131 protein-coding genes and 2 tRNA genes (1 of these 133 running past the window's edge) are annotated in these 112,346 nt (G+C 29.9%); 67 read left to right on the forward strand and 66 right to left on the reverse strand.

Annotation, left to right across the window (positions count from 1 at the left end):
- Positions 1 to 114: 114 nt before the first annotated feature.
- Positions 115 to 222: a high light inducible protein gene (locus ACTF45_RS04830; RefSeq protein ID WP_011132751.1), complete on the reverse strand. Its 108-nt coding sequence runs from the start codon at positions 220 to 222 to the stop codon at positions 115 to 117.
- Between the two features lie 562 nt (positions 223 to 784).
- Positions 785 to 856 (reverse strand) — tRNA-Lys (locus ACTF45_RS04835).
- 174 nt (positions 857 to 1,030) lie between these two features.
- On the opposite strand from ACTF45_RS04835, the gene ACTF45_RS04840 reads away from it, so the two are divergent.
- The 4 genes from ACTF45_RS04840 to ACTF45_RS04855 are packed head-to-tail and all read left to right on the forward strand — an operon-like array spanning position 1,031 to position 4,655.
- A complete protein-coding gene (locus ACTF45_RS04840; RefSeq protein WP_011132750.1) occupies positions 1,031 to 1,147 on the forward strand; it encodes a photosystem II protein Y in 117 nt (38 codons plus the stop codon).
- 6 nt (positions 1,148 to 1,153) lie between these two features.
- Positions 1,154 to 2,566 (forward strand): methylenetetrahydrofolate--tRNA-(uracil(54)-C(5))-methyltransferase (FADH(2)-oxidizing) TrmFO, encoded by a 1,413-nt coding sequence (gene trmFO / locus ACTF45_RS04845; protein WP_438949466.1) that lies wholly within the window; start codon positions 1,154 to 1,156, stop codon positions 2,564 to 2,566.
- A 24-nt stretch (positions 2,567 to 2,590) separates the two neighbouring features.
- The gene (crtH, locus tag ACTF45_RS04850; protein WP_438949467.1) at positions 2,591 to 4,135 is read left to right on the forward strand and encodes a carotenoid isomerase; all 1,545 of its coding nucleotides are present in this window, start codon (positions 2,591 to 2,593) and stop codon (positions 4,133 to 4,135) included.
- A gap of 55 nt (positions 4,136 to 4,190) precedes the next feature.
- On the forward strand, positions 4,191 to 4,655 hold the full coding sequence (locus ACTF45_RS04855) for a hypothetical protein (RefSeq protein ID WP_438949468.1): 465 nt from the start codon (positions 4,191 to 4,193) through the stop codon (positions 4,653 to 4,655).
- Here ACTF45_RS04855 and ACTF45_RS04860 read toward each other — a convergent pair.
- Entirely contained in the window at positions 4,652 to 5,389 is a 738-nt protein-coding gene (locus tag ACTF45_RS04860; RefSeq protein ID WP_288346653.1) for a response regulator transcription factor, read from the reverse strand. The two genes, ACTF45_RS04855 and ACTF45_RS04860, sit on opposite strands and share 4 nt — an antisense overlap.
- 86 nt (positions 5,390 to 5,475) lie before the next feature.
- Between ACTF45_RS04860 and ACTF45_RS04865 the strand changes: the two genes are divergently transcribed.
- The gene (locus tag ACTF45_RS04865; protein WP_011132745.1) at positions 5,476 to 5,745 is read left to right on the forward strand and encodes a DUF6761 family protein; all 270 of its coding nucleotides are present in this window, start codon (positions 5,476 to 5,478) and stop codon (positions 5,743 to 5,745) included.
- Between the two features lie 49 nt (positions 5,746 to 5,794).
- Here the strand turns inward: ACTF45_RS04865 and grxD are convergent, their stop codons facing one another.
- The 4 genes from grxD to ACTF45_RS04885 are packed head-to-tail and all read right to left on the reverse strand — an operon-like array spanning position 5,795 to position 7,536.
- Complete coding sequence (gene grxD / locus ACTF45_RS04870; RefSeq protein WP_288346652.1) at positions 5,795 to 6,118, reverse strand: Grx4 family monothiol glutaredoxin; 324 nt, start codon at positions 6,116 to 6,118, stop codon at positions 5,795 to 5,797.
- Positions 6,119 to 6,121: 3 nt separating this feature from the next.
- A complete protein-coding gene (locus ACTF45_RS04875) occupies positions 6,122 to 6,352 on the reverse strand; it encodes a BolA family protein (protein WP_288346651.1) in 231 nt (76 codons plus the stop codon).
- Between the two features lie 9 nt (positions 6,353 to 6,361).
- Positions 6,362 to 6,880: a tetratricopeptide repeat protein gene (locus tag ACTF45_RS04880; RefSeq protein ID WP_288346660.1), complete on the reverse strand. Its 519-nt coding sequence runs from the start codon at positions 6,878 to 6,880 to the stop codon at positions 6,362 to 6,364.
- Positions 6,881 to 6,921: 41 nt separating this feature from the next.
- Positions 6,922 to 7,536 carry a lysophospholipid acyltransferase family protein gene (locus ACTF45_RS04885; protein WP_288346659.1) on the reverse strand — a complete coding sequence of 205 codons (615 nt, stop codon included), beginning with the start codon at positions 7,534 to 7,536 and terminating at the stop codon, positions 6,922 to 6,924.
- Positions 7,537 to 7,695: 159 nt separating this feature from the next.
- Here ACTF45_RS04885 and ACTF45_RS04890 point away from each other — a divergent pair, with 159 nt between their 5' ends.
- The 3 genes from ACTF45_RS04890 to ACTF45_RS04900 are packed head-to-tail and all read left to right on the forward strand — an operon-like array spanning position 7,696 to position 11,942.
- Positions 7,696 to 8,412, forward strand: coding sequence for a pyridoxine 5'-phosphate synthase (locus tag ACTF45_RS04890; RefSeq protein ID WP_288346658.1), 717 nt, complete (start codon positions 7,696 to 7,698; stop codon positions 8,410 to 8,412).
- Positions 8,413 to 8,421: 9 nt separating this feature from the next.
- On the forward strand, positions 8,422 to 8,739 hold the full coding sequence (locus ACTF45_RS04895) for an MgPME-cyclase complex family protein (RefSeq protein ID WP_288346650.1): 318 nt from the start codon (positions 8,422 to 8,424) through the stop codon (positions 8,737 to 8,739).
- A 17-nt stretch (positions 8,740 to 8,756) separates the two neighbouring features.
- Positions 8,757 to 11,942 carry an exodeoxyribonuclease V subunit gamma gene (locus tag ACTF45_RS04900; RefSeq protein WP_438949469.1) on the forward strand — a complete coding sequence of 1,062 codons (3,186 nt, stop codon included), beginning with the start codon at positions 8,757 to 8,759 and terminating at the stop codon, positions 11,940 to 11,942.
- 91 nt (positions 11,943 to 12,033) lie between these two features.
- Here the strand turns inward: ACTF45_RS04900 and ACTF45_RS04905 are convergent, their stop codons facing one another.
- On the reverse strand, positions 12,034 to 12,213 hold the full coding sequence (locus tag ACTF45_RS04905) for a hypothetical protein (protein WP_288346661.1): 180 nt from the start codon (positions 12,211 to 12,213) through the stop codon (positions 12,034 to 12,036).
- On the opposite strand from ACTF45_RS04905, the gene ACTF45_RS04910 reads away from it, so the two are divergent.
- From ACTF45_RS04910 to ACTF45_RS04935, 6 genes are all read left to right on the forward strand, one after another.
- On the forward strand, positions 12,128 to 12,415 hold the full coding sequence (locus ACTF45_RS04910) for a methyltransferase family protein (protein ID WP_288346648.1): 288 nt from the start codon (positions 12,128 to 12,130) through the stop codon (positions 12,413 to 12,415). The two genes, ACTF45_RS04905 and ACTF45_RS04910, sit on opposite strands and share 86 nt — an antisense overlap.
- 12 nt (positions 12,416 to 12,427) lie before the next feature.
- Positions 12,428 to 16,063, forward strand: coding sequence for a UvrD-helicase domain-containing protein (locus tag ACTF45_RS04915; RefSeq protein WP_438949470.1), 3,636 nt, complete (start codon positions 12,428 to 12,430; stop codon positions 16,061 to 16,063).
- A 1-nt stretch (position 16,064) separates the two neighbouring features.
- Positions 16,065 to 17,753, forward strand: coding sequence for an ATP-dependent DNA helicase (locus ACTF45_RS04920; RefSeq protein WP_438949471.1), 1,689 nt, complete (start codon positions 16,065 to 16,067; stop codon positions 17,751 to 17,753).
- Between the two features lie 137 nt (positions 17,754 to 17,890).
- Complete coding sequence (locus ACTF45_RS04925) at positions 17,891 to 19,669, forward strand: DEAD/DEAH box helicase (protein ID WP_288346645.1); 1,779 nt, start codon at positions 17,891 to 17,893, stop codon at positions 19,667 to 19,669.
- Between the two features lie 9 nt (positions 19,670 to 19,678).
- Positions 19,679 to 19,957, forward strand: a complete 279-nt coding sequence (locus tag ACTF45_RS04930) for a hypothetical protein (RefSeq protein WP_288346644.1) — start codon at positions 19,679 to 19,681, stop codon at positions 19,955 to 19,957.
- 10 nt (positions 19,958 to 19,967) lie between these two features.
- The gene (locus ACTF45_RS04935; RefSeq protein ID WP_288346643.1) at positions 19,968 to 21,740 is read left to right on the forward strand and encodes an ABC transporter ATP-binding protein; all 1,773 of its coding nucleotides are present in this window, start codon (positions 19,968 to 19,970) and stop codon (positions 21,738 to 21,740) included.
- Between the two features lie 18 nt (positions 21,741 to 21,758).
- Here the strand turns inward: ACTF45_RS04935 and psbP are convergent, their stop codons facing one another.
- Positions 21,759 to 22,316, reverse strand: a complete 558-nt coding sequence (psbP, locus tag ACTF45_RS04940; RefSeq protein WP_288346642.1) for a photosystem II reaction center PsbP — start codon at positions 22,314 to 22,316, stop codon at positions 21,759 to 21,761.
- Positions 22,317 to 22,421: 105 nt separating this feature from the next.
- Between psbP and recR the strand changes: the two genes are divergently transcribed.
- Together recR and lipA are read left to right on the forward strand one after the other, a co-directional pair.
- Complete coding sequence (recR, locus tag ACTF45_RS04945; RefSeq protein ID WP_288346641.1) at positions 22,422 to 23,021, forward strand: recombination mediator RecR; 600 nt, start codon at positions 22,422 to 22,424, stop codon at positions 23,019 to 23,021.
- A 2-nt stretch (positions 23,022 to 23,023) separates the two neighbouring features.
- Complete coding sequence (gene lipA / locus ACTF45_RS04950) at positions 23,024 to 23,923, forward strand: lipoyl synthase (RefSeq protein WP_288346640.1); 900 nt, start codon at positions 23,024 to 23,026, stop codon at positions 23,921 to 23,923.
- Between the two features lie 6 nt (positions 23,924 to 23,929).
- Here lipA and ACTF45_RS04955 read toward each other — a convergent pair whose 3' ends face one another.
- From ACTF45_RS04955 to lysA, 6 genes are read right to left on the reverse strand one after another with little or no spacing between them, the layout of a single operon-like run.
- Positions 23,930 to 24,421 carry a hypothetical protein gene (locus ACTF45_RS04955; protein WP_288346639.1) on the reverse strand — a complete coding sequence of 164 codons (492 nt, stop codon included), beginning with the start codon at positions 24,419 to 24,421 and terminating at the stop codon, positions 23,930 to 23,932.
- A 12-nt stretch (positions 24,422 to 24,433) separates the two neighbouring features.
- Positions 24,434 to 25,366 carry an oxygen-dependent tRNA uridine(34) hydroxylase TrhO gene (trhO, locus tag ACTF45_RS04960; protein ID WP_288346638.1) on the reverse strand — a complete coding sequence of 311 codons (933 nt, stop codon included), beginning with the start codon at positions 25,364 to 25,366 and terminating at the stop codon, positions 24,434 to 24,436.
- Entirely contained in the window at positions 25,363 to 26,370 is a 1,008-nt protein-coding gene (gene bioB, locus ACTF45_RS04965; protein ID WP_288346637.1) for a biotin synthase BioB, read from the reverse strand. Before bioB ends, trhO begins: the two co-directional genes overlap by 4 nt.
- Positions 26,363 to 27,184 (reverse strand): isoprenyl transferase, encoded by an 822-nt coding sequence (locus ACTF45_RS04970; protein ID WP_438949472.1) that lies wholly within the window; start codon positions 27,182 to 27,184, stop codon positions 26,363 to 26,365. Before ACTF45_RS04970 ends, bioB begins: the two co-directional genes overlap by 8 nt.
- Positions 27,185 to 27,187: 3 nt before the next feature.
- Positions 27,188 to 28,078: a diadenylate cyclase CdaA gene (cdaA, locus tag ACTF45_RS04975; RefSeq protein WP_288346635.1), complete on the reverse strand. Its 891-nt coding sequence runs from the start codon at positions 28,076 to 28,078 to the stop codon at positions 27,188 to 27,190.
- Between the two features lie 28 nt (positions 28,079 to 28,106).
- The gene (gene lysA / locus ACTF45_RS04980) at positions 28,107 to 29,480 is read right to left on the reverse strand and encodes a diaminopimelate decarboxylase (protein ID WP_438949473.1); all 1,374 of its coding nucleotides are present in this window, start codon (positions 29,478 to 29,480) and stop codon (positions 28,107 to 28,109) included.
- A 94-nt stretch (positions 29,481 to 29,574) separates the two neighbouring features.
- Between lysA and ACTF45_RS04985 the strand changes: the two genes are divergently transcribed.
- The 4 genes from ACTF45_RS04985 (at position 29,575) to ACTF45_RS05000 (ending at position 34,737) form a co-directional block, all read left to right on the forward strand.
- Positions 29,575 to 30,009, forward strand: coding sequence for a GNAT family N-acetyltransferase (locus tag ACTF45_RS04985; protein ID WP_288346633.1), 435 nt, complete (start codon positions 29,575 to 29,577; stop codon positions 30,007 to 30,009).
- Positions 30,010 to 30,194: 185 nt separating this feature from the next.
- Complete coding sequence (locus tag ACTF45_RS04990; RefSeq protein ID WP_438949474.1) at positions 30,195 to 32,723, forward strand: ATP-dependent Clp protease ATP-binding subunit; 2,529 nt, start codon at positions 30,195 to 30,197, stop codon at positions 32,721 to 32,723.
- A gap of 14 nt (positions 32,724 to 32,737) precedes the next feature.
- Positions 32,738 to 33,832 carry an iron-containing alcohol dehydrogenase gene (locus ACTF45_RS04995; protein ID WP_438949475.1) on the forward strand — a complete coding sequence of 365 codons (1,095 nt, stop codon included), beginning with the start codon at positions 32,738 to 32,740 and terminating at the stop codon, positions 33,830 to 33,832.
- A 5-nt stretch (positions 33,833 to 33,837) separates the two neighbouring features.
- On the forward strand, positions 33,838 to 34,737 hold the full coding sequence (locus tag ACTF45_RS05000; protein ID WP_438949476.1) for an alpha/beta fold hydrolase: 900 nt from the start codon (positions 33,838 to 33,840) through the stop codon (positions 34,735 to 34,737).
- A gap of 136 nt (positions 34,738 to 34,873) precedes the next feature.
- Here ACTF45_RS05000 and ACTF45_RS05005 read toward each other — a convergent pair whose 3' ends face one another.
- Positions 34,874 to 35,731 (reverse strand): phosphatidate cytidylyltransferase, encoded by an 858-nt coding sequence (locus ACTF45_RS05005; RefSeq protein ID WP_288346629.1) that lies wholly within the window; start codon positions 35,729 to 35,731, stop codon positions 34,874 to 34,876.
- Positions 35,732 to 35,740: 9 nt separating this feature from the next.
- The gene (locus ACTF45_RS05010) at positions 35,741 to 37,138 is read right to left on the reverse strand and encodes an aminotransferase class I/II-fold pyridoxal phosphate-dependent enzyme (RefSeq protein ID WP_288346628.1); all 1,398 of its coding nucleotides are present in this window, start codon (positions 37,136 to 37,138) and stop codon (positions 35,741 to 35,743) included.
- Positions 37,139 to 37,202: 64 nt separating this feature from the next.
- Between ACTF45_RS05010 and ACTF45_RS05015 the strand changes: the two genes are divergently transcribed.
- Positions 37,203 to 38,861, forward strand: coding sequence for an ABC1 kinase family protein (locus ACTF45_RS05015; protein ID WP_288346627.1), 1,659 nt, complete (start codon positions 37,203 to 37,205; stop codon positions 38,859 to 38,861).
- 109 nt (positions 38,862 to 38,970) lie between these two features.
- Positions 38,971 to 39,459 (forward strand): helix-turn-helix domain-containing protein, encoded by a 489-nt coding sequence (locus tag ACTF45_RS05020; RefSeq protein ID WP_288346626.1) that lies wholly within the window; start codon positions 38,971 to 38,973, stop codon positions 39,457 to 39,459.
- 15 nt (positions 39,460 to 39,474) lie between these two features.
- On the opposite strand, the gene malQ is transcribed toward ACTF45_RS05020, so the two are convergent.
- On the reverse strand, positions 39,475 to 40,995 hold the full coding sequence (malQ, locus tag ACTF45_RS05025) for a 4-alpha-glucanotransferase (RefSeq protein ID WP_438949477.1): 1,521 nt from the start codon (positions 40,993 to 40,995) through the stop codon (positions 39,475 to 39,477).
- Positions 40,996 to 41,245: 250 nt separating this feature from the next.
- Here malQ and ACTF45_RS05030 point away from each other — a divergent pair, with 250 nt between their 5' ends.
- Positions 41,246 to 42,241: a ribose-phosphate pyrophosphokinase gene (locus tag ACTF45_RS05030; protein WP_288346624.1), complete on the forward strand. Its 996-nt coding sequence runs from the start codon at positions 41,246 to 41,248 to the stop codon at positions 42,239 to 42,241.
- Positions 42,242 to 42,246: 5 nt separating this feature from the next.
- Here ACTF45_RS05030 and ACTF45_RS05035 read toward each other — a convergent pair whose 3' ends face one another.
- Positions 42,247 to 42,687 carry a Villin headpiece domain-containing protein gene (locus ACTF45_RS05035; RefSeq protein ID WP_288346623.1) on the reverse strand — a complete coding sequence of 147 codons (441 nt, stop codon included), beginning with the start codon at positions 42,685 to 42,687 and terminating at the stop codon, positions 42,247 to 42,249.
- A gap of 67 nt (positions 42,688 to 42,754) precedes the next feature.
- Positions 42,755 to 43,297 carry a hypothetical protein gene (locus tag ACTF45_RS05040; RefSeq protein WP_288346622.1) on the reverse strand — a complete coding sequence of 181 codons (543 nt, stop codon included), beginning with the start codon at positions 43,295 to 43,297 and terminating at the stop codon, positions 42,755 to 42,757.
- 107 nt (positions 43,298 to 43,404) lie between these two features.
- Between ACTF45_RS05040 and ACTF45_RS05045 the strand changes: the two genes are divergently transcribed.
- Both ACTF45_RS05045 and ACTF45_RS05050 read left to right on the forward strand, forming a co-directional pair.
- On the forward strand, positions 43,405 to 44,523 hold the full coding sequence (locus tag ACTF45_RS05045; RefSeq protein ID WP_288346621.1) for a histidine kinase: 1,119 nt from the start codon (positions 43,405 to 43,407) through the stop codon (positions 44,521 to 44,523).
- 41 nt (positions 44,524 to 44,564) lie between these two features.
- Positions 44,565 to 44,637: transfer RNA gene (locus ACTF45_RS05050), tRNA-Glu, on the forward strand.
- A 27-nt stretch (positions 44,638 to 44,664) separates the two neighbouring features.
- On the opposite strand, the gene ACTF45_RS05055 is transcribed toward ACTF45_RS05050, so the two are convergent.
- Positions 44,665 to 45,180: an SRPBCC family protein gene (locus tag ACTF45_RS05055; RefSeq protein WP_288346620.1), complete on the reverse strand. Its 516-nt coding sequence runs from the start codon at positions 45,178 to 45,180 to the stop codon at positions 44,665 to 44,667.
- Positions 45,181 to 45,362: 182 nt separating this feature from the next.
- Between ACTF45_RS05055 and ACTF45_RS05060 the strand changes: the two genes are divergently transcribed.
- The 4 genes from ACTF45_RS05060 (at position 45,363) to ACTF45_RS05075 (ending at position 50,826) form a co-directional block, all read left to right on the forward strand.
- A complete protein-coding gene (locus ACTF45_RS05060; RefSeq protein ID WP_288346619.1) occupies positions 45,363 to 46,475 on the forward strand; it encodes an FAD-binding oxidoreductase in 1,113 nt (370 codons plus the stop codon).
- A 113-nt stretch (positions 46,476 to 46,588) separates the two neighbouring features.
- Complete coding sequence (zwf, locus tag ACTF45_RS05065; RefSeq protein ID WP_288346618.1) at positions 46,589 to 48,112, forward strand: glucose-6-phosphate dehydrogenase; 1,524 nt, start codon at positions 46,589 to 46,591, stop codon at positions 48,110 to 48,112.
- 7 nt (positions 48,113 to 48,119) lie between these two features.
- Positions 48,120 to 49,421 carry a glucose-6-phosphate dehydrogenase assembly protein OpcA gene (locus ACTF45_RS05070; protein ID WP_288346617.1) on the forward strand — a complete coding sequence of 434 codons (1,302 nt, stop codon included), beginning with the start codon at positions 48,120 to 48,122 and terminating at the stop codon, positions 49,419 to 49,421.
- A 10-nt stretch (positions 49,422 to 49,431) separates the two neighbouring features.
- The gene (locus ACTF45_RS05075) at positions 49,432 to 50,826 is read left to right on the forward strand and encodes a cobyrinate a,c-diamide synthase (protein ID WP_438949478.1); all 1,395 of its coding nucleotides are present in this window, start codon (positions 49,432 to 49,434) and stop codon (positions 50,824 to 50,826) included.
- On the opposite strand, the gene ACTF45_RS05080 is transcribed toward ACTF45_RS05075, so the two are convergent.
- The 3 genes from ACTF45_RS05080 to folD are packed head-to-tail and all read right to left on the reverse strand — an operon-like array spanning position 50,823 to position 53,153.
- Positions 50,823 to 51,302, reverse strand: coding sequence for a divergent PAP2 family protein (locus tag ACTF45_RS05080; RefSeq protein WP_438949479.1), 480 nt, complete (start codon positions 51,300 to 51,302; stop codon positions 50,823 to 50,825). The genes ACTF45_RS05075 and ACTF45_RS05080 overlap by 4 nt on opposite strands.
- A gap of 14 nt (positions 51,303 to 51,316) precedes the next feature.
- Positions 51,317 to 52,219 (reverse strand): polyprenyl synthetase family protein, encoded by a 903-nt coding sequence (locus ACTF45_RS05085; protein ID WP_438949480.1) that lies wholly within the window; start codon positions 52,217 to 52,219, stop codon positions 51,317 to 51,319.
- Between the two features lie 37 nt (positions 52,220 to 52,256).
- Complete coding sequence (gene folD, locus ACTF45_RS05090; RefSeq protein ID WP_438949481.1) at positions 52,257 to 53,153, reverse strand: bifunctional methylenetetrahydrofolate dehydrogenase/methenyltetrahydrofolate cyclohydrolase FolD; 897 nt, start codon at positions 53,151 to 53,153, stop codon at positions 52,257 to 52,259.
- Between the two features lie 75 nt (positions 53,154 to 53,228).
- On the opposite strand from folD, the gene ACTF45_RS05095 reads away from it, so the two are divergent.
- Complete coding sequence (locus ACTF45_RS05095; RefSeq protein ID WP_438949482.1) at positions 53,229 to 54,701, forward strand: HDIG domain-containing metalloprotein; 1,473 nt, start codon at positions 53,229 to 53,231, stop codon at positions 54,699 to 54,701.
- A gap of 11 nt (positions 54,702 to 54,712) precedes the next feature.
- Here the strand turns inward: ACTF45_RS05095 and ACTF45_RS05100 are convergent, their stop codons facing one another.
- Together ACTF45_RS05100 and ACTF45_RS05105 are read right to left on the reverse strand one after the other, a co-directional pair.
- On the reverse strand, positions 54,713 to 55,105 hold the full coding sequence (locus tag ACTF45_RS05100) for a hypothetical protein (RefSeq protein WP_288346611.1): 393 nt from the start codon (positions 55,103 to 55,105) through the stop codon (positions 54,713 to 54,715).
- Positions 55,106 to 55,201: 96 nt separating this feature from the next.
- Entirely contained in the window at positions 55,202 to 56,836 is a 1,635-nt protein-coding gene (locus tag ACTF45_RS05105; RefSeq protein ID WP_438949483.1) for a 2-isopropylmalate synthase, read from the reverse strand.
- Positions 56,837 to 57,072: 236 nt separating this feature from the next.
- On the opposite strand from ACTF45_RS05105, the gene ACTF45_RS05110 reads away from it, so the two are divergent.
- On the forward strand, positions 57,073 to 58,656 hold the full coding sequence (locus tag ACTF45_RS05110) for a glycoside hydrolase family 57 protein (protein ID WP_288346609.1): 1,584 nt from the start codon (positions 57,073 to 57,075) through the stop codon (positions 58,654 to 58,656).
- Positions 58,657 to 58,661: 5 nt separating this feature from the next.
- On the opposite strand, the gene crtL is transcribed toward ACTF45_RS05110, so the two are convergent.
- Positions 58,662 to 59,873, reverse strand: a complete 1,212-nt coding sequence (crtL, locus tag ACTF45_RS05115; RefSeq protein ID WP_288346608.1) for a lycopene beta cyclase — start codon at positions 59,871 to 59,873, stop codon at positions 58,662 to 58,664.
- 24 nt (positions 59,874 to 59,897) lie between these two features.
- Positions 59,898 to 62,501 (reverse strand): DNA gyrase subunit A, encoded by a 2,604-nt coding sequence (gyrA, locus tag ACTF45_RS05120; protein WP_438949484.1) that lies wholly within the window; start codon positions 62,499 to 62,501, stop codon positions 59,898 to 59,900.
- A gap of 179 nt (positions 62,502 to 62,680) precedes the next feature.
- Between gyrA and ACTF45_RS05125 the strand changes: the two genes are divergently transcribed.
- The 4 genes from ACTF45_RS05125 (at position 62,681) to rsmD (ending at position 65,605) form a co-directional block, all read left to right on the forward strand.
- Entirely contained in the window at positions 62,681 to 63,844 is a 1,164-nt protein-coding gene (locus ACTF45_RS05125) for a GuaB3 family IMP dehydrogenase-related protein (RefSeq protein WP_288347426.1), read from the forward strand.
- 207 nt (positions 63,845 to 64,051) lie between these two features.
- Positions 64,052 to 64,375 carry a thioredoxin gene (gene trxA, locus ACTF45_RS05130; protein WP_288347425.1) on the forward strand — a complete coding sequence of 108 codons (324 nt, stop codon included), beginning with the start codon at positions 64,052 to 64,054 and terminating at the stop codon, positions 64,373 to 64,375.
- A gap of 9 nt (positions 64,376 to 64,384) precedes the next feature.
- The gene (gene hisH, locus ACTF45_RS05135; RefSeq protein ID WP_288347423.1) at positions 64,385 to 65,002 is read left to right on the forward strand and encodes an imidazole glycerol phosphate synthase subunit HisH; all 618 of its coding nucleotides are present in this window, start codon (positions 64,385 to 64,387) and stop codon (positions 65,000 to 65,002) included.
- 15 nt (positions 65,003 to 65,017) lie between these two features.
- Positions 65,018 to 65,605 (forward strand): 16S rRNA (guanine(966)-N(2))-methyltransferase RsmD, encoded by a 588-nt coding sequence (gene rsmD / locus ACTF45_RS05140; protein ID WP_288347421.1) that lies wholly within the window; start codon positions 65,018 to 65,020, stop codon positions 65,603 to 65,605.
- On the opposite strand, the gene petG is transcribed toward rsmD, so the two are convergent.
- Positions 65,591 to 65,710 (reverse strand): cytochrome b6-f complex subunit V, encoded by a 120-nt coding sequence (gene petG / locus ACTF45_RS05145; protein ID WP_011132691.1) that lies wholly within the window; start codon positions 65,708 to 65,710, stop codon positions 65,591 to 65,593. The two genes, rsmD and petG, sit on opposite strands and share 15 nt — an antisense overlap.
- Positions 65,711 to 65,765: 55 nt before the next feature.
- Here petG and ACTF45_RS05150 point away from each other — a divergent pair, with 55 nt between their 5' ends.
- From ACTF45_RS05150 to ACTF45_RS05195, 10 genes are all read left to right on the forward strand, one after another.
- Positions 65,766 to 66,149 carry a c-type cytochrome gene (locus ACTF45_RS05150; protein WP_438949485.1) on the forward strand — a complete coding sequence of 128 codons (384 nt, stop codon included), beginning with the start codon at positions 65,766 to 65,768 and terminating at the stop codon, positions 66,147 to 66,149.
- Positions 66,149 to 66,898, forward strand: a complete 750-nt coding sequence (locus ACTF45_RS05155) for an RNA methyltransferase (protein WP_438949551.1) — start codon at positions 66,149 to 66,151, stop codon at positions 66,896 to 66,898. The genes ACTF45_RS05150 and ACTF45_RS05155 overlap by 1 nt, the downstream gene beginning before the upstream one ends.
- Before the next feature lie 264 nt (positions 66,899 to 67,162).
- Positions 67,163 to 68,251, forward strand: a complete 1,089-nt coding sequence (bchI, locus tag ACTF45_RS05160; protein ID WP_288347417.1) for a magnesium chelatase ATPase subunit I — start codon at positions 67,163 to 67,165, stop codon at positions 68,249 to 68,251.
- Positions 68,252 to 68,255: 4 nt separating this feature from the next.
- Positions 68,256 to 68,729 (forward strand): crossover junction endodeoxyribonuclease RuvC, encoded by a 474-nt coding sequence (ruvC, locus tag ACTF45_RS05165; protein WP_288347432.1) that lies wholly within the window; start codon positions 68,256 to 68,258, stop codon positions 68,727 to 68,729.
- A gap of 9 nt (positions 68,730 to 68,738) precedes the next feature.
- A complete protein-coding gene (locus ACTF45_RS05170; protein ID WP_438949486.1) occupies positions 68,739 to 69,296 on the forward strand; it encodes a 5-formyltetrahydrofolate cyclo-ligase in 558 nt (185 codons plus the stop codon).
- 37 nt (positions 69,297 to 69,333) lie between these two features.
- Complete coding sequence (locus ACTF45_RS05175; RefSeq protein WP_288347414.1) at positions 69,334 to 69,759, forward strand: SufE family protein; 426 nt, start codon at positions 69,334 to 69,336, stop codon at positions 69,757 to 69,759.
- A 35-nt stretch (positions 69,760 to 69,794) separates the two neighbouring features.
- A complete protein-coding gene (locus tag ACTF45_RS05180; protein ID WP_438949487.1) occupies positions 69,795 to 71,096 on the forward strand; it encodes a homoserine dehydrogenase in 1,302 nt (433 codons plus the stop codon).
- Positions 71,097 to 71,158: 62 nt separating this feature from the next.
- On the forward strand, positions 71,159 to 71,419 hold the full coding sequence (locus ACTF45_RS05185; RefSeq protein WP_288347412.1) for a hypothetical protein: 261 nt from the start codon (positions 71,159 to 71,161) through the stop codon (positions 71,417 to 71,419).
- Between the two features lie 21 nt (positions 71,420 to 71,440).
- Complete coding sequence (locus tag ACTF45_RS05190; protein ID WP_288347411.1) at positions 71,441 to 73,012, forward strand: ABC transporter substrate-binding protein; 1,572 nt, start codon at positions 71,441 to 71,443, stop codon at positions 73,010 to 73,012.
- Positions 73,005 to 74,027 (forward strand): ABC transporter permease, encoded by a 1,023-nt coding sequence (locus ACTF45_RS05195; RefSeq protein WP_438949552.1) that lies wholly within the window; start codon positions 73,005 to 73,007, stop codon positions 74,025 to 74,027. The genes ACTF45_RS05190 and ACTF45_RS05195 overlap by 8 nt, the downstream gene beginning before the upstream one ends.
- On the opposite strand, the gene ACTF45_RS05200 is transcribed toward ACTF45_RS05195, so the two are convergent.
- Positions 74,024 to 75,586, reverse strand: coding sequence for an alpha/beta hydrolase family protein (locus tag ACTF45_RS05200; RefSeq protein ID WP_438949488.1), 1,563 nt, complete (start codon positions 75,584 to 75,586; stop codon positions 74,024 to 74,026). The genes ACTF45_RS05195 and ACTF45_RS05200 overlap by 4 nt on opposite strands.
- 2 nt (positions 75,587 to 75,588) lie before the next feature.
- Between ACTF45_RS05200 and ACTF45_RS05205 the strand changes: the two genes are divergently transcribed.
- On the forward strand, positions 75,589 to 76,818 hold the full coding sequence (locus tag ACTF45_RS05205; RefSeq protein WP_288347407.1) for an MFS transporter: 1,230 nt from the start codon (positions 75,589 to 75,591) through the stop codon (positions 76,816 to 76,818).
- A 20-nt stretch (positions 76,819 to 76,838) separates the two neighbouring features.
- Here the strand turns inward: ACTF45_RS05205 and ACTF45_RS05210 are convergent, their stop codons facing one another.
- A complete protein-coding gene (locus ACTF45_RS05210) occupies positions 76,839 to 77,207 on the reverse strand; it encodes a DUF2834 domain-containing protein (RefSeq protein ID WP_036930268.1) in 369 nt (122 codons plus the stop codon).
- A 41-nt stretch (positions 77,208 to 77,248) separates the two neighbouring features.
- Here ACTF45_RS05210 and ACTF45_RS05215 point away from each other — a divergent pair, with 41 nt between their 5' ends.
- Both ACTF45_RS05215 and ACTF45_RS05220 read left to right on the forward strand, forming a co-directional pair.
- Positions 77,249 to 78,121 (forward strand): carbohydrate kinase family protein, encoded by an 873-nt coding sequence (locus ACTF45_RS05215; RefSeq protein ID WP_438949489.1) that lies wholly within the window; start codon positions 77,249 to 77,251, stop codon positions 78,119 to 78,121.
- Positions 78,122 to 78,320: 199 nt separating this feature from the next.
- Positions 78,321 to 78,683 (forward strand): hypothetical protein, encoded by a 363-nt coding sequence (locus tag ACTF45_RS05220; protein ID WP_438949490.1) that lies wholly within the window; start codon positions 78,321 to 78,323, stop codon positions 78,681 to 78,683.
- A 6-nt stretch (positions 78,684 to 78,689) separates the two neighbouring features.
- Here ACTF45_RS05220 and ACTF45_RS05225 read toward each other — a convergent pair whose 3' ends face one another.
- The 5 genes from ACTF45_RS05225 to ACTF45_RS05245 all read right to left on the reverse strand — a co-directional run bounded on the left by ACTF45_RS05225 (position 78,690) and on the right by ACTF45_RS05245 (position 83,211).
- Complete coding sequence (locus tag ACTF45_RS05225; RefSeq protein WP_288347401.1) at positions 78,690 to 79,208, reverse strand: pentapeptide repeat-containing protein; 519 nt, start codon at positions 79,206 to 79,208, stop codon at positions 78,690 to 78,692.
- Between the two features lie 83 nt (positions 79,209 to 79,291).
- On the reverse strand, positions 79,292 to 79,765 hold the full coding sequence (locus ACTF45_RS05230) for an HNH endonuclease (RefSeq protein ID WP_438949553.1): 474 nt from the start codon (positions 79,763 to 79,765) through the stop codon (positions 79,292 to 79,294).
- Between the two features lie 197 nt (positions 79,766 to 79,962).
- Positions 79,963 to 80,823 (reverse strand): transglutaminase family protein, encoded by an 861-nt coding sequence (locus tag ACTF45_RS05235; protein ID WP_288347400.1) that lies wholly within the window; start codon positions 80,821 to 80,823, stop codon positions 79,963 to 79,965.
- On the reverse strand, positions 80,820 to 81,776 hold the full coding sequence (locus ACTF45_RS05240) for an alpha-E domain-containing protein (RefSeq protein WP_288347399.1): 957 nt from the start codon (positions 81,774 to 81,776) through the stop codon (positions 80,820 to 80,822). Before ACTF45_RS05240 ends, ACTF45_RS05235 begins: the two co-directional genes overlap by 4 nt.
- A gap of 1 nt (position 81,777) precedes the next feature.
- Positions 81,778 to 83,211 carry a circularly permuted type 2 ATP-grasp protein gene (locus ACTF45_RS05245; protein WP_438949491.1) on the reverse strand — a complete coding sequence of 478 codons (1,434 nt, stop codon included), beginning with the start codon at positions 83,209 to 83,211 and terminating at the stop codon, positions 81,778 to 81,780.
- Positions 83,212 to 83,349: 138 nt separating this feature from the next.
- Here ACTF45_RS05245 and ACTF45_RS05250 point away from each other — a divergent pair, with 138 nt between their 5' ends.
- The gene (locus ACTF45_RS05250; protein ID WP_288347397.1) at positions 83,350 to 83,586 is read left to right on the forward strand and encodes a hypothetical protein; all 237 of its coding nucleotides are present in this window, start codon (positions 83,350 to 83,352) and stop codon (positions 83,584 to 83,586) included.
- 211 nt (positions 83,587 to 83,797) lie between these two features.
- Here ACTF45_RS05250 and ACTF45_RS05255 read toward each other — a convergent pair whose 3' ends face one another.
- Positions 83,798 to 84,124, reverse strand: a complete 327-nt coding sequence (locus ACTF45_RS05255) for a DNA gyrase (RefSeq protein ID WP_438949492.1) — start codon at positions 84,122 to 84,124, stop codon at positions 83,798 to 83,800.
- A gap of 128 nt (positions 84,125 to 84,252) precedes the next feature.
- Positions 84,253 to 84,396, reverse strand: a complete 144-nt coding sequence (locus ACTF45_RS05260; RefSeq protein ID WP_438949493.1) for a hypothetical protein — start codon at positions 84,394 to 84,396, stop codon at positions 84,253 to 84,255.
- 616 nt (positions 84,397 to 85,012) lie between these two features.
- Here ACTF45_RS05260 and ACTF45_RS05265 point away from each other — a divergent pair.
- Positions 85,013 to 85,186: a hypothetical protein gene (locus tag ACTF45_RS05265; protein ID WP_173028022.1), complete on the forward strand. Its 174-nt coding sequence runs from the start codon at positions 85,013 to 85,015 to the stop codon at positions 85,184 to 85,186.
- A gap of 16 nt (positions 85,187 to 85,202) precedes the next feature.
- On the opposite strand, the gene ACTF45_RS05270 is transcribed toward ACTF45_RS05265, so the two are convergent.
- The 3 genes from ACTF45_RS05270 to ACTF45_RS05280 all read right to left on the reverse strand — a co-directional run bounded on the left by ACTF45_RS05270 (position 85,203) and on the right by ACTF45_RS05280 (position 88,793).
- Positions 85,203 to 86,276 (reverse strand): WD40 repeat domain-containing protein, encoded by a 1,074-nt coding sequence (locus ACTF45_RS05270; protein ID WP_288347390.1) that lies wholly within the window; start codon positions 86,274 to 86,276, stop codon positions 85,203 to 85,205.
- Positions 86,264 to 87,622: a CobW family GTP-binding protein gene (locus ACTF45_RS05275; RefSeq protein WP_288347388.1), complete on the reverse strand. Its 1,359-nt coding sequence runs from the start codon at positions 87,620 to 87,622 to the stop codon at positions 86,264 to 86,266. Before ACTF45_RS05275 ends, ACTF45_RS05270 begins: the two co-directional genes overlap by 13 nt.
- A gap of 82 nt (positions 87,623 to 87,704) precedes the next feature.
- Positions 87,705 to 88,793, reverse strand: coding sequence for a metal ABC transporter substrate-binding protein (locus tag ACTF45_RS05280; protein ID WP_288347386.1), 1,089 nt, complete (start codon positions 88,791 to 88,793; stop codon positions 87,705 to 87,707).
- A 127-nt stretch (positions 88,794 to 88,920) separates the two neighbouring features.
- On the opposite strand from ACTF45_RS05280, the gene ACTF45_RS05285 reads away from it, so the two are divergent.
- Positions 88,921 to 89,691 (forward strand): ABC transporter ATP-binding protein, encoded by a 771-nt coding sequence (locus tag ACTF45_RS05285; RefSeq protein WP_288347385.1) that lies wholly within the window; start codon positions 88,921 to 88,923, stop codon positions 89,689 to 89,691.
- 14 nt (positions 89,692 to 89,705) lie between these two features.
- On the opposite strand, the gene ACTF45_RS05290 is transcribed toward ACTF45_RS05285, so the two are convergent.
- Positions 89,706 to 90,101 (reverse strand): Fur family transcriptional regulator, encoded by a 396-nt coding sequence (locus ACTF45_RS05290; RefSeq protein ID WP_288347384.1) that lies wholly within the window; start codon positions 90,099 to 90,101, stop codon positions 89,706 to 89,708.
- A 57-nt stretch (positions 90,102 to 90,158) separates the two neighbouring features.
- Here ACTF45_RS05290 and ACTF45_RS05295 point away from each other — a divergent pair, with 57 nt between their 5' ends.
- Positions 90,159 to 90,950 carry a metal ABC transporter permease gene (locus ACTF45_RS05295; RefSeq protein ID WP_438949494.1) on the forward strand — a complete coding sequence of 264 codons (792 nt, stop codon included), beginning with the start codon at positions 90,159 to 90,161 and terminating at the stop codon, positions 90,948 to 90,950.
- A gap of 8 nt (positions 90,951 to 90,958) precedes the next feature.
- Here the strand turns inward: ACTF45_RS05295 and ACTF45_RS05300 are convergent, their stop codons facing one another.
- The 4 genes from ACTF45_RS05300 to ACTF45_RS05315 all read right to left on the reverse strand — a co-directional run bounded on the left by ACTF45_RS05300 (position 90,959) and on the right by ACTF45_RS05315 (position 92,552).
- Positions 90,959 to 91,105 (reverse strand): hypothetical protein, encoded by a 147-nt coding sequence (locus ACTF45_RS05300; protein ID WP_438949495.1) that lies wholly within the window; start codon positions 91,103 to 91,105, stop codon positions 90,959 to 90,961.
- Positions 91,106 to 91,197: 92 nt separating this feature from the next.
- Entirely contained in the window at positions 91,198 to 91,446 is a 249-nt protein-coding gene (locus ACTF45_RS05305; protein ID WP_288347379.1) for a hypothetical protein, read from the reverse strand.
- Between the two features lie 9 nt (positions 91,447 to 91,455).
- Positions 91,456 to 91,596, reverse strand: a complete 141-nt coding sequence (locus ACTF45_RS05310) for a hypothetical protein (protein WP_288347378.1) — start codon at positions 91,594 to 91,596, stop codon at positions 91,456 to 91,458.
- A gap of 653 nt (positions 91,597 to 92,249) precedes the next feature.
- Positions 92,250 to 92,552: an inward rectifier potassium channel gene (locus tag ACTF45_RS05315; RefSeq protein WP_288347376.1), complete on the reverse strand. Its 303-nt coding sequence runs from the start codon at positions 92,550 to 92,552 to the stop codon at positions 92,250 to 92,252.
- Between the two features lie 137 nt (positions 92,553 to 92,689).
- Here ACTF45_RS05315 and ACTF45_RS05320 point away from each other — a divergent pair, with 137 nt between their 5' ends.
- Positions 92,690 to 93,073 (forward strand): DUF1499 domain-containing protein, encoded by a 384-nt coding sequence (locus ACTF45_RS05320; RefSeq protein WP_438949496.1) that lies wholly within the window; start codon positions 92,690 to 92,692, stop codon positions 93,071 to 93,073.
- A gap of 194 nt (positions 93,074 to 93,267) precedes the next feature.
- Here ACTF45_RS05320 and ACTF45_RS05325 read toward each other — a convergent pair whose 3' ends face one another.
- Positions 93,268 to 93,453 (reverse strand): hypothetical protein, encoded by a 186-nt coding sequence (locus ACTF45_RS05325; RefSeq protein ID WP_288348375.1) that lies wholly within the window; start codon positions 93,451 to 93,453, stop codon positions 93,268 to 93,270.
- 132 nt (positions 93,454 to 93,585) lie between these two features.
- Here ACTF45_RS05325 and ACTF45_RS05330 point away from each other — a divergent pair, with 132 nt between their 5' ends.
- A complete protein-coding gene (locus ACTF45_RS05330; RefSeq protein WP_438949497.1) occupies positions 93,586 to 93,792 on the forward strand; it encodes a hypothetical protein in 207 nt (68 codons plus the stop codon).
- A gap of 195 nt (positions 93,793 to 93,987) precedes the next feature.
- On the opposite strand, the gene ACTF45_RS05335 is transcribed toward ACTF45_RS05330, so the two are convergent.
- The 4 genes from ACTF45_RS05335 to ACTF45_RS05350 form a co-directional block, all read right to left on the reverse strand.
- Positions 93,988 to 94,395: an OsmC family protein gene (locus ACTF45_RS05335; RefSeq protein ID WP_011132658.1), complete on the reverse strand. Its 408-nt coding sequence runs from the start codon at positions 94,393 to 94,395 to the stop codon at positions 93,988 to 93,990.
- 7 nt (positions 94,396 to 94,402) lie between these two features.
- Entirely contained in the window at positions 94,403 to 94,615 is a 213-nt protein-coding gene (locus ACTF45_RS05340; protein ID WP_288348372.1) for a hypothetical protein, read from the reverse strand.
- Between the two features lie 69 nt (positions 94,616 to 94,684).
- Positions 94,685 to 94,927, reverse strand: coding sequence for a lactate dehydrogenase (locus tag ACTF45_RS05345; RefSeq protein WP_438949498.1), 243 nt, complete (start codon positions 94,925 to 94,927; stop codon positions 94,685 to 94,687).
- Positions 94,928 to 95,209: 282 nt separating this feature from the next.
- Positions 95,210 to 95,413 carry a hypothetical protein gene (locus ACTF45_RS05350; protein ID WP_036930278.1) on the reverse strand — a complete coding sequence of 68 codons (204 nt, stop codon included), beginning with the start codon at positions 95,411 to 95,413 and terminating at the stop codon, positions 95,210 to 95,212.
- A gap of 178 nt (positions 95,414 to 95,591) precedes the next feature.
- On the opposite strand from ACTF45_RS05350, the gene ACTF45_RS05355 reads away from it, so the two are divergent.
- Complete coding sequence (locus tag ACTF45_RS05355; RefSeq protein WP_438949499.1) at positions 95,592 to 95,945, forward strand: hypothetical protein; 354 nt, start codon at positions 95,592 to 95,594, stop codon at positions 95,943 to 95,945.
- Positions 95,946 to 96,217: 272 nt separating this feature from the next.
- On the opposite strand, the gene ACTF45_RS05360 is transcribed toward ACTF45_RS05355, so the two are convergent.
- The 3 genes from ACTF45_RS05360 to ACTF45_RS05370 form a co-directional block, all read right to left on the reverse strand.
- The gene (locus ACTF45_RS05360; protein WP_288346984.1) at positions 96,218 to 96,532 is read right to left on the reverse strand and encodes a hypothetical protein; all 315 of its coding nucleotides are present in this window, start codon (positions 96,530 to 96,532) and stop codon (positions 96,218 to 96,220) included.
- Between the two features lie 135 nt (positions 96,533 to 96,667).
- Positions 96,668 to 97,423, reverse strand: a complete 756-nt coding sequence (locus ACTF45_RS05365) for a PAP/fibrillin family protein (RefSeq protein ID WP_438949500.1) — start codon at positions 97,421 to 97,423, stop codon at positions 96,668 to 96,670.
- Positions 97,424 to 97,511: 88 nt separating this feature from the next.
- Positions 97,512 to 97,694, reverse strand: coding sequence for a Nif11 family protein (locus ACTF45_RS05370; RefSeq protein WP_011132653.1), 183 nt, complete (start codon positions 97,692 to 97,694; stop codon positions 97,512 to 97,514).
- A 246-nt stretch (positions 97,695 to 97,940) separates the two neighbouring features.
- Here ACTF45_RS05370 and ACTF45_RS05375 point away from each other — a divergent pair, with 246 nt between their 5' ends.
- The 4 genes from ACTF45_RS05375 (at position 97,941) to ACTF45_RS05390 (ending at position 99,033) form a co-directional block, all read left to right on the forward strand.
- Positions 97,941 to 98,120 carry a hypothetical protein gene (locus ACTF45_RS05375; protein ID WP_036930285.1) on the forward strand — a complete coding sequence of 60 codons (180 nt, stop codon included), beginning with the start codon at positions 97,941 to 97,943 and terminating at the stop codon, positions 98,118 to 98,120.
- 124 nt (positions 98,121 to 98,244) lie between these two features.
- Entirely contained in the window at positions 98,245 to 98,547 is a 303-nt protein-coding gene (locus tag ACTF45_RS05380; RefSeq protein ID WP_011132652.1) for a hypothetical protein, read from the forward strand.
- A 92-nt stretch (positions 98,548 to 98,639) separates the two neighbouring features.
- The gene (locus tag ACTF45_RS05385; protein ID WP_288346989.1) at positions 98,640 to 98,771 is read left to right on the forward strand and encodes a hypothetical protein; all 132 of its coding nucleotides are present in this window, start codon (positions 98,640 to 98,642) and stop codon (positions 98,769 to 98,771) included.
- A 91-nt stretch (positions 98,772 to 98,862) separates the two neighbouring features.
- Entirely contained in the window at positions 98,863 to 99,033 is a 171-nt protein-coding gene (locus ACTF45_RS05390; protein ID WP_288346990.1) for a hypothetical protein, read from the forward strand.
- A 13-nt stretch (positions 99,034 to 99,046) separates the two neighbouring features.
- Here ACTF45_RS05390 and ACTF45_RS05395 read toward each other — a convergent pair whose 3' ends face one another.
- Positions 99,047 to 99,226, reverse strand: coding sequence for a hypothetical protein (locus ACTF45_RS05395; protein ID WP_036930287.1), 180 nt, complete (start codon positions 99,224 to 99,226; stop codon positions 99,047 to 99,049).
- A gap of 166 nt (positions 99,227 to 99,392) precedes the next feature.
- Positions 99,393 to 99,677, reverse strand: coding sequence for a DUF1330 domain-containing protein (locus ACTF45_RS05400; protein WP_438949501.1), 285 nt, complete (start codon positions 99,675 to 99,677; stop codon positions 99,393 to 99,395).
- Between the two features lie 77 nt (positions 99,678 to 99,754).
- Here ACTF45_RS05400 and ACTF45_RS05405 point away from each other — a divergent pair, with 77 nt between their 5' ends.
- Together ACTF45_RS05405 and ACTF45_RS05410 are read left to right on the forward strand one after the other, a co-directional pair.
- Entirely contained in the window at positions 99,755 to 100,297 is a 543-nt protein-coding gene (locus tag ACTF45_RS05405) for a PAP/fibrillin family protein (RefSeq protein ID WP_438949502.1), read from the forward strand.
- 671 nt (positions 100,298 to 100,968) lie between these two features.
- Positions 100,969 to 101,373, forward strand: coding sequence for an MAPEG family protein (locus tag ACTF45_RS05410; RefSeq protein ID WP_438949503.1), 405 nt, complete (start codon positions 100,969 to 100,971; stop codon positions 101,371 to 101,373).
- A 5-nt stretch (positions 101,374 to 101,378) separates the two neighbouring features.
- On the opposite strand, the gene ACTF45_RS05415 is transcribed toward ACTF45_RS05410, so the two are convergent.
- From ACTF45_RS05415 to ACTF45_RS05430, 4 genes are read right to left on the reverse strand one after another with little or no spacing between them, the layout of a single operon-like run.
- Positions 101,379 to 102,251: a restriction endonuclease gene (locus ACTF45_RS05415; RefSeq protein WP_288346995.1), complete on the reverse strand. Its 873-nt coding sequence runs from the start codon at positions 102,249 to 102,251 to the stop codon at positions 101,379 to 101,381.
- 24 nt (positions 102,252 to 102,275) lie between these two features.
- Complete coding sequence (locus ACTF45_RS05420; protein WP_288346996.1) at positions 102,276 to 102,527, reverse strand: hypothetical protein; 252 nt, start codon at positions 102,525 to 102,527, stop codon at positions 102,276 to 102,278.
- Positions 102,528 to 102,566: 39 nt separating this feature from the next.
- Positions 102,567 to 102,767: a hypothetical protein gene (locus ACTF45_RS05425; protein WP_288346997.1), complete on the reverse strand. Its 201-nt coding sequence runs from the start codon at positions 102,765 to 102,767 to the stop codon at positions 102,567 to 102,569.
- Between the two features lie 42 nt (positions 102,768 to 102,809).
- Complete coding sequence (locus ACTF45_RS05430; protein ID WP_288346998.1) at positions 102,810 to 103,235, reverse strand: acyl-CoA thioesterase; 426 nt, start codon at positions 103,233 to 103,235, stop codon at positions 102,810 to 102,812.
- Between the two features lie 436 nt (positions 103,236 to 103,671).
- Between ACTF45_RS05430 and ACTF45_RS05435 the strand changes: the two genes are divergently transcribed.
- Complete coding sequence (locus ACTF45_RS05435) at positions 103,672 to 103,917, forward strand: hypothetical protein (protein WP_288346999.1); 246 nt, start codon at positions 103,672 to 103,674, stop codon at positions 103,915 to 103,917.
- 242 nt (positions 103,918 to 104,159) lie between these two features.
- On the opposite strand, the gene ACTF45_RS05440 is transcribed toward ACTF45_RS05435, so the two are convergent.
- Together ACTF45_RS05440 and dusB are read right to left on the reverse strand one after the other, a co-directional pair.
- Complete coding sequence (locus tag ACTF45_RS05440) at positions 104,160 to 104,414, reverse strand: DUF2470 domain-containing protein (RefSeq protein ID WP_288347000.1); 255 nt, start codon at positions 104,412 to 104,414, stop codon at positions 104,160 to 104,162.
- An 18-nt stretch (positions 104,415 to 104,432) separates the two neighbouring features.
- Positions 104,433 to 105,440, reverse strand: a complete 1,008-nt coding sequence (gene dusB, locus ACTF45_RS05445; protein WP_438949504.1) for a tRNA dihydrouridine synthase DusB — start codon at positions 105,438 to 105,440, stop codon at positions 104,433 to 104,435.
- Between the two features lie 164 nt (positions 105,441 to 105,604).
- On the opposite strand from dusB, the gene ACTF45_RS05450 reads away from it, so the two are divergent.
- Positions 105,605 to 105,997, forward strand: a complete 393-nt coding sequence (locus tag ACTF45_RS05450; RefSeq protein WP_288347002.1) for a hypothetical protein — start codon at positions 105,605 to 105,607, stop codon at positions 105,995 to 105,997.
- A 48-nt stretch (positions 105,998 to 106,045) separates the two neighbouring features.
- Positions 106,046 to 106,462, forward strand: coding sequence for a hypothetical protein (locus ACTF45_RS05455; protein WP_288347003.1), 417 nt, complete (start codon positions 106,046 to 106,048; stop codon positions 106,460 to 106,462).
- A 119-nt stretch (positions 106,463 to 106,581) separates the two neighbouring features.
- On the opposite strand, the gene ACTF45_RS05460 is transcribed toward ACTF45_RS05455, so the two are convergent.
- Positions 106,582 to 107,061: a glutathione peroxidase gene (locus ACTF45_RS05460; RefSeq protein ID WP_288347076.1), complete on the reverse strand. Its 480-nt coding sequence runs from the start codon at positions 107,059 to 107,061 to the stop codon at positions 106,582 to 106,584.
- A 150-nt stretch (positions 107,062 to 107,211) separates the two neighbouring features.
- On the opposite strand from ACTF45_RS05460, the gene ACTF45_RS05465 reads away from it, so the two are divergent.
- The 3 genes from ACTF45_RS05465 to ACTF45_RS05475 all read left to right on the forward strand — a co-directional run bounded on the left by ACTF45_RS05465 (position 107,212) and on the right by ACTF45_RS05475 (position 108,944).
- Entirely contained in the window at positions 107,212 to 107,454 is a 243-nt protein-coding gene (locus ACTF45_RS05465) for a lectin subunit alpha (RefSeq protein WP_288347004.1), read from the forward strand.
- Positions 107,455 to 107,471: 17 nt separating this feature from the next.
- Positions 107,472 to 108,644, forward strand: a complete 1,173-nt coding sequence (gene purT, locus ACTF45_RS05470; protein ID WP_438949505.1) for a formate-dependent phosphoribosylglycinamide formyltransferase — start codon at positions 107,472 to 107,474, stop codon at positions 108,642 to 108,644.
- A gap of 102 nt (positions 108,645 to 108,746) precedes the next feature.
- Positions 108,747 to 108,944: a hypothetical protein gene (locus ACTF45_RS05475; RefSeq protein WP_288347006.1), complete on the forward strand. Its 198-nt coding sequence runs from the start codon at positions 108,747 to 108,749 to the stop codon at positions 108,942 to 108,944.
- A gap of 16 nt (positions 108,945 to 108,960) precedes the next feature.
- Here the strand turns inward: ACTF45_RS05475 and ACTF45_RS05480 are convergent, their stop codons facing one another.
- The 3 genes from ACTF45_RS05480 to ACTF45_RS05490 all read right to left on the reverse strand — a co-directional run.
- Positions 108,961 to 109,122 (reverse strand): photosystem II reaction centre N prot, encoded by a 162-nt coding sequence (locus tag ACTF45_RS05480; RefSeq protein WP_288347007.1) that lies wholly within the window; start codon positions 109,120 to 109,122, stop codon positions 108,961 to 108,963.
- 441 nt (positions 109,123 to 109,563) lie between these two features.
- Entirely contained in the window at positions 109,564 to 112,173 is a 2,610-nt protein-coding gene (gene pepN / locus ACTF45_RS05485) for an aminopeptidase N (protein ID WP_288347008.1), read from the reverse strand.
- Positions 112,174 to 112,243: 70 nt separating this feature from the next.
- Positions 112,244 to 112,346, reverse strand: the 3' portion of a protein-coding gene (locus ACTF45_RS05490) for a hypothetical protein (RefSeq protein ID WP_288347009.1). It continues 68 nt past the right edge of the window; only the last 103 of its 171 coding nucleotides appear in the window; its start codon lies beyond the right edge, outside the window; it ends in the stop codon at positions 112,244 to 112,246.

The raw sequence follows: 112,346 nt of genomic DNA on the forward strand, positions 1-112,346 counted from the left end.
ATCTGGAATAAATTTATATATTAATGAAGAATTTATTATCAGAAATAAATAATTTAAATTTAAAGAAAATAGTAGAACAACGTGCCAATACTTTCAATCCTAAATCGTTAAGATTTAGAACCAACCTGGAATGATTTGACCAGTAGTTACATAAGCACCAACAGCTGCTACGAAACCTAACATTGCTGCCCAACCATTAAAACGTTCTGCTTCAGGAGTCATGATAATTAAAGTGTTTTTATATTAAATATTGTAACAGGATATATGAAGGTTTGTAAATTATTTGAAGATTTTAACTAGAAATTCCAGGTAAATTCGGGCTTTGTATGAATAAAAGACATATTTGATACATAAATGTATATTATTTTCATGCTTAACCTCAAATAATTTCCACTTAAGTAAAGAAGCAAGTTCTTCGTTTTTTTTATACTGGTTTGAAGTAAAAAGTAATATTAAAAAATTTTTTTCAGGTATTGAAAACTTTAAATACTACAGCTACATCTTTTCTATATCTTTATATCTACAAGTAATTCCCCTCAAACGTTTTGCAGGATCTTAAATGTTTATTTTAATATAAATCCGTCCAATTATTTATTTTACTTCCCTTCATTACTGATATTGACCGAATTAATTTGTAGGTAATAGCTGATTTTTGTTCTTATTGAAATGACCAATCAATTACATATAGCCGCATAAACTTGAGAATGTTTTTATTTATAATTCAACCAAATATGTAACCTTTAAAATTCATTTGGACTATTAATACAGACTCAATTTTTAAATGTGGGTCGCCTGAGATTCGAACTCAGGACCAGCCGGTTAAAAGCCGGATGCTCTACCGCTGAGCTAGCGACCCAGTTGTAAAATTGAGTACATATGAAATTATCCCTTCTAAAGGTAAAAAAAACAACTTAATATCCTAAGTTGAACAATTGAAATACAATTCTTAACTTATGATATAAAAATTAAAAATACTCTCTTTATTTGTAGATGATAGGTAAAGTAGTATATGAATTATTGAATATTTAAAATGTTAAGAGCAATTGTAGTTTTCGCACCAATTATTGCCGCATTAGCTTGGGTTGTCTTTAACATCCAAAAACCTGCCAGAGAACAATTTAACAGAGACTTTTTGGGAAAGGACTAATTCGATTTGATAGATAAACAAGTAATTGTAATAGGAGCAGGACTAGCGGGCTGTGAAGCTGCCTGGCAAATAGCTAATTCTGGGATAGCAGTAAAACTTGTAGAAATGAGGCCCCTTAATTCAACTCCAGCCCATCATACGAGTGAATTTGCAGAACTAGTTTGTAGTAACAGTTTTGGAGCTTTGAGCGCAGATAGGGCAGCAGGTTTACTACAAGAAGAATTGAGGACTTTTAATTCATTGATAATTCAAACAGCTGATAAATTTTCTGTGCCCGCTGGTGGCGCTTTAGCTGTTGACAGATCAAAATTTAGTAAATCATTAACACAAACATTATCTGCTCATCCTTTCGTGGAAATAAGCAGATTTGAGCAACTTGATCTTCCAAATAAAAAAAATATTACTGTACTGGCAACAGGACCATTAACATCTGATGAACTAGCTACTAAGATTAAAAAATTTACAGGTATTGATTCTTGTCATTTTTTTGATGCAGCAAGTCCAATTATTTATGGGGATAGTATAAATCATGAAATTGTTTTTAAGGCAAGTAGATACGATAAAGGAGATCCTGCATATTTAAATTGTCCAATTAATAAATTGGATTATTTTAATTTTAGAAATGCATTGATAAATGGAGAACAAGCTTCTTTAAAAGATTTCGATAAAGAATCTGCAAATTTTTTTGAAGCTTGTTTACCAATAGAGGAAATAGCTAGAAGGGGTATTGAAACGATGAGATATGGACCTTTGAAATCTATTGGCTTATGGAATCCAGATTGGGGGGATTTATTTGATAGGGAAAATAGATTAAAAAAAAGACCTCATGCAATTGTTCAATTAAGAAAGGAGGATCTTGAAGGTAAATTACTAAACATGGTTGGTTTTCAAACTAATCTGAAATGGTCAGAGCAAAAAAGAATATTTAGGATGATACCAGGCCTAGAAAAAGCTGAGTTTGTACGTTTTGGAGTAATGCATAGAAATACATTTTTAGAATCCCCTAAATTACTTCTGCCAACACTTCAATTTTTGAAAAGAGAAACTCTTTTTGCCGCTGGTCAAATAACAGGTACAGAGGGATATGCAGCAGCTGCTGCTGGAGGTTTGTTGGCTGGAATAAACGCTTCATTATTAGCTAAAAATAAAAATCTAGTGACTTTTCCTAACGAATCAATGATTGGGTCTCTAATGAACTTCATTAGTAATAGAAATGAAATCATGTCCAATCAGAAAAAAAATAAATTTCAACCAATGCCTGCTTCATTTGGTTTAGTTCCAGAATTAACTAATAAAATAAAAGATAAAAAATTAAGATATAAGGCATATCAAGAAAGGTCACTAAAGGAATTGCAAGTATTTAAAAAAGTATTAGATGCATCTTTTAAAAATGATCAATTACTTGTTGAGATTAATTAAAATGGATTATTCATGAAATCAAAAATGAAATTAAATAAAGAAAATTTCGATGCAATTATTGTTGGTTCAGGTATAGGAGGTTTAGTAACAGCATCACAATTAGCTGCTAAGGGAGCCAAAGTCCTAGTGCTTGAAAAATATATTATTCCAGGTGGAAGTGGAGGTTCATTTAAAAGAAATGGTTATACTTTCGATGTTGGCGCTTCAATGATTTTTGGGTTTGGAGAGAAAGGTTATACAAATTTGTTAACTCGTGCCCTGAAAGATGTAAATGAGAAATGTGAAACTATTCCCGATCCCGTTCAACTTGAATATCATCTCCCAAATAAACTTAGAATTTCTGTTGATAAAAGTTATCAAAAATTTATCAGTACCTTATCAGCACGTTTTCCTCATGAGAAGGATGGAATAAACAAATTTTATGGAACTTGTAAAAAGGTTTTTAATTGTTTAGATTCCATGCCTCTCTTATCGATAGAGGATCCTAGTTATCTTTTTAAGGTATTCTTTAAGGCGCCATTATCTTGCTTAGGCTTGGCTAGATGGCTTCCAATAAATGCAGGAGATGTTGCAAGAAAGTTTATTAAGGATCCTGAACTTTTAAAATTTATTGATATTGAGTGTTTTTGTTGGTCAGTAATGCCAGCCCTTAAAACTCCTATGATCAATGCTGGAATGGTTTTTACTGATAGACATGCTGGAGGAATTAATTATCCAAAAGGTGGAGTTGGCAAGATTGCAGAAAAATTAGTTTCTGGGTTGGAAAGACTTGGAAGTAAAATTCGTTACAGAGCTAATGTGACTGAAATACTATTAAAAGATGGAAAGGCAGTAGGAGTAAAGCTATTAAATGGAGAAGAAATTTACACGAATATTGTTGTATCCAATTCTACAAGATGGGATACTTTTGGGCTTAATAATCTTAAAAAAGGTTTAATTAAAAGTGATCAAGTACCAAAAAGTGAAAATAAGTGGTCTGAAACTTATAAGCCTTCTCCCTCTTTCGTCTCAATTCATCTTGGAGTTACAAAAGATTTAATAAATAAAGACTTTAATTGTCATCATATAATTGTTGAAAATTGGGATGAATTAGAGAATGAAAAAGGGGTAATTTTCATCTCCATACCTACAATACTAGATCCGTCCTTGGCTCCAGAAGGTAAACATATTATCCATGCATTTACTCCTTCATCAATCAGGGAATGGGAGGACCTCTCACGAGAAGATTATCTTAAAAAGAAGCAAGTTTACTATTCATTCCTTATAGAAAAAATTTCTAAAATAATTCCTAACTTAGATCAAAATATTGATCATAAAGAGATAGGTACTCCAAGAACTCATAGAAAATTTCTTGGGAGATTTCAAGGCAGTTATGGACCAATTCCTAATAAAAAATTGCTTGGATTACTTCCTATGCCATTCAATACTACAAAAATTAAAAACCTTTATTGCGTTGGAGATTCATGTTTTCCAGGACAAGGTCTTAATGCCGTTGCTTTTAGTGGTTATGCTTGCGCTCATAAAATAGGATCAAAATTAAATATAAATAGTTTTAATTTACCAGACTAAAAAGATTAATCAGATGGTAGAAAAGTTCAAAACTCTTTTTTTTGTTAAAAGTTCTTTGATTTCATTGTATTTAGCACTTACATTTCCTATCCCGTTTATTTCAAGTGAAAAATTAAAAATATTCTCAATAATTACTTTTGTCTTTGGGTTACTTTTGATTATCAATATTACAAATGATTATGTGGATATCTGTGATGAAAAAATTTCTTATAAAACAAGCTTTATTTCTAAAATTTTTGGAAAAAAAAATTGGGAAATTTTTTGGAAAGATATTAAATTAATTAAATCTTTGCCAACCAGCCAAGGAAGTAATGTACATTATTTCATTAGTAATAAAAAAGAAAGTTTTCTTGTTCCTCAAAGGGTTGAAAATTTCGAAAGGTTTGTATCTATAATTGAGGAAAAGACAAAGTTAAATATCGATAAATTATCATACATTTCACCTTTATGGACATATAAACTACTAACTTACTTGTCAATATTAATGATTGTAGGTGAAGGAATAGCTTTTATAATTTAAATATTATCAATACTAAATCTATATCCTTGCTGTCGAACTGTGGTAATTCCTCCTCCTTCTCCTAATCCTGCTTGCTCTAATTTTCTACGCAATGTCAGAACTTGAGTATCTACAGATCTTGGTCCTCCGCTAAATGGCGGCCATGCCAATCTTAGAAGCTCTTGGCGACTTCGAACCATCCCAGGGGGCATAAGTAAAGCACAAAGCAATGCAAACTCTCTAGGGCTTAATTCTACAGGCTTCTCGCTTAGAGTTACTTGTCTTAAAAGTAAATGAACTTCTAAAGGACCTACTGCAACTTTCTCTTGTAAACCAATACGACCCCTCTTTAGAAGAGTTCTGCATCTTGCGGCTAACTCCTCTAGTCCAAAAGGTTTTCTTAGAACATCATCAGCCCCCTCATCCAATAAGCTGACTAATGGTTCTACCCCAGATCTTGCTGTTAGAACTATAACTGAGCAACCTAGTTGTTGAGCTAACCTCATTGCAGTATTTTGTTCTAATATCTCAGCACTGACAAGCAAGTCAGGAGATTGTTCTCTGCATAAGTCAACAGCTTCAATAGCTGAACCTACGGCGGCTGCTAAATGACCGTCTTGACGAAGTCTTTGTACTAAGACTGTTCTTAGTGTGGGGTGAGGTTCAACAACAAGAACTCTCGAGGGTGTTTGAGAGGTCGAAGGCAATTGGGAGCTGCCAGGAGCTGAAGCTAAGATTTGCTCAGTTGATTGCATTCTTAATTACTGTTAGGCCAGGCAATTTTTGATCATCCTTAATAAGGTATAACAAATGCTAAATAAAAATCAGTATCTATCGAATTATGACATCATTTGAAAATCCAGTAGCAATTCGCCATTTTCAATCAATCTGCGATAGTTGCCAAGACTTAGTAACTAGATTTCATACTCCCTCAGACTTGAAATTATACAGTGATGGTTATCTCCAAGCTTTAAGGAATTGCAATAGTTTAGAGCTAAAAGATCAAGAGAAATTAGAAAGATTAATTGAAAGATGGATATTAGATCCATCCAGTTTTATAAATCCAGATGGAGATGAAAATAAAGGTTTTTTTGATAAAAAAAAGATTTAAAATATTAATTTTTATTAACTAAATTTAGTATTTATACTTAGTAAATATTTTAAGAAGCTAATGCAATCTCGATCTTTTCTTTCAATGTACCTGTGTTGTACATCTCGATAAGAATATCTGAACCACCTAAGAATTCTCCTTTTAAATAAACTTGAGGTATTGTTGGCCATTCCGAATACTCTTTAATACCTTCTCTTATTTCAAAATCACTTAAGACATCAAATGTATTAAATGTCACTCCAAGTGAATTAAGAATTTGAACTACATTATTAGAAAACCCACATTGAGGCATTAATTTAGTTCCTTTCATAAAAACCATAACTGGATTAGAGTCAATTAGGTTTTGAATTTTATTTTTAGTAGGGTTTTCCATAATTTAATTAGGAGTTTCTGTTTTTAGTGCTAACGCATGGATAGCCTCTGAAGCTAATTCTTCTTTAAGTGCAGAATAGACTAGCTGATGTTGTTTAACTAATGATAATCCATTAAATTCAGATGAAATTACAGTTACTTGCAAATGATCATTTCCTTTTAGATTCTCAACATAAACTTCAGAATCAACTATTTTTTGCTTTATTAAGTTAATTACTTCACTTTTAGTAGCCATTATTGATTCCTATAATCCTCTGTAGGGTGTTTCAACAAAACCAAGTTGAACTAACTCTTTATAAGCTTCTTTACCTTCTGAGCTGGTAGGCGACATTAATCTGATTATTTCTACAAGTAAAGGTACAGCGACTTCGGGTTGATTTTTACTTTTATATACTGCAACTAATCTTTCATTTGATTCTGCCCAGATTTTTAATGAATTCTTACCTTTTTCTGCCATCTCCCTTGGGATCCTGGCATCTAATCCTTTAAACGAGCCATTTAAATCCCCGTAAAATCCTGCTAGTTTTTTTGCTAAATTTCTTGCTTTATCAAAATAATCTTTTGCTTTTTCAATCTCACCAGATTTTATTAGATTATCACCTTCTCTTAAGAGGGCTTCTACGTTTGTAATTGAAAGCCTTTTATTAGTGCTTGAAAGGACTTTATAATTGTTTGGATCATCACTATCTGCATAAACAGTATTAGTAGAGGAAAATATTCCTAAAGATATAAAAATAATCGGAATTAACTTTAAGACTTTCATGTTGTCGTATTTGTTAGTTTCAATACTAACTGATAATGGATTCATCGACCGACTATTTTTAGAGCTTCGTTTTCAGCGGCTGTCATTTTTTCGTGCAATATTTCATTAAATTCATTTATAGAAAAGTTTATATTGTCACTAATGATTAAAGGTTCTCCAAAACATAGAGAAACATTACTTCTAAATTTTGGATTTACCTCACTGTAAGCTATACCGATAGGAATTATAGTTATCAAGGTTGCTTTTTTTTTAGCTAATCGGGCTAATCTAAATAGTCCTTCTTTTAGGACTATTTTTTTTCCATGTTTATTGATTTTTCCTTCTGGAAAAACAACTAACTGCTTTTTTTTGACGATTAGATCAACAGCATATCGCAAGACAGCAAGAGAAGGAGATAATTGATTTATTGAAAAACAACCAAGTTTTTTTAAAAACCAACCCTGAATACCAATCATCTCAGATTTTGTGACCATAAATCTACAATCCTTTTTGGTTACTCTCCTACCCATCGCCATAGTAAGAATTAATCCATCCCACCTCGATCTATGGGTCGGGGCTAAAATAACGGAACTGTTATTAGGGATTAGAAACTTATTATTAATTATTTTCTTTTTTTTAAAAAATATTTTCATAACGATATCTTGGGTTATAAACATTGCGATAAGGCCCAAAAAAGGGTTAATTTCATGGCAAATATTAATAGTCTTATTTTTCAAATTCAATTTACTTTATATTAATAAATTATAATAATGTAATTTTTTATTAGCTAGAATTAGATGGTTAGTAAATTGTCTAAATCAAAGAGTTATCAATTTATGGCAACATTAGGAGTAAATATAGATCATATTGCAAATGTCAGGCAGGCTAGGCAGACTGTAGAACCAGATCCTGTTCAATTTGCTTTTTTAGCAGAATTAGGCGGAGCTGATTCTATAACAATTCACTTAAGAGAAGATAGAAGGCACATACAAGATCGAGATATCTATCTTTTGAAAGATACTATTAAAACGAAACTCAATCTAGAGATGGCAGCGACTGAAGAAATGTTGAGAATTTCAAAAAAGTTACTTCCAGATTACGTAACACTTGTACCAGAGAAAAGAAAGGAAATTACCACAGAGGGGGGGTTAGATGTCAAAAATAATGAGAAATACCTTAAAAACTACGTTAATAGTTTAAAAAGTTCCAATATTGAAGTAAGCGCATTTATAGATCCTGCAAATGATCAGATTAATTCTTCAGGAGAAATAGGATTTGATTTTATAGAATTACATACTGGCAAATATGCTGATTTGAAAGGACAAGATCAATATGTAGAGCTTCAAAAAATTATTGAATCTTCGTATTATGCTGTAGATATTGGATTAGTCGTTAATGCAGGGCATGGACTGAATTATCAGAATGTAAAAAAGATTGCATCAATTAACAATATGAATGAGTTAAACATTGGACATAGTATTGTTTCAAGGGCTTTAGCGGTAGGTCTTGAAAGAGCTGTACGCGAAATGAAGACTTTAATTTCAATAAATTAATTATTTAAAATGACAACTTATTTTTTCGTTGCAGCAAGTGAGAAATTTTTAACAGTTGAAGAACCTCTTGAAGAGATTTTAAAAGAAAGGATCAGAAACTATAAAGAAAATAAAAAGGAAATAGATTTTTGGCTTTTAAAGAATCCATCTTTTTTGAAATCTTCGGCATTTTTAGATTTATCTAAAAAAATCCCTAATACTCCAGCAGCCGTTATCTCTACAGATAAAAAATTTATTACCTTCTTAAAGCTTCGCTTAGAATTTGTTGCTGTAGGAGAATTTGAAAGCCCTAATAGCGAAATTAATGACCCTTTTAAAGTTGAGTAAAAAATAATAAAAGAAAATTGCTAAATATTTATAAATCAAACAAAATTGAAGTTATTACTGAGCTATTAGCAAAAGAATTAATAATTAGCCCCCCTTTTTTAACAGAAAAACTGGATGTGGCAGTTCCAAATTATTTTTTAGGGAAGTGGTTGTGGGACCAAATAACAATAAGTAATCAAATAAGTGCTCTCTATGAATTTAAGACCATATCAAGTTATACCGAAGCATTATTAACAAAAATTTTCCCGGCAATTGATATGGGAGTATGGAATTTTGATTCAATAAAATGGGGAATTATAGATTCATTTGAAGAATTAAACAGCTATAAAGAATCATTACCGCTAAGTAATTGGATTAATAAATACTTAAACAATAAAAAGATAATTGATGGGGACATTCACAACTTAACCAAAAAGATTGCAAATAATTTTATTGAGTATCTAATTTTTAGGCCTGAGATGATAGCTAATTGGCATAGATATGAGTTGAGTTCACGAAATCTTTTTAATAATTTAAATTCAAATGAATATTGGCAACCAATTTTATATAAATTACTTGAGAAAAAAATGACCGAGAAACCTTCATGTTTATTCATGATGGACATAATCAATAATATTAAAAAAATACATAATGAAGAAAATCTAATACCTAAACAAATATATATTATTTCTGATAATAATCTATCAAGATTACATGTTAGATTTTATTCTAAATTAGCAGAATTTACTAAGGTTAATTTATACTTACTCTCTGCTGGAGATAATTTGTGGAATAGAATAAATTCTTTTGAGGGAGAGGTTGATTTTAGTTCTATTGAAAGCAAATTTAATTTAAATAATTCAAATATCGAAAATATTTTTGGCAAATTTGGAGCTAATTATCAGAAATTAATTGAGGAAAGTTCTAATATTGAAAATATAAAAATAAACAATAATTCAATATATATTGATCCAACATTTAGTTTTACAAGTGAGAAGGATATACCTTTGATTAATCAAATACAGAAAAGACTAATTGATAATAGTCAAAATGATTTTATGATAAATGAAAAGGATGAATCAATTATTTTTAGGGAGCATTTTAATCAATTAAGTCAATTAGAGTATGTAAGAAATAAAGTCATAGAAATATTAGAAACTTGCGATGATATTAAATACAGTGATATCGCTATAGTATCTCCTCAAACTAGTTTAATAAAACCTTATCTTAGGTATATTTTTAATAATGAATTAATAAACGGACAAAAGCTACCTTATTTATTTCTTGAAGAGAATTATGAAGATTCTTCAAATGTATATAATTTCTTACTTGATATTATTGAATTAGCAAATAAGAAAATTACGCTTGAAAAAATAGAATATTTTCTTTCTAAAAAAGTTAATCAGAATATTTTTGATTTTGATGTTGCTGAGAAAAATGAGATTATTTTAATATTAAATGAAGTTGGTTTTCATTGGGGATTAGATACTAACGAAAGGTTGGGTGAAGAAAAAAATACTTTAGAGTGGTGTATAAATAGAATTACTTTAGGTCTAGTTTATGATAAAGAATTTAGTTTAAATAATTCTAACCTTAAATCATTTACCCCTAAGAATTCAAGCTTAGACTTGAATAAATGGGTTAGAATATTAGTTCAATTAAAACAATATATTAATTTACTAAGAGGATCTTTTAATTATTCTGATTGGGTTAAAAAGATTAAATTTATACTTAATAAAATTAGAAAGTTTAATGAGAATTTCAATTTAGATATATATGAAATAAATAGAATTCTTGATAATTATTTAATATCTTCAACATCTGATCAAGTAATTGTGTTGAATGTTTTTAGAGAAATATTAATTACATGTATAAATAAACTTAACTATAGAAATCAATCTTATATAAATAAGATATTAGTAAGTGATATTGAGAAGGTTAGGCTAATTCCTCGTAAGATTATTTTCCTAATTAATATGAATAGTCTTTATTATCCAAGATTATCGAGTAATGAAAATATAAATTTGCTAACTAGAAAATACCTTCTTGGGGATCCATCTTCTTTTGATAGAGAAAAATACTTTTTCCTAGAGTTATTAATTTCCTGTAGAAAGCAACTTATAGTTTCTTGGGTTAATAATGATAAAGATAATCAAATATTAGATATTTCCTTCCCTATTAAGGAACTAATAAACTATTTAGAGAGCTTTTTAACTGTAAAACAAAGAAAGTCCATAATCAAATACTTTGATTATGAGAAAGAAGAAGTTGTTAATCCTAATAATAGTAATTTTTTAAAAAGTCAATATTCTTTATTAAATAAAATAGATTGGGAAGAAAAATTTTATGATAGTAAGGACTTTAAATTATCTGAATTAATTTATTGGTTTAAAGCTCCTCAGCTCTATTGGCTCAATAAAAAGAATATTTCTCCTAAAGGAATATTTAATCATCATCCAGATGAAGAGTATGTAAGTAATTTACAGAAATTTAAATTAGTTACTAAAGTTATTCAGAAACTAGAAATTGATAATTATGACATTATTGATCAATTAAAAAATTTAGATATAAACGAACAATTTCTTGAAAATGGAATTATTGCGCCAAGAAATAGTATTTTTACAAAAGAAAAAGAGATACAAAATCTGTTAGGAAGTTTAGTTGAAAATTTGAGTAATGATAAAAATATAAAAAGAGTTTACGTTAAATCAAATTCAAATAAAGAAGAATATTTCATTTCTGATAATGTTGTGATTGAATTGATTCATTCCAAACTTAGTTTGAAAAGTTTGTCAGAAGCTTGGATTAAGTTACTCTTTATTTCTTCTTTAGAAAAGAGGATAACAAAGACAAAAGTAATTTTTAGAAAAGAAAATCAATATAAATCAGAAATTCTTCAAACACCAGGCCAACTCCAATCAAAGAAAATATTAGAAGAATATATAAATATTTTTAAGAATTACTCTGATAAATGTTTACCTCTCCCTCCAGAAAGTACATATAAATATGTAGAAGCAAAAAAGCTATTGAAAAATGAGAAAAAAGCTTTTTCTGATAAATGGATAGGGAATAAAACATTTACCAAAGGAGAAAGAGATTATAGTGTAATTCAAATGTGTTTTGGAAATAAAAAAGAAGCAGACTTCTTTTTTGGAAATGATAAATTTGATGATTTATCTTTCAGATTATATGGCCCTTTATTTGAGGCATTAAAAAATAAATAATGTCTAAATTACAGTTGAAAATATTTCTTAAGAAATCTTATGAATTTTCCCTAGTTCTTTTTCAGTTCTTCATCATTATTCTTCATTTTATTCATTTGGAATTTATTCCTAACAAAGAAATAATGCAAGTTAATTTTTTCTTTAGTTTTGTGGGTTTCTCACTCATCATAATCTCAACAATTGTCATGTTGATTTCAATTAAAGACTTAGGTAGAAATTTATCTCCTTTCCCAAGACCTATAGTCAATGGCAATCTAACTACTTCAGGCATTTATAGTTTCATTAGACATCCTATGTATTATTCTTTAATACTGATATCTTTTGGTTTTTTTATTACTAAATTATCTTTTTATTATTTATTTTTAACAATAAGTCTTGCTTTAATAATTAAATTAAAGATAATTTTAGAAGAGAAATATTTAAATAAAAAATTTAAAAATTATTTTATTTATACAGATAAGGTTAAATATTAACTTAAATAAGATATGGATATTAACAAAATTAAATTAGATAATAATTTTAAATTAATAGAAGCAAGTGCAGGAACTGGAAAAAGCTTTACTTTGGCTCACTTAGTTTTAAGAAATGTATTGGAGAAAAAGATCAAATCAGAGGAAATACTTTTATTAAGTTTCACGAAAAATACATGTACAGAATTAAGAGATAAAATACTTTCAAGATTTTGTAAACTCAAATTATTTTTACAGAATCCCGAAGAAACTGAATTAGATAATACTCTTTTAGAATGGTATAAAAACTTTCAAAAGGAGGAAACGAATCCGAAAAAAATAATATTTGATATTGATAATTTTATTAATACTATTTATAAACTAAAAGTAACTACGTTCCATGCTTTTTGCAATAATATTTTAGAGGAATTTAGTATAGATATAGGCTCAGCACAAGATCCATTTATTGAAAATAATATAGATAATTTATACCAAGATATAATCGATGATTTATGGATTGAGCAATTTCAAAATCTTGATCCAGAAATAATTTCTGCAGTTAATCAAAAAAAAATAAGTTCTATATATGGAAGTAAAATTAACAAATCATTTTTTGTTGAAATTTTAAAAAATATTGATCAAGAAAATATTTGCAAATTTGAAATAATAAATAAATATAAGAATATTGATATATCAACTTATTTAAAAGAATTTTTACATATAAATTGGAAAGCGTTTTGTGTTGAATGGAATAATAATGGGAAAGAATTATATCTTAAACTTATTTCATTAGGGAAATTAATAAAGGAAATTGGATGCAAAAGTCAGGTATATTCGTCCAAGCCAAGAAACAATAAGTTTAATCAAATAACTGAATGGATAGAAGATATTAATAAAAGACTTAATTCAGAAGATATAAGTCAACTTTTATATGAGATTTCAAATGAAGATCTTTTATTTAAATATTTTTATAATAAAAATATCAATAAAGAAATTAATAAATTTGATCTAAGTCTAGATTTTAGTAGGTTTAAATTACTTCAAGATAAAATTTATAAAATTAAAGAAGGCTTTTATACTGAATTTGTAAGAATATTTATTCAATTAGCTTATATAAAACTAATTACCTTAAAAAGAAGTTTATCTATTTTTAATTTTAATGATCTTATAAAGACTGTTGAGGAAAAATATCTAGGATCAGATCTTACCAATGATAAAAGTCTTTCAGAAATTCAAAATAGATTTAAATGTGTTCTAGTGGATGAGTTTCAAGATACAGATAATATTCAGTGGAGCATAATAAAAAAATTCTTTTATACAAATAATCACTTTTTACTTTGCGTTGGAGATCCAAAGCAGGCTATTTATAAATTTAGAGGTGGAGATATTGAAACTTATTTAGAGGCTAAATCTGATGCCATTGAAGTTTTTAGTCTTACAAATAACTTTAGATCTTCAAATAAATTACTTGATGTTATTAATAATCTATATAAAAATGGACTTAGAGAATCAAAACTTGAATATAATAATTTAAACTCTAAACTTAATAAAAGTTTTAATCATAAATTTGATTTTAAGAATGTATTTGAAATTGTAGAATTTTCAAGCAAAGAAGTTGATATTGAAGATCTTGTCACTAAATATATAGTTAGTTTTCTTTTAAATAATAATGAAATTGATATTAATAAAATTTCAATTCTTACCTTGTATAATTCTCAATGTTTAGAATTAAAAAATAAATTAATAAAGTTAAATATACCGTGCCAGATTAAAAATAAAAAAAATATCTTTGATACTGAAGCCAGTACTCTATTAGTCTTATTTATTGAATCTATATTATATCCAAGGCGTTATAGGAATATAAGTTTGTTGGCTACTTCTAAATTTATAGAAATGGATATGGCAGAATTAATTAATCATCAAATTAGTAAAAAAATTGAAATTTTAACTAATCAATGTATTTCATGGTCTTTGGAATTAAAAGAGAAAGGATTTTTAACCCTTGTTAATGAACTCATTATTAATTACAAGTCATCCTCAATTATATTTGATGCAGATTTATACTCGAATCTATTTCAATTGTCAGAGATAATTGAAATAGAATTAATCAATAATGACTTTAATCTAAATAAAGTATTTAAGTGGTATCTAAACCAATTAGATGATTCTTTAAGGAGTTGTACTGGAGACGATTATTTTACGAAAGATTATAATCTTCAAAATGGAATTAATCTTTCGACAATTCATAATAGTAAGGGACTTGAATATGAAATAGTTTTATGTCCCTACTTATCTATTATTTCCAATAAATCAAATAAAACCAAAGGTCCAATCTGGAAATCAAATTTGGATAGGTCTATCTATATCAATATTTCTAATAATTACAGTAAGGTAGAAGATTTTAAATTAATAGAAGAAAGAGATTTATTTAAAGAAAGTGAAAGATTGATTTATGTGGCTCTTACCAGGAGTAAATATAAGCTCATTATCTTTAATGATATTAATAATACAAATAATATTATTAATAATGATTTGTTACCTAACCTAGAAAATATTAATTTTCATAAACCTAAAATTGAACATAAAATAGAGGCAATAAATATTAGAGAAATTTCTAATAAATTCAATTTTAATGGTTTGAAGAATAATCTTTGGAAAATAAATAAAGTTAATACAAAAAAACCTAAAAAAATTCCTTCTGAAGAAGTTATTTCTTTCTCAAGTTATTCCTCATGGATTAGTAAAGAAAAAAAAACAGACTATGCTTCCAATCAATACAAGGATTATGAAGATAATATCTCAATTCTTAATAATTACAAAGATACTAATTTAGAAAAATCAAAAAATTGTCCCAAATACTTAACTCTCTCCAATCCCTTAAGTGATTTTCCTAAAGGTACTATTGCTGGTACATGTTTGCATAAAATAATAGAGAGATTTGATTTTCAAAATGATAACAACGATAAATTACTTGATTTAATTAATGAAGAATTAAATTTCTTTCAAATTGATTCTTCTTTAGCATTAAATGTAAGAGAAGGTATATTGCGAATCATTAACGTCTCGCTTGGAAGGAAATTATTAAATAAAAAATTAATTGATATCTCTTCAAATAATATTCTAAAAGAGGTTAAGTACAATTTAACACTTTCTTATAATGGAAAAAATATTAATTCATATGATATTTCTAAATGCTTTCTATTGGATCAAGAATTTGAATTTGGTAAAAGCTACTCAAACAAAATTAATGATCTACAAATTCTAAATAAAGGTTTTCACTCAGGTTGTATTGACTGTGTAGTCCCTATTGGTAATAAGTTAGAGGATAGTAAATGGTGGGTAATCGATTGGAAAAGTAATTTTATTTCTGGAAGCGAAAATAGTGATTGTTTACCTGGAAACTATAACTATGAAAATATGAAAGAAGAAATGATTAAACATCATTACCCATTGCAATCTCATCTTTATCTATTGGCATTACATAGATTATTAAAGTGGAGATTAAAAAATTATCAACCTAATCTACATCTTGGAGGATATGTATATTTATTTTTAAAGGGATTACCTGACAAAAAGTTGTTTGAAAAATCTGTTGAGAAAGATATTTCTCCAGGAGTTTTTATTGGCCAGGCTCCTATAAATAGAATTAATTATTTAGATAAACTTTTTTAGAATGAATCATACTAATTTGGATATAGAAGCATTTCAATATAATCATATATTTAATCTCCTCCAGGATATTTTTGGATTTAATGAAATAAAAGATGGAGATTTCGTAAAAGATACTTTAAAAATATTATTAGAATTTGAGAAAAATGGTGAAACTATTGTAGAAGTTGATAAAAGGTTAATATTATTTGATTTATTAAAAGATGGATGGCCTAATGAACATTTAAAAGTTCTCAAAGATTTAGGATTGTTAAACTCCTTTAATTCCCCATTTATATTTAGTGATAGAAAATTATCATTAGCAAAATGGTCTGGAAAGATAAATAGAGTTATAAATATCTTCTTAAAGAAAATAGATAAAATCCCAATAAAAATAAATGATGATAATAAACTTCATCAAATTAAAAATATTTTTAAAAGTTCAAATTTAGTATTTCTGCAAGGAGGACCAGGAACAGGCAAAACAACTTTAATTATAAACTTTATATTAAATTCTTTGAAAACTGACAGTTTTTTAAATATAGGACTCGCAGCGCCTACTGGAAAAGCTACCTCTAGACTAAAAGAATCTCTTAATGAACAAAAAGATATAATTTTTAGTAAAAGTCTTGATCAAATAGAATGTCAAACTTTACATAAATGGATTTTTAATTCTGAACATAAAGCTATTAAATTAAAATTTAAATTAAAGGAATTAGATATTTTTATTATTGATGAAATGTCAATGGTAAATATTGATATTATTGAATTGATTTTAGATTTATTAGCTAAAGATTGTAAAATAATCCTAGTTGGTGATAAAAATCAATTACCTCCAGTAAAAAATTCCTCTATTTGGAATTATTTATTTGAATATTCTAATAATGAGGTAATCAAATCTTGTATAGTAAATCTCAATAAAACTTATAGAAATAGTGGGGATATTGAATTACTGAGTAATCTTATTTTTAATCCTACAGATTCCTTATTTAAGAAAAAGATAAAAGAATTAGAAAATGATAAAAAATCAAAAGAAGCTAATATCTTAAAAAGCATTAATAAGAATATTCCTCTAAGATTATTAAATGAAATTAAAGATTACATTAATAAATTACGAATTTCAACATCAAACTTAAGTAAAAAAGAATATATCTTTCAAAAAACATTTGGAGATTTAATAAGCCATGAAAAAGACTTAATAAATAATATTTTTACAGATTTACAAAGTCACCTTATCCTTTGTGAGAAGAATACTGGGACATGGAGCGTTGAGAATATAAATGATATCGTTTTAGGCCAGAGAAAACCTTATGACTTTACTAGCCTTGAAGAAGGGATCCCCATAATGTGTACTGAAAATAATAACGAACTCGGAATTTCAAATGGAGATATTGGAGTCTTAATAGGAAAAAATGAAAACCGGAAATTTCTATTTAGGAAATTTAATGATAATAATGATCTTGTAGTTGACTTTATTGAACCATCAACTCTTGATAACGTCGTGCCAGCAATTGCTATCACTATTCATAAATCTCAAGGAAGCGAATCTGAAAAAGTAAGTATTTTGTGGACCCAAAAATCTCAAATTAACAATTACAAGGAAGATCTGAAAGAAAGCAAATTAATTTTCTTTAGAGATAGTTATGAAAAGAGATTACTATATACCGCAATTACAAGAGCAAAGAATTTTCTGGATATTTATTTTCTTAATTAAGTTTTTATTTCGTGAAATCAGACTTATCTTTACCTCCAGATGTTAGATTAGTGATTCGGCTCTGAAAGGCTAGTCAACAATTTAATATTCTTTAGATAAATGTTGAATGCCTGATCAGTAGATAATCAGGCATTTTAATGGCTTCAAATAAAGACAATCAATTAGTAGAAAAAAATGACGATAATTTGGGGGTAGAAAATATTTCTAATAATCCTTCAATTCAATCAGAACAAAAATTAGAAGTTACAGAAGATGAAATTTCTTTTAAAGAAGAGGATATTGATAATGGATTTGCTTGCTTTGGGTTTAATAAATTAATATTAAATTCATTAGAAAGTAAAGGATATAAAACTCCTACACCTATACAAAAAGCAGCAATTCCAGAATTAATGCTTGGAAGAGATTTGTTAGGACAAGCTCAGACTGGTACAGGTAAAACAGCAGCCTTTGCTCTCCCATTAATAGAAAAGCTTGAAAATAATAAAGAATCAAACGCTAAGGTTTTGGTTATGACCCCAACAAGAGAGTTGGCTACTCAAGTAGCAGATTCTTTTAAAAGTTATAGTGCTGAATCAACTAATTTAAGGACATTAGCAATATATGGAGGAACTGATTTTAGGAATCAAATCTCATCACTTAAAAGAAAGACAGACATTGTCGTTGGAACTCCTGGAAGAATAATGGATCATATAAGACAAGGAACTTTTAAGATCAATAACATAAGTTGTCTTGTTCTTGATGAAGCAGATGAAATGTTAAAAATGGGATTTCTTGAAGATATTGAATGGATTATAGATAAACTTCCAGAAAATAAACAAATGGTTTTGTTCTCTGCAACAATGCCAAATGAGATAAGAAACATAGCAAAAAAATATCTAAATGAACCAGCTGAAATACTCATTAAAAGCGTTAAACAAGAAACTCAATTAATTACTCAAAAATATATTAATGTTCAAAGGCACCATAAGTTAGATGCTCTAAAAAGAATATTAGAAATAACGAATGAAGGAGTAATAATATTTGTGAGGACTAAATTACTTACTACCTCAATTGCGGAAGCTCTAGAAAACTCAGGTCATAGTGTAGCTGTTCTTAATGGTGACATCCCACAAAGTCAAAGAGAAAATACAGTTGATAGATTAAAAAAAGGATTTATTGATATTCTTGTTGCCACTGATGTCGCTGCTAGAGGCCTAGATGTTGAAAGGATTAAACTTGTTATTAATTACGATTTTCCTTTTGATAAGGAAACATATACTCATAGAATCGGTAGAACAGGGAGGGCAGGTAGGTCTGGGGAAGCAATTTTATTTGTAAATCAAAGAGAAAAACATTTTCTTAGGAATTTAGAAAATTCAACAAGAAATAAAATAGAAGAAATTGAGATACCTAATAATAAAATAATTAATGAAAAAAGAATGGGTAAATTAATTACAAATTTGAATGAAAGTTCTTTAGATCAGGAAAATAATGAAGAAAAAAAAGCTTTGATGATCGATATTCTGGATACCCTAAGAGAAAAGCATTCTATGGAAGATTCAAATATAGCAATGGCAGCTATTAATTTAGCAATAGGTAATAAATCTTTCTTTATTAACGAAGACGAGTCTTGGCTTTATAGACAAAATAATTCTGATCGTAATAGATCAAATAGAAATGGAAATAATCGTATGAGAAATACAAATAGAAGAAATAATTATCAAAATGATTCTTTTGAAACCTATAAATTTAATTTTGGAAAAATGGACAGAGTTAGAGTAGCAAATATTATTTCTTCTATTTGTACGTCTACAAATATTAATGGAAGATCGATTGGAAAGATACAAATATTTAATGAGTACAGCTTGGTAGATTTACCAAGAGATTTACATGGTGAAGTTAGGAAAAAACTAAAAAATTTAAGAATAAGGAATTAATTTTGGATCATGGGTTCTATTACAAAACATTTTGTTCTAGGAAGTTTTTTTCTTTTGTTCGGATTTTTAAATTCTGAATATTTAGCAGATACAAAAAATAATTCAATTATAAATTTGTTTTGTATTGAAAGTTTTAAGTTGGAAATGTTAAAAGCGAATTTAAATTATGACGAAGAAATTGCTAAAGATACTTGTAATTGCTACTTAGAAAAATTTAGAAAAGGTACTAGTCATCAACATTCAATTAATGAATGTAAGTTAGAAACTAAGAAAAAATTTAAATTATAATAAAACAACAATGAGATTTATAAATAATAAAAATCCTATATTTAGGCTTTATCTAAATTTAAGAGAGGAAAGGAGTCTACTTTTATTTGCTTTTTTAAGTTCAATAATAAATAAAATCTTAGATTTAGCTCCTCCAGTAATTATTGGGCTTGCTGTAGATATTGTAGTAAAAGAACAGAATTCTTGGATTGCTAGTTTAGGGATAAAGGAAGTGCCAAACCAATTAATATTTCTTGCATTTGCTTCTGGGATAGTGTGGTCAGCAGAATCTTTCTTTGAATATTTATACTCAGTTTTATGGAGAAATTTAGCCCAAATATCACAACATAAATTGAGAATTAAGGCTTATAAGCATATTCAAGAACTAGATATGGCTTTCTTTGAAAACGATAATACGGGAAGACTACTTTCGATATTAAATGATGATGTAAATCAACTCGAGAGGTTTCTTGATCAAGGCGCTAATCAACTTATTCAATTATTTATTACGGTTTTAATTATTGGGGGGACAATGATCTTTGTTGCGCCCAAAATCGCATTATTTGCTTTCTTACCTATCCCTTTAATATTTCTTGGATCAATAAGATTCCAAAGAAAGCTCTCTCCAAAATATAAAGATGTCAGGAATAAAGCAGGTCTTTTGGCTTCAAGATTAAATAATAATTTAAGTGGAATACTTACGATAAAGAGCTTTACTAAAGAGAATTGGGAGCTTAATAGATTAAATAAAGAAAGCCTTGCATATCAAAGAAGTAATAAAGCAGCAATAAAATTATCATCTGCTTTTATTCCACTAATAAGATTTGCTATTTTATTTGCTTTTATAGCAATTTTACTTATTGGAGGTTTTCAAACCTGGAATAAGGTCCTTAATGTTGGAACATATAGTTTTTTAGTCTTTATTACTCAAAGGTTGTTATGGCCTTTAACTACTCTAGGTCATGTTTTAGATGATTTTCAACGCTCAATGGCATCAATAAATAGAGTAATAGATCTTATAGATACCCCTATAAAAATAAAAGATGGCAAAATAAAAATTGGCTCTAAAGAGATAAAAGGTAATGTTAGTTTTCAAAATGTAAATTTTAATTATCCAGGTAGAGAATCAACATTAAAGAACATAAATTTTGAAATTCATAATAACTCTACATTAGGAATTGTTGGATTAACTGGTTCTGGCAAAAGTACAATTATTAAACTTCTTCTTAGAATTTATGATACCAATAAGGGTTTAATATCTTTGGATAACATTCCAATAAAGGATATTAATTTAAAAGATTTAAGAAAATGTATTTCTCTAGTAAGTCAAGAAACTTATTTATTTCATGGAACTGTTGAGGAAAATATTGCCTATGGGGCAACTAGTCCAAGAATTAAAGATATTGTAAAAGCATCTAAAATTGCTGAAGCTCATAAATTTATTGAACAATTACCGGATGGTTATAAAACAATCGTTGGGGAAAGGGGACAAAAACTTTCAGGAGGACAACGACAGAGAATTGCTTTAGCGAGAGCTGTTTTAAAAGATGCACCTATATTGATCTTAGATGAGGCTACTGCTTCAGTGGATAATGAGACAGAGGTTTTAATTCAGAAATCATTATCTAAAATAACTAAGGAAAGAACAACTATAGTTATAGCTCATAGATTAAGTACTATTAAAAACGCTGATAATATTATTGTTATAGATAAGGGCAAAATTATTGAGAGCGGGAAACATGAGCTGTTGCTAAATAACAAGAACGTGTATTCAGATTTATGGAATGTTCAAGTAGGTATTTAGAAAATATCTTTTCAAAAACTAAATTAAGAAGTTAAAAGATTCTATAACATTAGTAAACATACCATCAACTTTATTCCATCTCTCTTCATTTGTTCCGACGGCAAAAGTATATAAAGTTCCTCTGTCGATTACGACAGTCGCAAGTTCATGCCTATCTTGATCATTAAGATTTAATTCATACTCTAGATCATAAAAAATATGATTAGATGCTTCTCTTTTGTTTGCATCAATAAGTTTTACTGATCTTCCTGAACCCTCAGGCGCAATGACCTTAGTTATTAATGTTTGTCCAACTTCTTTTGGATCCCCTAATTGCTCTAATTCGACTTCTTTATTTACATCTGAAATCACCAAACTTAAAGTTTCATTACTATTAATTAGATCGTGATAAATAATTTCAGGCCCCCCATCTACTTTTACTCTTGTCCAACCTGTTGGATATAAAAAGGCATATCTTCCATCGGGACTCTGATAAGCCTCTAATCCTGCATTGATTCCTCCACTGCAGGCACTTAATGCAAAACATAAAATTATTAATAATAAATTTTTAAAAGGGTTAATTTTCATATTTTTCATTGTTGTTAGAAATTATTAACTAAAAATATAATAAGACATTAAAAGCAAACAAATAAATCCAATTACAAAAAATGCGTCTAAATTGTTTCTAGAAGAAATTTAATCTTGATAACATTTACTAAACCACTTTCAAAATTAATTGCTCATTTTGAGAAATTTCCAGGAATAGGTCCAAGAACAGCTCAAAGATTAGCATTATTTGTTTTAAAACAACCTGAAAGTAGTATTAGAGATTTTTCTAAATCATTATTAGAAGCACGTAGTAATGTTGGCTATTGCAAAAAATGTTTTAATTTAACTTCAGAAGAAGAATGTGAAATATGCAGAAATACTGAGAGGAATCAAAAAATAATTTGTGTAGTAGCAGAAACTAAAGATTTACTCGCTTTAGAACGATCAAGGGAGTTTAAAGGGACTTACCATGTTATTGGAGGTTTAATTTCTCCTATGGATTCAATTAGTCCAGAATTGTTAGAGATCAGAAGTTTAGTTGAGAGAGTAAGTAAATCAGACATTGAAGAAATAATACTGGCACTTACTCCAAGTGTTGAGGGCGATACTACAAGCCTTTATATTGGAAAATTACTAACTCCTTTTACTAAGGTTACTAGAATTGCTTATGGTCTTCCTATGGGGAGCGAACTTGAATATGTTGACGAAGTTACTTTAGCGAGAGCCTTAGAAGGAAGAACAAATTTAATTTAAAAATGGAAAATAAGAATCAGATTAAAGTAGAAAAAATTTTAAGGCTTCCTTCTTGGATAAAATTCCCTATTAGTAAAGCTTCAGAATTTGAGAAAATGCAAAGGCTCATTAAAAAGTCAAATATACATACAATTTGTGAAGAAGGGAGATGTCCTAATAGGGCCGAATGTTATGCCTCAGGGACTGCTACTTTTTTACTTGGTGGATCAATTTGTTCTCGTGCTTGCGCTTTTTGTCAGGTAAGCAAAGGTAAACCAAGTGAATTAAACAAATATGAAAGTATTCAAGTAGCAGAAGCGGTGAAAATTCTAAATTTAAAATATGTAGTACTTACATCAGTAGCCAGAGATGACCTCCCCGACCATGGAGCAAATTTATTTGTCTCTACGATTAATCAGATTAGAAAAATTGACCCAAAAATTCAAATTGAAGTTCTTACCCCTGATTTATGGGGAGGTGGAAAATCTTTTGAAGATAAAGATAAACTTCAAAAAGATAGACTTAAAAAAATTCTAGAACAAAGGCCAATTTGTTTTAATCATAATCTTGAGACAGTGGAAAGGCTTCAAAAAGAAGTTCGAAGAGGTGCTAATTATAAAAATTCAATAGGCTTATTAGAAAAAGCAAAGTCTATTGCTCCTAATATTCAAACAAAATCAGGAATAATGTTGGGTTTAGGAGAAACGTTAGAAGAAATAGAAACTACGATTCTTGATCTTAAAAAAGTGGATTGTGATCAAATTACAATTGGACAATATCTAAGACCTTCATTGAAGCATTTATCAGTTAAGAAATATTGGGAACCAAAGGAGTTTGAATACCTAAAAAGTTTTTGTAAGAAATTAGAGTTTAAAAAAGTATCTTGTGGCCCTTTAGTTAGAAGTAGTTATCACGCTGGTTAAACTTTTTCAATTGAAAGAAAGTTTTTCTTTCATTTTGTTTAATACATAAGAACAGTCTCCTTTCATTAGTGTTCCCGCTCCGCCCCAAATTAATCTTAAGAAAAGGTCAATTGGACTAGAGCCAACTTCTTTTACAACTTTAAATCCTATAATATTAAAGTATCTGACAAGTTTTTTACTATATCCTTCGGTATCATAAATGGCTAACAATCGTGCTTTTTTACTAAATTTCATTTCGATTGCCCAAGCCATGGTAGATGCCCATATTAATTCTGAAACAAAAGGTGGAGAGTCACTCAGGATCCTTAATGTATCAAGTTGAATACCCTGCTTATTAAAGTAAGTCCAACCTTTCATCTCTCCCCAAATCTTTACGATATTATCTTTTTGTTCGGCAATAACAATTTTAAAAAAACATAATCCAAGAGTTTCTCTCACTTGTATTTTTATAACAAGGCCTAAGGAAAATGCAATATTTTGTAATTCTTCAACTCTCATAATTATTATGAATTAATCCTTATAAACTTTTGATTTCTTCTCTTTGTATTTATTTATTTGCTTTTGCCTTTCTTCAAATCTTTTTCTATCATTGTCACTGAATTTGTTTACACAATAATGACATTGAATACCTTCTCGGTATTCCTTATTCTTTTGATCTTCTATAGAAATTGGCATCCCACATGCATGACAAATTGAGTATGAACCTTTTTTTAGTTCGTGATCTAAAGCCACTCTTTTATCAAAAACAAAACATTCTCCTTCAAACAGGCTTTCTTCCTTTGACATGTCTTCGAGGTATTTAAGTATCCCGCCTTGTAAATGGAAGATGTTTTTGTAACCTTTCTTTTTTAATAAGCTAGTAGCTTTTTCACATCTAATACCTCCAGTACAAAACATAGCTATATTTTTAGAATCATCGTCGCCTAAATATTTCCCTAAATTATTATCCACCCACTCAGGAAACTCGCTAAAGTTATCTGTATTTGGATTGATTGACTTTTTAAAACTTCCTATAGATACTTCATAATGATTTCTAGTATCAACTACGATTGTATTTCTATCTTTAATTAATTTATTCCAATGAAATGAATCAATATAAGTTCCGGAATCTTTTGATGGATTTATTTCTGGGACACCCATAGTTACTATTTCATCTTTAATTTTTATTTTTAATTTTTTGAAAATCTTCTTTTTTGAATAACTTACTTTAATGTTTAATTTGTTATTCCCAACAATGTTTTTGATTAACTTTAGGATATTTTCAATAATGCCTTCTTCAGAACAAATGGTTCCGTTTAGACCCTCTCTCGCAATTATTAATAGGCCTGAAAGATCATTGTTTTTCTCGATACTAAATAATTTTTCTTTCAGTTCAATTATTGAATTTTCTTGAAATGAGAAGAAAGAATAGAGCGAAACTATCTTGTAAATATTATTACTCATACTGTAGAAACAGTTTTATCACAATATTCAAAATCTTTATTAAATAAAACTCCTACATCCTTAAGTAGTTTTCTATCATCCTGAAAAGATGGATTTGAGGTTGTCAATAATTCATCTCCATAAAAAATAGAGTTTGCTCCGCATTGAAAACAAAGAATCTGAGCTTCTTTAGTTAAGTTCTCCCTTCCAGCACTTAATCTTATTTTGCTTTTTGGCATAAGAATTCGAGCAGTAGCGATCATTCTTATCATCTCAATAGAATCAATTTCTTTCCCCCCCTCCAAACCTGTTCCTTCTATGGCTACCAGAGAATTGATTGGGACACTTTCAGGGTGAGGATTCATGTTTGAGAGGACTTCTAAAAGAGATGCTCTATCTCCATTATTTTCTCCTAAACCTATAATTCCTCCGCAACATACATTTATACCTGCATTTCTTACTCTTTTAATAGTGTCTAATCTATCCTGATAAGTTCTTGTCGTAATAATATTTTTATAGTATTCAGGACTTGTATCGAGATTATGGTTGTATGCGGTTAGCCCGGCATCGGCAAGTTTCAAGGCCTGCTCATCTGTGAGCATCCCTGCAGTTACACATGCCTCCATTCCAAGTTCTTTTACACCTTTAACCATTTCTATCATTGAGTTGAAAGGTTTGCCGTCTCTAATTTCTCTCCAAGCCCAACCCATACAAAATCTATCAGCACCTTCTTTTTTTGCTGTTTTAGCTCTATTTAAAACAGCTTCAACTTCAAATTGAGGGTGACTCTTAATTTGACTAGAGCTATAAATTGATTGGCTACAGTAAGAACAGTTCTCTTGACACCCGCCAGTTTTTACACTGAAAAGAGAAGCTAGTTGGACTTTATATTGATTAAATCTTCTATGAATAATTTGAGCTTCCCACATTAAATCTATTAATGGGTAATTTAAAATTTCCAAAATCTCGTCTCTTTCCCAATCAAATCTTATTTCGCTAAATTTTTGATTATCTGAATTAATCATTTTTACTTAGGGAAGAATAGCAAGAATCTTCAAAAGATTCATTTGATAATGATTCTATACCTCCAAAACGCCTATTCCTCGATTGATAATCTATTATTGCTTTTAAAAATTCCCTCTCAGTAAAATCTGGCCATAATACATCAGTAATATAAATTTCAGAATAAGCTAATTGCCATAAAAGAAAATTACTAATCCTTTTTTCACCACTTGTTCGTATTAGTAGTTCAGGATCCTTGCTTCCCTTAGTTAGTAGTTCTGAATTAAATAATTGTTCATCGATGTCACTGAGTTTTATTTTACCTTGGGAAGATTTGATGGCTATTTCTTTAGCAGCTTTTACTATTTCTTGCCTACCTCCGTAATTTATACAAATATTCAAGGTAAATTTTTTATTGTTATTAGTAAGAGCTTCTGAACTCTTTATCAGTAATTTTAATGAATTAGGAAGAGGTGATAAATCTCCAATAAACTTAATTTTTATTGATTCTTGATGTATCTCAGAAATTTCTTTTTTCAAAACTTTTTCAAACAGATTTATAAGAAAATCAACCTCTTTGGAGGGTCTATTCCAATTCTCAGTTGAAAAGGCATAAACAGTAAGAACTTTACAATCTATGTTCTTAGATGCCTTAATAATTTCCTTTAGAACACTAACACCCTTATTATGCCCAAATGATCTAGGTAACCCTTTTTTTGTAGCCCATCTCCCATTTCCATCCATAATTATTGCAATGTGTTCTGGAATTCTCTCCTTATCTAATTCATTCGATAAATTAAGATTATTTTTTTTTAATTGTAAGTTATTCAATCTCATAAACTAATCTTGAATAGTATTTTGTTTGTCTAACTTCTTTTCAACAGTAATAGTATCATTAGTATTTGTTTTTTGGTACGAATTGGTTTTGTTCGAAGATGATTTTGGAGTACCCGATATATTTTGATTTCCTACTAACTTTATGAGAAGTTCTTGTAATCTGCTGCTCGTAATAGGTCTCTCGAGTTTTCCTTGATTAGCTAATGATAAAGTGCCTGTCTCTTCAGAGACAACAATACAAATACATCTGTCAAACCTTTCCGTAATGCCCAACGCGGCAAGATGTCTTGTTCCGTATCTACTAATACCTTGCCTTGATAGAGGTAATATTACTCCCGCTGAAATTATTTTATTACCTTTAACTAAGACTGCTCCATCATGTAAGGGGGTATCTGTTGCAAACAAATTTATTAAAAGATCTGTAGACAATTTTGCTTCAATCTTGATACCTGAATATAAAAAATCTTCTGGTCTTAAATCGCTTCCTAAATCTACAACTATCAAAGCTCCTTTTCTATTTTGTGATAGTTTTCCTGCAGCATCAACTAATTGGTTTACTGTCGTAGATGTTGCTCTGAATTCTTTAGGTGGGTTGCCTAGTAATACAGCTAGCCTTCCAGTCCCAAGTAATTCCATTAATCGTCGAAGTTCACCCTGCCATAGGATTGCTAAAGATAGAGAGCAAGCAAGTACTACTGCATCAATTAATTTTGAAGTTAGAGGAAGATAAGCATATCTTTGAATAAACCAGGCAAAAGAAACTAATAATAAATACCCTCTTAGTAACCACAGCGTTCGCTGTTCTTTGACTCTTGAAAATAATAAAAGACCAAATCCTAGAGCAAATAGTACATCTAGTAAAAGTTTTAAGTTTATAAACCCCCAAAAATTCACATCGAAATTTAAATTATATTAAATGTACCTAACTTTGTTTGATAAAGCGATCAGGAAGGACATCATATTTTAGAAGATCATGTGGACTTTCTCTTTGCTGAATAATCTCTGCTTCTCCATTACAAACTAAAATAGCAGCAGGTTTGGGAATTCTATTATAGTTTGAACTCATAGAATTATTATATGCACCAGTGCCAAAAACACATATCAAGTCTCCTGTTTTGCAATCACCAAGTTCAAGTTCTTTAAATAATACATCTCCAGATTCACAATGTTTTCCTGCAACTGTATATTTATTTTTGGCATTACTATTTAAAGGGTTATTTACCAAACAAGCTGAATAATTTGATTGATATGTAATTGGTCTGGGATTATCACTCATACCGCCATCCACTGATAAGTATGTCCTTATCCCAGGGATTTTTTTAAATGAGCCGATTTTGTATATAGTTACTCCTGCTGTTGAAACTATAGACCTACCCGGCTCACACATAAGAATTGGTAATTTTAAATTATTTTTATCACAGGCTTTTACAACAGATAATGATACTGTTTTAATCCACTCATCAATAGAAGGAGGATCATCCTCCTCAGTATATTTAATTCCTAGACCACCACCTACATTAAGTTCTTTTATGTTGTGACCAAAATCTTTAGCTTGTAAAATGACATCTACCATTATTTTCCCAAGGTCATTATGAGGATCTAGTTCAAAAATCTGAGAACCAATATGAGCATGTAATCCTGTTAATTTAATGTGTTTAGTTTTACTTATAACTTTGAATAGCTTGCCTAGTGATTCGATTCCAAATCCAAATTTACTATCAAAAGAACCTGTTCTGATGTATTCATGTGTATGGCATTCTATTCCAGGTGTAAATCTAACCATTATCTCTATATCGTGAATGAAGGAATTAGATATCTCTTCAAGTCTTTTTAAATCATGGTCGTTATCTACAATAACTTTGATATTATTTTTTATCGCAAATTCAATTTCCTTATCAGATTTATTATTTCCATGAAAAACAATTTTTTCATTAGGAACTCCACCTTTTAGAGCTGTCAATAATTCTCCTTCTGAAACTGCATCGAGCCCAAAACCCTCTGATGCAATTAAATTACTCATAAATATTGAACTATTTGCCTTGGATGCATATATCGGAAGTGATGGTCCTGGATAATATTTTTCTAGTGCTTTTTTATATGCTCTACAGGAATTTCTTAAGGTAATCTCATCCAAAACATAAAGGGGTGAATCGTATTTTCTTACTAAATCTTCCAAAGAACATTGACCAATAAATAACTTATTTTCACTGTTAATGGTCGTTGTGACAGGAACTATGTTTTTATTGGGACTATCTTCATTAATTTTATTTTTTAAGAATGATGTTTTTACATTCATGGGAAACTCTCTCGTAAATTCATTCTACAACTTTCAGAACATTTATAATAAATTAAATATCAAAAAAATATTTAGAGAGAAAATATTTACTTCGATGATCTCAATTAAAGAAATTGATCAAAAAGAATTTGAATTATGTTACGAATTAGATTCAGCTACAATTTGTTTATGGACTAAAAAACAATGGCAAAGTGAGTTTAATAAAAGTGGTACTAAAGTAGTTGCAATATTATTAAAAAAGAAAATAATTGGAATTTATGTAGTTCAAACAATAATTGATGAAGCTCAAATAAGTTATTTTTCAATAAAACAAAAATTTCGTCGAAAAGGTTATGGAAGTCAACTAATGACCTATTTGATAAAAGATTGTGAAAAACTAAATATAAAAAAATTACTGTTGGAAGTTTCGGAAACTAATTCAATTGCTGAGATCTTTTATTGCAAATTTAATTTTTTAACTGTTGGAAGAAGAAAAAACTATTATAAAAGTGGTGCTGATGCTGTCTTGAAAGAAAAAAAATTCATATAATAATTATTTAAAAATCTTTTGTGCGGATAACCAGAATCCCTGAAATCACTTTAATAAGCTGCTATATCATCAATAATATTAATTAATATTGATTAATTTATACTTTTGGGTATTCACAAAAGCTCATTCTGAACACAAAATTGACTTAATACTGGTAGGTTATAAATAAGAAATTAAAAACAGTAATGTTTGAAAGATTTACAGAAAAAGCAATCAAAGTCATTATGCTTGCGCAAGAAGAGGCTCGGAGGCTTGGACATAACTTTGTTGGAACAGAACAAATACTTTTAGGTTTAATTGGAGAAGGAACAGGTGTAGCTGCAAAGGTGCTCAAATCACTAGGTGTAAATTTAAAAGATTCAAGAATAGAAGTTGAGAAAATAATAGGAAGGGGTTCAGGATTTGTAGCAGTTGAAATACCTTTTACACCGAGAGCGAAAAGAGTTTTAGAATTATCTCTTGAAGAAGCACGCCAATTGGGTCACAATTATATAGGTACGGAACATTTACTTTTAGGTTTAATTAGAGAAGGAGAAGGGGTTGCAGCAAGAGTTTTAGAAAATCTTGGAATCGACTTAACGAAAGTCAGAACTCAAGTTATAAGAATGCTAGGAGAGACTGCTGAGGTTGGTTCAGGTGGCTCTTCAAATAAGGGTAATTTAAAAACAGCTACTCTTGACGAGTTTGGTACAAATTTAACAAAACTAGCAAGCGAATCAAAACTCGATCCAGTTGTTGGACGCTATGCAGAAATTGATAGAGTTATTCAAATTTTAGGTAGAAGAACTAAAAATAATCCTGTTCTTATAGGTGAACCTGGAGTGGGAAAAACTGCTATTGCTGAAGGTTTAGCACAAAGAATTCAACTTGGAGAAATTCCAGATATCCTTGAGGATAAAAGAGTTCTGACTCTTGATATTGGCCTCCTTGTAGCAGGAACAAAATATAGAGGTGAATTTGAAGAAAGACTAAAAAAAATAATGGAAGAAATTAAATCTGCCGGCAACGTTATATTAGTTATCGATGAGGTTCATACTTTAATAGGTGCAGGAGCTGCTGAAGGAGCAATTGATGCTGCCAACATATTAAAACCAGCATTAGCTAGAGGTGAGCTCCAATGTATAGGTGCTACAACTCTTGATGAATATAGAAAGCATATTGAAAGAGATGCTGCTCTCGAAAGAAGATTCCAACCTGTAATGGTTGGGGAGCCATCTATTGCTGATACTATTGAAATTTTAAAAGGTTTAAGAGAACGTTACGAGCAACATCATCGTTTAAAAATTACAGATGATGCATTAGAAGCAGCAGCTCATTTAGGTGATCGCTACATTTCTGACAGATTTTTACCAGACAAAGCTATAGATCTTATAGATGAGGCTGGTAGTAGAGTAAGGTTGATTAATTCTAAACTTCCTCCCGAAGCGAAACAAATTGATAAAGAATTAAGACAAATCCAGAAACAAAAAGAAGAATCAGTAAGAGATCAGAACTTTGACAAGGCAGGTGCGTTAAGAGAAAAAGAGATTGAATTATCTGCAAAAATAAAAGAGCTTTTGGAAAATAAAAAAGAAAGTTCAGAAAAAAATGATATAAGTAATGCTAAAGAAACTACGGAAAATAACTCAACTATTATTCATGATCCTCTTGTAAGTGAAGAAGATGTAGCTCATATAGTTGCTTCTTGGACAGGAGTTCCTGTTCAGAAATTAACAGAAACCGAATCAGTCAAACTTCTTAATATGGAAGAGACTTTGCATCAAAGGTTAATAGGTCAAGATGAGGCTGTTAAAGCAGTATCAAAAGCTATTAGAAGAGCTAGAGTCGGTTTGAAAAATCCTAATAGGCCTATTGCAAGTTTTATCTTTTCAGGTCCTACTGGGGTTGGAAAAACTGAATTAACCAAATCCTTGGCTTCGTATTTCTTTGGTAGTGAAGAAGCCATGATCAGATTAGATATGTCTGAATTTATGGAAAGACATACTGTCAGCAAATTAATTGGTTCACCTCCAGGGTATGTTGGCTTTAATGAGGGAGGCCAACTTACAGAGGCAGTAAGAAGAAGACCATACACTGTCGTACTCTTTGATGAAGTTGAGAAAGCTCATCCAGACGTATTTAATTTACTATTACAATTACTTGAAGATGGAAGACTAACAGACTCAAAAGGTAGAACGGTCGATTTTAAAAATACACTTTTAATAATGACTTCTAATATTGGTTCTAAAGTAATCGAAAAAGGTGGTGGAGGTTTAGGCTTTGAATTTTCAGGAGATTCAGTTGAAGATAGCCAATATAATAGGATAAAATCTTTGGTAAATGAGGAATTAAAACAATATTTTAGACCAGAATTTTTAAATAGGCTCGATGAAATAATTGTATTTAGACAATTATCTAAAAATGAAGTTAAAGATATTGCAGAAATAATGTTAAAAGAAGTTTTTTCTAGATTAAACGAGAAGGGTATAAAACTAGATGTTACTGATGCTTTTAAAGAAAGGCTTGTCGAGGAAGGATATAATCCAGCTTACGGAGCAAGGCCTTTAAGAAGAGCAGTCATGCGCTTATTAGAAGATAGTTTAGCTGAAGAGGTGTTATCAGGAAGAATTAAAGATGGAGACAAAGCCTTAGTTGATATTGATGAGAATAAAAAAGTTATAGTAAATATTTCTTCAGAAGAATCTTCTCAAGAGTTGGCAGGGGCTAATTTCTAGACAGCTTCTCTGATATGCAATTAATATCTCCAGAAAAAATATTTAGGGGAAATAATGCTTGGGTAGAATCTCTGACACAAATAAAAAAAATTTCTAAGCGTCCCTTAGTTTTAGGTAGAAGTTTATCAACGAAGGAAATAAGGCATCAAATTTATAAAGACTTACAAGATCATCATTTTCATATAATTACATCAAACTTACAATTTGATTGTTGTTATGAAGATCTTGAAAGAATAGAAAGAATCATACTTAAAAATAATTGCGATTCAATTATTGCTGTAGGTGGAGGCAAAGTTTTAGACGCAGGAAAATTTTTAGCAGACTTTCTATCGATTCCAGCTATTACTATCCCTTTAAGTGCATCTACTTGTGCAGGTTGGACTGCATTATCAAATATTTATTCAAAAGATGGACAATTTATCAAGGATATTGAGTTGAAATCTTGTCCTGAAATATTAGTACTTGATCACGGATTTATTAAAACAGCCCCTAAGCGGACACTTGCTAGTGGAATAGCTGATGCATTAGCTAAATGGTACGAATCTTCTTTGACTAGTTCAAAAGTGGAAGATGGACTCGTTCAGCAAGCAATTCAAATATCAAGAGTCTTAAGAGACCAATTACTTATTAATGGAGAAAGTGCTTATAAGAGTCAGTCATTCCAAAATGTTGCTTGGTGTAATGTTGTAGAGGGATGTTCACTTACTGCTGGATTGATTGGTGGAATTGGTGGAGAAAAGTGTAGAACTGCAGCTGCTCATGCTATACATAATGCTATTACTCAGATAATTTCAAGTCATAAGCCTTTACATGGTGAAATTGTTGGAGTAGGAATCTTATTGCAACTGAGATTAGAAGAAACTAAAAATAACAATAAATTAGCTAATCAATCTATTAAACAGTTAATGGAATTAATGAGAAAATTGGATTTACCAACTACTATTGCCGACTTAGGAATAAATGTTTTTGAAAATAATAATTTACAAAAAATTGCTGAATTTACATGCAGGGATAAATCAGAGATTCATTTTTTGCCTTTTGAAATCAATCAGCAAGATATAATAGAAACTATTACAAAATTTGAAAAACAAAAAATTAAAATAGCATAAATACTTTGAATAACAATATTTATAATGATCCTAATAAGTTGAATATTGATTATTTTGAAAAAGTCAAAAACTCTATTCAGGATCCATTAGGATTGAATATATCTAATGACGTTAATTGGATAAAGCTTAACGAAAAATGGAATTCTTCTGAATTTCCAGTCGTTATGGGAGGAACTGGTCAACCAATCCTTTTCTTACATGGATTTGATAGTAGTTTTCTTGAATTTAGGAGAATTTATCCATTTTTAAAAAAAAAATTCCAATTAATAATTCCTGATTTATTAGGATTTGGATTTACTCCGAGGAATGCTTCCAATCAATATAATCCTCGTAAAATAATTTCTAATCTTCTTGATATTATTAATACCCTTAAATTAAAAAATAAGTTAATGGTTGTGGGAGCTTCAATGGGAGGATCCGTAGCGATAAACTTGTCGAAGGAAATCCCTGAGCTCATTGATAAGATGATTCTGTTATCTCCAGCGGGTTTGTTTGGAGAATCCAAAAATATTCCCTTCCCACTAAACCAGATTGGGGCGTCTTTTTTAGGATTATCTCAAGTTAGAAAGGGACTTTGTAGACAAGCTTTTGCATATCCAGATAAAAGTGTTGGTTCAATGGAAGAACAAATTGCTTCAATTCATTTAGGATGCTCTGGCTGGAGAAATTCTTTAGCTTCTTTTGCAAAAAGTGGTGGATTTGCTGGGACATATAACTACATGCAAAATATTTCAATTAAAACTATTTGTGGAGAGAATGATCGCATTCTCGGTAAAAAAGAAATTAATAAAATAAAACAAATAGATCAATTAAATTTTATTGGGTTAAAAAATTGTGGTCATCTTCCACATGTAGATTTGCCATCATTATCTAGCAAGATTATTTATGATTATTTTTGTACCTAGTAAAAGTATTATTAATAATTTTAATTGTAATAGAATTTAAACTTGTTATTTAAATAATATATGAACAAAATATTTTTACCTTAAAAAAAAATTAATTAGTAAATATAGATTTAACTGTAAAGTTAATACTTAGGAATTAATTAAAAAACTTCAAAATTATAATTATATAATAAATAACTGAAGGGGTAAATATATAACTATCAATTCTATCAAGTATTCCACCATGACCAGGTAAAAAAGTTCCAGAATCTTTAATTTTCGCATCTCTTTTCATCATTGATTCAATTAAATCTCCTACTAATGCCATAAGAGAAACTAATATTCCATATAAAATCCCAATTAAGAATGGATTCTGCCAACTAAGTAAAAACGCAAAAAAGGTTGCTACTGAAATTGAGCATATTATTCCTCCGATCAAACCTTCGATAGTTTTACTTGGAGATAATGGGGAAAGTGCCCTTTTGCCAAAAGACTTTCCAATAAAATAAGAACCTATATCACTTGCCACAATTAATAAACAAGAAATTAATGTTAAATAAAGACCTGTTGAATTTGAGATGTTTTCAAAGGATAATATTCCATCGGAAGAATTATTTATAGTCGATTGTATCGCTCTTAATTTAATCCAATAACTAGGTAAAAAACCTAAATAAAATAATCCGAAAATTGATGCTGCAATATCTGAAATAGTGCCTGACTTTGGCTGCAGCAATAACCACGTGCATATTCCTACTGAACATATTGGTAATATTGAATTGTATATCTCTCTATCAAGGAATCCAATTACTTCTAGATATGTCGCAATTGTAATTATGAAGCAAGAAAATAACGTAGTTTTGGTGGCTGGTTTAATTCCTGTGAATTCTGCCATTCTAAAAAATTCGAGAAGTGCAATATAGGTAAGTAATGCAATTGCTATTGTGAAATACCATCCGCCTAATAAAACAACAACTAATCCAAACAATCCGATTAATAAGCCACTTCGCAATCTCATATTTGATTTTTAGTTATTTAAGACCCTTATATAAGAATTTAACAGATCTTCGTTGTACAAACTTTGAGCTTCTATCCAATCTATTCTTTCCTGGTCTATTCTCTCTCCAGGTACAATTAAAGGTATTCCAGGAGGATAAGGACAAATAATATCTCCAGAAATTTTCCCCAAAGATTCAACTAGAGGAATGCTAATAGTCTTACTTTTCCAAGCAACTCCTATTGGTATTTCTGGTGATTGAACTATTCTAAAAGGAGGTTTTATAGCTTTCAAACCATAAGATTTATTAGTATGAATTAGTAACTTTTTCCATAATTTTTGAAATAAAAAAGTAAAATCCTTTTGATTTGAAAATCCAAGACAAAAAGTAAGCGTCATCATTTCAGGTAATTCAGCAATTAATCCGTTTTTATAGAAAAATCTATCTGCAGTAAAGCCATCAATACCAACTTTAGAAGTATTTAGTACTATTTTTAAAGGATCTTGAGTTTCAATAAGAGGTATCTTTTTTTTTATTAACTCATTGTAGATTGATTTTGCTTCTAAAATTCTTTTTTTGTATTTATTAAGATTATCCTTATTAAGCCAGTCTTTAATGGACTCCTCACAAGAAGAAAGCAAAAGAGAATTAGGACTAGTAGTTTGTAGTAAATTTATGCTTTTGATTAATTTATTTTCTTCTATTAGATTCCCATTATGCCAAATTATTGCTGTTTGAGTTAGTCCATTAAGTGACTTATGTAATGAATGGACTACTAAATCAGCTTTAGATCTTAAGGCTGATTTCGGTAAATTAAAGTTTTCACAAAAAAGAAAATACGAACCATGGGCTTCGTCAACTAAAACAGGCAAATTATGTAGATGACAAATTTTAATTAAAGGTTCAAGATCCGTTGCATATCCTTGATAGTAAGGACTAACTAATATGACTCCTGCAATTTTAGAATTGTCAAAATCTATATTATTGAATACATTTGTAAACCATTTTTTCGTGATGGGCATATAATGTCCAGTTACACTAGAAAACTCTATGTCAAAGAATATTGGAATAATATTCTGCAAAGCACAAGCTTTAATAACACTTATATGAACATTCCTTGGCATAAGAATATATTCACCAGGATTAGCCATAGCGATTATTCCTGATTGAATCAAACCAGATGCTCCATTTACTCCAAAAAAACATTTTTTTGTATTAAATTTTTTTGAAATTGATATTTGCGCATCATGTATTAATCCACTATTAGATAATGGAGAACCTATTTCAGGAAGTTCTGGCAAATCCCAAAAACCTGGTTGTTTTTTTAATAATCTAATCAAGCCTTTTGGTAAAGCTTTCCCTCTATTGTGGGCAGGAAAAAAAAGTGATTTTAAAAACTTTTTAGTTAGAAAAGAAGAAATACTCATAAAGTATTATTGGCACATATAGAATATGTAGAAAACAAATTCTTCTTTAATATTTTAAATGTAAATGGCAACTTCTTATTCAAGATATTCACCTAAAGGGGATATGATTTGGTTGATCTTAAGACCATGGATATTATTACCAAGAGTTTTATATATACTTTTAACTTTAATTTTTCTTTTAGTAAGAATACTTTTTCAAGGTAACAGTAATAGTAAGAGTGTACAGAAAAATCTTTCAAAATACCTTTTTAATGTTATTACCGATTTGGGTCCATGTTTTATTAAATTGGGACAAGCACTTTCAACTAGACCAGATCTTGTAAGGCAAGATTGGCTAACAGAACTTACAAATCTACAGGATAATCTCCCACCTTTTAAACATAAAATTGCTCTAAAAATAATTGAAGATGAACTTGGACTTCCTGCTAATGAATTATTTGATGATTTTCCAGATGAACCTATTGCATCAGCAAGTTTAGGAATAGTTTATAAAGCAAGAAAAAAAAATAATAATTTTTGTGCTGTAAAAGTACAAAGACCTAATTTATATTTTCTTATTAGAAGAGATATTGTAATTCTAAAAATCTTAGCGACTACTTTTGGATCATTTTTACCACTTAATATTGGTGTTGGTATTGGAGAAATAATAGATGAATTTGGTAAAGCCCTTTTTGATGAAATTGATTACGAGCAAGAAGGGAAAAATGCATTGAAGTTTGCCGATCTTTTTAAATCTAATCCCAATGTATTTATACCAAAATTAGAAAAAGATTTTTCCTCAAAAAGGGTTATTACAACATCTTGGATTGATGGAGTTAAATTAAGGGACAGAGAAATTTTAGAGCAAAATAATTTAATACCTTCTTCTTATATTAGAACTTGCGTGATAAGTGGACTGCAGCAATTATTCGAATATGGTTATTTTCATGCAGATCCTCATCCTGGAAACATGTTTGCTCTTAAAGGAGGAACTTTAGATAATGGACACTTAGCATACGTTGATTTTGGGATGATGGATACTATTACAAATTCAGATAGGCTTACACTTATTAAGGCAATTGTGCATTTGATTAACCAAGAATATTTACTTATGGCTAAAGATTTTCAGAAATTAGGTTTCTTAACCAAAGAACAAGATCTTGAAGAACTTGTAGAACCACTTAAAGAGGTCCTTGGGGGTTCATTTGGGGCCGAGGTTGGAAATTTTAATTTAAAAAATGTAACTGATAAATTCTCAAAACTCATGTATTCTTATCCGTTTAGAGTTCCAAGTAGGTTCGCACTAATAATTAGAGCTGTTGTAAGTCAAGAAGGTTTAGCTTTGAGACTTGATCCTGAATTTAAGATCTTAAAAATTGCATATCCATATATTGCAAAAAAACTTTTAACAGATAATTCAGATGAAATTGTAAATATTCTTCTTGAGGTTGTATTTGATAATGAAGGAAGGATTCAGATAGATAAGCTTGAAAGTTTATTAAATACATTATTTAAGGATACCGAAAATATTAATGCAGATCTCATTCCAGTAGCCAATGCAGGTTTGAAGCTAATTGTAAGTGACAAAGGATCTGAAGTAAGAAAAAACCTTTTATTAAGCCTTGTTAAGGATGATAGATTGGAATTTAAAGATGCAGAAAAACTCTTAATTTTGCTTAGAGATACTTTTAGTCCTCTAAAATTGGCTAAAAGTGCTGTTCAAAACATTATATCTCCAGCTTAGTGTTTGCTTTTATATCAACTCATTAAATTATAGTTTTTGATTTATGAATTGATTAAAATTAAATAATCCTTTAGATGCATAATTTAAATAGTCAAATAAAAAAATTCTAATGAGATTATTCAATATTAATTTTCAAAAAAATAAAAAAATAACATTGGAGGAACAAAATAATAGTAAAAAATATGATCAATATGTTGAACTTGGTAAATTAGTAAAAGAAGCAAGGACTCAAAATAATCTTTCTGTTAAAGAATTATCAAATATCTCTAAAATCCCAGAATCTTCTATAAATTCAATTGAGAATAATATTGAAGACCTTAGACCAAGAGATCCTTTTCTAAGGTCAATATTATTAAAGTTGGAAAAATGTTTATTCATGGAAAATAATACATTGGTAGGGTTAGAAATTAGAGAAACAAATACTTTTGAAAAAAACAAAAAAAAAATTATTTTAAGAAAGTTTGATTTTCTAAATTCCTGGCAGGGAAGTTTTTTTTATTTTTTATTTTTAATTTTGATACTATTTTTTCTTAATAGATACTTTATTTCAAATATTAATATTATTGAGATTCAAATTATTGAGGAAAAAGGAAAATAAAATATATCTGATGATCTAATTGCTTAATCTCCCATAATTATTTCCAAGGTCACTATATTTTTTTAAATTCATATCTATCTCGTCAAGAGTTTGATTTAATTTCCATCTCCAATTATTAGTAATTGTTCCAGGAGTATTTAATCTACTTGAGTCGTCCAAAGATAAGATATCTTGAATTGGAGAGATAAAAAGGTTTGCTTTTGTACTCATGCCAATTTCTATTAAATTCCAAGAGGGATCATTTGAGTATTTATATTTATCTTTAATATGGTTTTTAATTGTAATATCTAAACAATCCCACCACGATGTGGAGGTAGCGTTATCATGAGTTCCTGTATAAACAACCCAGTTCTCTTTTTCGATATTTTTAGGTAGATAAGGGTTATTGTCATTCCCATCGAATGCGAATTGTAAAATCTTCATACCAGGTAATTCATAATTATCCCTTAAAATCTCTACATCTTTAGTTATTACTCCTAAATCCTCAGCAATGATAGGTAGATAGTCAGATTTTAAATCTTTTTTTAAAATATTTAATAGCTCTTTTCCAGGAGAATTAATCCATGACCCATTAATAGCATTTTGGGCATTCCCATCAACTCTCCAATATCCAGCCAACGCTCTAAAATGATCAAGTCTTAATATGTCAACAAGTTCAAATTGTCTCTTAAATCTTTTTCTCCACCATCTAAATGCTGTACTTTTGTGCTTTGCCCAATAGTAGGTGGGAGTACCCCATAGTTGTCCTGTAGATGAGAAATAATCAGGAGGCACTCCACTTTGATAAAGTAAATCTCCATTTTGAGAGATAGAAAATAGTGATTTATTACTCCATACATCCACACTGTCTCTTGAAACATAAAAAGGCAAATCACCTATGAGTGTAATTCCATTAGTTTTGGCAAAGACTTTGATTTCCTTCCACTGTTTATCAAGATGCCATTGTATTAATTTTGTTTTAAGTATTTCATTTTTTTTGTCTTTTATCCATGTTTTTATAGATTCATTTTCCTTTTGTTTAAACTCCAATGGCCACTCCCACCATGGCGACATATTGAATTTCTCTCTTAAGACCATAAAGATTGAATAATCTTCAACCCAAGTATTTTTTTTATTCCATAAATAAAAATCAGTTTTCCTCATTTCAGATTGAGATTCCCAATCAAATAAAAGATATTCTCCTAATTTTTTCGATAAATTATTTGCATAATCAAAATCAAAATGATCTTCGTTCTGATTAATTGATTGTAAATCTCTCATATTTAATGAAATGATAAAGTTTTCTTCAATTAATTTATTGACATCAAGAAACCAAGGATTTAACGCAAAACTGGATGGCGAACTATAAGGAGATCCAGTTGAATCTGTTGGAGTAAGAGGTAGGAATTGCCAGTGATTAATCTTATACTTACAAAGCTTCTTAATCCAATCTTTAGCGCCTTCTCCAAAGGTCCCGCAGTAACTACCTCCGGGGAGACTTGAAGGATGAACAAGTATACCTAACGATTTATTTTTTAGAACTGATTTTAAACTCATTAATTAAGGTGATTTTTTTATAATTCTTTTATCAATTATTATCTAAGATTAAGAATAATTAAATATATATCATTTAACAAATAAATTTAGATGTTTCTTATATCTACCGATAACTTTTAAAATTATATATTTCGGAATATTTAATATTCAAACTTAGTACTTTTAACTATGAAAGATAAATAAGTTAATTAATTTTTGCGAAATTAATATTAGGTACTACGATATTAGTAGATTTTTTAAAGCTAATTTCGTGACAAGTTTTATCACGGCAGTAGATAATGAAGAGCCGAATTTTAATCTTACTAATAGTAGATTAAGGTTAGTTAGTGGAACTTCTAATCCTAAATTAGCTGAAGAAATTGCATCATATTTAGGGATTGAAAATGTTCCCTTAGTATCTAAAAGATTTGCTGATGGAGAACTTTATGTTCAAATTCAACAATCTATAAGAGGTTGCGATGTATTCCTTATTCAACCTACATGCGCTCCTGTCAACGATAGTTTAATGGAGTTGATGATTATGGTTGATGCTTGTAAAAGAGCTTCAGCTAGACAAATTACAGCGGTCATTCCATATTTTGGATATGCAAGGGCGGATAGAAAAACTTCAGGAAGAGAGTCAATTACAGCAAAGCTTACAGCAAATTTACTTGAGAAGTCTGGCGTGGATAGAGTTCTTGCCATGGATTTACATTCAGCTCAAATACAAGGATATTTTGATATTCCTTGCGATCATATATATGGATCTCCTGTCTTAATTGATTATCTTGAGTCTCTAAAGTTGGAGGAAGTTGTTGTTGTATCTCCTGATGTGGGTGGAGTAGCCAGAGCAAGAGCATTTGCCAAATTAATGAATGATGCTCCATTAGCGATTATTGACAAAAGAAGATCTGCTCATAATATCGCAGAGAGTCTTACTGTTATTGGAGAAGTCAAGGGAAAAACGGCTATTCTTATAGATGACATGATTGATACTGGGGGTACTATTTGTTCCGGAGCAAATTTGTTAAATAAAGAAGGTGCAAAGAGAATTTTTGCGTGTGCTTCCCATGCAGTTTTCTCTCCGCCCTCTTATGAAAGGTTAAGTTCAAAAGATTTATTTGAACAAGTTATAGTTACTAACAGTATTCCAGTTATTGATAATTACGAATTTCCTCAGTTAAAAGTACTTTCTGTAGCAAATATGTTAGGAGAGGCAATATGGAGAATTCATGAAGAAAGTTCGGTTAGCTCTATGTTTAGATAATAAATTTATTTTTTATTTTGTTTAATAAGTTCTTTTAGTCTTTCTTCGTAACTATTTTTTATTTCTTTAGGAATGTTTTTAGGACAAATATTTAGAGCACTTGACACAATCTGAAAAGTTCCAGCATTATATAATCTCTTTTGGTCAATTTTTTCAGTACCAAACTCTTTAATAAGGCCCTCATGCTTTCCTGTAATTACATTTGCGAAAGTAGCACTAGCTATTCCAAGACTTTTCTCAAAATCAACTTCAGCATTTGTAGCAATACAAAGATAAGAGGCCCCCATTTGCCTATATAAGAAAAGATCTTTCTCGGTAGCCGCTTGTAATTTCTTGTCGGCTTTTAGTTCTTTATTGAATAATGTTATGTCAAAAAAAGTTAAGTATAAAAATATAGGAAGAGTTAGAATTTTAAAAATTTTTTTTGAATACAAATTTATAAGCATAAATTATTTTTAATTTATTTTTTAAAGATAACATTTTTTATTTTTAAACTTAATTGGCTAACAGAATTTATGTAATAATTTTTATTTCATGATGATTCTCTACTATTTTAAGTTTATCTTTGTTCCATGAATATATAACTCTATATCTATAGTTATCTCCGTCAATAAGTCTTGTGTGTTCAAGGATGTACCAATCTTCATAAGATGATTCGAAAATCATTTCATGTTCATCAACTTGTTTAATATTGGATATTCCATCAATATCACTTAAATAAAATTTTTCTCTTATTAATTGGTGGTCCTTTATAAATGCTTGCATTTCTCCTCTTTCTCTATATTTGGGATGTTCATCAAAAAAACTATATTTCTTTTCTGGATACCAAGTAAATTTATAATGAGATTCCCATTCTTTTTTATTTTCAAGAGACTCAATATTTATGTACATGCAAAGGTTGTAAGTTTTCCTTTCTTCTTCGAGAAAATATGTCCTATTGGATTTCCAAAGTCCAATATTACGAGAAAACCATCTTTTTAAATTACTGTCTATGCTTACTTCAGGGGAATTATATCCACCGTAATTCGTATTATTGTTTTGGATATTAGCAACCATTTCTAAATATCGTCTATATTATTTGATAGCTTAACTGTAAAATATATATAAATATCTTAATGTGTTTATAAGCAAAAACAGCTTATCAAAAATTCTGGGCAAATGATTTGAATGAAAAAAAAGAATTAAAATTAATATTAGTAGCTGCTAGAAATCACCTTTCTAGAGGCGATCTTAAATCATTACTATCTTATTTAGAGTCTGATGACTGCGAGTTTGAGATTTCTCTTCAAGTTTCTGAACCAACGGAACAACCTGAACTACTTGAATTGCATAGATTGGTTGCTATTCCCGCTCTTATTAAAGTTTCACCAGCTCCAAAGCAAATATTTGCAGGAAGTAATATTTTTGTTCAGTTGCAGACTTGGTTGCCTAGATGGAAACAAGAAGGAGTTACACAAAATTTAGGTATTAATCTTCAACCTTCTAAAATAGATTCAATTAGAACCCAAAAAGAGTTTCTCCTTGAAGAAGAATTATTGGTCCTTAGACAAGAAAACGAAACACTTACAAAAAGAATTGAATCACAAGAAAGACTCTTAAGAATGGTTGCACATGAATTAAGAACGCCACTGACGGCAGCAACTCTTGCTATTCAAAGTCAAAAACTAGGACAAATTGATATAAAAAAATTGCAAGACGTAATTAAACGACGTTTAGAGGAAATTGAACTTTTATCTCAAGATCTTCTTGAGGTCGGAACAACTAAATGGGAAGCTCTTTTTAATCCTCAAAAAATTGATTTAGGAAACATAAGTGCTGAGGCAATTCTTGAATTAGAAAAGTTTTGGAGATTAAGGAAGATAGAAATTGATACTGACATACCATCTGATCTCCCAAGCGTATATGCAGATCAAAGAAGAATGAGACAGGTATTTTTAAACTTAATTGAAAATGCCCTTAAATTTTCAGAAGATTCTGGAAGAATTAAAATTACATTGATTCATAAAACAAATCAATGGGTAGAAATAACGATTTGTGACAAAGGTGCTGGAATTCCAGTAAGTGAGCAAAAAAGAATATTTCTTGATAGAGTTAGACTACCACAGACATCTGAGGGAACATCAGGATTTGGTATTGGCCTATCTGTTTGCAGAAGAATTGTTGAAGTGCATGGAGGGAGAATATGGGTTGTATCAGAAGTTGGTGAAGGTTCATGCTTTCATTTTACTGTTCCAGTGTGGCAAGGCCAAAACAAAGATCAACAACACTTGACGAAAGGATAGCTTTACTCCTAATTTTTTATTAGCTGTTGAGCTATTTCCTTGGCCCCATCGTCTAGAGGCCTAGGACACCTCCCTTTCACGGAGGCGACAGGGGTTCGAATCCCCTTGGGGCTATAAATTAATTTCCAAAATTTTAATTATTTATTTTATTGAAGCTTTTGCTTGCTTATCTACTGCAATCAAATTTTCAGAAAGGTCTTTTTTTAACCTTTTTTCTATCATTCCTATTGGCATCCATTGACAACCCTGTACAGTCAGATCATAAATTAATGAGTTTTTTGAAGTGTCTTTTATTTTTTTAATTTTCCAGCTCCCTTCAAATCTTCTGAAATCTCCTTTAATTAGACTAAATTTTAATAAACCAAGTTCTTTCTCTTCAAATAAATCAATAGTAACTTCCGCTGAAAATTTCATTCCAAGGAAATCTTGAGCACCAACTTGTTTTAGATGAACATTATTATTATTTTTATAAATTTTTCTACTAGATAACAAATTTGGGATGTAGAGATTTAGGCGGTCATAATCAGTTAGAACATTCCATAGTGAGTTGAATGTCGCAGAAGTAGTTAACTGAGCAGCAAGCCTTCTTGTTCCTCCAGAAAGCTTTTCCATGGTCTGCTCAATTGTCCTATAGTCACCATTTTGAGAATTATTCATAGATGAATTTTTTATTAAATAAAAAATTATTCCTGTGTAACTATACCGATAAAATTTATAAAAATTTAAAAATGGAAAGATTTATAATTAAATATTCCGATCTCAAAACGTAACCATTTTTATAAAACACATACAAATTAATATACAAATTGATAATCTTTTAGTATAAATAAGTTCAAAAAATGGTTTACTCACAAGCAAAAGTTATCGCAGGTGGATTAGCTCATATTCCAATTGTTATATCAGTTTTTTATCTCATAATGACTTTTTTTAATAAAAGGGCTATAAAATTTGAAGAAGCAAATAAATCAAAAAAAACTGAGGCAAAGGTAGTGGAATCTAAGAGTGAATCGAAACCAGTAGCTGCTGCAAAGGTTGAATCCCCGAAGCCTTTGAAGAAAAAGCATGCTGATGTACCAGTTAATATATATAGACCAAAGACTCCATTTGAAGGAACAGTGACTGGGAACTACAGTCTTCTTAAAGAAGGTGCTATTGGAAGAGTAAATCACATTACATTTGACCTCAAAGAAAGCGATCCTTTTTTAAACTATATAGAGGGACAAAGCATCGGTATTATGCCTGAAGGTGAAGATGCTAATGGTAAGCCACATAAGCTAAGACTTTATTCAATAGCTAGTACAAGGCATGGAGATGATTTTGAGGGTAATACCGTTTCTCTTTGTGTCAGACAACTTCAGTATGAAAAAGATGGTGAAACTATTAATGGTGTTTGTTCTTCTTATTTATGTGATATTAAGCCAGGAGCTAAGGTAAAGATTACAGGTCCTGTAGGAAAAGAAATGCTTCTTCCTGATGAAGAAGATGCAAATATAGTCATGCTAGCTACTGGTACTGGCATAGCTCCTATGAGGGCTTATCTACGAAGAATGTTTGAAGCTACTGAAAAAGAAAAAAATAAATGGAATTTCAAAGGCAAAGCTTGGTTATTTATGGGTGCTCCTAAATCAGCTAATTTGTTATACGAAGAAGATCTACAGAGATATCTTGAAACCTATCCAGATAACTTTAAATATACAAAAGCCATTAGTCGTGAGCAACAAAATACAAAAGGGGGAAGAATGTATATTCAAGATAGAGTTTTAGAATCTGCAAATGAAATTTTCAATATGATCGAAGATGAAAAAACTCATATTTATCTTTGTGGTCTTAAAGGAATGGAACCTGGGATAGATGAAGCTATGACAAAAGCAGCTGAAGAGAAGGGATTAAATTGGTCAGAGTTAAGACCACAATTAAAAAAAGCTGGTAGGTGGCACGTAGAAACTTATTAAATTTTCTTATAAAAAACTTTTTAATAACTAAAAAACTTTTTTGGTTTAGACACAAAATGTAGCTAATTAGTCCAAAAAAGACGATTTTATCTATATAAGACTTATAAAAAGATATGTCCTCAACCTTAAGTAATCCTCTTAGATTAGGTTTGCGACAAGAAAGAGTAATATCTCCACAATGCCTAATAATATTTGGAGCTAGTGGAGATCTTACTCATAGGAAACTTATACCTGCCTTATTTGAACTCTATTTGCAAAGAAGGATCCCAAGTGAATTTGCCATAGTTGGATGTGCAAGAAGGCCTTGGAATGATCAAGATTTTAAGGAAAAAATGAAGGCTAAGTTAGCTGATCAAATATCTGACAATGAAAAGGAATGGGAACAGTTTTCAAATTATCTATTCTACGAACCAGTTGATTTACAGCAAAGTGATCATGTTGTAAGACTTTCCAAAAGATTAAATAAAATTGATAAATTACAGGCTACACATGGAAATAACACCTTTTACTTATCAGTATCTCCAAACTTTTATGGAAGTGGATGTAAGGCTCTAAAAGCTGCTGGATTACTTGATGATCCTAAGAAAAGTCGAATTGTTATTGAAAAACCCTTTGGAAGAGACTATTCAAGTGCGAAGAAATTAAATAAGATCGTTCAAAGTTGTGCAGATGAAAGTCAGATATATCGAATAGATCATTATTTGGGGAAAGAGACTGTTCAAAACATACTCGTTATGAGGTTTGCTAATACTATTTTTGAACCTATATGGAATAGGAATTATATTTCAAGTGTTCAAATAACATCATCGGAGACTGTTGGGGTTGAAGATAGAGCTGGTTATTATGAAAGCTCTGGGGCTTTAAGAGATATGCTCCAAAATCATTTAACTCAAATGCTTGCTGTAACTGCGATGGAGCCTCCTGGTAAATTTGAACCTGAGGCAATAAGAAATGAAAAAGCAAAAGTTCTTCAAGCTTCAAAACTTGCCGATGAGAATGAACCCTGGAATTGCTGTGTCAGAGGTCAGTATGCACAAGGAGGGAATAGTCTTAAAAGACTTAAAGGTTATAGGGATGAAGATGGAGTAAATTTGAACAGTACAACAGAGACTTATATTGCCACAAAAGTATTTATTGATAATTGGCGATGGCAAGGAGTTCCTTTCTTCTTAAGAACAGGTAAAAGACTACCGAAAAGACTTGGGGAAATTGTATTAACATTTAAAGATGTCCCAGTACATTTATTTGAATCAACAATAATTAATCCTGCGCCAAATCAGCTTATTCTTAGGATTCAGCCTAATGAAGGAGCTACTTTTAAATTTGAAGTCAAATCACCTGGTTCTGGGATGAAATCAAGACCAGTTGAGATGGAATTTTCTTACGATGAATCTTTTGGAGAGCCTTCTGACGAAGGTTATGTAAGGTTGTTGGCTGATGCCATGCTCTCAGATCCTACCTTGTTTACAAGGAGTGATGAGGTAGAAGCTGCTTGGAAACTTTATACACCATTAATAGAATTAATGGAAGACGCTCCTTGGAAGTTACCTATTCATAAATACGAATCAATGACTTGGGGACCTCCTGAATCAGATCAATTACTTTCTAAAGACAATATTTTTTGGCGCAGACCCTAATCTTATAATGAAACCTCAATTAACACTACAAACCCCATTAGAACTACCTCATCAAGAAATATCTAATTATTTAAATCAATTATGGATTTCTGAAGATGAAGAAAGCGCTGGAGCAAATACTTTTACTTTGATGGTCTGGCAGCCTGCATGGCTTGAACAATGTTTAGTTAAATCAGGCTTAATAAGTGGACCAATTACTGGAACATTAAGTCCAGAAATAATAAAAGTTGCTAAAAAATTAATTATAGATAAAGGATTATCACATACTACTTCTATATATAGTGAAGAGTTATTGACTTTATTAAAGGAAAATTTATTAAATAAAGATTATGAAGACTTAAGAGGGCAATTCTTTGAATCCTCAATAAGCACTTTAAATCCTAGAAGATTAATCACCTTAGCACCAACTTTAAATAAAGAATCAGAGATAAAAACTTTTGTATCTGCATATTGCCCACTTAGTGAAAACACTATAACTCAACCTATATGTGGCGATTTGGTCGTCATAAGGGGTGACTCTAATTCTATTAATAATAAAGGATTGAAAATTATTGATGACCTATCTATTAAAGATTTACCTATTTGGTTATGGTGGAATGGCAGCCTTGATGAATCACAAGAAATTTTTAATTTTTTCACCGATCAAGGTATTAGGTTAATTATTGATACTGCAAATGGTTCTCCTAAAAGATGCTTAAAAATCCTTTATCAATCAATAAAATCAAATAAGGCTATTAATGATTTAAATTGGGTAAGACTTAAAAGTTGGCGTGAATCATTAGCAATGATTTTTGATCCTCCTTCCAGGAGACCTATATTAGAACATATTTCAGATATTGATATAGATATAGCAGAAGGTAATTTCCTTCAAGCTTTACTTCTAATTTCGTGGATTAGTGACAAACTAGAATGGGTATTTTCAAAAATAAATAAACATGGAGATTTAATAAAAATAGAATTCAAAAGAAAGAATGGCGAGAAAATTTTGACATGTATAAACCCAGTACCTTTGGGAAATCCAAGTATTCATTCAGGCCAAGTTATTGGATTAAGGTTGATTTCTAAAATTAGTGAGGTTCGTAAAAACAATACTTGTGTAATTCTTGGGTGTGAATCTGTTGAATGTATGAGACTTGAAGCTGGAGGTATGGCTGATATGCAATTAATAGAGCAAGTTGTTCCAAACTCTTTTTCTTCATCAGAATCTGATGTAAGTAAGTTATTGGGGAGTAGTAGAGGAAATACTAGTCCACTTTTTGAAAATGCTATTAAGGTCGCAGTTCAAATATTTAATGGTTTTAATAAATAAAAGAAATTAAATGCCTTGTGTAATATCTTCTCCTTCAACTGATAGTGGTAAAACTACTTTATCTCTGTTGATTTCTTGTTGGGCTTTTTCAAAAGGGATAAAAATACAAACTTTCAAGGTGGGACCAGATTATCTTGATCAACAACAACTTAGTTCAATTGGCCAACCCATTTGTCGGAATTTAGATATTTTTTTAAGTGGTGAAAAATGGGTTCAAAAAAATTTTTTAAAGCATTCTTTGAAATATGAACTCTCATTGATAGAAGGAGCTATGGGTCTTTTTGATGGATTAGGTGCAACTTCTTATTCAAGTACTGCAAATGTTGCCAAACTTCTTGATACTCCAATAATTTTTATTGTTAATGCTAAAGGTCAAGTAGCCTCTCTTCTTCCAACATTTAGAGGTTTTAGAGATTTTGATAATAAATTATCAATAAAAGGAATTATATTTAATAACGTAAATTCAGATAGACATAAAAAATTAATTAGAGAAGTTTTTAAAAATGAGGATATCCAAATCCTTGGGTTTTTACCTTCCGATTCAAAAATAACTGTTAATAAGGCTAATTTAGGTTTAATTTCTCCCTTTGATAGTGATAGTAAAATTGATGTTGATTATTTTGCAGGTTTTGCTGAAAAAAATCTTGACGTTGTTTCTCTGTGTAAATTTCTGAAATATCCTTCAAAAAAAAATATACTAAATGCCAATAGTTGTAAAGATTTTAAAATAGATAAAAAGAAACCTATCGCAATTGCAGAGGACAAAATCTTTCATTTTCAATACCCTGAAACGAAGGAGTTTCTTGATGAAATAGGAATTCCACTAATTTCATGGAGCATTTTCAATAATGAAGAAATTCCAAATGAGGCTGCATCTTTAATTATTCCAGGAGGTTTTCCCGAAAAATATGCTGGTCACATCAGTGATTCAGATAAAAGCTTAAATTCATTAAGAGAATTCCGTAAAAAAGGATTTATTTATGCAGAGTGTGGAGGAATGATGATCTTAGGAGACCTAATAAAAGATGAAAATGGTATTAATCATAAAATGAGCGGAATATTACCTTTTAAGTCAAAGAAAAGTAATTTGTCGGTAGGTTATAGATATATAAAGGGTTTAAAAGATACTCCAATGATTAAACAAAATCAATCAATTAGAGGACATGAATTTCATTATTGGCAAGTTGAACGAGCTTCCTCAGAATTTGATTTAACAAAAAATGAGAATCATAGCCAATTATTTTCTCCATGGGAAATTAAATCGTGGGAGACTAAATTTAAAAAAGAAGGTTGGTCAGATAAAAAATTACATGCAAGTTGGATTCATTTACATTTACCAAGTTGTCAAGAAGCTGCAAAAAACTTCGTAGATGCTACACAAGTTAATTATTCTCAAGATGCTTAATTTATGATCAAATCAATTATATTGAGAGGAGAACCTATAAACACAATTCCTGGTAATGTGATTAGTGGGCCTAAAAGACTCCCTATAATAACCTCAAATTTTGTATGACCAAGAGTTTCTTTTAAAGCAACTTGAGATTTAGGATCTAATTTTTTTGATAGGTTGTTAATTTCTGCAGCCTGAATACCGGCTGATTTTCTAACCCCACTTGCGTCATACATAACAATGAGTGAAAGTGCAATAGCTAATGCAAATATTGGGTTATCAAACCCTAATTGAAAACCTATTCCTGATGTAGCCCCAGTTATTAAAGCAGAATGACTTGAGGGCATGCCTCCTGTTTCAAACATAATTCCAAATCTAATCTTTCCTGATGAAAAGAAATTAAATATAATTTTTAAAAATTGAGCTATTAAACAAGATAATAGACTCCAGAAAAGAACTGAATTATCGAAGAAATCTGAAAATTCTGACATAAGTTAAATACTCTTTATCTATCTCTATTTGTAATGAAATCAGCTAAGGAGATTAAATATTTTGCATTTAAACCCCAAGGCTCAATTGCTTTCTTAGCTTGGTCCACTAAATCGAAAGCTTTTTTCTTTGATTCCTCCATCCCAAGTAATTTGGGATAAGTAGTTTTATCTGCTAAAAGATCTTTACCGGCTGTTTTACCAAGTTTCTCACTACTTGAAGTTAAATCAAGGATGTCATCTATTATTTGGAATGCTAAACCAATACCCTCTGCATAAGTAGTTAAGGCATTTAATAATTCTTCATTAGCTCCGGCAATCATTGCTCCAGTTCTGACGCAGGCTTTTAATAATGCACCGGTCTTATGAAGATGTATATATTCAAGGGTTTCGAGGTCAACTTCTTTACCTTCGCATTCCAAATCAACAACTTGACCACCAACTAGTCCGGGTGCTCCTGCTACTAGGGAAAGTTCTCCAACTACATTTAATAATCTATTGGAATCAACGCCAGGGCTTCTTAGTGAGACCATTTCAAAGGCTCTCGTTAATAATGCATCACCAGCCAGAATAGCTATTGCATCGCCGTAAACTTTATGATTAGTAGGTCTTCCTCTCCTTAAGTCGTCATTGTCCATAGCAGGTAAATCATCATGAATCAATGACATGGTGTGAATCATTTCTATGGCAACTGCTGTAGGAACAGCTAGAGAGGGTTCACCTCCTGCTAGTGAACAAGAAGCTAAACATAAAATTGGACGTATCCTTTTCCCTCCAGCCAGGAGAGAATATCTCATTGAATCCCTAAGGATTTCTGGGTTCTCGGGGCCTAATGAGAAATCAAGAGCTTCTTCGACGACTTTTTTTGTGTCTGTTAGATATTTTTCAAAATCTGGAATATTATCTATAACTTCTGTCATTTTTTACTTTGAGTAATGTTTTTCTGAATCGTGAGCTTTATGACAGCAGGTCATTAAGAGTTGATGATAAACCAAATTGTTTTTGCCAGCTGGAAATAGTATTTACTAGTAACATTGTTACTGTCATTGGTCCAACACCCCCAGGAACAGGTGTGTATGCAAATACTTTTGGAATGACATCTTCTAATAATACATCTCCACATAATCTGGTTTTGCTTTTGTCGGAAGTTGTTAATCTGTGTATTCCAACATCAATAATTACAGCACCCTCTTTAACGAAACTTGAGTCTATGAGGTTAGGTTTTCCTGCAGCAGCGATTAATATATCTGCTTCCTTGCATATTTTATTTAAATTTAAAGTTTTTGAATGAGTAATTGTCACTGTCGCATTAAGGTTCAACAACATAAGAGATAGGGGTTTCCCAACTAACAAACTTCTTCCAATAACAACAATTTTTTTTCCTTCAATTTTAATATTTTGGGATTTTAGTAAATTTACGATCCCAGCTGGTGTGCAAGATCTCATTGCCTGTTCATTTTTTACTAACTTCCCAATATTTTGCTCATTTAATCCATCTACATCTTTTTTTGGATTAATAAAACTTATCAATCTTTGTTCATCAAATTTCTTTGATATGGGAAGTTGTAATAACATTCCATCAATATTGTTATCAAGATTTAATTTATTTAATAATTGTTCAACTTCTTTTTGCTCTACTGTATCTTTTAGATGAAAAATATAACTCTTTATTCCAACTCTTGAACAAGCTTTTTCTTTGTTACCCACATACACTCCGCTTGCGGGATCTTCGCCAATTCTTATTACAGCCAAACCAGGATTTCTTTTTGCAATTGTTTTATTAGTAAGAATATAATTTCTTAATCTTTCTTCTATTTCTAGGGATAATTTTTTACCATCTAGTTTTAATGACATTTAGAAAAACTTCTCCTTTTTACTCCTAGCATGCCTATAATTTTTAAATTAATCAATTCGATTTAATTCTATTCTGTGCAAAATAAAACAAGAATTATAAAAAATTTAAATAACTTATGGAAAAGAAGTCAATTCCCTTCACAGCACCCTATTCAAATTTCAACAATAGATAAATTAATTATCTTCCTAATATGTATTGTTATCTCCATAATATCTTCCTATGAAATTCTTCTTGTTCAAAATTTAGAAGGTTCAGATTTTTTAACTTGGGGAATTAATTTTAGTGAAGTCTTATTTACTTGCGGATTTTTAATACTAGTTTCTAGAAAAGAAAATCCAAATATTAATTCAAGACAAATCCTCTTAATTATTTCACTACTATTAGTTGTTCAAATGATAAAAAATATATTTGGATCAGGATTTAGTCCTTTATCAATCATCATACCTCCTGCTTTAATTATTTCTCAAGGTATGGGAACCATAACTGCTTTAGCTTGGGTCTCAATAGCAAGCCTAAGTTGGCCAGATTCTCTGACAAATATTAATAGTAATCTTCTACTCATAACCTTGATTTGCGCAAGTGTTGTTTCAGTTCTTGGCGGAAGAATAAGAAGTAGAGCTCAGTTACTTCAACTTTCAATATTTGTTCCAATAGGGGCATTGATTTCTCAATGGTTACTAATTGGAAATGAGGAATATTCCTTTGTGGATAACCAAGAAATTTTTACTTCAAATGGCAAAATATTTTCTGATTCTCTGTTACTGGCAATAATAATGCTCATAACAATATTATTTATCCCCATTTTTGAGTCCATATTTGGATTGTTAACAAAGGCAAGATTATTGGAATTGGCTGATAAAGAAAAACCTCTTATTAGAAGACTCTCTATTGAAGCCCCAGGAACTTTTGAACATACTTTGTTGATATGTGGTCTAGCTGAAGAGGCGACAAGAATGATTGGAGGAGATATTGATCTTATCAAAACAGGTTCTCTATATCATGATGTTGGAAAATTACATGCTCCAAATTGGTTCATTGAGAATCAAGATGGGGGGGTGAATCCACATGATGAAATTGATGATCCTTTAAAAAGCGCAGAGGTTTTACAAGCCCACGTAGATGAAGGGCTGAAATTTGCAAGAAAAAATAGATTACCAAAACCAATAGCTAATTTCATCCCAGAACATCAAGGAACTCTTAAAATGGGATATTTTCTTAATAAAGCTGAAGAGAAAAAATTAAATTTTAATGAGAACGATTTTAGATATAAAGGTCCTATCCCTCAATCCAAAGAAACTGCTATCTTGATGCTTGCCGATGGATGTGAAGCGGCCTTAAGAGCAATGGATATTAATGCTTCTGATTCTGAAGCACTAGAAACAATATCCAAAATATTTTATTCAAGGCAAGTTGATGGTCAGTTAAATGATAGTGATCTTTCCAAGGGAGAAATTTTTCTAATAAAAAAATCTTTTTTAAATGTTTGGAAAAGAATTAGACATAGACGAATTCAATATCCAATAACAAAAAATAACACTTTTTCTTAATCTAATATTTTTTATAATCTAATACTTCTTCGATGTTTCGGATTGCACCAATATATTAAAGCTAAGATTCCAAATAAAGAGAACAAAAGTGTAAAACCTCCAATTCCAAAAATATCTTTAAGGGCGACTAATCGAAAAATAGAGTATGGAGCTGTTCCAGAAATTATCATTGAAAGAGATACCAGAGTCAAGGTAATACCCCATTTCTTTTCCGCTAAAAGAGCAGACGAAGAAACTATCCCAACTATTGCTGAAGGCCAGCCAAGGCTTATAGCTAGAGTAATATTAGCCACTTTTAATTGAGGTCCATAACTTACTATTAAAGCGATTATGGGTAAAGCAATAATATTACTTATCAAACCAACCCATGCAAGAGTCCAATATCCTAATACCTTTTCTCTCATTACTTTATTCGATTAAATATAAAATCAAAGCTTTAATCTACATTATTAGGTTACTGGTTTTTGACTAAACTTAATAATCCCAAAACTAAATTATTTTTATGGATTTGATAATATTTTATTTTTAGGATTTTCTAAATTATCAAATTGGGGATGAATAGAGTTTTTCTTCTCAGAAAAAACAAGTCTGTTTAAAGCATTTACAAAAGCATTGGCAGCAGCAACAACTACGTCTGTATCCGCAGAATGTCCTGAATATATTTTATTCTTGTTCCGAATTCTTATAGTAACTTCCCCTAATGCATCTATTCCTTCCGTTACAGATTTTACTGAAAACTCTATTAATTCATTAGGAACTTGTGCTAATGCATTTAGTGCTTCGCAAACCGCATCTACAGGTCCAGTACCTACTGCGACAGCAGTATCTTCAGTATGGGTTTCTGTATTTATAAGAGTCACTGTCGCGGTAGGCTTGGATGTACTGCCGCAACTAACTTGAACATGACTTAGTTGAAATTTAGATTCCGGAAGTTGAACTTGTTCACTAACTATAGCTTCTAAATCTCTATCGGTAATTTCTCTCTTTCTATCAGCTAGATCTTTGAAACGAGCAAACGCATCATTCAGGTCTTCTCTGCTTAAATCGTATCCCATCTCTTCCAATCTTGCTCTTACGGCACTTCTTCCGCTAAGTTTGCCTAATGAAATTTTATTATCATTTAAACCAACAGTTTTGGCATCAATAATTTCATATGTGAGTCTGTTTTTTAATACACCATCCTGATGGATTCCTGATTCATGAGCAAAAGCATTCGCCCCAACAATCGCCTTATTAGGTTGAACATTCATACCAGTTAAGTTAGATACTAATCGTGAAGTTTTGGTGATTTCTTCTGTTCTTATAGCTGTTAACGGAGTAGGTGAATCTGAATTTCTTCCAAAGAAACTATTAAAAAAACTTTTCCTCACATGTAATGCCATTACTAATTCTTCTAGGGAGGCATTCCCAGCTCTTTCACCTATGCCGTTTATTGTGCACTCTAATTGCCTCGCTCCGTTTTTTGCTGCTTCTAGAAAATTAGCGACAGCTAAACCTAAATCATTATGACCATGAACTGAAATAATAGCTTCATCAATATTTGGAACATTTTTATTAATATCAAAAATAAGCTTCCCGAATTCACTTGGAGTTGTGAACCCAACTGTATCTGGAATATTAATAGTTGTAGCTCCTGATGTTATCGCTAGTTGAATTACTTCATAAAGGAATTCAGGATCACTCCTTGAGGCATCTTCACAAGAGAATTCAACGTCATCAACTAATGATTTAGCATAACTAACCATTTCAGGAACTATACAAAGAACATCTGCTCTTTTTTTTCTAAGTTTATGTTTTAAATGGATATCACTAGTGGCTATAAATGTATGAATTCTTTTTTTAGGGGCTGGGCTTATAGCTTCATAACAAGCTTTTATATCATTTGTAGAAGCCCTAGCTAAACCACAAATTATTGGACCATTTTCTCCCCCAACTACTTCTGCAATTTTATTTACTGCCTTAAAATCTCCAGGACTAGCAAATGGAAATCCTGCTTCAATAACATCTACTCCTAATCTTGCAAGTTGATGAGCAATTGCAAGCTTTTCCTCAAGATTTAGACTCGCACCAGGGGATTGCTCACCATCTCTCAGTGTTGTATCAAAGATCAATATTCTGCCAGGATCTTTGGACATTTATTAATTACAATTAATCCTATATTAAGCTAATTAAAAAAAAATTACTAGATATGTATAAATAAACCCTGTCCATAGGAATCATAACCTTATTATTTTTGGTAAAATTTTATAAGAAAGAAGTTTTTATATTTGTTTAATAAAGTATTATTTATACAAAATTAAATAATTAAATATCTGCCTAAAAGTAAATTTTGACATTTTAAACGAACTTTGATCATAATCTTTAAAAAACTATGAATGGGCCTTTCCCTAATAAAAATTACTTAGGCAGATTGGCAATAGTTCTACACGCTCATCTCCCATATGTTAGAAAAAATGAAAAAAATTCCTTAGAAGAAGATTGGTTATTCCAAGCAATACTCGAATGTTATATTCCATTACTTCAAGTAATGGAATCAAGCAAAAAGAAAGATACTAGCAATACAAAATTAACCCTCAGTTTATCTCCAACCTTATTATCACTTCTTCAAAATAAACAAATTCAAAAGAAATACTCATCTTGGATTAAAACAAGAATAGAATTTTTGAATGATTTACCTAAAAAAGAACAAGCTGCATCTGAATTTCTTCTAAGAAATATTAAAAATAATTATTTATATTGGGAAAAATGTTCTGGAGATTTGATTGAAAGATTTAAAAATTTAAATTTGACTGGAAATTTAGATATCCTTACTTGTGCAGCAACACATGGATATTTACCAATCCTTAGAGAAAATCCTGAAACAGTGTTAGGTCAAATAAATACGGCAATAAGAAGTCATGAAGTTATTTTTGGAACAAGACCATTAGGGATTTGGTTACCTGAGTGCGCTTATTATGAAAACCTTGATGAGATATTACTTAATTGCGGAATTAGATATGCAGTTTTAGATGGTCATGGGATTTTAAATGGATCACCAAGGCCAAGGTATGGTGTATATGCACCTATTTGTTCAAAAAAAGGGGTGGCTTTTTTTGGGAGAGATAGTGAATCAACATTGCCAGTTTGGTCCTCAAGAGAGGGATACCCAGGGAATCCAGTTTATAGGGAATTTCATAAAGACTTAGGGTGGGAATTGTCTTCCACAGAACTACAAAAAAAAGGAATTCCAACGAGTAGGCCTTTAGGATTAAAATTTCATAGAATTACAAATAATGAGTGTTCATTAGGTAAAAAAGAATTTTACATAGAAGATGAAGCTTTAAAAAAAGTTGAAGAACATGCTGACAATTATCTTTTATCAAGATCTAAACAATTAAAGAACCTTTCTTTATCCGCATCATTCGAACCTTTGTTAATTGCTCCATTTGATGCCGAACTATTTGGACATTGGTGGTATGAAGGACCAAGATTTATAGAAAATATACTTAAAAAATCTACAAAATATTTCATTAAGCTTACAAACCTAAGGGAAATCCTTCTTCAAAATCCTGACCTTCAAATTTGTGATCCATCTCCTTCAAGCTGGGGTCAGGGCGGATTTCATAATTATTGGCTTAATGATAAAAACGCATGGATAGTTCCAGAAATCACAAAAGCTGGTGCTGTTTTTATTGAATTATCTAGTAAGAACTTTAATGATGATTTCTCTTTAAGATTATTAAAGCAAGCAGCAAGAGAGTTGCTTCTGTCCGAATCCTCTGATTGGAGTTTCATTTTAAAGGCTGGAACTACAACCGAACTCGCTAAAGAAAGGATTGATAGACATCTTTTTAGATTCTGGAAATTAATTGAGATGTTAGAAGATAAATCTTTTATTGATTATGAATTTCTCAATAATATTGAAGAAGAAGATAAGATATTCCCTAATATAAGAATTGAAGATTGGCAATCATAAGAATTTCATTTTATCTTTAACATCCCAAGCTTAACTTTTAAAGGTGAATTTATAAACATTTTACTCATTACATAAATCAATTTAGGTAATGGAAGAGTATTGGTTAAAAAACCTACCCATTCTTCCGTTGACAATTTGAAAAAATTAGAAAAGAAAGATCTTAATCTACTTTCATCAAAGCTCATTAATCTCCTGAGTCCATATTGATATAGTCTATGTCTTTGAATTAATTCAAATGGCCATAAGACTGACCATCCTTTAGTGGCTAATTCTAGTGAACTATAGTTTGGTTCTTTCAAAAAGATTGCTAATTTTTCAGCGAGAAGTGGAGCTCTTCTTAATAGAGATCCAATCATATATCCAGATGCGGGATGAACCATACTTGCGGCTCCTCCAAAACCAAGAACCGATTGTTTCTTATATGGTAATGGTAAATTCATAGGGAATAAGCAATTCTCCTCATGAAAAATTTCTACTACTTTTATACCCTTGTTATTTAATCTACTTAAAAGTCTTTTTTTTAGATGGTCTTGTGAAAAAGAAGGATAACTAGCTAGTGATGTCTCTTCAACAAAATAAGTTTCACTACCTAAATCCATTGCGTAAAGAAAAGAGGGGGATTTTAACAACTCTTCATCCTCTAAATGGTCAGAACGAAAATCCATTAAAACAAATTGATCTTTGTCTACAGGAGGAGTAGAAAATTTACCGACGATTCCATAAGCAGCTTGCTGTGCGACTTCTTTTAAAAATGGTCTTTTTACAAATTTACTCTTATGTCCGCTTGCATCGATTACTAATCTTGCCTTTAGTTTTAACCCTGATGAACAAATTACTTCAGAAATCTTGTTTTCTGAAGTAATTAATTTTGCAGTTTCATTTAACCACTGAATACCTTTGCAGGTCTTCAAAAGTTCATTTTGAAAAGCTTCCTGATTAATTAAACCATAATCATAATAATGTTTTGTAGGACTATTCCCTTTGTCCTTTATTCCATCTCCAAAATAGCTTACAGTTTTTGACCATCTATGAGATAACAAAGACGCTAAACCAAATTCTTCTAACTCAGAAGCCCAAATCCCATATGTGTTTTCCCATTTTTCATAAGGAGATTTTGTTGATATCCCCTTGATATTAAGATTTTGTTTGGCTAATTCTGAAGCTAAACATAATGCTGCAGGCCCAGAACCTAATATCAAAATATCAAGAATTTCCATAAGAACTTTCTAATCTAAAGGTTTTTAAGTTTCTTCTTCATTGGAAATTAATTGATCTTCTTCAATTTGTTCGTGAGGAACTAACACAACCTCGGATAAATGATCTCCATCATCTAGTCGTTGTAATTTTACTCCTGTAGCAGCTCTTGATTGTTGAGAGATTTTATCGGCATTAGTTCTTACAATTACGCCTTTTTCGGTAACCAAAAGTAATTCTTCACCTTCTCCAAGAACCTTAAGGCCGACGAGTGAATCATCTTTGATTCTGAATTTAATTGCTCTTAGTCCCATACCTGCACGTTTTTGTAATCTAAATTTTGTAACTGGAACTCTTTTCCCAAGACCAAAAGCACTGGCTACTAGAACCCAAGGTCCTTTTAAAGACTTACTTTCAAGATCTTCCTCATTCTCATTTTCAATATCTTCCTCTTCAAGATTTGCTAATTGATCAACCATGATACAACTTAAAACATCCATTGATACAAGTTTATCTCCTTCTTTTAAGTTCATTGATTTAACACCTCTAGCAGTTCTTCCAAGAGGTCTTAATTCATGAATATCTAACCTAAAATGAATAGTCATTCCTCTGCTCGACCCAATTAAGACACTATCTCCTTCTGTTGATAATCTAACCCAGGTTAAAGCATCTCCTTCTTCTAGATTAATAGCTATTAGACCATTTGATCTTACTTTTGAAAAAGCGGATAATGGAGTCCTTTTTATAAATCCAGCTTTGGTAAGCATTAATAAATAACACTCGTTATCGAAGGAATCTACTGAAACAAGAGAAGTAATTTGTTCTTCTCTTGGTATTGGGAGTAGTTGAACAGAGGGAGTCCCTTTAGCTGTTCTACTACTCATAGGTACTCGATAAGCTGGGAGTGCATAAGCTACCCCTCTATCACTGAAAAGTAAAAGAGTATCATGATCATTACAGCTTATGAATAATTTAACTTCATCATCTTCTTGATTCTTTGTTCCAGCTTTACCTCTAGACCCCCTGCTTGTAGATTCGAATTCACTTACAGGCATTCTTTTTAAGTATCCTGCAGTCGTTAATAAAACAACGGATCTTTCGTTAGCTATTAAGTCAATATCATCAAGCCCCCCGCCTAAATTGAGAATCTCTGTTTTTCTCGGAGATGAAAATCTTTCATCTATTTTACTAAGCTCTTCAAGAATAATTTCATTTATTCTCTCCTTATCACTCAATATTTTTTTGTAATCTGTAATCTTCCTTGTAAGTTCATCATGCTCTGCTTTAATTTTATCGGCCTCTAAAGCTGTTAATCTTCTTAATTGCATTTGTAAAATTGCATCTGCTTGAATTACAGATAATTCATGATCATTTTGCAGTTGTTCTCTCGCTGAATTCGTATCTTTTGCAGATCTTATTAAATTTATAATATTATCCATAGCGTCAAGGGCTAAAAGAAGACCCTTAATAATGTGATCTCTCTCCTCTGCTTTTTTCAATAAGAAACTTGTTCTTCTTTTTATTGTTTCAATTCTAAATTCTAAAAATACATCTAGCATTTTTCTGAGAGAAAGGGTTGTAGGTTCTCCGTTGACAAGAGCTAAAATATTTGCACTAAAGTTATTTTGTAGAGGTGTTATTTTAAATAAATTATTTAGAACAACTTGAGGATAGGCATCTCTTTTAAGCTCAATTACAATTCTCATCCCATCTCTATCACTTTCATCTCTAATATCTGATATCCCATCTAATCTTTTCTCATTTACTAGATCTGCGATTCTTTCTATAAGAGCGGCTTTATTAGTTTGAAATGGAAGCTCAGTAATTATTACGGCATCTTTTTCTGCTCTTCCAGGAGATTTAATTTGTTCAATATCTGCAACCCCTCTCATCGTTATTGACCCTTTCCCAGATTTGAAGGTCTCTTTGATACCATCTCTTCCTAATATCTGGCCTCCAGTTGGAAAATCTGGGCCTTTAATTAATTCAAAAAGTTCTTTATCTTCTGTTGAGGGATTTTTGATTATAGCTTTAAGACCATCGATTAATTCTCCTAAATTATGCGGGGGTATATTAGTTGCCATTCCAACAGCAATACCTGATGATCCATTTAAAAGGAGTTGCGGGATCCTAGCGGGTAAAACATTTGGTTCTTGTTGTGAGCCATCAAAATTATCTGAAAAATCCACAGTCTCAGATTCAATATCCTCGAGCAAACTTTCATCTGTTAGGGATTGAAGACGTGATTCTGTATATCTCATCGCGGCAGGGGGATCATTATCTACGGATCCGAAGTTCCCATGTCCATCAATTAATGGCATTCTCATAGAAAAATCCTGTGCCATACGTACTAATGCATCGTAAACAGCAGTATCTCCATGAGGATGGTACTTTCCTAAAACCTCTCCAACTACCCTCGCACATTTTCTATATGGCCTACCGCTTGTTAAACCAAGCTCATACATCGCATATAAAATCCTTCTATGCACTGGTTTTAATCCATCTCTTGCATCAGGGAGAGCACGTCCGACGATAACACTCATCGCATACTCTAGATAAGAGCGTGACATCTCATTTCTTAAATCAGTCTGAATGATTCGATCGTTATTTTCACTCAAACCAGAATTCTCAGAATCAACAATATCAGACATATAAAAGACCTTTATTTAATAATAATCCCTGATTGTCAGAATGAATAAAAAAAAGCTAATAATTAATTTTCAAATACTCACATTTATACACAAATAATAAAAAAACTCTTTTGTTTTTCAATAATTATTGGCTTATTACCCCTTTAGTTGTTAATTTAATCAGAATAAATAAAAAAATCGTGAATATCGAAATTGGTTTAAACAAAAAAGTTAGAAGAGCTTATGGTATTGATGAAATAGCGTTAGTTCCTGGGACTCGAACTCTAGATTATGATTTAACTAATCCTTCTTGGTCAATTGGAAATGTTAAAAGAGAAATTCCAATTATTGCGAGTGCAATGGATAGTGTGGTTGATGTAGATACAGCTGTAGAGCTTTCAGAGTTAGGAGCTCTTGGTGTTCTTAATATGGAGGGTATTCAAACTAGATATGAAAATCCAAAAGAAATATTAAGTCAAATCTCATCTGTTGGGAAAAGTGAATTCGTTCCTCTAATGCAAAAAATATATAGTGAACCTATAAAAGAAGACCTAATAATTAAAAGAATTAATGAAATTAAAGAAAAAGGAGGGATAGCCGCTTTAAGTGGAACTCCTCAAGCTGCTATTAAATTTAAAGAAACACTTGTCAAATCAAAAATAGATTTATTTTTTCTACAGGGAACAGTAGTTTCAACAGAGCATTTAGGTATGGATGGAAAGGAGACATTAAATATTAAAAGTCTCTGTCAATCTTTAAAAGTTCCCGTTATTGCTGGAAATTGTGTGACTTATGAAGTTGCAGACCTTCTTATGAAAGCAGGTGTAGCAGGTCTTATGGTAGGAATTGGTCCAGGTGCTGCTTGTACTTCTAGAGGTGTTTTAGGTATTGGCATACCTCAGGCAACAGCAATATCTGACTGCAGTTCAGCAAGAGATAATTATTTTGAAGAAACTGGTCGATATGTCCCAGTAATTGCTGATGGGGGGATAATTACTGGTGGAGATATTTGTAAATGTCTTGCTTGTGGTGCTGATGCAGTAATGATCGGGTCTCCTATAGCTAAATCTTCTAGTGCGCCAGGTAATGGTTTTCACTGGGGAATGGCAACTCCTAGTCCAATTTTACCTAGAGGTACAAGAATTGAGGTAGGCTCTACTGGTTCTTTAGAAAGAATTATTAAAGGACCTGCATTACTTGATGATGGGACACATAATTTACTTGGAGCTATTAGAACTTCAATGAGTACTCTTGGAGCTAAAGATATTAAAGAAATGCAAAATGTAGAGATTGTAATTGCACCCTCTCTCTTAACAGAGGGTAAAGTGTATCAAAAAGCTCAACAACTTGGAATGGGTAAGTAACATAAAAATTTATCGATTTAAATGTCAAAAATTTCTCTTAAGGAGTTATCATTAATTTATGGGGGAAACCCCATACTCCTCACACACCAAATCGCCCGATTTATCGGGCTTTTTTAAGTCGTTTTGTTACTTATATGTTTTTATCTGTAATGAAATCATCACTTAAAAGAATAGCTTGCTAAATTTTCTTAAAGGAATATCTAAATTATGTCATCAGCCGCCGCCGTAACTGATTCTTCATTTGACAAAGAAGTTTTGCAAAGTGAACTGCCAGTCTTAGTTGATTTTTGGGCTCCTTGGTGTGGACCTTGCAGGATGGTCGCCCCAGTTGTGGAGGAGATTTCTAAAGACTTTGAAGGGAAAATTAAAGTATTTAAATTAAATACAGACGAGAATCCAAATGTTGCAAGCCAATATGGAATCAGAAGTATCCCAACCTTAATGATCTTCAAAGGTGGTCAAAAAGTTGACACTGTTGTTGGAGCAGTACCAAAAGCGACTCTTTCAAGTACCTTATCAAAACACTTATAAAATAAGGTTTTGGCTAAAATAGGACTCATAGACTATGGGATGGGTAACATACATTCCGTAACAAAAGCCTTAGAAAGCCTTGAAGAAGAGGTAATTTTAATAAAAAATAATCATCAAATAAGAGACTGTAAAGCATTAATACTTCCAGGAGTTGGTTCATTTGATCCTGCTATTAATAATCTCAGTAAAACAGAATTAATAATTGATATTAAAAATTGGATTAAAAGTGGTAAATCATTTTTAGGGATTTGTCTTGGATTGCAATTACTTTTTGAATCAAGTGATGAAGGTACAATTAATGGACTTGGAATAGTAAAGGGCCAAATAAAAAAAATCCCTCAATTGTCTGATCAAAGAATCCCTCATGTTGGTTGGTGTGAACTTCTTCCTATAAGAAAAAATAGCTTATTAAAAGTGGATGAAATAAATAATTGGGTATATTTTGTTCATTCTTATCATGCGGTACCATCAAATAATAATTTAATAACTGCAAATGTTAGTTATGGTTCTGAAAAATTAACAGCAATGATAGAACGAGATAATTTAATGGCTTGCCAGTTTCATCCTGAAAAATCAGGGAAAACTGGTGAAAAGCTTTTACGTCGATGGGTTAAAAGTATTCAATAATTTGATTTGTGATATATGAAAACAAATTTGAGGTTAATTGGAGGACGAAGGCTTGAAAGCTCGAGAAATATAGATACTAGGCCAACAACCTTAATGGTTAGGGAAGCAATTTTTAATATTTTGAAAAATACTGTAGAAAATTCTAATTGGTTAGATTTATTTAGCGGAACAGGTGCTGTGTCCTGTGAAGCCTATAATCATGGAGCAAAAAAAATAGTTGCAATTGAAAAAAATAAAAACAATTCAAAAATATGTTTAAAAAATCTTCACTCGTTGCAAAATATAGATAATCGAAAAAATGATATTGAAGTTATTTGCAAAGATGTATTAATTTGGACTAAGCCAAATACTGAGAGGAATATCTTCTCTTCAAATGATTTTAATAAAATAAAATTTGACTTTATCTTTTTAGATCCCCCATATAGAGCTAATTACCATGAATTAGTTTTAAATCAAATATTTAATTGTAATTTTATAAAGAAAGGTACTATTGTTATCTGCGAACATTCATTAGATATAGATATTAAGACGAATATTCTCTGGAATATTTATGATGTTAGGACTTATGGTCAATCAAAATTGACTTTTTTAATCCATATCTAACATTCCTGATCCTCTCCTATATTGATTCCACGCGCTAACAAATAATCCTAGAAGGGTTATTGGAACTAATCCTAAAACTATTCCACATAAAAGAGGTTCAATCATTTGCTGGCATTTTTTTGATTTTTCATTCACAATTGTGACACAGAGACATTTTTTTGTGACAACATCTTCATCATCTGCAGCAGAAAAAACTTTGAAAACAAAAATCTGGAAACGGGTTTTTATTGTTTGTATGATTTTAATAATTAGTGGCTCTTTCTTTTATTTTAATCATGAAGAAAATAATACATATATTCTTAAAACTCTTGAACTCAACGGTTCTGTTAAAGAAGGAGATACTCTCTTTAAAATGAATTGTGTTGGATGCCATGGTATTACTGCTAGAGGTTTAGTTGGACCAGATTTACATTCAATAACCATGCGTTTAAATGATGCAGAAATCATAAAACAAGTTATTGAGGGAGTTACCCCTCCTATGCCAAGTTTTGAAATTGATCCTCAAAACATGTCTAATTTATTAACGTATTTACATAGCTTGTAATAAATTTGAAGAAAAAAAGACTTAACTTGAACGTTGTATTGGTCGAACCAAATGGTCCTTTAAATGTTGGAAGTATCGCAAGATTATGTTCTAATTTTGATGTTAATGAATTAAGGATTGTTTCTCCAAAATGTGATATTTTTTCCTTAGAAGCAAAAAAAATGGCTCTTAAAGGACTTAGATATATTGATAATTGTAAAATTTTTAATAGTATTGAGCAAGCAATTTTTGATTGTGATTTGGTCATTGCCACGTGTGGAAGGATTGATTTAAGTAATGATATTGAATGTGAATCTCCTGAGGACATATCTAAATGGATTTCATCTTTTGTTGAGATTAATAATTTAGGTATTTTATTTGGAAGAGAGGATAGAGGATTAAGTAATAATGAATTACTTTTTGCACATAAGATTCTTAATATTAAAACTTCTCAAAACTATCCTTCTTTAAACCTCTCTCATGCAGTTTCAATAATCTTGTATGAATTAAATAAATCTTCAACAAATAATGTAGAGAAAGATTTACAAGTTTTTGACCTTGCATCATCAAAACAAATTTATGAATCTTTTAAAGAAATAGAAGAAATGCTTATTAAAACTGGATATCTTTTGGAACATACAGCTAATTCAAAAATCAGTAAATTTAAAAAATTTTTATTAAAAGCGAAGACATCAAGTCATGATATTAATGTCTTGAGAGGAATCGTTCACCAAATTAACTGGTTTTTAAATAATTCAAAAGGTAAGTAAATTTATAAAGTTAAGTAAAAATTGATGAAAAGTTGATATTTTTTGTTAAACCTTTTTTTTAAGATTGTAGTTTTAAACATATTATAAACGTAAGATTTTAGAGTAAAAAATAGACTCTAAAAAATTAAATTAGATTAAGAAATAAATTTGTATATAAATAAGCTCAAATATAGTCAAAACGTTCAATTTAATTTGGATATTTACTAAAAACATTTTCTGAAGTATCATCTATTGATCATTCGAAAATAAAGTAAAACTAAAGCTGTGAATACAACAAAGAAAAGAAGAGTTTTTCCTTTTACTGCTGTAATTGGTCAAGAAGAAATGAAATTAGCTCTTTTGTTAAATGTTATAGATCCAAGAATAGGAGGAGTAATGATTATGGGTGACAGAGGAACTGGTAAATCTACAACTATAAGAGCTCTAGCAGACTTGTTACCAGCTATAGATGTTGTTAAAGATGATCCATATAATAGTTCACTTATAGATCCTGATTTACAGAGTAAAGAAGTTTTAGAGAAAATTGTACAGGGAGAAAGTTTGGAGAAAGATAAAAAACAAGTTCCAATGGTTGATTTGCCATTGGGGGCAACAGAAGACAGGCTGTGCGGAACTATTGATATAGAAAAGGCTTTAAGCGAAGGAGTTAAGGCCTTTGAACCAGGCTTATTAGCAAAAGCTAATAGAGGCTTGTTATACGTAGACGAAGTTAATCTACTCGACGATCATTTAGTTGATGTTCTTTTAGATTCCGCCGCATCTGGATGGAATACAGTTGAGAGAGAGGGAGTTTCAGTTAGACATCCTGCAAGATTTGTTTTGATTGGCTCTGGCAATCCAGAAGAAGGAGAACTTAGGCCTCAGTTATTAGATAGGTTTGGTATGAGCGTTGAGGTTAAGACAGTAAGAGATGCAGAATTAAGGGTTAAAGTTGTTGATCAGCGAACTTCATTTGATGATAATCCCGATGAATTCTCAATAAGTGTTGAGAAACAGCAAGATGACCTTCAGCAAAAAGTTATCAAAGCTCAAGAGATATTAAATTCAGTTCAATTGGATGATGATCTTAGATTAAATATATCTGCTATATGTGGCGAACTTGATGTTGATGGATTAAGAGGGGATATTGTAACTAATCGATCTGCAAGGGCAATTGCTGCATTTGAGGGAAGAACTGAAGTGCAAGAAGAAGATATCGCTAGAGTAATTACATGTTCTTTAAGGCATCGATTAAGAAAAGATCCCTTAGAGCAAGTCGATTCAGGAGAAAGAGTCATTCAAGCATTCTGTAAAGTCTTTGATTTGAATGAAAAAGAAGATCTTTCCAAATTTCTATTATCATCACAAGAATAATAAAGTGAGGATTATTGGAATTGATCCTGGATTAGGAAGAGTTGGATATGGAATTATTGAGATTCAAAATGAAAAGAAGATATTTCTTGATTGTGGGGTAATTGAAACTAATAAAAATAAAGAGGAGGGAGATAGACTGTATGAAATTTTTAATGATCTCAATACATTGATTGATAAGTGGAAACCTGATATTGCTGCTGTAGAGAAATTTTTCTTTTATAGATCTAGCACTACCATTAGCGTTGTTCAGGCTCGGGGAGTTATTATGATGGTATTTGCTTCCAAAAGCATTAAAGTTAGTGAGTACGCTCCTTCTCAAGTCAAGCTTACTATCGCAGGCTCTGGCAAAGCATCAAAGAAGGAAGTTATTGAAGCAGTAATGTACAACCTAAATTTAACTCGTGCACCAAAACCTGATGACTCGGCAGACGCACTAGCCATAGCCCTTACAAAATTAAATGAAGAAGGATTTAATTAAATATAAATTATGATTATCTCAGAAAAAAAGAATTTCGAAAGGAAATTTTTTAGAAATTTGAGAAATAAAAAATCAGCTAATGATATGAGAAAAGTTGAAATCAATGTTAAAACATATGTTGATTCAATTTTTAGACAAGATTTAAAAAAAAAGTATATAGGAATTTATTGGCCTCTTGAAAATGAAGTTGATTTAAGAAGTCTTGGTCATGAATATCTATTAGCCTTGCCGAGATGTGAAGAAAACAAAAATCTCTTATTTTGTGCCTGGGATAAGAAACAATTATCTAAAGATATACATGGGATACAAGCTCCTCATTCTTCAAATAAATTAAGTTATGAAAAAATTAGTATGATGTTTATTCCGTGCCTATCCGTAGATAAAAACTTAATAAGATTAGGATACGGTGGAGGATATTTTGATAAATTAAGGGAAGATGAAAATTGGAGATCTATTCCATGTATTGGTATCTTAACCTCTAATTGTGTAAGCGATAAATTTTTGACTAGAGCTGATTGGGATATCCCTCTATCAGGTTTTATTACAGAAAAAGAAATATTAGTATAGTGTGTATCTAATTTAGTTATTTAATAGTTTTATAACAATGGAAAAGAAAGAAATTTATACTGAATTACATAAATTAGTTGAGAAACTGAAAAACGCAGAAGATCCCAAAAGAAAATATGAGTTTATTTTATGGTTAGGTAAAAAATTGAAAGTTCCAAATAATAGCATCTTAATTCCCGAAAATAAAGTTCAAGGATGTGTTTCTGAAGTCTTTGTTAAAGCAAGTTTTCAAGAAGGTAAACTTTATTGGGAAGGCTATTCTGATGCTTTGATAACAAAGGGGTTACTTGCATTCCTTATTAATGGACTGAATGAATTAACGCCAAAACAAGTCGTTAATATAAACAATAAATTTATAGAAGATACTGGTCTAAAAGCAAGTCTAACCCCATCAAGATCAAATGGTTTTTTAAATATTCTCTTAAAAATGCAGTCTCAGGCAAATGATTTTTTGTCGAAATAATATTATAAAATTGAAATTACAATAAAAGATAACTAATGCAAAAATGTAAAATTGGAATTATTGGTTTTGGAACTGTAGGAAAAGGTATTTATAAAATTCTAAAATCGAAAAATGACCTACATCCAATTTTAAAAGATATAGAAATTGTAGGAATAGCTGTTAAAAATATCAACAAAAAAAGGGATATTAAATTAGAGAATAATCTATTAATAAGTGATCCTTATGAACTAATTAAAGATCCAAATGTTGACGTGATTGTAGAAGTAATGGGAGGTACAGATATAGCTAGGGATATTATTCTGAAATCTTTAAAGGCTCGAAAATCAGTAGTTACAGCTAATAAAGCGGTAATTGCAAGATATGGTAATGAAATATATTCCACAGCTGCTAAGAATGGAGTCTATGTTTTAACAGAAGCAGCAGTATGTGGAGGGATTCCAATAATTGAACCTTTAAAAAGATCTCTTAAAAGTAATCAAATAAATAAAATGGTTGGGATAATAAACGGTACAACAAATTTTATACTTACAAAAATGTCAAATGAAAAAGCTGATTATAAGGCAACATTAAAATTAGCTCAGAAACTTGGTTTCGCAGAATTTGATCCAACTGCTGATGTTGAAGGACACGATGCAGCTGATAAGATTTCAATTCTTTCTGAACTCGCATTTGGAGGTAAAATTAATAGAGTTTCAATTAGTACAGAAGGTATAAATCAAATAGATATTAAAGATATTGAATATGCAAATAAACTAGGTTTTGAAATTAAACTTTTAGCCTTTTCTGAAAGAAATGCTATAAACATTAATGATTCTCTTTCCCTAAATATTTGGGTAGGTCCTTCTTTAATCCCTAAATCTCATCCTTTGGCAACGGTTGATGGTGTGAATAATGCCATCCTTATAGATGCTGATCCTCTAGGGGAAATAATGTTGTACGGACCAGGAGCGGGAAGTGGACCAACCGCTGCTTCTGTTGTTTCTGATATTTTAAATCTTCAGTCTTCATTAACAAAGGATACGAAATCCATTGATCCATTATTATCTTTTAATTTTTGGAGAGAATGTCATATCATTAATTCTAATCAAATATCAAAAAAGAATTATCTCAGAATTATTTGTTTAGATAGTCCAGGAGTGATTGGTAAGATTGGAGATATCTTTGGTAAGAATGATGTATCAATTGAATCAATTGTCCAATTAGATGCAAGTGAAAATAAAGCAGAAATAGTTGTTATCACACACGAAGTCTCAAATGGTAAATTTGAAAAATCAAAGAAGGAAATAAATGCTCTTTCTGAAGTTGAATTAATTGCTAGCCAATTAAGTTGTATTTGAAAAAAACATTTGCATATTTCTCTTTAGCTTGTTAAACCAAAGAGAGGAAATGTATTTATGTAATGAGTTTTTCAAAATTAGTAGAAATTAAAAATAATTTTAAATTTAATCCTAATAACAGTTGTAAAAACCTCTATAAAGGAGCGTGTGTAAAAATTAAAAATAGTCAAAAGACATTTCAGGTTGTAGGAATTAATCCAGAGAGTAAAGTTTGTTGGATAAGAGAGTGGCCATTCGCTTTGGAAGTTAATAAGACATTCTCCTTGGAAATTAATCAAATTACACTACAAACCTATTGCTCTGATACTTTTAATGAAAAGTAAATTTCTGAAAAATCAAATGTTATGCACAATAATTTTTTAATAGCTTTATTCGTTTTTTTAATTTCTTTATCACAATATTCTTGCGTTTCTAATAATAAATCCAAAAGAATTATAGTTGCAAGTTCAGGTAAAATTGAATCCTTAGATCCTGCTAGGGCAAGTACTCTTAAATCACTACAATTATTAAGTTCACTTGGTGATACTTTATATGAATTAAATTCTGAAGGAGAATTGATTCCTGAATTAGCATCAGGAATGCCAATTTTTTCAAAAGATAAATTACAAATAATAATCAATCTAAAAGAAAATGTTCTTTTTCATGATGGAACTTTATTTAATTCAAATGCTATAAAGTTTTCTTTTGATAGATTTAAAAGAATCGGAACAATGAATTATATCTTGGGCAATAAAATAAAATCTATAGAAACTCCAAGTGAATATAAGGTAATCATTAATCTAAATAAACCATCAAGCTCTGTTAATGGTTTACTTACATCTATAAATTTGACACCTGTTTCACCTACTTATTATAAAGATTATTCTGATAAATTTTTAAATGATAAATTTGTTGGTACAGGTAAATATATATTGAAGAGATTTTCAAATGAAATTCAAATAATTGATCCAAATTTAAATTATTGGAGTGATGAACCTAATAATGAAGGTATTAGTTTTATTGGATATTCCAACTCTTCTTCTCTTTTCGGAGCTCTAAAAAGTAAACAAATTGATGTTCTTTTATCAAATTCAATCGATGATATTCAAAGAAATAATTTAAATTTATTAAGCATTAACAAAGAAATTAAAGAAGGAAAGAGTCCTGCTACAGAAATAAGTTTTATTAGTCTAAGAACAAATTCTTATCCCTTAAATAATCTTAATGTAAGGTTGGCTATAGCTAAAAGTCTTAATAGGGACTTTATTAGCGAAAAGGTTAGTTATGGATTAAGGCAACCCTCAAGATCACTTGTTCCACCAATTTATAAAAAAAATAAGAATGAATTATGGCCAAAATATGATCCCATAGAAGCAAAAGTGTTACTAAAAAATGAAGGTTATTGTAACGGTAATGTTTTAGATTTTCCTCTTACTTATAGATCTAACGTACCTGCTGATAAACTAATTGCTCTTTCTTGGCAAGAACAAATAAAAAATATTTTGAATGAATGTATTAATATTAGACTCAACGGAGTAGAGTCTACAACTATTTATAAGAATCTAAATTTAGGTATATATACAGCGGTTATTCTTGATTGGACTGGTGCTTATTCTGACCCCGAGGCATATTTAACACCCCTTCTAAGTTGCAGTGAAATAGATGGTAAAAACTGTAAAAAAGGAGAATCAGTTTACAGCGGAAGTTTTTGGGGATCGAATACAGTAGAAGATTTATTTCTTGATAGCGAAAATTTAAACGGTAAAGAAAGATTAGCGAAATTAATTGAAATAGAGAAAATAGCTTCAGAATCAATACCCTATATTCCAATATGGATTTCATCTCAAAAAGCTTGGTCGCAAAATGAAATTTCAAAACCTATTTTTAATGGTGCAGGAATTATTTTAATGAGTGATCTCAAATTCATTAATGAGTAGAGATCTTAATAAACTTTTAAATTATTCTTTATTAAAGATTTCTTTAATACCTTTAATGTTATGGATTATATCTACATTAGTTTTTATTTTGTTGAGAGTTGCGCCAGGAGACCCAGTTGACGCAATTTTAGGATCTGGAGCTAATGAAGCTTCAAGAGAAATTCTTAGATATAAATTAGGGTTAAATGAATCTCTTCTTAGTCAATATCTTTCTTACATTAATAATATTTTGCATTTAAATTTTGGAGAATCTTTAAGTACTCAAGAACCGGTTCTTGATATTATTCTTAAATCATTACCAGCGAGCGTAGAACTAGGTATTTTTTCAATATTCTTTGCAATCTTTATAGGCTTTCCGCTTGGTTTTTTTGGTTTAAAAAATAAAGGAAAAAAAGGAGACTACATAGCTAGAGTAATAGGAATTTCTTCATATGCAATTCCACCTTTCTGGGGGGCGATTTTAGCTCAATTAATATTTTCGGTATATTTAAGAATTTTTCCAATTGGTGGGAGGTTCCCAATCATTTATAGCCAACCTAAAATTACAGGCTTTCTAGTTCTAGATAGTCTTCTAAATAATAATCTTATCTATTTAAGAGAAAGCTTATATCATCTTGCGCTTCCTTCAATAACTCTTGGTTTTCTTTTGAGCGGAATTTTTAGTAGATCTTTAAGAATAAATTTAGACAAGACACTAAAAAGTGATTATGTAAATTCAGCTTTATGCAGAGGAATTTCAAGAAGGAAAATTATCTTAAATCACTCTTTACCAAATGCACTCTTGCCTATTGTTACGATTTCAGGCTTAACAATAGCTTCTTTAGCAGGAGGAGCACTTCTTTTTGAAGTTACTTTTTCATGGCCAGGTATAGCTTTAAGGTTACATGAAGCTATTTCCCAACGGGATTATACTGTTGTTCAAGGAATTGTAATTATCACCTCTCTACTAATAGTCTCATTAAATCTTTTTGTGGATATTTTAATTGCTATATTAGATCCTCGAATTGAATACTAATTTTTGATTATTGCTTTTAAAGTCTCTCTATCTAAAAGATGAAAATCAAGATTGCTTTCAGTTTGATTTTTTATAACTTTAATGCTTTCATTATTGTTTATATTTTCTAAAAACTCTACGATAACTTTTAAAGATAAATTTTGAAAATAGTAAGGATTTGATCCAATAAAAGATTTATTAATTTTAAAAATATCATTATTTTCGATATTTTCTGAATACTTATCATTGATTCTTATTGGTGAAAAATGACTTGATCCCTCAATAATCAAGAATCTATTTAAGGGATTATTAGTCGTAGATAAAAACACTTTGAATTGCTCACTTAATAAGGGAGTTATAAGATCATAAGTCCCTCCAATTAAAAGTACTGGAATCTCAATCCCAGAATTTTTTTCATTTGGCCAGATTAAGCTTCCAAATGAATTAAATCCTATGATTCCATTTGCTTTCTTTGAATTGATTATTTCGGGTAATGGAATTTCGTTTAATTGACATTGGAGTAATTTTGATAAATTTGTTATTGCAAAATCTTTTAAAGCTAAATCACATCTTTTTTCAAAGTCATCTTTAGGTAAATCACCTTCATACAAAAAAGCTATTAAAGCTCCTAATGAATGTCCCATTAAAATATATGAATCATTGGCTAATCCTAATTTCCCATTATTATGCGCTTTTATTACTGCATCTAAATCTTTGATACGGTATAAGAAAAAGTCAGCACTAGTTGGAATTGAATTAGTACCCTTGAAGACTTCTAAAAAAGCCTCTGAATTACTTCCTTCATGGTCTATAAATAATACGGGCCAACCTCTCTTACTTAATTCAATGCTAATCCATCTGAAATTATCAATATTTCCTCCAAGTCCTGGCATAAATATAATTAGTTCTTTATTTGATTTGGTTTTCTTATTTTTCCATAATTCGATTTTTAAAGGCTCACCTCTATGAGGCGAATAAATTTTCTTATTAATTTTTATAAGATCTGAATCCCCTTTATATATTTTTTTCTTGGAAAAAGAGTTATTGGTTTTTTCTAATGATTTTAATTTTAGGTTTAGACTTTGTTGCTTTTCTAGTTCCTTTTTCCATGAAGAAATTATTAAAATTAAATTATCAATATCTAATGAAATTTCTTCTGAAGGTAAAGCCTTTAGGATGTCCAAAGTCGAAACTTCATTTTTGACTTCCAACAAATTTTCTATTGTATTAAAAACCTTTATACCATCTTTGTCATTGGGAACCAAAATAGTATTACTTAATTCTGAAAGAATCTTGTTACCTACCCAACTTCTTAATACTTGCCTGTTTAAACTTTCTTCTTTAAAAACTGGGAATTTTAAAAATCTTGATATCTCAAATACTTTTAAAAAATCATTTTGCTTAAACCAGTCTATTAATTCTGTAGAATCATTCTTATAATTCTCTAAGTTTAATAATTGATCTATAGTTAAAGGGATTGACATCTCTTCGAACTTGATATTTATCTTTTCAGCCGCCATTGCATCTTTTGCTGAACAAAAACTAAAGAAACTTAAAAAAAGTATAAAAATGAATTTCAATTGTGGTTATTCCGAATAAATTACTTACAGGTAAACTTTGGTGGAGTCAATTTCCCTTTCATTTAAGGTTAATAACTAAAATAAGATTCTTTGCTTCATTTGGAGCAGGAGGAGTAATTTATTTAACATCCCTTATTTTTAATAATATTGGATTGTCAGCAACAGAAATTGGTCTAGGTTTCACGATATCAGCGATCATAGGTACTTTAACAAGAATCGTTACTGGAAATTACCTAAATAAAACAGGCAAAATTCAAAATCCTTTAGTTATCTCTTCATTCATAAGTATTGCTGCAGGATTTTGTTTAATTATTTCAAAAGATATTTACTTTTACATCCTTGGTCAAGCTTTTATTGGAGCAGCCGCGGGGATATATTGGCCTACTGCAGAATTTGTAGTCCCATATTTTTGTCAACCTATTGATACAAGAAAAGCTTATGCCCTCGTTAGAACTTCTGAGGCTTTAGGGATATTTTTAGGAGTGTTTATTGGTGGATTTATGAATAATTTTATTTATCTCAAATCGATTTTTTTTAATGATATATTTTGTATGCTTTCAATTATTTTTTTGATTTTAAGAAATAAAAAGTCTATAAAAAAAACTTTAGAGAACTCTCAAAAAAAGGCTTTAGATGAAGTTGAAATTTATCAAAAGAGATGGAATAAAAATACAACCATAATAGTTTTATCTGTGATATTGATAACTACATCTCTTGCTTTAATTCAGGTGACATTACCACTTGATCTTGTTAAGGGTGGAGTTATTAGAGATGTCTTAAATGAACAAGTTATTAGTTTTATAATTTCTTTTCAGTTAATTTTATTATTAATTTTACAATGGCCAATTGGTTCATGGATATCAAAAAAAGGAAAATTATTTGGATTGAAATTTAGCTTAATCAACTTTTCTTTCGCCTCACTTTTGTTATTTATTTCTAGTTATTTAAATATTGCAGCTTTTTATTTCGTGTTTTTTGCAATCGTCTTAATAAGTTTAGGCACATCTTCCTTCCTGCCAACATCTACAGATGTTGTTTTCAGTATTGCCCCTACAAATAAAAAAGGTTATGCACTAGCACTGTTATCACAATGTTTTGCAATGGGATATTTTTTCGGACCATTTATTTCTGGGCGGGTACTAGATCTTTTTGGGTATGCATCGATTATGTGGGTAGCTATTTCATCTTTTTGTTTTTTAATGTTTGCGATGATATTTAAGAAATCATTTTAAAAGTTTTATATAAATAATATTTATTTTTTCTCTATTTCAATTATTCTTCTTTCTCTAAGAAATAAGAAAAAAGGAGCAGAGAAAGCGAATGCTATTAAAAAGGTTCCAATATAAACAACCCACATATTTTTTATATTCAATTTTTTAGATTCATTTACTATCCAAATAAAAACTGCAGTAGCACCCACCAATAAATCTCTTGAAATGGATTGAGCTGCTGGATTAGCATTTGCTAATGAAATAAAATTTTTAATGTCAAAACTATTTCCATATTCAATAGCAAAATCAAAATTTGCCATCATTGGAAGGATTGCTCCAAGGAATGATAGAAAAAGGTAAAGATAAGATAGTTTTTGTTTATTATCTTTTAGTATGTTTAGTGAATTCATATGCAAATGATATATACCCTAATAATAGTATTAATAAACTTATGATTGAAGAAGAAAATTATAATTTTCAGGATTATAAATTTATAAAAGGAAACCTAAAGTTTGCTGTTATTGGACATATTGAGTGGATAAATTTTATTGAAGTAGATCAATTACCTAAACCAGGTTTAATCTCTCATTCTAAAAAATCTTTAGAATATCCTGCCGGAGGAGGATCAGTGATAGCAAAAAGACTACGGGAATTAACTAATAGCGAAGTCCATTTCTTTACAGCTTTAGGTAATGATTTTTATGGCAAGCAATGTTTAAATATTCTTGAAAATATGGGTATTAAATTACATGTAGCATGGCGAGATAAACCAACAAGAAAAGGTTTCAGTGTAATTGATTCTGATGGCGAAAGATCTATCACTATTATTGGAGATAGATTGTCCCCTAATCATAATGATGATTTAGATTGGGCTGCCCTTAATGATATGGATGGAGTATTTATTACAGCAGGTGATAAAGAATTATTTAAAAAATCGAGGATAGCTAAAACATTATGTACCACACCCAGAGTAGGATTAAACATAATTAACAAATCCGGGATATTTTTAGATGGATTAATTGGAAGTAATCTTGATCCCGGAGAAGTGTTTTCTTTAAATGAATTAAAATTAAACCCAAAATATGTTATCAAAACAGAAGGTGAGAATGGCGGGATAGTATTCCCAGGAGGTAGATATAAAGCTATTAAAAATAAAAAAAATAAAATTGATTCATATGGATGCGGAGATTCTTTCGCGGCAGGAATTCTTTATGGACTTTCCTCAGATTGGAATATAGAAGAAAGTTTAAATCTTGCTAAAATAATGGGTAGAAATTGCAGTGAACATTTTGGACCATATAAAAATGTTAACAACTATAGTTAGGTGAATTTTTAATGAATAATTTGTTAAATACAAAAAGAAGTTATCTTGTTGATTCAATTATGATTTTCTTCTTATTAATCTCTTTTTTGGTTTTTGAATCTCTAAAAACTTTATCTGGGATTTTTACCTATGGTATTTTTAAAAAGGAAATATTAACCACTAAAAGTAATTTAGGATTTGATTTCAAAATTAAAATTAGATGAATATATATTTAATTGGCTTTGCTTGTGCTTTAGTTTTTATATTACTAATTAAAAAAATTACTAATATAAAAAAAAATAAGAATAATAAGTTATCTAAATTTAAAAAGAAACTTCTTAGTAAAGAGTCAAATATTGAAAAAATCTTTTCACGAGACGATGAAAAAACATTTTCAGATCCGGATATTAATATCTATATAGGACTTTATGATAATGAAGATATTACAAATAGAAAATCTAATATTCATAGAGCAAGACTCTCAAAATTTAAGAAGTCAAAATTAAATGGAGAAACTATATTTATAGATTCAGATCAAAAGATCTATAAATATATTAATGGAAAGAAAATATATCTAATATAAAACTACTTAATTACATTCAAGACTATCTCTAGTAGAAACTCCTGTAGTTGGATTAACTCCTTCAGCAATTTTGCAAAGATTTCTCTGGTCTTCACTATCCAGAATCGCGTAAGAAAAATCTGCTCCTTCTATTTGAGCACCAGCAAAACTACTTCCAGAAGCTATCATGTTTATCAAAATGGAATTCCTTAAATCTGTTTTTTGGAAATTCACTCTATCTGCGAGAGTATCAGTTAAATCTATTCCATTAAGATTAGAACCTTTTAAGTCAGATAAAGTTAATGTTGTTCCATGTAGATCGACTTCACTAAAGTCAGCATCTCTTGCTACTGCTCCTGCTATTGAGGATAAATGAAGATCCTCTCCATGAAAATCAAAACCAGTAATATTAGATCTTACGTAACTAGGAACCTCATCTCCCTCTCCTTTAGTCGCTACATTTGCACCTGCAAAAACAGGAGAGGTAAAAATCAGAAAAGAAAAAGTCAGACATAAAAAGTATTTCAAAAAGCTTAATCGATTCATATTGAAATTTTACAGTGCCTCTATCTTATCTCAATAAGATAATGATTTAAATTGTTTTTAAAATTTGAATAAAGTTTTTAAAGTTACTTAACACTATAAATTTTAAATTTAGGTTGTAAATTTGTTATGCAATCGTGAAGTTTTTTATCATCTTTGCTATTGGTAACTTTGAATTCAGATTCAACACTTCCTTCCTTATCTCTTATAGCTTGATTTAAAACAACAGAACCATTTTCATCAGAAACAGATCTATGAAAAGTTCCTCTAGGGATTTTTAAGATTAATCCACATGACTCTAATCTTACTTTGTAGAAAGGATACTCCCAGCCTAAGTTTACGAGATAAAAAGTTCTTCCTCCTGAAATAGCTAAAAGGTTATCCTCTTGTTTGTGATGAATATAAAACTGCCAATTGCCTAATTCTTTATCATTAGGTGGACTCACAGCTGGCCCATTATGAATTACTAAGTCTCTAAAATTTGAGTTATTAATACTAATATCGAAAAATCTGACATCTTCCGTATCACGAAATTTTTCGTAACTTTTCAATTCAAACATTTCAGATTTGTTTGGCTTGGCAAGTTCGATTTTTAAAGTTGAGTTCAATTTATTTGAAATATTAATTAAATGAAAACAGATATATTTTGAAGATAACGTATCAGTTAACACCATTTAGGGAACACCTCTATCAAATTAATAATTAAGATTATTTTTTAAATATCCTTCAAAATCATTTTAAAGATTAAAAGGCTTAATTAATTACAAATTTCTAAAGGCTTTATTTCCCAGGTTAAATTATTCTTAAGGTTTGTTTTGCCTCTAAAGTTTCCAGTAATCACTGCCGTTAGGTTGGATTTTGAAGAAGATACTAATGTTAAATACCTTTCGTCTATTAATCCTTTACCGCTTGGATCAAAACCTCTCCACCCTGCTCCTGGGATATATAATTCAGCCCATGCATGTAATTCAAATTCTTTTGGTAGAGGATCTTCAAAATGATAACCACTAACAAATCTGCTTGGAATTCCGACTGATCTGCATGACTCAACCATTAACATTGCTAAGTCTCTGCATGAACCAACCCTTTCTCTGAGAGTCCTGCTTGCTGGCCATGCTGGGCCAGTATGTCTTTTCGTATACTTAACTCGATCCTGAATAATTTCTATAAGTTGAAATGTAAAAGATAAGGCATTATTGCTACTTCCTGCTAATGACTCTTGCGCTAATTCAACAGCAGAAGGATCATGCTGCCCATTTGGCATCCATCCTTCCAAAGCACCCTGAAGATCTCTATTAATGATACTTCTACAAAAGGGTAATGTAAGGTCCCTTTCTTTTACACCATCAAGAATGCAAGGATGTTTAAGTGTCTCAACCTCGCTTATTGCTTTGATAGATAATGAATCGGTATATCCCTCAAAGGTAATTCTGTTAATCTCTTCACCACTGGCGGCAAGTAAAGGATAAAGAATTTTAGGATTTGGAGAAATATTTAAATTAAAGTTTATTAGCCTTTGAAATCCATGCGATCTTGGCTTGATACATAATCGATGTTCCCCCAATTGAACTGATTCTTCATAGGAATATTCAAGGTTATGGATATATTTAATTTTCATTGATCAAATTCTTTATTTATAAAATATTTATCTTCTATGAGATTATGGAGTTTGTTTAAATCAATTTGTAAGGAATCAATAGCCTCATGTAGTCCGTCATTAATTATATCTTCAATTCTGATATAACTCCACTTTGCTTTAAGTAAACCCCTCATGCACTCAAGTTTTGAGGGATTATCTGAACTTGGAGAGGTATTAATCATTTTTAGAGTATTACTTATACCATCCAAACAGTATCTAACAGATCTTGGGAAATTATTATCTAGTAAGAGAAATCGTGCTACTGAATTCGGCTGGATAGAATTTTGCTCTGCTTTCCTGAACATTTGATAAGCACCTGCCGAACGAAGAAGAGCTATCCACTGCAACTCATCCAGGACTCCTCCGAGCTCATCTAAGCTTGGAAGTAATAAGTAATATTTTACATCTAAGATCCTAGATGTCTTATCAGCTCTCTCTATTAATCTACCTAAAATACTAAATTGACATGCAAGATCTTTGCTAAGAGTGGCGTCTGTAATGCCATAAAACAACTGACATCCTCTTCTTATTTCGCTTAATTGCTCCTGCCTTGGAAGGTCCCATATAGATTCCCCTTCTTGTAAATTCCAATATAAGATATTTATTTGTTCCCACATTTCAGATGTCATTACATCCCTTATTTGCCTAGCGTTTTCTCTAGCCAATTGGATACAAGAGATTATGCTGTTGGGATTTATTCGATCCCTAATTAAAAAATTAATAACATCATCCTGTTTTTTCTCAGGAAATCTAGAATCAAATGTTTCTCTATCACTTGAAGCATCAATAAGAGGCAGCCATGGTTCAGCACTGCCTGGTGGACAATCTAAAGACATTGCTTCACTAACCTCTACGAAACGAGATATATTTTCCGCACGTTCTAAATAACGATTAATCCAATAAAGAGATTCAGCTACCCGACTTAAAAGCATTCTAATTTCCTACAACCCATGTATCTTTGCAACCCCCTCCTTGAGAAGAATTGACTACTAATGAACCTTTTTTTAAAGCAACTCTAGTTAGACCTCCTGGACTTACCCATGAATCCTTTCCCCTTAAAATGTAAGGTCTTAAATCAACGTGACATGGATAAAGTTCACCATTGCATAATGAGGGAACTGTAGAAAGTTCTAGAGTAGGTTGAGCTATAAAATTTCTAGGATTTTTTTTGATTTTATCTGAGAATTCATTTATCTCAGTTGTAGTTGATTGAGGACCAATTAACATTCCATAACCACCAGCTTCAGAGACTGATTTGACAACAAGTTTTGGAAGGTTCTTTAAGACATATTCTCTATCCTTTTCGTAATAACAAATATAGGTTTCAACATTTTTTATTATTGGTTCTTCATCAAGAAAATATTTGATCATTTTAGGGACAAAAGAATAAATCATTTTGTCATCTGCTATTCCTGTCCCGGGGACATTCGCAACAGCAACATGACCTGCCTTCATGACATCTAGTAAACCACTAACGCCTAAATATGAATCTTTTCTAAAATTTATAGGATCTAAAAAATCATCATCAATCCTTCTATAAATTACATCTACTCTTTTTAATCCAGAAGTAGTCTTTAAGTAAACATATTCATCATTACAAATTAAATCATGACCTTGAACTAATTGGATACCCATTTCTTGAGCTAAATAACTATGTTCAAAATATGCACTATTAAAAATCCCAGGTGTTAATAAAACTATTTTTGGTGTATCAGTCCAAATAGCTAGTTCTTGGAGAGTCTTTAATAAAAATGATGGGTATTCATCAATAGGTTTAACTATCCTGCCTGAGAAAAGATTAGGGAAGATATTCTTCATCACTAATCTATTCTCTAAAAAATAAGCCACACCAGAAGGACATCTTAAGTTGTCTTCTAAAACATGCCAAGTACCTTGACCATCTCTTATTAAATCAAGTCCTGATATTTGACACCATTTGTTTAATGGAGGCTTAAAACCCAACATTTGAGGCCTCCATCCATCTGAACTCTCAATTAGTTCCCTTGGAATTATTCCATCATTAATTATATTTTGAGAATTATATATATCATCTAAGAAAAGATCTATTGCCTCAAGTCTCTGCTTTAAGCCTTCTTCCAAGGTTATCCAGTCGTGCTTACTTATTATTCTTGGTAAAGGGTCAAAAGGTAATATTCTTTCTGTACCTTTTACGCCTGTGTCGTTTAACCTAAAAGTTGCTCCATGTCTTAGTAATAACTTCTTGGCCGCCGAATGATTTCTGTTTAGTTCTTCTAAACCCATGTTATCTAAGGAAGATAATAAGGGGGTTAAAATTTCTCTGGCAGAATTTAAATTATCTTTAAAGTATTCATCATAATTATTTTTAGGACGATAATTTGAAAACATATATCTCTTCATTTGTTAACTTTTTACTTTAGCTTGGGACGATATTTAGTATTTAAAACTACAAAAAGAAATATCCATAAACTAAATCTATTTCAATATTTTATGCATTGAACTATATTTCTTAAAAATGTAAAAAATATGAATTCTGGCAATTGGCAATTTGTTTTTTTTAGATATTTTGCGAGTTTACTTTTTATTCTCTCTCATAGTTTACTTGTTTTAGATCATCTACCTACTGGAGCTGCACTTCATGGTTTGGGAGAAGTTTTTATAGCTCCTTGGGCTTTTAGGGAGAGGGCCTGGGATTTAGTTGCTATTGCAATTTTATTTTTCTTTTTTGATATTTGGGGATTGATTAACACTCCTTGGAATTAGTTGATAATATCAATCCAGGCTTGGTAAATAATTTACTAAAAATGAAATCCAAAATAAAACAAACTTTTAAATTAATCTTAATTATCTTTTTAACAAATACTCACTTTTTACAAGCTCACGATTCATTTAATGGAGGATGTAAAAAGCATTGTAAAGAATATGTTAAACCATTAATTATGAATAAAGAGTTAAATAATTCTGGTTATAAAAATCAAATTGAAGATGATGATTCTTGTTTAAGTAAATCACTTTGTAGGGGTTGATAAAATTTTGTTTTTGAATTTTTCTCGATAAAATTTGTACTTGCATTGTAGTTTCTACTAGGAGGATTTATTTGGTTTTTAATTAAAATAATAAACGTGTAAATTAATGGAAGTACTAGCGATAAGGAGGCAATAATAGCAGTTATTTGATTAATTTTAATCAATGGTTTTTTTACTAAAGGGTCACCACATAAACCACATATTAATTCTCCAGATGTTGATTTTTTTTGAAATTGATATTTGGGATTACAGTATGGACAATAGTAATTATTCATGGATTAAAACAAAATTATTTTTCTTATTATTAGAAATATAAAAAATTTATTTTGTAATAAGACTTCTAGCCAAAGTAAGATTTTTGAAGTATAAGATTTATACCAATGGTTCAATTTAGTCCCCTTCACTATGAATAAAAATGGTGTGATCTCTGATCATCTACATCTGCTATAAGATCATGTTTCTTTAATTTTTTAAGAACATTTTTGTATTCGATTTCATTAACAGTTCTAGCTAATAAATCAGAAAAAAATCTAAGTTTTTTTGACATTATTTTATATCTATCCAAATAAAGTTTCTTATTACAATAGATAGCTAAAAAAATATAATAATGCCAAAGTTTGTTTTTTTAGCCCAAATAAAAAAGAGAGCTTTTAAAAGCTCTCCTTTTATTCTCTTACTTATTTTATCTATCAAAATTAACAACTAGCCTAAATCATTGATCCTTGTTGTTAATTATTTTTCAGCTAAAAATAACCTTAATAAACTAATAGTTTTTAACTGGGGCAAAGACTCTAGAATTGAACTTTTTCTTGTAGGGCACCTAAACGATGCGAAAGAAGTAAGTTCAGACATTAATAAAAAATAATTGGAGCAGTTAATTAAATTAGTTCGGAATTATTCCGAAATTGCAGGCAGGCTATCGATCATTTTGAAAGACCTCCTAAAACTCAACAATCACAAATTAATTAAAAACTTTTAAAAAAACAATCCGTTTTTATACGCATTGATTTTTAATCCATAATGTCCGATAGTAATAATAAATTTGTTTATTTTAAGTTTTAAATTTTATATATTTCTTGTTTAGTATTTTAGTAAGTTTTGCTTATTTCTTTTCTTATCTCTCTCGTTTATGTTAACCCTAAATGAATTGAGGAAATCTATTTATGACTAATTCAAAAATTCAAAATAATCACAATAATGATATTAATAATAATAAAAATAATCCCGTAGATGAATATTTACAATGTCTCTCATATTGCGATATTCATCCAAAAGGTATTGATAATGATTGCGAAGTGATTTGTATTGAGAGACATTTGAAAACTAATTATTGGTAAATATATAAGCTAGAAATTACTTGAACCCTTTTGAAGAGGAACTTGTTCGGACTTTAAAATTCCAAACGGTTACAACACCCTTAGCATTAATTGCTGCTAAAGCGCAGTCATCGGGTCTCCAAGCAATATCTCCAACTAAATCTCCAGCAAAAGCAGCTCCAACAGGATCCCCATTTCCATCGTTTTTAAGAAAACTAGCGACTACTGAACCATCTCTTGAACCTGAAGCTACTAGCAAACCTTTGTTAGAAAAAGCTAGGCTAGAAATTGGTTCAGTATGATGACATAATTCTCCTGGCATCGTTCCTTCTGGGCCATTTCCTGAAAAACTCCATACTGTAATTCTTTCGCTACCACTAGTTGCTAATAGCATGCCACTATCATCGAAGGAAAGGTGAGAAGGCTTTCCAGGATAACCTGTCATTTCAGCATCAAGTCCAGTTGATCTACGCCAGAAATGTACCGAATTATCTTGACTCCCACAGGCGACAATATCTCCATCAGGGCTTAACTGCATCGAAACTAGTGAACCTTGCCATTCAAGTTTCTGATTAGTCTTTTTGTTTGCTATATCAAAGAAAGTTACGCGTCCGTAGCATGCAGTTGCTAACTCATTCTTATTCGACCACGATATGGCACTTACTGTACTCGGATGTTCTTCTGAACCCCATTGTTCATTACCATCTTGATTAAATACATATACTTTTTTGGAAAAAGCTACGGCTAAATATAAACCTCCATTTGACCAACTTAAATGTTCTACCCAACCTTTACCAAGTTTAATGGCTTTAATTTCCTCCCCATTATTGCAATTTAATATTCGAACTATTCCGTCTTGCCCTGAAGTTGCAAAAATCTCTCCATTCGGATGGATAGACATTGCAAGAAGACCTCCGGAATGGGCTTCATCCTTTTTCCAAATAAGCTTTCCTGTATCTCCTTCGAACCCATAAAGCCCTCCAACTACGTCTCCAACGATAAAGAGTTTCCCTTTTAAAGCCCAACCACAAACTATTGCATAATCATCAACTTCAGCAGACCATCCTTCATGAAACATGCCTCTAGGGCTGAAAGGTTCTATATCAGGCACTTATCAAATCCCTCTTGCATTTCTTTTTCATTTAGATTTCTTCCAATAAACACGAGTTGATTTCTTCGTGGTTCATTTCCCCATTCTTTATCTGGTTGGGCAGTAAATAACATATGAACTCCTTGAAATACTATTCTGCGTGGGTTGCCAGAATAACTAATAAAACCTTTTGTTCTGAATATATCAACTCCTTTCTCGGAAAGAAGTCTTCCCATCCAAGTATTCAACTTTTCAGGATCAACATCCCCAAAACGCTCTATTGCAATTGATCCAACTTCATCATCATGTTCATGTTCTGCGACCCAATTTCTTTCAATTTTAAAAGGAATTTCCTTAACATTATTTTGGGAATCTATTTTTAGCACTTTCATATTGAATTCTTCAGCAGTATGTTGTGTGAACAATCCAACTTTTGACGTTTTTACAACATCCAAAATAAAAGATTTAGATCCTTTGTTTTGCAATTTAAGACTTATATGCTCATCATATGGAATAGTATTTCCAGGTTCTAAATTTTTAGCTTTTTCTGCATAAAGTCTTACAGAGGCTTCTGCACCCTCTTTTAATTCTTCTTCACTAAATCCTTGATTAGCAAAAGCTACTAAGGACATTTCAGGATCAGGCCCTTCTTCAAGTTTTAATTCATATTTTCCAGGCTCAAGCTCATAAACTCCTGACCATTCAAAAGGATATTCTGGTTCTAAGAAAGTTGGTCTACGCTTTAAAATTTGGTCAAGATCAAATGCACTCAAATTTAAAACTGTCTCAATAGGAACCTCTGCTTTCTCTGCTCGAATAATACGAGTCATTCGATTCATATCTCTTAATCTTGATTCAAGGTTATCAAGAGCATCATCTGAGACTAAATCAGTTTTATTAAGGACTAAGACATCTGCAAATGCCACTTGTTCAGAACTCTCATCACTACGCCCAAGTTGTTGATCAATATGAGCTGCATCAACTAATGTAACTATTCCATCAAGTGTGAATTCAGAACTAATTTCTTCATCCATAAAAAATGTTTGAGCAACAGGACCAGGGTCAGCTAATCCAGTTGTTTCAACTAAAACGTAGTCAAATTTATCCCTTCTTTTCATTAAATTACCAAGGACTCTAATAAGATCTCCGCGAACAGTACAACAAATGCAACCATTAGACATTTCAAATACTTCTTCATCAGCATTTATTACAAGACCTTGATCTATCCCAACTTCACCGTATTCATTCTCAATAACAGCGATTCTCTTACCATGCTCTTCACTTAATATTCTATTAAGGAGAGTCGTTTTCCCTGATCCTAAAAATCCAGTAAGTATGGTGACAGGTACCTTGTCCTTAATACTCATTGTGCGATGTTTTTAAAATGTAATGCTAACCAAAAATATAATAGTCAAAAATCGAAATGAAAACCGTTTTTATATAAAATTTTTATTGATTAAGTGATCCCCAGTTACTTTCTAAATCAAAACCTGTTGTTTCATCACATGAGCCACCAAGTTCATTGACGATAGTGCATGTGTTATGAACTGCCACAGTGATAGTGTTTCCTTCCATCATTAGTCCATCGACAAAAATTTGATTAGAAGAAAGTGGGATAGAACTTTGCTTGCTTAAATTATTAACTAATTTTGAAGCAGGTTCTTGCTCCTTAAATATTACTTTGACATTTTCTTCCTTTAACTCATTTAAAACTTTTGATATGTTCTGAGGCCTTAGGCTAGATGAATGACCTATGAAATCTAATAAACTTATCGTTTCAAAACCAAATGCATCGCCATAATAATCCATAGCTTTGTGTTTTGAGGCAATTACACGATTTGAAGAAGGGATTGTAGATACTTGTTTAACAATCCATTTGTCAAGATCTTCTAGGGTTTTATCAAAAGTTTTGAATCTTTTAGAGATAGCTTTACGTAGTTTTCTTTCGGGCACATCTTTTTTAAGACTTTTCGATACGACTTTACCCATCTTGATGATGTTATGAGGATCATGCCAGACATGTGGATCTACGCCTCCGTGATCATGATCATCGTGGTCATCATGTTCTTCATGTTTCTTTGCTGAGTGTCCATGATCATCGTGGTCATCATGTTCTTCATGTTTCTTTGCTGAGTGTCCATGATCATCGTGGTCGCTATGATCGTCAATATCAATTGCGCTTACGCCTAAAACAACAGTGCTATTTTTCTTCACCCAATTCCTCATTGTGGGTGTCATTTCTGTCCCTAAAGTAAAAACTTTATCTGCCTTTTTTAATAATCTGGCCTGTTTAGGCGAAATTTTTAAATCATGAACATCTTGTTTTCTGTCTACTAGGCAGGTAACTTCATCCGAAGGGAGTGCTATTGATTTAACGATATCGCAGGTAAGAGGCTCAACTGCTACATAGTTTTTACTTTCAGCAAAGGCAACGTTTGTTGTTATTGAGAATAATGCCGTACTAGCGATAAGTGAATTTCGGATAGATACTTTTTTATGAGATATATAGCTTGAAAAAATTCTCTTAAAAATTGACATAAAAAAATATAGATATTTTAAAATGATAATCATTTTCATTTTTATATGCAAGTTTAGGTATAAAATGTTTTTAAAGTAAATTATTTACCATAATTAAAATATTATGGGGTTGTAAATTCGCACAATAATGTCACTACTCTTAGCTGAAAATTTATCTTATTCATATTCAAAAAATGTAAGCCCCGCTATAAGTAAAGTTTCCGTAACAGTTGAACCAGGTACATTGACTGCTCTAGTAGGACCAAATGGAGCTGGCAAATCTACTCTTTTAAGAATATTGCAGGGACAATGTGTTCCTGATAATGGACAGATAACAATTGACGGGGAGAAGTTAATTAGACAAAGATCTCAGGTGGCACTCATGCCACAAAGAAGCTCAATGAATTGGAAATTTCCAATAACTGTAGAAAAACTAGTTTCATTAGGACAAATAAAATACTCAAAATCAAAAAGTAGTAGTCCTTTTCAAATAAAAGCACTTCTTGCCAACCCTAATGCATGGATTAATAAATGCTGCGAATTAGAGGCCACAATGCAAAGAGTCGGCATCGCAAATATTGCTAACAGAAGGCTTGATTCTTTATCTGGTGGACAACAACAAAGAGCTTTATTAGCCAAAACATTAATGTCTCCAGCAAAAATTTTCCTTCTTGATGAACCTTGTGCAGCTTTAGATCCACCTGCAAAAGAGGATTTTCTAAAAATTGTTCGTCAACTTGCTGATGCTGGTCTTTCTTTAATGGTAAGCAGTCATGATTGGGGTACCTCGTTAAATAGTTATGATCAAGTTATTGTTTTGGATAAAGCTGTATTGGCCTCTGGAAGTCCTGATTCTATAAAAGATAAATTAGAGGATATAAATATCAGCTCAATTGAGGATAATAATTGTTGTGATTAAAAAAATATTTAGTTTTAACTTTGTGCTTGATAGCAGTTCTGGCAAAGTCCAAAATATTCGAGGGTATGAAACAACAATTGGAATTTCTTTGGATTTGTTTTGGGTGTATGAATATCTTTTACAGGGCACCCTTCCATTTTTGATGTCTCACCACATTGAACACAGGTCAAATGATGAATGTCTCTATCTACGGGAGTGTAAAGAACCTCACCTGTTGGGAGATGTCTAGAACGTATTAAACCATGCTTTATCAGAACTTGAAGATTCCTGTAAACAGTTGTCAACCCCATTACTTTTCCGCTTTCAATCAATTGTCTATGCAACTCTTGACCGCTCAGTTCATCATCACATTTATTAAGTTCTTCAAGAAGTTGCTCTTGTCTTTTGGTAATGTCAGGCTTAGTTACCATTGTTTCCGAAATCTTTTTTTTGTACCGTATTTTTGATCATACCGAATCTTTAGATTAATGTCTTTTATTAATAGCAGTTGGTGGTTTGTTCCTTTAATAATTACTATTTTCTCTGGAATCTTATGCCCAGCTATGGGAACAGTATTGATTACTCATAGAAGACTATTACAAGTAAATTTAATTTCTCATTGTGTTTTACCGGGACTAGCTCTAGCTCTAGGTCTAGGTATTCATCCATCAATTGGAGGAGTTATAAGTGGTCTTGTTGGTGCAATTATTGCAGAGAGTTTAACTAATAAGAAAAGTGAAAACTATGAAGCAGTTATGAATACAATTCTTGCTGGTATGCTTGGTTTTGGGGTTTTACTAATTCCACTTCTTGGGATAAGAATTGATTTAGAGGCAGTATTATTTGGGGATTTATTAACCGCAAACCTTGGCGATTTGTTAAGAACAATTATTGCTTTTCTAACATTCATTTTTTTAGTAACGTTAGGATATGAAAAAGTTGTATATGTCGGATTAGATCCAGAGGGCGCCTCAGCTAGTGGAATAAATGTGTCTTTGTTAAACCTAGCTCTAAGTTTCACGACGGCACTAGTTATCGTTAGTTCAATGTCAGCTGTTGGAGTAATTTTAGTAATTGCATTAGTTTCAACACCTACTTTATTAGGACTTGATAAAGCACAAAGTCTTAGGATTGCAATGATGAGATCTTCATTCTTTGGACTTTGTATTTCTCTATTGGGTTTTATTCTTTCAATTGTTTTTAACTTATCTCCTGGTCCTGCAATAAGTGTTATTTGCGTTGCTTCGTTAATAATTCCAAAAATTGGAAATAAATTTTAAAACTTTTTTCAAAGTTTAAATGTCCAATCAGAATTAAGGACCTCCGCTTCTGGATTGTTTCTTAAAGCCACTTCAATAGCATCTTTCTTATTGTTTGCTATCACAACTTCATCAAACTCTTTGCCGTCTTTTTTTAAACTTACTTTGAAGCGCATTGAAATATTAAAAAGTCATTTTCATCTTAAATATTATTAGAAATAAATAAATATTTTATTGCTAATAATGTAATTTATTAATTGAATATTATCTAATTTTTTTGAAGCTTTTCTACTACACTCTCTTTCTCAATTTTTGCGACATCTTGAAGTCCGTTAGCATCAAACCAAGGAGCACTTTCCCAATCAAATCCTTCTCCAAAGGTATTATCTGGTGCAGCGACATACCAATGACACGAAGTATCCGGAACATCTACGGCACACTTTGACCAATCAGCCTCCCATTGAGGAACTTGAACCCACATAACAGAAGCTAGAAAAATAGAAATAATAAAATTCATAATTTTTGGTTAGCAAAATTTAGAGAGATTCTTTTCACAATCTTTTTTTCTTTTCCTCCAATATTCTTCTACTATTTGATAATTATGTTTTGCTTTAAAGTCTTCTTGATTATTTTCTTTATTTATAAAAAATGTGTTTTTTCTTTTCATAAAGTCCTCCAATCATTGAGAAGTTTATAAGACAGATTTTTTATTTTGAAAAGTGGATTTATACTCAAATAATTTCTTTTTAAGCTTAGTTATTTTTTTAAGTATTCAGAGTTTAAGTTTAAACAATAGGGAATTGGTAAACATAATTTAATAAATCTAAAAAACAAAAAATTAAATTATTATTAGCTTTGTTTTAGGAATATATTTATCAGGATTCTCGTCAATGTACCTAAATGAATATTTTACAACTCCTCCAATAATTGAAATAAGGACAATTGTAGTAAAAATGTAAATTACTTTCTTGTATCTTTTTTTCATTTGAAAATATCTTTTACCAATCCAAGTATTCTAGTTTTATTTTTTAATAAGTAAATAAATATAAATAGGGATTAATACCGTGGCTTTTTTAATTCGAATAATTGTAGATTAATTGAATCAGAAACTCCTCACACACATTTTTCTGATAGTAATAAGTACTCGAATAATAGTTTGAGTACTTTTGGTTTTTAGCTTTGTGACAGTTAATATACTTGCCCAATAAGTATTTACTCTCTAAAAAAATTATGTGAAATTTAAACTGTGTGTAGGAGAGGTTTTATTAAATCAGTGGAAACAAGGAAACACTTGATTTATTAGAACCAATTTAGGCCCCTTTAGGGGCCTTTTTTATTTGCTGCAAGGTTATATTGATTTAATAATTTGTTGAAATTTTCAACTCTTTCATTTTTCTCTTTTAAAGGTCTTGAAAAATCAAGTACTGCAGCACAACATAATTGCCAGCAAGATTTTTCTTTAAGTTCTAATTTACTGCATATATCCTTTGGGGCCGCTGTTAATGTATTTATCTCTGAAATATGTTGAATGGTTTCCCATAATTCTGCTTCTAGAAAGTCAAGTTCAGTACTAGACAATAATTCTGTGGCTATATAATCTTTTATTAATTCAGTTAATTCCAAAATATTTAAATTTATTGAAACTTAATTCTAAATCTTAGAAGTTTTAGCTCTTCTATAAGATATAAATTTTACTAAATATTATTCCACCAAATTTTTATTTTTGTTGGTTAGATTAAGAAAAGTTCATGCTTGTTTTAATGAAAATCTTTTTTGTAAGTTTTTTTATATTCATAGGATTTATATTTCCCTCAGCTTCATTTGCTTCTCACATTGAATTGAGTGAGTGTGTTGAAATAGCCCATTGTGTTAGAGAAGAATGGGAAGTCGACTCAATCGAACAACCTTTTAAAGAAGTTAAAGAAATTATCGAGAATACCCCAAGATCAGTAATAGTTGAACTTGACGGAGATTATCTTCATGCTGAAGTAACAAGTAAATGGATGAAATACGTTGACGATTTAGAAGTATCTTTTGTTCCTGAATCTCGTAAATTGCTTGTTAGATCTGAATCTAGAGTCGGTGAAAGTGACCTAGGTGTGAATCAAAAGAGAGTTGATTTATTAAAATCGAAGTTGTTTTAAATTAATTTAAATCCATAGTTTTTCAAAAATATTTATAGATAATAAATTAATATTTTTAATATTAATGATTTTAAAAATGTTCTATTTATCATCTCCTTTAACCAAAGCATTATTATTAACAAGTGTTTTTAAAGGATTTAAATGATAATAAATCTAATTTTATTATTTATTTTTGGAGCTATTGTTTTTTGGTTTTATAAGAACATAAGGAAACGAGGTTTTCTATGGATAGCTAAGGGATTATTGCAAATTGGAATACTAATATTATTTATTGGTAGCTTCTTTAAATTGTTTCTTACTTTACCCTCTAACTTATATATAAAGTTGATATTTTGTCTTACATACATATGGTGCACTGTAGGCATAAATGTTAATTTCATGATTCCTTTACTCGATTTAATTGATAAAAAAATTGATAAATATAAATAAATCAAAAATAATTTTAAATTTATTATCTATTAAAAATAATTTTTATCTATTGGCAAAATGACAAAAGATAGTAGATTAAGTCTATGAAAAAATATTTTCTTAATTTTTTAAGTATTTTTAAGCATAAAAAAGATACTAAAATCTATTCTATTCAAGAGTTAAATCAACTTAGGCAAAGAGAAAAAAAAAATCAATTAGCTAGAAAATCTCGAGCATACATCTCAGATTTAAACAAAAGGCAAAAATCATGGATTGAAAAAAATAATAGAAAGTCTAGAAAAGTATCCTAAATAATTTCTAATATATGAATTTATAAGAACAAGAATCTTATTCATTCTTGTTTTTATCGGACAGTCTTTTTCTGGTATATCTAGTTTTAAATGCTAAATCAGTAATTATAAATATTCCAAGTAAAAGAATAATTATTCCTATGAAGTATTTCATATAATCGTATTATTAAAAATTGAAAATTATTTTTGTAAAGTTTATTGGTTATGCCAATTTATTTTAATATCAAGCGATTCAGAAAGATTTCTAGTGACAGGACAATCTTCTGAAGCATTTTTTATAAAATCAATTTTTTCTTTTGATAAGTCATCAGGAATATAAATATCTATTTTTAGTTGTGCTATTTTCCTTTCTTTATTCTTAGTCATTATTTTCTCAATATCTAAATAAATATTTTTTAATTCCCAACCATTTGATCTCGCTTTGATAGACATTATCGTTAGAAGGCAAGAGCCTAGAGAGGTTGCGAGTAAATCAGTTGGTGAGAAGTTTTCACCTTTACCGCAATGATCTATAGGTGCATCAGTTGTGATTAGATTCCCAGATTGGAGATGTTTAGCTTCGCATTTTAAGTCCCCTAAATAAGAACATGTGATTTTACTCATTTAAAAACTATAAATTAGAACTATTGTTTTTAACTTCAGGATATGAAGTCATTATTGCATCAGCTAAATCTCTCAACATATCAGCTATGTATTGTGGTGGGCATTCAAGTTCATTAATATAAGAAACACATCTCTTAGAAAGGTCGGTATAGGCAGGAAGAATGATATTATCGATTTGAAGTTTTGTTGGTTCCCATCTATTAATATTTTTTTTATCCATAAACATTTTTATATATGCTAAGTGAGTTATTTTAAAAAGATATAAGTAGTTGAGCATATGCTAATTTAATTATTTTTCAGATCCAAATTCTTCTAAACAATATTCAATCAATTTCAACGACTCATTTATAGTTCTCTTACTTTTGTTTTCTAGATCAAAACATTCATTCAAGATTTCAGCTGATTTTTTTAATTTATTTTTTTCTTCATTTTTTAAATCACTAGTAATAACAAAATCACGATATGTTTTTAAACTAAAAAGGAAGACTATAGATAAAAAAATCACAGCGAGAGTTATCCTTAAATTTTTCATGTATTTATTGTTTTTATCTGATCTTTTTGATTAATTAATATGTTCTATTGAATTATCTTATATGTTATTCATAAACAATGTTCTTAAGTACTAAATAATTATATTTGTAGTAGCAGCAATAGTAATAGCAGCAATTGAGACAAATATATATGGAACTACTTTTATAGGTATATAAATACTTTTCTTTGACATAATGTTGTTTTCTTTTAATATAATCATTATTCAATATATTCTTAAGTCTCCAAATATACTAAAACTTAATTTTGAAAAACATTTATTTATTTAAATTTTCATCAAATAAAGAATCTCCAGATCCTGCCTTGAATCAGATATTTTCCTTTTCAAAAAACTTAATTCTTCTTGATTCATTTTTGATTCTTTGATCATCATTTCTGCTTGATCAATAGCATGCTCAATATTTTTTATCTTAATGTCTCTTATTGTTGGATTCTCCTTGCAGGTTTTTATTGTTTGTGAATCAAGCATAGTTTATTTTAATAATTACTTTTAAAATTCTGTTGATTAGTAAAAAAGTTTCTAATCGCAAAACTCATCAAAATTAATTAATATAAGTTTAAGAACTTTAATCTTAACTAACCTTCTCTTCATTTGATCGAGTGGGTTTTTTTTATGGTGTAATATGTCCCTAGCGTAAATTTAAAATTTGGAAGAATCAAAGCAAATCCCTGAGGAGAAAAATTCAATTGAATCATCTTCCGAAATCAAGAAAGAAAGTAATAAAGAGGAGAATGTTAAAGCATTTACTGAATTTCTTGAAAATGCAAGTAATCAAGAGATTGAGGATGAAAAAGGTAAATCTGATTTAGAAGGGGATAAACCAGTAACTAACGACAATTCGCTTTTTAAAAGAGTTCTCAACGATGGATTTGATGGGATTTCATCAAATCCTAACTATAAAATGTTGGCATTATTAATCATTCTTTTGATTAATTTGTCTTTATTTTTTGTTATTGGAAATATAGGTAAAGCTTTCTTGAGAAATGCAGGAATAATGTAATACCTTAGCTGTATCTGTCTGAAATTTGAACTTTACATTCTTTGGTTTTAAAAAAAAATTGTGATAATTTGATCTAAATTTTATTTTAAAAATATTGAACAATAAAGAACCTGAGAATCCTGTCTTTTATCTCTCTAGTTTAATTAAAAAGCTAGATGTAAAGAACAGAAATGGAATAGTGGCGTTAGCAATTGTTAATTTACTAGTTATTCTTTTATTTAAATTTTATTTGAAAGGATCCGGTTTATTGTCTTGACTATGTTTTGAGATAATTACTCAGCGTTTTCAAATTGTTTAGCTAACCTGAAAGCCTTTTTGATAATGAGAAACCCTCCATACGCTCCAGCTAGTAAAGGTAAAACAATTAAAGGATTTGGTGAATAATCTGAATAATTCTTTACACCATCAACATATTCATATCCTGAACATTTTAGGTAAAGGAAAGTAAAAAATGTAATACTCCATCCAATAATTGATAAGACCCCACCTTTTTTATCTCCCTCGTAAAATCTATCTAAACCTAAACCCCAACCTCCGATTAAGAATATTCCTCTTACAACAGAATTTTTTTCTTTATTTTTTAGCATAATTTTAAAATGTTCACTCTGAACATAACTCATTTATTCCAATCCCGCGACATTCGCTTAATTAGATTTACTTGATTCTGATTTTTATTTCTAGTTTATTAGTAATAAACACTTAGATAAATCACAAGAAATTTTTTATTTAGAATTAAGTAAGGATATTGTTGGTCTGATATAAACAAAAGTTGATCCATAAATATCTTTCATTACTCTTACCTCGTCATCTAAATAGATAACTGATACTTCGCAAGAAGGTGATTGTTTATTCCAAGGCAATTTTTCCCATACTTCTTTGACTGGATACCATCTTTCCATTAATAGCGTGCTAAACAATGGAATCTTATTAAGTCCATCAACTTTGGAGACTTTGGTTTTCTTCAAATTCATTTTAAGTACCTTATCTTCTAAAATTAAATCATCAGCAAGTGTTATTACTCTTCCTCCAAAAGTTGGAAGAAGCTTGAACCAACCAAGAATTGGAATTGTTGTAAGCCCAAATATTGTGGTATCAAATGTTGATAAAAATTCTTTTTTATCAAAATCAATATTTTGAGCAATTCTTCCAATGGTAGAAAGACCAAATGATCCTACTTGTAATTGATGTAGTTTAAAAAAAAGATTACTTTTAAATTCATCATTTAATGCTTTTTCTATAGCTAAAAAGAACGGTGAACTTCTAAATAATTCAACTGTTGAATAAATTAATTCCCACTCTCCAGATAATTTTTCTTCAGAAACTTCCGTATTAAAACTTTCAAGACTATCTATAAGGTTTCCCATCTCTTTCAACTTTTCTTGATACATAGGTGCAATTAATTTGTTCAGTCTTTGCCCCCTGTCAGTAATAGCTGCTATTTGATATATCTTCTTTTTTATCTCCTCAATATCAGTCATAATTAAATTTTCACAAACTCTATATTAATTTATTTTATGAGTATTGGTACTACTTAAATGTTTTTTTATTGGTTGGATATTAATTTGTTTAATATTCTCCCCATCTTTTGCCAATTTCAAAACCCCATTTGGAAGTTAAGCAAATTACTTCTTCATGATTTTTACAATCCGACAACTCTTTCTTTTTTACAGGATTATTTTTAATTAATTCTGATATCTTGTTTAATTGCTCTATTTTTTTTAGAAAATTTACTAAATCTTTTTCAGCCATTTTGATATTAAGATGTATATTTCTGGTCGTAAGTGAAAATATAATATAAGACCCAGCCAACTCCACCAATTAAAATTGCAACCATTATATTTACTGACCAAACTATTTCTATCATTTTGTTTTTATTTATAGAAATATATTAACTAAATTTCTAATTAAACTTGTAATCGAATTTAGCAAAGATCTAAATATTGTTTAAACATATATATCTGTACTATATTTGTTTTAAAGTACACATCTTAAAATATGGGAGAAGCAAAAAGAAGAGAAGAATTAGGATTGCCGCCAAGAGAGAAGAAAGAAGCAAAAAAGGACTCAAAAAGTAATTTAAATCAAATCTTGAATAAATATCCTTTTGCTCCATACATCTTGGGAATTTCTCTCCTTACGATTTTAATAATCGATCTAGTTAATTACTATAAATAGTTTTATTTTAAAAAAATTTCATAACTTAATTTTTAATTCATAAATCTGAATTCTTTTATTCCGCATTTATAAAAATATTTTTCCATAATTAATAGATTACTTCATTAAAAAACTAGAATCGCCAATGTTTGATAATATCGGTACCGCCTTAGTCCAAGCAATAGGATTTTTTGGTGTTTTTGGATATTTTGTCTATCAGCTTTTATCAGATGGTAAAAAACCAATACAGAATCAATCCAAATCTCCTGTTAAAAAAGTAAATCAAAAAAAAGATTTAGAGGATAGACCTAAGAAGCAAGGATTATTTGGTAGAAAAAGAGAACCGATAACTGAGGATGTCAAACCAAAGAAAAAGGGATTATTTGGTAAAAAAGTAGAACCAGTAAAAGTTGTAGAAGAGCCTAAAAAGAGAGGTTGGTTTAGGTAAATAATTTAAGGGAATTTAAAAAGGATTTTGATATCTTTTATACAAAAAATTTTTAATTCTATTTTTATAATAAAATTAATATATTTACTTTAATGAACCATAGAGAAATTACCAAAAGATATAGTGATTTAATTAATAGAGCAGAACAAGCTAATGGTAGAAAAGAAATTGTTGGTTTACTTAAAAAAGCTGCTAAATTAAAATCCAAAATTGAAATTAACTAATAATTATTAGAAAATTTAAAAATTTTTCTAAATGTAAAATTTTTTTATAAAAAAAAATATACATGCGATAATCGTATGAAATTTTTTAGTTATGAATAAAAAAGGTTATACAACAGAAAGCGGTGGAAGACAAAATGGATTTGCAATTGAACCAGAAATAAATCCAATAACACAGGGAGAGTCTAAGAAATCATTTCTCTTATTCTTAGGGATATTATTACCTTTCTTAATAGGTGGGATTTATTATTTTAAAAATCTATGAAAAAAACAATTTTTCATAAATCATTTTTGGAAATATATTCTTGAGAACTAATAATATCCTGCATTAGTCCTTGGGAAGATGAGTTAAATCCATTTTTCTCAAGAAAGTTTTTAACTTCCTTAAATTTTTTTTGAATTTTTTTGGTGTAAGGGGTTGTCATTAAATAGTCTTCTTGTTCCGTGGAGTAATTCATTTAATTTAATTTTGATTATTACCTTAGATTTTGCTAAATATTTCATAAATAATGAAGTTATAACCATTACAAAAAATGATTACTAGTAATAAATACTTAATTTGCGAAAATCAATTTTTTATTTTTTGTCGGCAGATATTATTGTGAGAGATCTATTTTTTTTATACTAAAGAGTGCTTATTGTCACTAGTTCCATTAAATCTCTAGATTTCAAATAGTTTTGAAATACATCTGAATAAAAAGCTCTTTTTGCAGCTATCTTAGATTCAAATTCAATTACCATTCCTAGTTGGCCCCCATCCCACTTGTGTGAGTTGGAATCTTGTGTAATATCTTTTTTTACTACAACCCCACCTACAGATCTTATCCATGGCAAGACTGTCCTTACGTATTCGAGAAACAACTCAGCATTTGGTATGGATATTTTCTTAAGCCAGTAACTCTTTGTCATGGAATCAAAATATTTTCAGTAGAATATAGCACATCAGTGTAAGTATTTTTGCTCAAGTCCTCTTTAAATATATTTTAATGAATTTAGAACAACAATTATTGGACTTAATCCTTTCAAGTCCTAAAACAAGAAAGATTAAAAATATGGCTGAAGAACTAGAAAAAGAATCAAAATTTACTCTTAACATGGATATTGAGAAGTTAAAAGGAGTATGGGAGCTTAGATGGAGCAGTTCAAAAGCTCCATTTCTAGATTACTCTCCTCTAGTTGATAATCTTCAAATTCTTGATCCGTTAAATCTAAATGGTTTGAATTTACTCAAGCCCAAAGGGATTAATTCAATTATTGGAACAGGAATAGTAGCAAAATTGAGTTCTTTAAATGAAAAGAAAATTGGAGTTAGTTTTACTCATGCTGGAATAATTGGACCTTATCTAGGAGTAAGGAAGATAAACGCTTTAGCTAAGATTAAAAAAGAACAAAAAGGATGGTTAGAAATTACTTTTTTAAGCAAAAATCTTAGAATTTGCAGAGGTGATAAAGGAACATTATTTGTACTTAGAAGAATTAAAGAAAATATCTTATTTGAAAGATTTCAAGAATTTATTAAGTCTCTCTAAATTATTTTTATCTTTTAATCCAAATATATTTTAGAAAAAAGAATATTGGCACATATTTAAAGATCTCTTTGGGTATTTCATAGGACAAAAATTTTAATAATTCCTCTATCCAATAACCTAGGTCAAGTCCAAATAGGTATCTTTCCAAAACGAACCAAAACTCTTTATCAAAAATTGTTCTTAAATTAAGGTATATATATTCCCAGTGGAATGTATTCCAATATTTTTGTAAATAAGTAGAGATTATTAGCCATAATGATATAAATAAAAAACTTTTTATAAATTTATAGATCTTTTTCATTATTTTTATCTAAAACAGAATAGATTTTTATTAAAAATTCTTCAATTTAATATAATTAATAATCTTTTTTATTTCTATAAAATATGATTAAAAAAAAATAATGAAAAATTTCTAGTGGGAAATAATTATTTGTCTTTTTTAGTTAGATTTTGTGCCTTTATATTTTTATTTCTTAAATTAAATCCTAAAAATAAAAAAATTAGATAAATTAAAATACTACCAAGTAGTATTGTTAATATTTTTGAAATGTCCATAAGGATTTAATTTAACTTATGAATATAAATATAATTTTGATTTTTAAAAAATAAATATTATTCCGCATTAATTAATAGTAATTTATTAAAGTAGTTTTATTAATTGTTTAATATATATGCCAATAGTTTTCGCTTGGAGCCTTTGCCTGTCTGTTGTGGTTGTATTACTATCAACAATTCCTTTGACTCTAGGAAGAATCAAAGCTGGTTATTCTGTGGAGAATATGTCTGCACCAAGAGCATTATTTGATGAATTGCCAGACTTTGGTAAAAGAGCAGTTTGGTGTCATCAGAATTGCTGGGAAAGCATCTCTATTCATGCTCCAGCTTGCATACTTTGTTTAATTACTTTACCTGATTCAAACCTCTCATTAATAGCTGCTTGGATGCACCCTATCTTACGTTTTTTGTATATTGGCGCTTATGTTTTAAATATTCCGATTGCTAGAGGTTTAATATGGGCTTCTGGAATTTTTACGACACTTGTTTTATATAAAGAAGGGATATCCCAACTTATGTAAATTAACTAAATTAGTATATTTTCTAAATCTTTTAATTCAAAATCATTTATTAGTTTCACTTTATTAGCTCTAGCTAGTTTTTGTGCAGATTTAGTAAAACCAGATTTTGATACTAATACCGCATGAGTTCCTTTCCAATATAATTTACCAGCAGAAATTTCTTGCACAGCATTGTTGCCTACTGCTTTTTTATGATTTTTACATTGAATACAAATCCTTAAATTATCGATGGAGGCAATCAAATCAACTCCTTGGTCTCCGGTAATAGGTGTTTCTTTCACTTTCCACCCATTTTTTTTGAGAATTTCCATACAATGATTTTCAAATATAATTCCTTTTTTATAGTTTTGATTATTATTCCTTGATGTATTATTTTCTATTAAATTTAAACAGGTTTTTTCTATTTGACTAGCTATGAATATAAACCAGTCTTCATTTTCCAAAATTCTACTCGTACCAATTATTTCATCATTAATAATTGGATTAATCTTGCGATAAGCTTTCCATTTTTCAAAAAAAATGTCTGGACCAGAAAATTTTTTTAAAATGACTTTTTCCCAAAAGTATGGAATACCTTCTTTTAACCTTTTGGATTCATTATTGATGCTTTTCACAATTAATTTTTCATCGAGAGGGGGATTACCAATCCACTTTTTCAAGTCTTCGTTACCATAAGCATCAATAACTTTTAATCTAATTCTTTCCTCCAATAGATTGTATTTATTTTCTTCAATAAGTCTATTTATCGTTTCAAGGAAGTAATTTGCATTTAAGGCATTATTTAATTTATCTTTTCTTTTTTTTAATAGAAAAGCTTTTAATATAGTTATCAAAAATAAAAAAATTAGAGAAACTAAAATAATAAAAATATTATTCATTATTTTTTATTTATTATTTTTTAGTTAAAAAGATTTTGTTTTTCTAATTATAAAATCATTTTTTGTTATTAATGTAGAGTCTTTTACATCAAAACCATTTATTGCTGAGATTTCGCCTTCAATACCTTCCAATGTTAATTGTTCAATAATACCTTTAATAACTTCGTCTTCAACTAATTTTCGATCAATTCTTTCTGGTGTTATATCTGTTAACCATTTAGAGGTCTTTTTTTTTACAACTTCAGTTGGATTAGTTATTTTTAAGTAAATTGCCATTTTATAAAAAATTTATATTTATTATAAGTCAAGTCTTTTTTATTCCTTATTTTTGTCATTACTTTCCCATTCAAGAAATTGAAAAATAATAATTGCAAAGATTGAAAAAAATACAATAAAAAGTCCTAACCATCCTATAAATTTGTTTTCAGTAAAAAGATTAGTTAGAGAAGATGTTTCCTGATAACTTGATTCCATCTGATATTGATATGAATCCAGGACAAGAAATATATCCTTCATTAGTGAATAGAATTTAATTGCTCTAAATAATTAATAAATTAACTAAATATAATCATATCCGTTCAATTTTAAAAAGGCTTTTGATATAAAATCAGGCCTTTTCCTTATGATAGAAAAACTTTTTTTATTTATTAGAACTAAATTAACCTCAGCTATGGTCAAAACTGTTTTGCTTTTGTTAATAAATTTTGAATGAATATTTATTTTTGGACTTTTGCTTATTTTAAATATAGTTTCTATTGTTATAGTATCTCCAAGGAATAAGGGAGATATATATTTTATTGAAGTATCTATTAAAGGTAACTCAAAACCATTTTTTGTAAGGTCAACATAATTTATACCTGCTTTTGAAAGTGCATGGATCCTTCCTTCTTCAAGCCAATCAAAATATGTACCATGCCACATAACCCCAGCGTGATCTGAATGTTGTGGTAATACTAACTTTTCAATTTTCCAAATTTTTTTCATTTACATTAAAATCTTGAAATCTATAAGTGTATATTTATAATAAAAATATAGTTATTGAAGTTCTTTTTTATTAATTAAAATAAAAAATTATATTTTAAAAATTATGTTTAATCGAAATTATAAAGAAAGAAGAATGAAGAAAATATTCCAGTGGAGAGAATATTTAAATTGGAAAAAAATGAACTCAACTCAAAAAATTAATTTTAAAAGAGCATGCTTGTTTCCTTTCTTAGTTTATATCGTTTATGTTTTCCTTTTTAAATATTCAATGGCTATTCTCATAATGATTGGAATTTATTTCTTGGTAAGATTCAAGAATAGAAATAAATTAAATAAATAGTTTGTATTAATTTATATATTTAGAATTGTTTTAATATAAGAAAAATTTTTTTCAAAGATTTATTTTTGTAAGAGAATATTTTTTATTAGTTTTTTTATGAAAAACATTATTTTAATTTCATTTGTTTTTATTAGTTCCTTTTTTTTTAGTTTTAGTAATTGCTTAGCCGATGAAATTGGTGGCGAATTAAGCAATGATTTATCTATGGAATCAAAATCTAGTGATGTTAAAAATGATATTAAGGATAAAGGTGATATCCCCATAACTTCTAATGAGGATATATTTGGAGATGAACAAGCTTTCCCATTCATAGCTGGTTTAGGAAAAAATGCTGCACATTAATTCAAAGTACAATGTTTTTATCAATCCATTTTTAATTAAAAATATTGAAGGGTCTTAGAGTTATAGAGCTTTCTGAAGCACTCAATGTAAACAGCTCAGATCTATTGGCTGTTTGTACAATCTTAAAATGTAATGCGAGTTCAAGATTGAGTATGCTTACGTTTGAAGAATGTAAAAAAATTACGGATTACTATGAGAGAAATTCTTAGATGTTCTTTTTTTACAAAGATGGCACAATAAATTTATTCAATTTCTTTTATCATGGAAACTAATGTGCCATGAATTTCATCTTCTGAGATTTCATTTTTAAAATTTATAAATGCAAACTTATCATCATATCTAATTTTCATGAATTGACTGGAAATTTCTTCCAAATAAGCTTCCTTAAATTCTGAAATCTTTCCATAATATTTTAGATATTTATGTACAGATCCAATGTGATCTTTATTCATATGTTTACATACTCTTTGACTCGTCTTTGAACTAATTATTTTCATTTTAAAATTTAATTTTTTTCAGGTTAATATTATTTTTTCATAATTTAAAGTCTTAATCGCTTTATTTATTAATTCTTTAACCTCATTGGCATCTATTGCTCTTACTAATTTGTTTCGAAGACTTGTGGCTCCTGGAAAATTTTTGCAAGTCCATGAAATATGTTTTCTGGCTATTAATAAACCATGACTACCCTTTTCTTTTATAAGTTCATCCAAATGTTCAATAATCAATAACAATTTTTCTTCAATATTTGGTTCTTTAAAACCTTTAATTTCTTTAACTGCATAATCTATTTCTCCTATTTTCCATGGAGAACCAAGTATACCTCTCCCAATCATTAAACCATCAGCATTTGTTTTTTTGAAGCAATTAAATGCGTCCTTGGGATTCTTGATATCTCCATTTGCAATTACTGGTATTTCTAAAAGATCTTTAATTTTTCCAATCATTTCCCAGTCTGCTTTACCTGAAAAGCCTTCTTTTCGAGTTCTTCCATGTAAGGTTATCATTTCAGCTCCTGCATCTTGAAGACTTAATAGAAATTCCTCTATATTCTCTTCTTTATTTTCCCAACCAAGCCTTGTTTTTACTGTAACAGGAACTTTTACAGCATTTGAAGCTCTTTTTACTAATTCAATAGCTAATAAGCGATCATTAATTAAGGCACTTCCACCCCCTTTTCTTGAGATTTTTTTTACTGGACAGCCCATATTTATATCAATTAGAAATGCACCTGAATCCTCTGCCAATTTTGCAGCCTCTGAAACAGCAAAGGGCCTATTATCAAATATCTGCACACCTACAGGACCTTTTTCTAATTCAAGTTGTTTTATTTTCTGAGTGCCATATCCATGTTTCAGACTTGTCGCATTAATCATTTCTGTAAATAGTAAAGATTCTGGGGCCCATTTTCTTACTAATTTTCTAAATATTTTATCGGTAACTCCTGCGAGAGGAGACAACATTACTTTGCTATTTATTATTCTCGATACACCTTTTCCTCTTAATTTTATAATTGAAGACATTATGAAAAATTTACTTCTGATATATTCACTATAGATTGAATAATTAACATTCATTTAATTCTGTTTTTTATTCTTAAAAATTTAATTAGATTTCTTTTTATTGTCTTAATTAGTTACTATTTTTGCTAACTTGTGTAAGGTTAAAATTTATTTGGGCTGTATTTTTGATCCTTTTATTATCAATTTTTCTTCCAATATTTCTTTTTATTGCTCCTAATAATGTTTATGCAATTCAAGGAAGTCTTGATTTGTCCAGTGCTCAAACCTCAGTAGGTAAAAGGTTTGCTAAAGTATTTTGTGATGCAAAAAATGAGGGATTAGACTCCGAGTTTGCAAGTGAATATGCTTTAAATAATACATATCTAAAATTTGTAGCTTTTCCCGATGATGATCAATATTTACATGACCTTTGGGAGTTTACTTCTAATAATATTTTAGATAACTGCGGAGATAAAATTAATATTAGCGATTTAAAAGAATTAGAAACTTTCTTTAAAGAAGAAGGTATTATTGCTTCAAATAGAGAGCTTTATTTACCTACTTTTGAAAATAATTAGCCTTAATTTTTATGATGTACTAAAGTAAATTCAGAATGTTTGAAATTGATGAATTTTTTAGGTTTAAATTCTCCAGCAATTTTTGTAATATCAGTTATTGTTCTTATAATTTTGGGCCCAAAAAGAATAGAAAAAGGTTGGTTGTTATTCCAACGTTTATTAAAGTTTCTTCTTAGTAATAAAGAGGAAATTTCTAATGAAAATTTAAATTCAGTATCGCAATTAGATTTGGAACCAGAGGTAATAGAAATTAAAGAAGAGTTAGTAGAAGTAAAGTCAGAGGAACCAGAGGTAATTGAAGTTAAAGAAGAGTTAGTAGAAGTAAAGTCAGAAAAACCAGAGGTAATTGAAGTTAAAGAAGAGTTAGTAGAAGCAAAGTCAGAAAAACCAGAGGTAATTGAAGTTAAAGAAGAGTTAGTAGAAGCAAAGACAAAAACGAAAAAACCTAAATCCAAAAAAAGCTAAAACAATGAAAATTAAGAATAAATGATCCTAAAGTATATTTATTCAGTTATAAAATCTCAGAAATAATTAGAGCCCATTAGTTTTGTTGGGTTAAAAAGAAATTCTATATAATTTCCATATTAAGAATCTAATGCTACTTCTATTGCGGCAATTAAATTTTCATCGAATGGCTGGATACTAGGTTTAAACCTTGCAATCACATTACTGTCTTTGCCAATTAAAAATTTTTCAAAATTCCATTCAACATCACCCTTTGGTTCAACATTATTTAGTGTTGTATATGGTTCAGTAGTATTACCTTTCGCGTGAACTTTTTCCATAATTTCGAATTCAACACCATATTTTGTAGAACAAAAATTCTTTATCTCTGTAAGAGAATCAGGCTCTTGATTTCCAAAGTCATTACAAGGGAAAGCCAGAATCCTTAAACCTTTTTTTGAATATTTATCGTGAAGCTTTTGGAGATCATTATATTGAGCAGTATTACCGCAATAACTGGCGACGTTTACTATCAAAATTACATTTTCTGAATATTGGCCAAGTTTTTTTGCTTCTCCACTTGCTGAAACAACGGTTGTGTTTTTGACTTCTATTACCATATGTTTTATAAATTTATCTTTTGAAGATAACATTGAAAAAATGTTTTTGCGTTGTTTAAGACCTTCTTAGGTTATTATTTTTATTTGTGATTTTTAGTAAAAAGTTTTTTCTAAACTTATATAATTAAATAAACATATTAAATAATCAACTTGGACCCCTTAGACCCTCTTACTGAAATTATTAATTCAGGACAGGGCTTCTCGCCTTCAATTGCTCTAGAACGAATCCTTTGGGTAATGATGGGTTTTTTCTTTCTTGGTGCTATTTCAACTTCAATTACAAGAGGAATGAAGCAAAATGATTGGTTCGGAAATAATTCTTTTTTGTCTAGTTTAAAAGCTAATAAAAGAGAAGATAAACTCTCTAACAAGCTACCTGACGATGACAATTAACATGAATTCATTTAGTGATGGGCAGTTTTAAATTTATTCCCAAGAAAATATTATTACTTGGCAGTGGCGAACTTGGAAAAGAATTAGTGGTTGAAGCCAAAAGATTAGGCTTAGAAGTAATAGCTATTGATAAATACGAAAATGCCCCTGCGATGCAATTAGCTGATAATTCTTTTGTCATAGATATGAGTGATAAGGAAATTTTAAAAAAAAAGATAAAAGAACTCAAACCTGATTTTGTAGTTCCCGAAATTGAAGCTCTATCAATTGAAGCTTTAAAGGAATTGGAAGAAGAAGGAATAAATATCGTTCCTAATGCTAGAACTGTTGAAATAACTATGAATAGGGATAAAATAAGAAATCTTGCATCTAAAGAATTAAAGTTAAAAACTGCAAAATTTAGTTATGTTTTTAATGTTGATGAGCTAGAAATAGAATCATCTGAAATTGGCTTCCCTCTTTTGCTGAAACCTCTAATGAGTTCATCAGGAAAAGGTCAAAGTTTAGTTAAAAGGAAAGAAGATCTAATTTTAGCCTGGAACGATGCCTTGAAAAATTCAAGAGGAAAAATAGTTGGTGTAATACTTGAGGAATTTTTAAATTTTGATTATGAATTTACTCTCTTAACTATTAGAAAAGATAGTGGGGAGAATGTATTTTGTGAGCCAATAGGTCATGAACAATACAAAGGAGATTATCAATGTAGCTGGCAACCATTGGACATGAATCAATCCTTGATTAATGAAGCCCGAGAAATGACAACAAAAATATTAAATAATTTAAATGGTTCGGGTATATATGGGGTTGAGTTTTTTGTAAAAGGTAAAGAGGTTATATTTTCAGAATTATCTCCTAGGCCTCATGATACGGGAATGGTCACTTTAGTTAGTCAAAATATAAACGAATTTGAATTGCACTTAAGAGCCTTTTTAAATCTACCCATACCAAATATTTCACTATTAAAGCCATCAGCAACCAGAGTAATAATATCAGATAAAGAATCTAATACTCCTTCATATTCTGGACTAAACGAGGCATTAGAATTAGAGAATACTAAAGTTCTAATATTTGGTAAACCAACGGCAAAGAAAGGAAGGAGAATGGGGGTAGTCCTCTCAACAAATGATGATCTAAATATTGCTCGAGAAAATGCGGACAAGTCAGCACTTAAAATAAAAATTATTTCCTAATTTATAGAATATTAAATAAATATTATAAAAAAACTACTTATTTCCTTCGTTTTTGTTTTCTGTCTTTGTATGTAATATTTGAGTGTATTATTATTTTTTTCTATGATAGAAAACTATAAAGGTTGGGATATAACTTTAACATGGGATGATAAGCATTCTTTTGGGCATAAATCTAGTATTAACGATACTTTTAACCAAAAAGAAAAATGGAAGGGAGTTAATTTAAATGGTAATAGAATTTATGGAGCATCCCTTAAGGAGATAAGACATATTATTGATTATCCAAGGCTACATGATTAATTATTTATAGAAATAATTAATTTTCTTCTTTTTGATTATTATCATCAATTAGTTCATTTGCAAGTTCTCTTAAATCACCTTTAATTGATACCCATGTGAAAGCAGCAATAAAAACAGTAGCTGATATTGCTATTGTAATTGTTTCTAAAGGACCTAATCCTAATGCAATTGCAAACATATAAAAATTAAAATAATAATTTATTATATTCCACATTATTAATTAGTTTTAATTGAGTATTCTTTTGAAACTTAATTTTATTAATCTCGAAACATTATGTATAAATAATCTTTAATATTTTTCTTCTTAAGAGATTTTTTTATATATGGTTTCTTAATAAGAAATATTCAAAAATTATTTGCTAAAATAAAAAATTATGATGCAAAAAAAATGTCCACAATGTAAGAATTTAATCTCAATTACATCTCCTACTTGCCTATTCTGTGGTAGACCTAATAAATTTGTAACTAATAATTACGTAAAGAAAAAGTGGAATAAAGAATATAAAAAAGATCGTTTTAGTAATTTTAAAATAATAATCTCTAAAAAGATATCTTTGCTTTTTATTATTATTGGGATTTTAATAATACTACTTATAAGTTTATATAAATAGAATAATTATTAATTTAAAATTGCATCTATAACTTCTCTTGTATTTGGTGAAAGATTATTTTTTTTAATGTAATCAAGAACTTTAACTATATTTCTTTTATAAGGATTTTCATATTGCCTAAAAGTACTAAATATTTTTAAAAAACGTGAAATTACTATTGGATTTGATTTGTCATATTCTAGAATTTTATCTGCTATGTATTTATAACCTGATCCATCTGTGGAGTGGAATAATGAATTTCTTGTTACGTATGCATTTAATATAGATCTTAAAGTATTGGGTGATTTGGCATCAAAATATTCATTTTTAAATAGAGCTTCAATATTTTTTTGATTATTATTTATCTCAATAGATGCTTTAAAATAGAACCAATTATCTAAGACGACTGGATTGTGTTTCCATTTATTAAAAAAAATATTTGAAATTAATTCTCTTTCCGGACAATTAATCCTTGTGAATACATTCAAAGCAGCTTTTGAAAGAGTCATTGAATTACTATCTATATAACTAATTACTTTATTTTTAATTCCTTCATATTTACTATGTAAAAGTAACCTCCATATTGTTTCTATTAGTTTTCTTTCATCCTTACCCTCAGGCCATATTTTAGTAATGTTTTTATCAATCTCTTTAAGCTTATTCAGTAGTTCTACTTTTAATTTAGTACCAAAAAGATAATTTAAGTCGTCAATAGTTTTATAAATTTTTAATGGATCGACTTTCTTGATCTCTGATTCTATTTCAGAGAAGGTTGGGATACTAAGTATTTCAGATAAGAGAGATAAATTTATACTTTTATTATTCCTTATTATTGATCTTAATGTTGTTATTAATTTATTTTCAATATTGAAATCGGGTTCTTCATATATTCTTTTGCAAATTATTTTTTTATATATACCTTTTATCGTGTCATATATCGTGAAATAATCAGTTTCAAATTCTAGTATTAATAATTTCTCTGCAAATGTAGTATCTGTTTCCCATTTAATGGGAGCTGAGAAATTTCGAAAATAAGAAATTATTGGGCTATCAAATTTGGAGTTGATATTTTCAAAAGTGAATTCTTCTTCCTTTTCTTTTAAGGTAAGTGTCTTATTTATTTTTTCATAACTATTCAAGAATATTGCAATATTAATAGGAATTATTAGAGGTAAATCGTTATAAAGATTTTTTTTATTTGAATTTATTTGCGAGGCTTGTATTTTAAGGATTTGTTTTTCTTTATCCCATTTTCTTTTAAACTTAACTAGTGGAGTCCCATTTTGTTTATACCAAGTTTTAAATTTATCAATATTTATTTCTTTATTATTCTCTAAAATCTTATCAACAAATTGATCAATAGTTGCTGCTTTCCCATCATAAGTAGAAATAAAATTACTAAAACCATTATTAAAGTTTTTATCTTTTACTAATGTTTTAAGCATCCTTATTATTTCTGCTCCTTTTTCGTAGATAGTAGTTGTATAAAAATTGTCTATCTCTAAATATTTTTCAGGTCTCACTGGATGTGATGTTGGACCAGAGTCTTCTCTAAATTGTGCTTTTCTTAAGAATTTTGCATCTTCAAGTCTTTTTATTGAGCGATTATGAAGATCTGCTGTAAATTCCTGATCTCTAAATACTGTTAAACCCTCTTTTAGGGATAATTGAAACCAATCTCTACAAGTTATTCTATTTCCCGTCCAATTATGAAAGTACTCATGAGCGATTACACCTTCTATACGCTCTAGCTCTTCATCAGTCGTAGTCTCTTCATTTGCGAGTATTAATTTAGAGTTGAAAATATTAAGGCTTTTATTTTCCATCGCTCCCATATTGAAATGTCTAATTGCAACAATATTAAATAAAGATAAATCGTATTCAAGATTATATTTTTCTTCGTCCCATTTCATTGACTTCTTTAATGAATTGATTGAATGTTGTACATATTTTTCATCACCTTTTTCCACGTAAATATTTATTTCTACTTTTTTATTAGATTTAGTATTGAAGTTATCTTTTATGCAGTTCAGTTTTCCTGCAACTAAAGCGAAAAGATATGAGGGTTTAGGATATGGATCTTCCCATATTACTTCGTGCCTTCTGTGTTCAAGATCATTCGCTTTTACTAGATTTCCATTAGAGAGTAAAACAGGATAATCCTCCTTATTTGCCTCTATCCTTACTTTGTATTTGCTTAAAATATCAGGCCTATCAGAATGGTAACTTATTCTTCTAAAGCCTTCTGCTTCGCATTGCGTAGTAATAATTCCATTACTTTCATACATTCCTAAAAGTGAAAAATTCTCCTTTGGTTTAATTGTTCCCACAATATTCAAGGTAAAAGTTTCTTTAAGTATGGGTTTAATTAATAATCTATTTTTTTGTATTGAATATTTATTTTCTTCTAATATAGATTCATCTAAATATATCTTTTCAACAAATATATCTATACCATCAAGAATAAGGGAATTTATATTAATATTCTTTTTGATCAATTTTAGTTCGGTTTTAACAATTACTCTTTTGTCTTCAATTATGAAATCCAAAAAAATATTAGGTATTTCATAATCAAAGGATTTATAATCATCCAGTTTTATATATGGATTATTGTTCTTATTGTCTGAAACGTTAAGCATATTTATTTAATTAATCCTCTGAACTAAATAATTTATTAAAAAGTGTTATGTGCATGATAAATAAAAATTATTAGGTTTCTCCTAATTGACATATATGATCTTTGATTACTCCAGATGGAAGTAACTCATACAATATCGGATTTTTATCTTTTACCAATCCCTCTTGATTTATT

The sequence above is a fragment of the Prochlorococcus sp. genome (genome assembly GCF_965655815.1).
In the GTDB taxonomy this organism is placed as follows: Bacteria; Cyanobacteriota; Cyanobacteriia; order PCC-6307; family Cyanobiaceae; genus Prochlorococcus_A; species Prochlorococcus_A pastoris.

Excerpts from the sequence above, each read along its gene's own strand:
- ACTF45_RS04830 (WP_011132751.1), bottom strand. The coding sequence starts at position 222 with ATGACTCCTGAAGCAGAACGTTTTAATGGTTGGGCAGCAATGTTAGGT.
- ACTF45_RS04840 (WP_011132750.1), top strand. The coding sequence starts at position 1,031 with ATGTTAAGAGCAATTGTAGTTTTCGCACCAATTATTGCCGCATTAGCT.
- crtH (WP_438949467.1), top strand. The coding sequence starts at position 2,591 with ATGAAATTAAATAAAGAAAATTTCGATGCAATTATTGTTGGTTCAGGT.
- ACTF45_RS04860 (WP_288346653.1), bottom strand. The coding sequence starts at position 5,389 with ATGCAATCAACTGAGCAAATCTTAGCTTCAGCTCCTGGCAGCTCCCAA.
- ACTF45_RS04865 (WP_011132745.1), top strand. The coding sequence starts at position 5,476 with ATGACATCATTTGAAAATCCAGTAGCAATTCGCCATTTTCAATCAATC.
- grxD (WP_288346652.1), bottom strand. The coding sequence starts at position 6,118 with ATGGAAAACCCTACTAAAAATAAAATTCAAAACCTAATTGACTCTAAT.
- ACTF45_RS04875 (WP_288346651.1), bottom strand. The coding sequence starts at position 6,352 with ATGGCTACTAAAAGTGAAGTAATTAACTTAATAAAGCAAAAAATAGTT.
- ACTF45_RS04880 (WP_288346660.1), bottom strand. The coding sequence starts at position 6,880 with ATGAAAGTCTTAAAGTTAATTCCGATTATTTTTATATCTTTAGGAATA.
- ACTF45_RS04885 (WP_288346659.1), bottom strand. The coding sequence starts at position 7,536 with ATGTTTATAACCCAAGATATCGTTATGAAAATATTTTTTAAAAAAAAG.
- ACTF45_RS04890 (WP_288346658.1), top strand. The coding sequence starts at position 7,696 with ATGGCAACATTAGGAGTAAATATAGATCATATTGCAAATGTCAGGCAG.
- ACTF45_RS04895 (WP_288346650.1), top strand. The coding sequence starts at position 8,422 with ATGACAACTTATTTTTTCGTTGCAGCAAGTGAGAAATTTTTAACAGTT.
- ACTF45_RS04910 (WP_288346648.1), top strand. The coding sequence starts at position 12,128 with ATGTTGATTTCAATTAAAGACTTAGGTAGAAATTTATCTCCTTTCCCA.
- ACTF45_RS04905 (WP_288346661.1), bottom strand. The coding sequence starts at position 12,213 with ATGCCTGAAGTAGTTAGATTGCCATTGACTATAGGTCTTGGGAAAGGA.
- ACTF45_RS04915 (WP_438949470.1), top strand. The coding sequence starts at position 12,428 with ATGGATATTAACAAAATTAAATTAGATAATAATTTTAAATTAATAGAA.
- ACTF45_RS04920 (WP_438949471.1), top strand. The coding sequence starts at position 16,065 with ATGAATCATACTAATTTGGATATAGAAGCATTTCAATATAATCATATA.
- ACTF45_RS04925 (WP_288346645.1), top strand. The coding sequence starts at position 17,891 with ATGGCTTCAAATAAAGACAATCAATTAGTAGAAAAAAATGACGATAAT.
- ACTF45_RS04930 (WP_288346644.1), top strand. The coding sequence starts at position 19,679 with ATGGGTTCTATTACAAAACATTTTGTTCTAGGAAGTTTTTTTCTTTTG.
- ACTF45_RS04935 (WP_288346643.1), top strand. The coding sequence starts at position 19,968 with ATGAGATTTATAAATAATAAAAATCCTATATTTAGGCTTTATCTAAAT.
- psbP (WP_288346642.1), bottom strand. The coding sequence starts at position 22,316 with ATGAAAAATATGAAAATTAACCCTTTTAAAAATTTATTATTAATAATT.
- lipA (WP_288346640.1), top strand. The coding sequence starts at position 23,024 with ATGGAAAATAAGAATCAGATTAAAGTAGAAAAAATTTTAAGGCTTCCT.
- ACTF45_RS04955 (WP_288346639.1), bottom strand. The coding sequence starts at position 24,421 with ATGAGAGTTGAAGAATTACAAAATATTGCATTTTCCTTAGGCCTTGTT.
- trhO (WP_288346638.1), bottom strand. The coding sequence starts at position 25,366 with ATGAGTAATAATATTTACAAGATAGTTTCGCTCTATTCTTTCTTCTCA.
- bioB (WP_288346637.1), bottom strand. The coding sequence starts at position 26,370 with ATGATTAATTCAGATAATCAAAAATTTAGCGAAATAAGATTTGATTGG.
- ACTF45_RS04970 (WP_438949472.1), bottom strand. The coding sequence starts at position 27,184 with ATGAGATTGAATAACTTACAATTAAAAAAAAATAATCTTAATTTATCG.
- lysA (WP_438949473.1), bottom strand. The coding sequence starts at position 29,480 with ATGAATGTAAAAACATCATTCTTAAAAAATAAAATTAATGAAGATAGT.
- ACTF45_RS04985 (WP_288346633.1), top strand. The coding sequence starts at position 29,575 with ATGATCTCAATTAAAGAAATTGATCAAAAAGAATTTGAATTATGTTAC.
- ACTF45_RS04990 (WP_438949474.1), top strand. The coding sequence starts at position 30,195 with ATGTTTGAAAGATTTACAGAAAAAGCAATCAAAGTCATTATGCTTGCG.
- ACTF45_RS04995 (WP_438949475.1), top strand. The coding sequence starts at position 32,738 with ATGCAATTAATATCTCCAGAAAAAATATTTAGGGGAAATAATGCTTGG.
- ACTF45_RS05005 (WP_288346629.1), bottom strand. The coding sequence starts at position 35,731 with ATGAGATTGCGAAGTGGCTTATTAATCGGATTGTTTGGATTAGTTGTT.
- ACTF45_RS05010 (WP_288346628.1), bottom strand. The coding sequence starts at position 37,138 with ATGAGTATTTCTTCTTTTCTAACTAAAAAGTTTTTAAAATCACTTTTT.
- ACTF45_RS05015 (WP_288346627.1), top strand. The coding sequence starts at position 37,203 with ATGGCAACTTCTTATTCAAGATATTCACCTAAAGGGGATATGATTTGG.
- ACTF45_RS05020 (WP_288346626.1), top strand. The coding sequence starts at position 38,971 with ATGAGATTATTCAATATTAATTTTCAAAAAAATAAAAAAATAACATTG.
- malQ (WP_438949477.1), bottom strand. The coding sequence starts at position 40,995 with ATGAGTTTAAAATCAGTTCTAAAAAATAAATCGTTAGGTATACTTGTT.
- ACTF45_RS05035 (WP_288346623.1), bottom strand. The coding sequence starts at position 42,687 with ATGCTTATAAATTTGTATTCAAAAAAAATTTTTAAAATTCTAACTCTT.
- ACTF45_RS05040 (WP_288346622.1), bottom strand. The coding sequence starts at position 43,297 with ATGGTTGCTAATATCCAAAACAATAATACGAATTACGGTGGATATAAT.
- ACTF45_RS05055 (WP_288346620.1), bottom strand. The coding sequence starts at position 45,180 with ATGAATAATTCTCAAAATGGTGACTATAGGACAATTGAGCAGACCATG.
- ACTF45_RS05060 (WP_288346619.1), top strand. The coding sequence starts at position 45,363 with ATGGTTTACTCACAAGCAAAAGTTATCGCAGGTGGATTAGCTCATATT.
- zwf (WP_288346618.1), top strand. The coding sequence starts at position 46,589 with ATGTCCTCAACCTTAAGTAATCCTCTTAGATTAGGTTTGCGACAAGAA.
- ACTF45_RS05070 (WP_288346617.1), top strand. The coding sequence starts at position 48,120 with ATGAAACCTCAATTAACACTACAAACCCCATTAGAACTACCTCATCAA.
- ACTF45_RS05075 (WP_438949478.1), top strand. The coding sequence starts at position 49,432 with ATGCCTTGTGTAATATCTTCTCCTTCAACTGATAGTGGTAAAACTACT.
- ACTF45_RS05080 (WP_438949479.1), bottom strand. The coding sequence starts at position 51,302 with ATGTCAGAATTTTCAGATTTCTTCGATAATTCAGTTCTTTTCTGGAGT.
- ACTF45_RS05085 (WP_438949480.1), bottom strand. The coding sequence starts at position 52,219 with ATGACAGAAGTTATAGATAATATTCCAGATTTTGAAAAATATCTAACA.
- folD (WP_438949481.1), bottom strand. The coding sequence starts at position 53,153 with ATGTCATTAAAACTAGATGGTAAAAAATTATCCCTAGAAATAGAAGAA.
- ACTF45_RS05100 (WP_288346611.1), bottom strand. The coding sequence starts at position 55,105 with ATGAGAGAAAAGGTATTAGGATATTGGACTCTTGCATGGGTTGGTTTG.
- ACTF45_RS05105 (WP_438949483.1), bottom strand. The coding sequence starts at position 56,836 with ATGTCCAAAGATCCTGGCAGAATATTGATCTTTGATACAACACTGAGA.
- ACTF45_RS05110 (WP_288346609.1), top strand. The coding sequence starts at position 57,073 with ATGAATGGGCCTTTCCCTAATAAAAATTACTTAGGCAGATTGGCAATA.
- crtL (WP_288346608.1), bottom strand. The coding sequence starts at position 59,873 with ATGGAAATTCTTGATATTTTGATATTAGGTTCTGGGCCTGCAGCATTA.
- gyrA (WP_438949484.1), bottom strand. The coding sequence starts at position 62,501 with ATGTCTGATATTGTTGATTCTGAGAATTCTGGTTTGAGTGAAAATAAC.
- trxA (WP_288347425.1), top strand. The coding sequence starts at position 64,052 with ATGTCATCAGCCGCCGCCGTAACTGATTCTTCATTTGACAAAGAAGTT.
- rsmD (WP_288347421.1), top strand. The coding sequence starts at position 65,018 with ATGAAAACAAATTTGAGGTTAATTGGAGGACGAAGGCTTGAAAGCTCG.
- petG (WP_011132691.1), bottom strand. The coding sequence starts at position 65,710 with ATGATTGAACCTCTTTTATGTGGAATAGTTTTAGGATTAGTTCCAATA.
- ACTF45_RS05170 (WP_438949486.1), top strand. The coding sequence starts at position 68,739 with ATGATTATCTCAGAAAAAAAGAATTTCGAAAGGAAATTTTTTAGAAAT.
- ACTF45_RS05175 (WP_288347414.1), top strand. The coding sequence starts at position 69,334 with ATGGAAAAGAAAGAAATTTATACTGAATTACATAAATTAGTTGAGAAA.
- ACTF45_RS05180 (WP_438949487.1), top strand. The coding sequence starts at position 69,795 with ATGCAAAAATGTAAAATTGGAATTATTGGTTTTGGAACTGTAGGAAAA.
- ACTF45_RS05185 (WP_288347412.1), top strand. The coding sequence starts at position 71,159 with ATGAGTTTTTCAAAATTAGTAGAAATTAAAAATAATTTTAAATTTAAT.
- ACTF45_RS05190 (WP_288347411.1), top strand. The coding sequence starts at position 71,441 with ATGCACAATAATTTTTTAATAGCTTTATTCGTTTTTTTAATTTCTTTA.
- ACTF45_RS05195 (WP_438949552.1), top strand. The coding sequence starts at position 73,005 with ATGAGTAGAGATCTTAATAAACTTTTAAATTATTCTTTATTAAAGATT.
- ACTF45_RS05210 (WP_036930268.1), bottom strand. The coding sequence starts at position 77,207 with ATGAATTCACTAAACATACTAAAAGATAATAAACAAAAACTATCTTAT.
- ACTF45_RS05215 (WP_438949489.1), top strand. The coding sequence starts at position 77,249 with ATGATTGAAGAAGAAAATTATAATTTTCAGGATTATAAATTTATAAAA.
- ACTF45_RS05220 (WP_438949490.1), top strand. The coding sequence starts at position 78,321 with ATGAATATATATTTAATTGGCTTTGCTTGTGCTTTAGTTTTTATATTA.
- ACTF45_RS05225 (WP_288347401.1), bottom strand. The coding sequence starts at position 79,208 with ATGAATCGATTAAGCTTTTTGAAATACTTTTTATGTCTGACTTTTTCT.
- ACTF45_RS05230 (WP_438949553.1), bottom strand. The coding sequence starts at position 79,765 with ATGTTTGAATTGAAAAGTTACGAAAAATTTCGTGATACGGAAGATGTC.
- ACTF45_RS05235 (WP_288347400.1), bottom strand. The coding sequence starts at position 80,823 with ATGAAAATTAAATATATCCATAACCTTGAATATTCCTATGAAGAATCA.
- ACTF45_RS05240 (WP_288347399.1), bottom strand. The coding sequence starts at position 81,776 with ATGCTTTTAAGTCGGGTAGCTGAATCTCTTTATTGGATTAATCGTTAT.
- ACTF45_RS05245 (WP_438949491.1), bottom strand. The coding sequence starts at position 83,211 with ATGTTTTCAAATTATCGTCCTAAAAATAATTATGATGAATACTTTAAA.
- ACTF45_RS05250 (WP_288347397.1), top strand. The coding sequence starts at position 83,350 with ATGAATTCTGGCAATTGGCAATTTGTTTTTTTTAGATATTTTGCGAGT.
- ACTF45_RS05255 (WP_438949492.1), bottom strand. The coding sequence starts at position 84,124 with ATGAATAATTACTATTGTCCATACTGTAATCCCAAATATCAATTTCAA.
- ACTF45_RS05260 (WP_438949493.1), bottom strand. The coding sequence starts at position 84,396 with ATGTCAAAAAAACTTAGATTTTTTTCTGATTTATTAGCTAGAACTGTT.
- ACTF45_RS05265 (WP_173028022.1), top strand. The coding sequence starts at position 85,013 with ATGACTAATTCAAAAATTCAAAATAATCACAATAATGATATTAATAAT.
- ACTF45_RS05275 (WP_288347388.1), bottom strand. The coding sequence starts at position 87,622 with ATGAGTATTAAGGACAAGGTACCTGTCACCATACTTACTGGATTTTTA.
- ACTF45_RS05280 (WP_288347386.1), bottom strand. The coding sequence starts at position 88,793 with ATGTCAATTTTTAAGAGAATTTTTTCAAGCTATATATCTCATAAAAAA.
- ACTF45_RS05285 (WP_288347385.1), top strand. The coding sequence starts at position 88,921 with ATGTCACTACTCTTAGCTGAAAATTTATCTTATTCATATTCAAAAAAT.
- ACTF45_RS05290 (WP_288347384.1), bottom strand. The coding sequence starts at position 90,101 with ATGGTAACTAAGCCTGACATTACCAAAAGACAAGAGCAACTTCTTGAA.
- ACTF45_RS05295 (WP_438949494.1), top strand. The coding sequence starts at position 90,159 with ATGTCTTTTATTAATAGCAGTTGGTGGTTTGTTCCTTTAATAATTACT.
- ACTF45_RS05300 (WP_438949495.1), bottom strand. The coding sequence starts at position 91,105 with ATGCGCTTCAAAGTAAGTTTAAAAAAAGACGGCAAAGAGTTTGATGAA.
- ACTF45_RS05305 (WP_288347379.1), bottom strand. The coding sequence starts at position 91,446 with ATGAATTTTATTATTTCTATTTTTCTAGCTTCTGTTATGTGGGTTCAA.
- ACTF45_RS05310 (WP_288347378.1), bottom strand. The coding sequence starts at position 91,596 with ATGAAAAGAAAAAACACATTTTTTATAAATAAAGAAAATAATCAAGAA.
- ACTF45_RS05320 (WP_438949496.1), top strand. The coding sequence starts at position 92,690 with ATGAAAATCTTTTTTGTAAGTTTTTTTATATTCATAGGATTTATATTT.
- ACTF45_RS05325 (WP_288348375.1), bottom strand. The coding sequence starts at position 93,453 with ATGAAATTAACATTTATGCCTACAGTGCACCATATGTATGTAAGACAA.
- ACTF45_RS05330 (WP_438949497.1), top strand. The coding sequence starts at position 93,586 with ATGAAAAAATATTTTCTTAATTTTTTAAGTATTTTTAAGCATAAAAAA.
- ACTF45_RS05335 (WP_011132658.1), bottom strand. The coding sequence starts at position 94,395 with ATGAGTAAAATCACATGTTCTTATTTAGGGGACTTAAAATGCGAAGCT.
- ACTF45_RS05340 (WP_288348372.1), bottom strand. The coding sequence starts at position 94,615 with ATGGATAAAAAAAATATTAATAGATGGGAACCAACAAAACTTCAAATC.
- ACTF45_RS05345 (WP_438949498.1), bottom strand. The coding sequence starts at position 94,927 with ATGAAAAATTTAAGGATAACTCTCGCTGTGATTTTTTTATCTATAGTC.
- ACTF45_RS05350 (WP_036930278.1), bottom strand. The coding sequence starts at position 95,413 with ATGCTTGATTCACAAACAATAAAAACCTGCAAGGAGAATCCAACAATA.
- ACTF45_RS05360 (WP_288346984.1), bottom strand. The coding sequence starts at position 96,532 with ATGCTAAAAAATAAAGAAAAAAATTCTGTTGTAAGAGGAATATTCTTA.
- ACTF45_RS05365 (WP_438949500.1), bottom strand. The coding sequence starts at position 97,423 with ATGACTGATATTGAGGAGATAAAAAAGAAGATATATCAAATAGCAGCT.
- ACTF45_RS05370 (WP_011132653.1), bottom strand. The coding sequence starts at position 97,694 with ATGGCTGAAAAAGATTTAGTAAATTTTCTAAAAAAAATAGAGCAATTA.
- ACTF45_RS05375 (WP_036930285.1), top strand. The coding sequence starts at position 97,941 with ATGGGAGAAGCAAAAAGAAGAGAAGAATTAGGATTGCCGCCAAGAGAG.
- ACTF45_RS05380 (WP_011132652.1), top strand. The coding sequence starts at position 98,245 with ATGTTTGATAATATCGGTACCGCCTTAGTCCAAGCAATAGGATTTTTT.
- ACTF45_RS05385 (WP_288346989.1), top strand. The coding sequence starts at position 98,640 with ATGAACCATAGAGAAATTACCAAAAGATATAGTGATTTAATTAATAGA.
- ACTF45_RS05390 (WP_288346990.1), top strand. The coding sequence starts at position 98,863 with ATGAATAAAAAAGGTTATACAACAGAAAGCGGTGGAAGACAAAATGGA.
- ACTF45_RS05395 (WP_036930287.1), bottom strand. The coding sequence starts at position 99,226 with ATGAATTACTCCACGGAACAAGAAGACTATTTAATGACAACCCCTTAC.
- ACTF45_RS05400 (WP_438949501.1), bottom strand. The coding sequence starts at position 99,677 with ATGACAAAGAGTTACTGGCTTAAGAAAATATCCATACCAAATGCTGAG.
- ACTF45_RS05405 (WP_438949502.1), top strand. The coding sequence starts at position 99,755 with ATGAATTTAGAACAACAATTATTGGACTTAATCCTTTCAAGTCCTAAA.
- ACTF45_RS05410 (WP_438949503.1), top strand. The coding sequence starts at position 100,969 with ATGCCAATAGTTTTCGCTTGGAGCCTTTGCCTGTCTGTTGTGGTTGTA.
- ACTF45_RS05415 (WP_288346995.1), bottom strand. The coding sequence starts at position 102,251 with ATGAATAATATTTTTATTATTTTAGTTTCTCTAATTTTTTTATTTTTG.
- ACTF45_RS05420 (WP_288346996.1), bottom strand. The coding sequence starts at position 102,527 with ATGGCAATTTACTTAAAAATAACTAATCCAACTGAAGTTGTAAAAAAA.
- ACTF45_RS05425 (WP_288346997.1), bottom strand. The coding sequence starts at position 102,767 with ATGAAGGATATATTTCTTGTCCTGGATTCATATCAATATCAGATGGAA.
- ACTF45_RS05430 (WP_288346998.1), bottom strand. The coding sequence starts at position 103,235 with ATGAAAAAAATTTGGAAAATTGAAAAGTTAGTATTACCACAACATTCA.
- ACTF45_RS05435 (WP_288346999.1), top strand. The coding sequence starts at position 103,672 with ATGAAAAACATTATTTTAATTTCATTTGTTTTTATTAGTTCCTTTTTT.
- ACTF45_RS05440 (WP_288347000.1), bottom strand. The coding sequence starts at position 104,414 with ATGAAAATAATTAGTTCAAAGACGAGTCAAAGAGTATGTAAACATATG.
- dusB (WP_438949504.1), bottom strand. The coding sequence starts at position 105,440 with ATGTCTTCAATTATAAAATTAAGAGGAAAAGGTGTATCGAGAATAATA.
- ACTF45_RS05455 (WP_288347003.1), top strand. The coding sequence starts at position 106,046 with ATGAATTTTTTAGGTTTAAATTCTCCAGCAATTTTTGTAATATCAGTT.
- ACTF45_RS05460 (WP_288347076.1), bottom strand. The coding sequence starts at position 107,061 with ATGGTAATAGAAGTCAAAAACACAACCGTTGTTTCAGCAAGTGGAGAA.
- purT (WP_438949505.1), top strand. The coding sequence starts at position 107,472 with ATGGGCAGTTTTAAATTTATTCCCAAGAAAATATTATTACTTGGCAGT.
- ACTF45_RS05475 (WP_288347006.1), top strand. The coding sequence starts at position 108,747 with ATGATAGAAAACTATAAAGGTTGGGATATAACTTTAACATGGGATGAT.
- ACTF45_RS05480 (WP_288347007.1), bottom strand. The coding sequence starts at position 109,122 with ATGTTTGCAATTGCATTAGGATTAGGTCCTTTAGAAACAATTACAATA.
- pepN (WP_288347008.1), bottom strand. The coding sequence starts at position 112,173 with ATGCTTAACGTTTCAGACAATAAGAACAATAATCCATATATAAAACTG.